The 115,343-nt window shown below is 71.3% G+C and carries 100 protein-coding genes, 1 pseudogene and 1 riboswitch (1 of these 102 running past the window's edge); of the genes and pseudogenes, 66 read left to right on the top strand and 35 right to left on the bottom strand.

The genetic code is table 11. From position 1 onward, the window contains the following. Positions 1-1,265 carry the 5' portion of an MFS transporter gene (locus CC117_RS09800; RefSeq protein WP_071083414.1) on the bottom strand. The gene continues 271 nt to the left of window position 1, outside the view, so 1,265 of the gene's 1,536 nt are visible here — the first part of the coding sequence; the start codon lies at positions 1,263-1,265; its stop codon lies off the left edge, out of view. 167 nt (positions 1,266-1,432) lie between these two features. Here CC117_RS09800 and CC117_RS09795 point away from each other — a divergent pair, with 167 nt between their 5' ends. Further along, on the top strand, positions 1,433-2,056 hold the full coding sequence (locus CC117_RS09795; RefSeq protein WP_071083413.1) for a TetR/AcrR family transcriptional regulator: 624 nt from the start codon (positions 1,433-1,435) through the stop codon (positions 2,054-2,056). A 36-nt stretch (positions 2,057-2,092) separates the two neighbouring features. On the opposite strand, the gene CC117_RS37945 is transcribed toward CC117_RS09795, so the two are convergent. After that, positions 2,093-2,281 carry a hypothetical protein gene (locus CC117_RS37945; RefSeq protein WP_071083412.1) on the bottom strand — a complete coding sequence of 63 codons (189 nt, stop codon included), beginning with the start codon at positions 2,279-2,281 and terminating at the stop codon, positions 2,093-2,095. 9 nt (positions 2,282-2,290) lie between these two features. Here CC117_RS37945 and CC117_RS09785 point away from each other — a divergent pair, with 9 nt between their 5' ends. The 6 genes from CC117_RS09785 (at position 2,291) to CC117_RS09765 (ending at position 9,702) form a co-directional block, all read left to right on the top strand. Beyond that, entirely contained in the window at positions 2,291-3,253 is a 963-nt protein-coding gene (locus CC117_RS09785) for a FadR/GntR family transcriptional regulator (protein ID WP_071083411.1), read from the top strand. A gap of 218 nt (positions 3,254-3,471) precedes the next feature. Further along, entirely contained in the window at positions 3,472-3,564 is a 93-nt protein-coding gene (locus CC117_RS40470; protein ID WP_407673492.1) for a putative leader peptide, read from the top strand. A gap of 49 nt (positions 3,565-3,613) precedes the next feature. Next, a complete protein-coding gene (locus CC117_RS09780; RefSeq protein ID WP_071083410.1) occupies positions 3,614-4,696 on the top strand; it encodes a methionine ABC transporter ATP-binding protein in 1,083 nt (360 codons plus the stop codon). 119 nt (positions 4,697-4,815) lie between these two features. Beyond that, the gene (locus CC117_RS09775) at positions 4,816-5,415 is read left to right on the top strand and encodes a methionine ABC transporter permease (protein WP_084131867.1); all 600 of its coding nucleotides are present in this window, start codon (positions 4,816-4,818) and stop codon (positions 5,413-5,415) included. Positions 5,416-5,493: 78 nt separating this feature from the next. Continuing rightward, the gene (locus tag CC117_RS09770) at positions 5,494-6,327 is read left to right on the top strand and encodes a MetQ/NlpA family ABC transporter substrate-binding protein (RefSeq protein WP_071083409.1); all 834 of its coding nucleotides are present in this window, start codon (positions 5,494-5,496) and stop codon (positions 6,325-6,327) included. A 609-nt stretch (positions 6,328-6,936) separates the two neighbouring features. Beyond that, positions 6,937-9,702: an AAA family ATPase gene (locus tag CC117_RS09765; protein WP_071083408.1), complete on the top strand. Its 2,766-nt coding sequence runs from the start codon at positions 6,937-6,939 to the stop codon at positions 9,700-9,702. A 57-nt stretch (positions 9,703-9,759) separates the two neighbouring features. Here the strand turns inward: CC117_RS09765 and CC117_RS09760 are convergent, their stop codons facing one another. Then, complete coding sequence (locus CC117_RS09760; RefSeq protein WP_084131833.1) at positions 9,760-10,617, bottom strand: AfsR/SARP family transcriptional regulator; 858 nt, start codon at positions 10,615-10,617, stop codon at positions 9,760-9,762. 607 nt (positions 10,618-11,224) lie between these two features. Here CC117_RS09760 and CC117_RS09755 point away from each other — a divergent pair. The 8 genes from CC117_RS09755 (at position 11,225) to CC117_RS09720 (ending at position 20,058) form a co-directional block, all read left to right on the top strand. Beyond that, positions 11,225-12,244: an LLM class flavin-dependent oxidoreductase gene (locus tag CC117_RS09755; RefSeq protein WP_071083471.1), complete on the top strand. Its 1,020-nt coding sequence runs from the start codon at positions 11,225-11,227 to the stop codon at positions 12,242-12,244. Between the two features lie 76 nt (positions 12,245-12,320). Then, on the top strand, positions 12,321-13,961 hold the full coding sequence (locus CC117_RS09750; protein ID WP_071083407.1) for an ABC transporter substrate-binding protein: 1,641 nt from the start codon (positions 12,321-12,323) through the stop codon (positions 13,959-13,961). Then, positions 13,961-14,911: an ABC transporter permease gene (locus CC117_RS09745; RefSeq protein ID WP_071083406.1), complete on the top strand. Its 951-nt coding sequence runs from the start codon at positions 13,961-13,963 to the stop codon at positions 14,909-14,911. Before CC117_RS09750 ends, CC117_RS09745 begins: the two co-directional genes overlap by 1 nt. Beyond that, positions 14,908-15,771 carry an ABC transporter permease gene (locus tag CC117_RS09740; protein WP_084131831.1) on the top strand — a complete coding sequence of 288 codons (864 nt, stop codon included), beginning with the start codon at positions 14,908-14,910 and terminating at the stop codon, positions 15,769-15,771. Before CC117_RS09745 ends, CC117_RS09740 begins: the two co-directional genes overlap by 4 nt. Continuing rightward, positions 15,768-17,603, top strand: coding sequence for a dipeptide ABC transporter ATP-binding protein (locus tag CC117_RS09735; RefSeq protein ID WP_084131829.1), 1,836 nt, complete (start codon positions 15,768-15,770; stop codon positions 17,601-17,603). Before CC117_RS09740 ends, CC117_RS09735 begins: the two co-directional genes overlap by 4 nt. A 41-nt stretch (positions 17,604-17,644) precedes the next feature. Then, entirely contained in the window at positions 17,645-17,905 is a 261-nt protein-coding gene (locus CC117_RS40085; RefSeq protein ID WP_321572598.1) for a hypothetical protein, read from the top strand. A gap of 151 nt (positions 17,906-18,056) precedes the next feature. After that, positions 18,057-19,184, top strand: coding sequence for an LLM class flavin-dependent oxidoreductase (locus tag CC117_RS09725; RefSeq protein WP_241829970.1), 1,128 nt, complete (start codon positions 18,057-18,059; stop codon positions 19,182-19,184). 94 nt (positions 19,185-19,278) lie between these two features. After that, on the top strand, positions 19,279-20,058 hold the full coding sequence (locus CC117_RS09720) for a FadR/GntR family transcriptional regulator (RefSeq protein WP_071083402.1): 780 nt from the start codon (positions 19,279-19,281) through the stop codon (positions 20,056-20,058). A 34-nt stretch (positions 20,059-20,092) separates the two neighbouring features. On the opposite strand, the gene CC117_RS09715 is transcribed toward CC117_RS09720, so the two are convergent. Further along, the gene (locus CC117_RS09715; protein ID WP_071083470.1) at positions 20,093-20,935 is read right to left on the bottom strand and encodes an enoyl-CoA hydratase/isomerase family protein; all 843 of its coding nucleotides are present in this window, start codon (positions 20,933-20,935) and stop codon (positions 20,093-20,095) included. Between the two features lie 90 nt (positions 20,936-21,025). Here CC117_RS09715 and CC117_RS09710 point away from each other — a divergent pair, with 90 nt between their 5' ends. Then, positions 21,026-22,690, top strand: coding sequence for an AMP-binding protein (locus CC117_RS09710; protein WP_071083401.1), 1,665 nt, complete (start codon positions 21,026-21,028; stop codon positions 22,688-22,690). A 40-nt stretch (positions 22,691-22,730) separates the two neighbouring features. On the opposite strand, the gene CC117_RS09705 is transcribed toward CC117_RS09710, so the two are convergent. The 4 genes from CC117_RS09705 to CC117_RS09690 are packed head-to-tail and all read right to left on the bottom strand — an operon-like array spanning position 22,731 to position 27,691. Continuing rightward, positions 22,731-24,173 (bottom strand): acyl-CoA dehydrogenase family protein, encoded by a 1,443-nt coding sequence (locus tag CC117_RS09705; RefSeq protein WP_084131827.1) that lies wholly within the window; start codon positions 24,171-24,173, stop codon positions 22,731-22,733. Further along, positions 24,173-25,342, bottom strand: coding sequence for an acyl-CoA dehydrogenase family protein (locus CC117_RS09700; RefSeq protein ID WP_071083400.1), 1,170 nt, complete (start codon positions 25,340-25,342; stop codon positions 24,173-24,175). Before CC117_RS09700 ends, CC117_RS09705 begins: the two co-directional genes overlap by 1 nt. After that, positions 25,339-26,139 (bottom strand): enoyl-CoA hydratase/isomerase family protein, encoded by an 801-nt coding sequence (locus CC117_RS09695; RefSeq protein WP_071083399.1) that lies wholly within the window; start codon positions 26,137-26,139, stop codon positions 25,339-25,341. The genes CC117_RS09700 and CC117_RS09695 overlap by 4 nt, the downstream gene beginning before the upstream one ends. 37 nt (positions 26,140-26,176) lie before the next feature. Next, positions 26,177-27,691 (bottom strand): class I adenylate-forming enzyme family protein, encoded by a 1,515-nt coding sequence (locus CC117_RS09690; RefSeq protein WP_071083468.1) that lies wholly within the window; start codon positions 27,689-27,691, stop codon positions 26,177-26,179. Positions 27,692-28,042: 351 nt separating this feature from the next. On the opposite strand from CC117_RS09690, the gene CC117_RS09685 reads away from it, so the two are divergent. From CC117_RS09685 to CC117_RS09670, 4 genes are all read left to right on the top strand, one after another. Next, positions 28,043-29,281, top strand: coding sequence for an ABC transporter substrate-binding protein (locus CC117_RS09685; protein ID WP_241829969.1), 1,239 nt, complete (start codon positions 28,043-28,045; stop codon positions 29,279-29,281). A gap of 19 nt (positions 29,282-29,300) precedes the next feature. Further along, the gene (locus CC117_RS09680; protein ID WP_241829968.1) at positions 29,301-30,095 is read left to right on the top strand and encodes a PaaI family thioesterase; all 795 of its coding nucleotides are present in this window, start codon (positions 29,301-29,303) and stop codon (positions 30,093-30,095) included. Between the two features lie 168 nt (positions 30,096-30,263). Further along, complete coding sequence (locus CC117_RS09675; RefSeq protein ID WP_071083398.1) at positions 30,264-31,481, top strand: cytochrome P450; 1,218 nt, start codon at positions 30,264-30,266, stop codon at positions 31,479-31,481. A gap of 18 nt (positions 31,482-31,499) precedes the next feature. Next, the gene (locus tag CC117_RS09670; protein WP_071083397.1) at positions 31,500-32,600 is read left to right on the top strand and encodes a phosphotransferase; all 1,101 of its coding nucleotides are present in this window, start codon (positions 31,500-31,502) and stop codon (positions 32,598-32,600) included. A gap of 30 nt (positions 32,601-32,630) precedes the next feature. Here the strand turns inward: CC117_RS09670 and CC117_RS09665 are convergent, their stop codons facing one another. Next, positions 32,631-33,797 (bottom strand): acyl-CoA dehydrogenase family protein, encoded by a 1,167-nt coding sequence (locus CC117_RS09665; protein ID WP_071083396.1) that lies wholly within the window; start codon positions 33,795-33,797, stop codon positions 32,631-32,633. Between the two features lie 4 nt (positions 33,798-33,801). Next, positions 33,802-34,854 (bottom strand): acyl-CoA dehydrogenase, encoded by a 1,053-nt coding sequence (locus tag CC117_RS09660; protein WP_071083395.1) that lies wholly within the window; start codon positions 34,852-34,854, stop codon positions 33,802-33,804. 242 nt (positions 34,855-35,096) lie between these two features. Between CC117_RS09660 and CC117_RS09655 the strand changes: the two genes are divergently transcribed. After that, positions 35,097-36,557, top strand: coding sequence for an aldehyde dehydrogenase family protein (locus CC117_RS09655; protein WP_198541789.1), 1,461 nt, complete (start codon positions 35,097-35,099; stop codon positions 36,555-36,557). Positions 36,558-36,593: 36 nt separating this feature from the next. Here CC117_RS09655 and CC117_RS09650 read toward each other — a convergent pair whose 3' ends face one another. Continuing rightward, a complete protein-coding gene (locus CC117_RS09650) occupies positions 36,594-37,778 on the bottom strand; it encodes an amidohydrolase family protein (protein WP_071083393.1) in 1,185 nt (394 codons plus the stop codon). 314 nt (positions 37,779-38,092) lie between these two features. Here CC117_RS09650 and CC117_RS09645 point away from each other — a divergent pair, with 314 nt between their 5' ends. Continuing rightward, positions 38,093-39,163 (top strand): NAD(P)H-dependent amine dehydrogenase family protein, encoded by a 1,071-nt coding sequence (locus CC117_RS09645; protein ID WP_071083465.1) that lies wholly within the window; start codon positions 38,093-38,095, stop codon positions 39,161-39,163. Between the two features lie 49 nt (positions 39,164-39,212). Here CC117_RS09645 and CC117_RS09640 read toward each other — a convergent pair whose 3' ends face one another. Then, positions 39,213-39,590 carry a CGNR zinc finger domain-containing protein gene (locus CC117_RS09640; RefSeq protein WP_241829967.1) on the bottom strand — a complete coding sequence of 126 codons (378 nt, stop codon included), beginning with the start codon at positions 39,588-39,590 and terminating at the stop codon, positions 39,213-39,215. Positions 39,591-39,686: 96 nt separating this feature from the next. On the opposite strand from CC117_RS09640, the gene CC117_RS09635 reads away from it, so the two are divergent. Together CC117_RS09635 and CC117_RS09630 are read left to right on the top strand one after the other, a co-directional pair. Continuing rightward, positions 39,687-40,583, top strand: coding sequence for an iron-containing redox enzyme family protein (locus CC117_RS09635; protein ID WP_241829966.1), 897 nt, complete (start codon positions 39,687-39,689; stop codon positions 40,581-40,583). Further along, positions 40,549-41,538: an EamA family transporter gene (locus CC117_RS09630; RefSeq protein WP_071083390.1), complete on the top strand. Its 990-nt coding sequence runs from the start codon at positions 40,549-40,551 to the stop codon at positions 41,536-41,538. Before CC117_RS09635 ends, CC117_RS09630 begins: the two co-directional genes overlap by 35 nt. Before the next feature lie 45 nt (positions 41,539-41,583). On the opposite strand, the gene CC117_RS09625 is transcribed toward CC117_RS09630, so the two are convergent. From CC117_RS09625 to CC117_RS09615, 3 genes are read right to left on the bottom strand one after another with little or no spacing between them, the layout of a single operon-like run. Continuing rightward, entirely contained in the window at positions 41,584-43,038 is a 1,455-nt protein-coding gene (locus CC117_RS09625; RefSeq protein ID WP_084131825.1) for an aldehyde dehydrogenase, read from the bottom strand. Beyond that, positions 43,035-44,552 carry an acyl-CoA synthetase gene (locus tag CC117_RS09620; protein WP_071083389.1) on the bottom strand — a complete coding sequence of 506 codons (1,518 nt, stop codon included), beginning with the start codon at positions 44,550-44,552 and terminating at the stop codon, positions 43,035-43,037. Before CC117_RS09620 ends, CC117_RS09625 begins: the two co-directional genes overlap by 4 nt. 3 nt (positions 44,553-44,555) lie before the next feature. Continuing rightward, positions 44,556-45,656, bottom strand: a complete 1,101-nt coding sequence (locus CC117_RS09615) for an NAD(P)-dependent alcohol dehydrogenase (protein ID WP_071083388.1) — start codon at positions 45,654-45,656, stop codon at positions 44,556-44,558. Positions 45,657-46,065: 409 nt separating this feature from the next. Here CC117_RS09615 and CC117_RS09610 point away from each other — a divergent pair, with 409 nt between their 5' ends. Next, positions 46,066-47,232 (top strand): acyl-CoA dehydrogenase family protein, encoded by a 1,167-nt coding sequence (locus CC117_RS09610; RefSeq protein WP_071083387.1) that lies wholly within the window; start codon positions 46,066-46,068, stop codon positions 47,230-47,232. Next, a complete protein-coding gene (locus CC117_RS09605; RefSeq protein WP_071083386.1) occupies positions 47,229-48,494 on the top strand; it encodes an acyl-CoA dehydrogenase family protein in 1,266 nt (421 codons plus the stop codon). The genes CC117_RS09610 and CC117_RS09605 overlap by 4 nt, the downstream gene beginning before the upstream one ends. A gap of 110 nt (positions 48,495-48,604) precedes the next feature. Here the strand turns inward: CC117_RS09605 and CC117_RS09600 are convergent, their stop codons facing one another. From CC117_RS09600 to CC117_RS09570, 7 genes are all read right to left on the bottom strand, one after another. Continuing rightward, positions 48,605-50,497, bottom strand: a complete 1,893-nt coding sequence (locus CC117_RS09600) for a CYTH domain-containing protein (RefSeq protein ID WP_084131823.1) — start codon at positions 50,495-50,497, stop codon at positions 48,605-48,607. A 284-nt stretch (positions 50,498-50,781) separates the two neighbouring features. After that, on the bottom strand, positions 50,782-51,903 hold the full coding sequence (locus CC117_RS09595; protein WP_071083384.1) for a TIGR03857 family LLM class F420-dependent oxidoreductase: 1,122 nt from the start codon (positions 51,901-51,903) through the stop codon (positions 50,782-50,784). A gap of 13 nt (positions 51,904-51,916) precedes the next feature. Next, positions 51,917-52,747, bottom strand: a complete 831-nt coding sequence (locus tag CC117_RS09590) for an amidohydrolase family protein (protein ID WP_198541788.1) — start codon at positions 52,745-52,747, stop codon at positions 51,917-51,919. Further along, the gene (locus CC117_RS09585; protein ID WP_407673494.1) at positions 52,744-54,450 is read right to left on the bottom strand and encodes a class I adenylate-forming enzyme family protein; all 1,707 of its coding nucleotides are present in this window, start codon (positions 54,448-54,450) and stop codon (positions 52,744-52,746) included. The genes CC117_RS09590 and CC117_RS09585 overlap by 4 nt, the downstream gene beginning before the upstream one ends. Before the next feature lie 37 nt (positions 54,451-54,487). Continuing rightward, a complete protein-coding gene (locus tag CC117_RS09580) occupies positions 54,488-56,134 on the bottom strand; it encodes a class I adenylate-forming enzyme family protein (RefSeq protein ID WP_198541787.1) in 1,647 nt (548 codons plus the stop codon). Continuing rightward, complete coding sequence (locus tag CC117_RS09575; protein WP_071083383.1) at positions 56,131-56,838, bottom strand: hotdog family protein; 708 nt, start codon at positions 56,836-56,838, stop codon at positions 56,131-56,133. The genes CC117_RS09580 and CC117_RS09575 overlap by 4 nt, the downstream gene beginning before the upstream one ends. Next, positions 56,835-57,689, bottom strand: a complete 855-nt coding sequence (locus CC117_RS09570; protein ID WP_071083382.1) for an enoyl-CoA hydratase/isomerase family protein — start codon at positions 57,687-57,689, stop codon at positions 56,835-56,837. Before CC117_RS09570 ends, CC117_RS09575 begins: the two co-directional genes overlap by 4 nt. Before the next feature lie 417 nt (positions 57,690-58,106). On the opposite strand from CC117_RS09570, the gene CC117_RS09565 reads away from it, so the two are divergent. From CC117_RS09565 to CC117_RS09555, 3 genes are all read left to right on the top strand, one after another. Beyond that, the gene (locus tag CC117_RS09565; protein ID WP_071083381.1) at positions 58,107-58,868 is read left to right on the top strand and encodes an SDR family NAD(P)-dependent oxidoreductase; all 762 of its coding nucleotides are present in this window, start codon (positions 58,107-58,109) and stop codon (positions 58,866-58,868) included. Positions 58,869-58,875: 7 nt separating this feature from the next. Continuing rightward, a complete protein-coding gene (locus CC117_RS09560) occupies positions 58,876-59,625 on the top strand; it encodes an enoyl-CoA hydratase-related protein (RefSeq protein ID WP_071083380.1) in 750 nt (249 codons plus the stop codon). 170 nt (positions 59,626-59,795) lie between these two features. After that, a complete protein-coding gene (locus tag CC117_RS09555; RefSeq protein ID WP_198541786.1) occupies positions 59,796-60,620 on the top strand; it encodes a carotenoid biosynthesis protein in 825 nt (274 codons plus the stop codon). A gap of 260 nt (positions 60,621-60,880) precedes the next feature. Here the strand turns inward: CC117_RS09555 and CC117_RS09550 are convergent, their stop codons facing one another. Further along, positions 60,881-62,020 (bottom strand): phosphoribosylaminoimidazolecarboxamide formyltransferase, encoded by a 1,140-nt coding sequence (locus tag CC117_RS09550; protein ID WP_071083378.1) that lies wholly within the window; start codon positions 62,018-62,020, stop codon positions 60,881-60,883. 35 nt (positions 62,021-62,055) lie between these two features. Next, positions 62,056-62,138, bottom strand: a riboswitch (ZMP/ZTP riboswitch). A 274-nt stretch (positions 62,139-62,412) separates the two neighbouring features. On the opposite strand from CC117_RS09550, the gene CC117_RS09545 reads away from it, so the two are divergent. The 4 genes from CC117_RS09545 (at position 62,413) to CC117_RS09530 (ending at position 66,187) form a co-directional block, all read left to right on the top strand. Next, positions 62,413-62,931, top strand: a complete 519-nt coding sequence (locus tag CC117_RS09545) for a DinB family protein (protein WP_084131818.1) — start codon at positions 62,413-62,415, stop codon at positions 62,929-62,931. 275 nt (positions 62,932-63,206) lie between these two features. After that, entirely contained in the window at positions 63,207-64,520 is a 1,314-nt protein-coding gene (gene fxsT, locus CC117_RS09540) for an FxSxx-COOH system tetratricopeptide repeat protein (protein WP_071083377.1), read from the top strand. Then, positions 64,414-65,157 (top strand): tetratricopeptide repeat protein, encoded by a 744-nt coding sequence (locus tag CC117_RS38840; protein ID WP_071083376.1) that lies wholly within the window; start codon positions 64,414-64,416, stop codon positions 65,155-65,157. The genes fxsT and CC117_RS38840 overlap by 107 nt, the downstream gene beginning before the upstream one ends. 367 nt (positions 65,158-65,524) lie before the next feature. After that, on the top strand, positions 65,525-66,187 hold the full coding sequence (locus CC117_RS09530) for a class I SAM-dependent methyltransferase (protein WP_084131816.1): 663 nt from the start codon (positions 65,525-65,527) through the stop codon (positions 66,185-66,187). A gap of 139 nt (positions 66,188-66,326) precedes the next feature. On the opposite strand, the gene CC117_RS09525 is transcribed toward CC117_RS09530, so the two are convergent. From CC117_RS09525 to CC117_RS09510, 4 genes and pseudogenes are all read right to left on the bottom strand, one after another. Beyond that, complete coding sequence (locus CC117_RS09525) at positions 66,327-67,331, bottom strand: zinc-dependent alcohol dehydrogenase (protein WP_071083374.1); 1,005 nt, start codon at positions 67,329-67,331, stop codon at positions 66,327-66,329. Between the two features lie 85 nt (positions 67,332-67,416). Continuing rightward, positions 67,417-68,202 carry an alpha/beta fold hydrolase gene (locus tag CC117_RS09520; RefSeq protein ID WP_071083373.1) on the bottom strand — a complete coding sequence of 262 codons (786 nt, stop codon included), beginning with the start codon at positions 68,200-68,202 and terminating at the stop codon, positions 67,417-67,419. A gap of 10 nt (positions 68,203-68,212) precedes the next feature. Further along, the gene (locus CC117_RS09515; RefSeq protein WP_071083459.1) at positions 68,213-69,856 is read right to left on the bottom strand and encodes a flavin-containing monooxygenase; all 1,644 of its coding nucleotides are present in this window, start codon (positions 69,854-69,856) and stop codon (positions 68,213-68,215) included. A gap of 165 nt (positions 69,857-70,021) precedes the next feature. Then, a pseudogene (locus CC117_RS09510) lies at positions 70,022-71,193 on the bottom strand (thiolase family protein). 120 nt (positions 71,194-71,313) lie between these two features. On the opposite strand from CC117_RS09510, the gene CC117_RS09505 reads away from it, so the two are divergent. After that, positions 71,314-72,090, top strand: a complete 777-nt coding sequence (locus tag CC117_RS09505) for a FadR/GntR family transcriptional regulator (protein ID WP_071083372.1) — start codon at positions 71,314-71,316, stop codon at positions 72,088-72,090. A gap of 25 nt (positions 72,091-72,115) precedes the next feature. Here the strand turns inward: CC117_RS09505 and CC117_RS09500 are convergent, their stop codons facing one another. Then, positions 72,116-73,318 (bottom strand): cytochrome P450, encoded by a 1,203-nt coding sequence (locus CC117_RS09500; protein WP_321572597.1) that lies wholly within the window; start codon positions 73,316-73,318, stop codon positions 72,116-72,118. A gap of 85 nt (positions 73,319-73,403) precedes the next feature. Then, complete coding sequence (locus CC117_RS09495; protein WP_071083371.1) at positions 73,404-74,246, bottom strand: enoyl-CoA hydratase; 843 nt, start codon at positions 74,244-74,246, stop codon at positions 73,404-73,406. Positions 74,247-74,530: 284 nt separating this feature from the next. Between CC117_RS09495 and CC117_RS09490 the strand changes: the two genes are divergently transcribed. Genes CC117_RS09490 through CC117_RS09480 form a run of 3 tightly spaced genes read left to right on the top strand, consistent with a single transcriptional unit; the run spans position 74,531 to position 77,681 of the window. Then, a complete protein-coding gene (locus tag CC117_RS09490; protein ID WP_071083457.1) occupies positions 74,531-75,739 on the top strand; it encodes an amidohydrolase family protein in 1,209 nt (402 codons plus the stop codon). A gap of 53 nt (positions 75,740-75,792) precedes the next feature. Continuing rightward, positions 75,793-76,821 (top strand): acyl-CoA dehydrogenase, encoded by a 1,029-nt coding sequence (locus CC117_RS09485; protein ID WP_071083370.1) that lies wholly within the window; start codon positions 75,793-75,795, stop codon positions 76,819-76,821. A gap of 56 nt (positions 76,822-76,877) precedes the next feature. Further along, positions 76,878-77,681 carry an enoyl-CoA hydratase/isomerase family protein gene (locus tag CC117_RS09480; RefSeq protein ID WP_071083369.1) on the top strand — a complete coding sequence of 268 codons (804 nt, stop codon included), beginning with the start codon at positions 76,878-76,880 and terminating at the stop codon, positions 77,679-77,681. Positions 77,682-77,717: 36 nt separating this feature from the next. On the opposite strand, the gene CC117_RS09475 is transcribed toward CC117_RS09480, so the two are convergent. After that, on the bottom strand, positions 77,718-78,905 hold the full coding sequence (locus CC117_RS09475) for an RNA-guided endonuclease InsQ/TnpB family protein (RefSeq protein WP_071083368.1): 1,188 nt from the start codon (positions 78,903-78,905) through the stop codon (positions 77,718-77,720). 96 nt (positions 78,906-79,001) lie between these two features. Here CC117_RS09475 and CC117_RS09470 point away from each other — a divergent pair, with 96 nt between their 5' ends. Genes CC117_RS09470 through CC117_RS09460 form a run of 3 tightly spaced genes read left to right on the top strand, consistent with a single transcriptional unit; the run spans position 79,002 to position 82,526 of the window. Beyond that, complete coding sequence (locus CC117_RS09470) at positions 79,002-80,474, top strand: class I adenylate-forming enzyme family protein (protein WP_071083367.1); 1,473 nt, start codon at positions 79,002-79,004, stop codon at positions 80,472-80,474. Between the two features lie 19 nt (positions 80,475-80,493). Then, positions 80,494-81,684, top strand: coding sequence for an acyl-CoA dehydrogenase family protein (locus tag CC117_RS09465; RefSeq protein WP_071083366.1), 1,191 nt, complete (start codon positions 80,494-80,496; stop codon positions 81,682-81,684). A 47-nt stretch (positions 81,685-81,731) separates the two neighbouring features. Then, complete coding sequence (locus CC117_RS09460) at positions 81,732-82,526, top strand: SDR family NAD(P)-dependent oxidoreductase (protein ID WP_084131813.1); 795 nt, start codon at positions 81,732-81,734, stop codon at positions 82,524-82,526. A 41-nt stretch (positions 82,527-82,567) separates the two neighbouring features. Here CC117_RS09460 and CC117_RS09455 read toward each other — a convergent pair whose 3' ends face one another. Then, on the bottom strand, positions 82,568-83,368 hold the full coding sequence (locus CC117_RS09455) for an enoyl-CoA hydratase-related protein (RefSeq protein ID WP_084131811.1): 801 nt from the start codon (positions 83,366-83,368) through the stop codon (positions 82,568-82,570). Positions 83,369-83,560: 192 nt separating this feature from the next. On the opposite strand from CC117_RS09455, the gene CC117_RS09450 reads away from it, so the two are divergent. Further along, the gene (locus CC117_RS09450; protein ID WP_071083364.1) at positions 83,561-84,442 is read left to right on the top strand and encodes an enoyl-CoA hydratase/isomerase family protein; all 882 of its coding nucleotides are present in this window, start codon (positions 83,561-83,563) and stop codon (positions 84,440-84,442) included. A 106-nt stretch (positions 84,443-84,548) separates the two neighbouring features. Here CC117_RS09450 and CC117_RS09445 read toward each other — a convergent pair whose 3' ends face one another. Then, positions 84,549-85,823 carry an alpha/beta fold hydrolase gene (locus CC117_RS09445; protein WP_241829965.1) on the bottom strand — a complete coding sequence of 425 codons (1,275 nt, stop codon included), beginning with the start codon at positions 85,821-85,823 and terminating at the stop codon, positions 84,549-84,551. Between the two features lie 588 nt (positions 85,824-86,411). Between CC117_RS09445 and CC117_RS09440 the strand changes: the two genes are divergently transcribed. Beyond that, positions 86,412-87,146 (top strand): hypothetical protein, encoded by a 735-nt coding sequence (locus tag CC117_RS09440; RefSeq protein ID WP_131803041.1) that lies wholly within the window; start codon positions 86,412-86,414, stop codon positions 87,144-87,146. 137 nt (positions 87,147-87,283) lie between these two features. Further along, entirely contained in the window at positions 87,284-88,801 is a 1,518-nt protein-coding gene (locus CC117_RS09435; RefSeq protein WP_071083361.1) for an MFS transporter, read from the top strand. A 56-nt stretch (positions 88,802-88,857) separates the two neighbouring features. On the opposite strand, the gene CC117_RS09430 is transcribed toward CC117_RS09435, so the two are convergent. Beyond that, entirely contained in the window at positions 88,858-89,199 is a 342-nt protein-coding gene (locus CC117_RS09430) for a hypothetical protein (RefSeq protein WP_071083360.1), read from the bottom strand. Positions 89,200-89,434: 235 nt separating this feature from the next. Here CC117_RS09430 and mdlC point away from each other — a divergent pair, with 235 nt between their 5' ends. Continuing rightward, positions 89,435-91,045, top strand: a complete 1,611-nt coding sequence (mdlC, locus tag CC117_RS09425) for a benzoylformate decarboxylase (protein ID WP_071083359.1) — start codon at positions 89,435-89,437, stop codon at positions 91,043-91,045. Positions 91,046-91,064: 19 nt separating this feature from the next. Here the strand turns inward: mdlC and CC117_RS09420 are convergent, their stop codons facing one another. Further along, a complete protein-coding gene (locus tag CC117_RS09420) occupies positions 91,065-92,279 on the bottom strand; it encodes an ABC transporter substrate-binding protein (RefSeq protein WP_241829963.1) in 1,215 nt (404 codons plus the stop codon). Positions 92,280-93,391: 1,112 nt separating this feature from the next. Between CC117_RS09420 and CC117_RS09415 the strand changes: the two genes are divergently transcribed. The 22 genes from CC117_RS09415 to CC117_RS09315 all read left to right on the top strand — a co-directional run bounded on the left by CC117_RS09415 (position 93,392) and on the right by CC117_RS09315 (position 114,688). After that, positions 93,392-94,048, top strand: coding sequence for a response regulator transcription factor (locus CC117_RS09415; protein ID WP_071083357.1), 657 nt, complete (start codon positions 93,392-93,394; stop codon positions 94,046-94,048). Further along, complete coding sequence (locus CC117_RS09410) at positions 94,045-95,322, top strand: HAMP domain-containing protein (protein WP_071083356.1); 1,278 nt, start codon at positions 94,045-94,047, stop codon at positions 95,320-95,322. Before CC117_RS09415 ends, CC117_RS09410 begins: the two co-directional genes overlap by 4 nt. Positions 95,323-95,875: 553 nt before the next feature. Beyond that, positions 95,876-96,682 carry a TolB family protein gene (locus CC117_RS34455; protein ID WP_071083355.1) on the top strand — a complete coding sequence of 269 codons (807 nt, stop codon included), beginning with the start codon at positions 95,876-95,878 and terminating at the stop codon, positions 96,680-96,682. Positions 96,683-96,840: 158 nt separating this feature from the next. Continuing rightward, the gene (locus CC117_RS09400) at positions 96,841-97,656 is read left to right on the top strand and encodes a mycofactocin-coupled SDR family oxidoreductase (protein WP_071083354.1); all 816 of its coding nucleotides are present in this window, start codon (positions 96,841-96,843) and stop codon (positions 97,654-97,656) included. Positions 97,657-97,833: 177 nt separating this feature from the next. After that, the gene (gene mftA, locus CC117_RS09395) at positions 97,834-98,061 is read left to right on the top strand and encodes a mycofactocin precursor MftA (RefSeq protein WP_071083353.1); all 228 of its coding nucleotides are present in this window, start codon (positions 97,834-97,836) and stop codon (positions 98,059-98,061) included. Between the two features lie 7 nt (positions 98,062-98,068). Then, a complete protein-coding gene (mftB, locus tag CC117_RS09390; RefSeq protein WP_084131809.1) occupies positions 98,069-98,383 on the top strand; it encodes a mycofactocin biosynthesis chaperone MftB in 315 nt (104 codons plus the stop codon). Further along, complete coding sequence (gene mftC / locus CC117_RS09385) at positions 98,380-99,663, top strand: mycofactocin radical SAM maturase (RefSeq protein ID WP_071083352.1); 1,284 nt, start codon at positions 98,380-98,382, stop codon at positions 99,661-99,663. Before mftB ends, mftC begins: the two co-directional genes overlap by 4 nt. Positions 99,664-99,712: 49 nt before the next feature. Then, positions 99,713-100,909 (top strand): pre-mycofactocin synthase MftD, encoded by a 1,197-nt coding sequence (gene mftD, locus CC117_RS09380; protein WP_071083351.1) that lies wholly within the window; start codon positions 99,713-99,715, stop codon positions 100,907-100,909. Next, positions 100,906-101,682 (top strand): mycofactocin biosynthesis peptidyl-dipeptidase MftE, encoded by a 777-nt coding sequence (gene mftE, locus CC117_RS09375; protein WP_071083350.1) that lies wholly within the window; start codon positions 100,906-100,908, stop codon positions 101,680-101,682. Before mftD ends, mftE begins: the two co-directional genes overlap by 4 nt. Beyond that, on the top strand, positions 101,679-102,497 hold the full coding sequence (locus CC117_RS09370; protein WP_071083349.1) for a mycofactocin-coupled SDR family oxidoreductase: 819 nt from the start codon (positions 101,679-101,681) through the stop codon (positions 102,495-102,497). Before mftE ends, CC117_RS09370 begins: the two co-directional genes overlap by 4 nt. Beyond that, complete coding sequence (mftF, locus tag CC117_RS09365; protein ID WP_071083348.1) at positions 102,494-104,023, top strand: mycofactocin biosynthesis glycosyltransferase MftF; 1,530 nt, start codon at positions 102,494-102,496, stop codon at positions 104,021-104,023. Before CC117_RS09370 ends, mftF begins: the two co-directional genes overlap by 4 nt. Before the next feature lie 39 nt (positions 104,024-104,062). Beyond that, complete coding sequence (gene mftR / locus CC117_RS09360; protein WP_018636435.1) at positions 104,063-104,665, top strand: mycofactocin system transcriptional regulator; 603 nt, start codon at positions 104,063-104,065, stop codon at positions 104,663-104,665. Between the two features lie 470 nt (positions 104,666-105,135). Further along, positions 105,136-106,011, top strand: coding sequence for an FAD binding domain-containing protein (locus CC117_RS09355; protein ID WP_071083347.1), 876 nt, complete (start codon positions 105,136-105,138; stop codon positions 106,009-106,011). Then, positions 106,004-106,474: a (2Fe-2S)-binding protein gene (locus CC117_RS09350; RefSeq protein WP_071083346.1), complete on the top strand. Its 471-nt coding sequence runs from the start codon at positions 106,004-106,006 to the stop codon at positions 106,472-106,474. The genes CC117_RS09355 and CC117_RS09350 overlap by 8 nt, the downstream gene beginning before the upstream one ends. Next, positions 106,471-106,641, top strand: coding sequence for a hypothetical protein (locus tag CC117_RS37940; RefSeq protein ID WP_198541785.1), 171 nt, complete (start codon positions 106,471-106,473; stop codon positions 106,639-106,641). Before CC117_RS09350 ends, CC117_RS37940 begins: the two co-directional genes overlap by 4 nt. A gap of 14 nt (positions 106,642-106,655) precedes the next feature. Continuing rightward, positions 106,656-107,438 (top strand): SRPBCC family protein, encoded by a 783-nt coding sequence (locus CC117_RS09345; protein WP_071083345.1) that lies wholly within the window; start codon positions 106,656-106,658, stop codon positions 107,436-107,438. A gap of 53 nt (positions 107,439-107,491) precedes the next feature. Next, complete coding sequence (locus tag CC117_RS09340) at positions 107,492-108,388, top strand: AAA family ATPase (protein WP_071083344.1); 897 nt, start codon at positions 107,492-107,494, stop codon at positions 108,386-108,388. Between the two features lie 3 nt (positions 108,389-108,391). After that, the gene (locus tag CC117_RS09335) at positions 108,392-109,522 is read left to right on the top strand and encodes a vWA domain-containing protein (RefSeq protein WP_071083343.1); all 1,131 of its coding nucleotides are present in this window, start codon (positions 108,392-108,394) and stop codon (positions 109,520-109,522) included. Then, positions 109,515-110,702, top strand: a complete 1,188-nt coding sequence (locus CC117_RS09330; RefSeq protein WP_084131805.1) for an XdhC family protein — start codon at positions 109,515-109,517, stop codon at positions 110,700-110,702. The genes CC117_RS09335 and CC117_RS09330 overlap by 8 nt, the downstream gene beginning before the upstream one ends. A gap of 76 nt (positions 110,703-110,778) precedes the next feature. Beyond that, positions 110,779-113,112, top strand: coding sequence for a xanthine dehydrogenase family protein molybdopterin-binding subunit (locus CC117_RS09325; RefSeq protein WP_071083342.1), 2,334 nt, complete (start codon positions 110,779-110,781; stop codon positions 113,110-113,112). Positions 113,113-113,239: 127 nt separating this feature from the next. Further along, the gene (locus CC117_RS09320) at positions 113,240-114,070 is read left to right on the top strand and encodes a nitroreductase family protein (RefSeq protein WP_241829961.1); all 831 of its coding nucleotides are present in this window, start codon (positions 113,240-113,242) and stop codon (positions 114,068-114,070) included. Between the two features lie 249 nt (positions 114,071-114,319). Beyond that, positions 114,320-114,688: a hypothetical protein gene (locus CC117_RS09315; protein WP_071083341.1), complete on the top strand. Its 369-nt coding sequence runs from the start codon at positions 114,320-114,322 to the stop codon at positions 114,686-114,688. Between the two features lie 63 nt (positions 114,689-114,751). On the opposite strand, the gene CC117_RS09310 is transcribed toward CC117_RS09315, so the two are convergent. Further along, on the bottom strand, positions 114,752-115,343 hold a 592-nt coding region (locus tag CC117_RS09310; protein WP_131803040.1), incomplete at its 5' end, for an RNA-guided endonuclease TnpB family protein.

Raw genomic sequence — 115,343 nt, 5'->3', positions numbered from 1 at the left:
CCCAGGGCGGCTCCGACCTGCTGCGTCACGACCGCCATGCTGGACGCTGCGCCGGCGTCCCTCGGGCTGACGCCGGCGACCGCGCTGACGTTGAGCGGCACCACGATCAGTCCGACGCCCAGGCCGAACAGCAGCAGGGGGCCGAGGATGCCGTCCAGGTAGCCCGTGCTGTCCGAGATCCGGGTGAGCCAGCCCATGYCGCCACCGCAGAGCGCGGCTCCGGTGAGCATGAGCGCCTTCGGGCCGAGCTTCGGCAACAGCACCGACGCACGTTGCGCGGAGACGAGGAGACCGACTGACAGGGGCAGGAAGGCGAGACCTGCCCGCAGCGCGCTGAAGCCGAGGACCTCCTGCAGGAACTGCGTGGTGAAGAAGAACATGCTGAACATGCTGCCGAGCAGGAGGAGCAGCAGCAGGTAGGAGCGAGCCCTCGCCGGCTCGGCCACCAGCCGCAGCGGGACCACCGGTTGCCCGGTACGGGTTTCCTGCACGACGAAGAGCGACAGCACGACGGCCGCGAGCCCGAAGGCGGCCAGGGTCCAGGTGTTGCTCCAGCCGTCGGAGGAGGCCCGGATGAAGCCGTACACCAGCGCCGCCAGGCCGAGGGTCGCGGCCAGCGCGCCAGCGAGATCGAACTGCCCGGGTCTGCGCCGTGGGCCGCGGACGAACCTGGGTGCCAGCGCCGCGACCCCGATCACCAGCGGCACGTTGATGAACATGACCCAGCGCCAGGACACCCAGGTGGTGAGCATCCCGCCGATGATCAGGCCGATCGACCCCCCGACCCCGTTGGCGGCGGCCCACGCGGCGAGCGCCTTCGTCCGCCCGGGACCTTCGGGGAAGTTCGCCGTGAGCAGCGCGAGGGCGTTCGGCGAGGCGCACGCCGCACCGGCGCCCTGCCCGACCCGGCAGATGATGAGCATCCATGGCTCGGTCGCCAGACCGCCGGCCAGCGAGGCGACGCCGAACAGCAGCACGCCGGCCTGAAACACCCGCAGCCGGCCGAGGATGTCGCCGACCCGGCCGCCGAGCAGGAGCAGCCCCCCGAAGGTCAGGGTGTAGGCGTTGAGCACCCAGGCCAGGCTGGTGGGTGAGAAGCCCAGCGCGCGCTGGATGTCGGGGAGCGCGACGTTCACGATCGTGGTGTCCAGGACGAGCATCAGCTGGCAGGCCACGATCACGGCCAGGGCCGGACTGCTTCGCCCGGCGTCGCGCGGAGTGCCGGCGGCGCTCGCTTCGTCCCGGGCCGCCGCGGGAGTGGACACCGATCGCCTCCTCGAAGAAACCAGTTAAGGTCCGATCTCGTATCTTGCGGCGCATGCTAACAGCCCAGGCGGCCCTTTGGATACCAGGAGGTACCTTAAAGTCGACGGTACGATCGACGTCATGTCGCGGGAGCCGCGCGCGCCGATCGGGTGGGAGTAGACGACCGATGACCGTCGTGTCCGGCTCCGGTCGATCGCTCGGCCCGGCCACCCGCCGTCGCGGCGACACCCTGCGAAAAGCGATCTTCGACGCTGTCTTTGATCAGTTGCGGACGGTCGGCTACGCCCATCTGACGATGGACAAGGTCGCCACGGCCGCGCAGACCAGCAAGACCGTCCTCTACCGCCGGTGGCCCTCCAAGGACGACATGATCACCGAAGCGCTGCGGGACGTGCTGCCCTCACCCGCCGACGTGGTCCTGACCGGCGATGTGCGCGCCGACGTCCACGCGCTGCTGCGGTGCATCCAGGCCGCGTTCACCTCGACCAGGGGCACCGCGTTCCAGGTCGTCTCGGCAGAATCCGGCTGCGAGCGCGGATTCGTGCGTCAGGCGGTCATCGAGCACGTCATCGAGCCCTGCACCAGTCTGATGTTCACGGTGTTGCGGCGCGGCGCCGAACGCGGTGAAGTCCGACCCGAGGCGGTCTGCGAGCTGGTGGCCAGCAGCGGTCCCGCCATGCTCGTGCAGTACTCCCTGGTTCACGGCCCGGTCCTGCCCGACGAGTTCGTCTCCTCCGTCGTCGACCAGATCGTGCTTCCGCTGGTGATGCACGTCGAGCCGGGTACCTGACGAGCACTGCACGAACCAGAGGTCGTGCCGGAGAGTTCAGGCCTGGGCAGCGACCGCTCTGCGAGCCCGCGAGCGGAAGCTCTCGAGCTTCTCGTCCGGCGTGCGGGACCGCGTGCTCCGCGGCATGATCGATACATCGTGCCCGGCGGCGGACCGACGCAGCGCGCCGACGGTCGCCTCTTCGATCGGCACATGGGTGAACGGGGCGAAGCTGTACCAGCGCATGGCGTTCTCGTGTGTGATCTTGCGGATCTGGTCATCCGGGACCTACGGATCGCCCGCAGGGTGCTTGACAGCCAGAGCGAGTTTCTCCAGGCCGCGCGGCGACGCGAGGGTGACCCGGCGAACAGAACCTGGAGCGACTATCTGTCGAGCACCAGCCGACTCATGGTGAGCCGCAGCCGGAGCCGGCAGCCGATCGACGTCGTTCAGCTGTGGCGGGCGCAGGTCAGCCGCACCAGAAGCGGGCAACCGCAACGCATGGCCACCTCAGTAGCAGCCGAGATCAGGTCGCGGATCGCCGAAGGCCGCCTTGAGAACGGCGACCGGCTTTCGTCGCTCGCCGACCTTGCGAGGGAGTTCGGCATCTCCCGGCCGACGCTACGGGAGGCATTGCGGATCCTGGAGACGGAGCGCCTTCTCGAGCTTCGGGCAGGCGACCGCGGGGGCGCCCAGGTACAGCATCCGTCCACTCGGACAGCGGCCCAGATGGCGGGCATCGTCCTCGAGGCCCGGCAGGCAACCCTCGGTGACTTCTATCGGGCGATGCGCATGATCGAGCCTGCCATGATGCGACTCGTCGCATCAAGGATCGACCCGGCGTCGCTGAACGACCTGCGTGCCCTGGAGAGAGAACTGTCGGCATCCACGGATGACATGCCCCACTTCGCCGAGACGTGGGGACGCGGCGGGGTCGTGGCCTTCGCCGCGACACACAACCCCGCCCTCGCCATCGTCGCCGAGATCCTGCRGTGGGTGCGTGTCGGGAGCCAGCCGATCATCACCGCCGCGGCGGACGACCCCTGGATCGCAACGGCGACCCGTAATGCCCAGCTCTTCGCGGAGCTGGTCTCCGCACTCGTGGCCGGTGACTCCTCCGGCGCCCAGGACATCTGGGCCAGATGCCTGGATGTCAATGCGCCGTTCATTGAGTCATCGGAGCTCGGCCGGCGACTGATGACCAACCTGATCGACTGACCGCAGAAAGCGTTCCGGGGTTGGGCCGGGTCCTGCTGCCGCTGGGCTACCCGGCGGCGCCCTCCGCAACCAGTGAGGGCCTGGTCGGCAGCCGTCCGGCGATGCGAGCAGACGAAGAAAGTGCGGGATGGCTGCTTCCTCCGCAGCCGCGACGGTGAGCGGGTGAGAGGGATAACGGGTACTTGACGGCAGCCCACCCGGGGTAAAAACTATGCCCTATGTCGAGAAACTTCGGATTCACTCGACGTCTCGCGATCGACCTTCGCCGGCACAGCAGCGCACTGTGTCGTTGGGCAGCGCTCACGAACTGAAGCCCAACGGACGACACAGGCCCGGATTCCGGGCACGGTCAGGATTTCCGTGATCTCCGTAACGGATCTTCGCAAGGTCTATCGTGCCCGTTCCGGTGAGGTCGCGGCGCTCGACGGCATCGACCTGCACGTGGCCGCGGGAGAAATCCACGGTGTCGTCGGTCGCAGCGGCGCCGGCAAAAGCACGCTGGTGCGCTGTCTGACAGCCGTCGAACGCCCGACCTCGGGGTCGGTGCGCATTGACGGGCAGGAACTGACGTCGCTCGGCGAAGCCGGGCGCAGGCGCGCCCGGCGTCGGATCGGCATGGTCTTCCAGCACGTGAATTTGCTGGACAACCGCTCGGCGGCGGCGAACGTGGCGTTCCCGCTGGAGCTGGCGGGCGTACGCCGCACGGCCCGCCGGGCCCGCACGGCCGAACTGCTGGAGCTGGTCGGGCTCACCGACCGCGCCAGGGCATATCCGGCGCAGCTCTCCGGCGGCCAGCGCCAGCGGGTGGGTATCGCACGGGCACTGGCCACCGACCCCGCGGTGCTGTTGTGCGACGAGCCGACGTCCGCGCTCGACGTCACGACCACTCGGCAGATCCTCCGCCTGATCAAGGATGTCCGGGACCGCCTCGGCGTGACCGTCCTCCTGATCACCCACGAGCCCTCCGTCGTCAAGGAGGTGTGCGACAGCGTGACACTGCTGCGGGACGGCCGGGTCGCCGAGCAGGGAGATCTGGCGACCGTACTCACCCGGCAGAGTTCGCGGCTGGCCCGCGACCTGCTGCCGATCCTCCCGCCGGACCAGCCGGGACCGTTTGCGCTGCTCGAGGTGTCGTTCGCCGGCGACCATCCGGCCGGCGGCGGTGAGCATCGCGCCAGCCTCGCCTTCGCCCAGCTGGTGCGGCATCTGGACGCCGACGTCGCGGTCCTCGGCGGTGCCGTGGAAACCTATGGCGCCCAGCAGTTCGGCAGGCTGCGGATCGGTCTCCCTCCGACGGCGTCGGTCCCCGACGCCGTCGCGTTCCTGCGTGCACGGGGCCTGACCACCGAGATCGTCCCGGGGCCGACCGCGACGGAAGAGACTACGGCAGAGACGAAAGAGGCTGCGACAGAAGAGACCGCCTGGGGCAGGGCCGAGCGGTGAGCGGCGGCCAGGTCGGCGTGGCGACGTTCGCCCCGGTTGCCGAGGCGCAGGCGCTCGGGGCGTTCGACAACCGCGTGATCAACGAACGGCTCCCCGAGGCGGCTCTGGAGACCATCCAGATGGTCGGCTTCAGCTCGCTGTTCACCCTGTTCCTCGGCCTTCCGCTCGGCCTGCTGCTGCACGTGAGTTCGCCGACCGGGCTCCGGCCGTCGTTCCTCGTCCACCGGGCGCTCGGGCTCGTCGTCAACGTCGGCCGATCCCTGCCGTTCCTGATCCTGCTGATCGCGGTCATCCCGTTCACCCGGTTCGTCGTCGGAACGAACATCGGCCCCGAGGCTGCCATTGTGCCGCTCACCCTGGGCGCCGCGCCCTTCTTCGCCCGCCTGGTCGAGAACGCGGCGCGGGAGGTCGATCCCGACACCGTCGAGGCCGCGGTGGTGATGGGGGCCTCCCGGATGCAGGTGGTCACGAAAGTCCTCGTACCCGAAGCGCTACCGAGCATCATCTCCGGGTTCACCACGACCATCGTGACGATCGTGTCGTATTCCGCGATGGCCGGTTCGGTGGGCGGCGGCGGGCTCGGCTATCTCGCCGTCAGCTACGGCTACAACAGATTCCAGACCGACGTGATGGTGGTGACGGTGATCGTTCTCGTCGCCTTCGTCCAGATCATTCAGCTGACCGGTGACTTCGCCGCCCGCCGGCTGGACCACCGTTAGCACCGAGGCACCGTCCCATCCCGGAAATCCCTGGTCCCGTTCCGCCCGACCAGGCAAGCACCCGCGGAAGGAAATCACGTGCGCAGAAGATTCCTGCCGATCGCCGTATCCGTTCTTTCGGCGGCCCTCACCCTCGGCGCCTGCAGCAACTCCGACGACGGCGGCGCGGGCGGTGGCTCCGGCAGTCAGCCGATCAGAATAGGCGCGAGCCCGACGCCACACGCCGAGATCCTCCAGTTCGTCCAGGACGAGCTGGCCACCGAGGCCGGTCTGAAACTCGACATCGTCGAGTACACCGACTACATCCAGCCGAACGTCGCCCTGTCCGAGGGCGATCTCGACGCCAACTACTTCCAGCACCTGCCCTACTACGAGGTTCAGGTCGCCGAGCGGGACTACGACTTCGGCCACTTCCCCGGCATCCACATCGAGCCGTACGCGGCGTACTCCGACTCGGTTGAYGACGTGGCCGATCTGCCTGACGGAGCCCGGGTCGGCATCACCAACGATCCGTCCAACCAGGCCCGCGCGCTCGACCTTCTCGTCGAGGCCGACCTGATCACCCTGGACGACACCGGCGAAGAGGACCCGACCATTCTTGACGTGGCGGACAACCCCAGGAACCTGGAGTTCGTCGAGACCGACCCCGAGCAGCTTCCGCGCAGCCTGCAGGACTTCGACCTCGCCATCATCAACGGCAACTACGCCCTCGAAGGCGGGCTGAACCCGGCCGCGGACTCCCTGCTGATCGAGTCGGGCGAGAACAACCCCTACGCGAACTTCGTGGCGGTCCGGGCCGAGGACGTCGACGATCCGAGGCTGGTCAAGCTCAACGAACTGCTGCACTCCGCCGAGGTCCGCACCTTCATCACCACCAGGTGGCCGAAGGGCGAGGTACTGCCGGCCTTCTGAGCACGGACGCCGTCTCTGCCCACGGGCTCGGCCGACGAGCCGGCACGGCCGCAGGCGAGCCGTTGGCTCGCCTGCGCGACGTCATCAGCGTCCCCGGCCGTCACGGAGATCCACTTTGACGAGACCGAGGCGAAATGGTCAAATACGCGATGTGTACCGTTCGGCTGCGCTGGTAACCCGAGGTCACATCGACTTCCTGCGAGTGAACTCCGCAGCCTGTACCAACGGCTGAACGGCCCGTATCGCCGCACGGACGGCGGTGACGCGGTCTCGGATGCCCGGGATACCACCCGCGCGTCCGCCGCCGAGATCACCCTCGTCGGCGTCACGGAATCTGCCGCAGCCGCCGACTGCGTTCTTCTCCCGTCTCATGCGCGCAGCTCGCTTCTTCCTCGTCAGCTCACAGTCGAGGAGGAGATCGGGCCAGCCAGACGGTTCCAACGACGCCGCGTGGCGGGCGGCACGGCAGCAGGGCGGCGGCCCTGCCGTCGGCCCGACGGGCACCGTCGGCGTGCATGGCCTGTGCCAACCCCGACCTCCGTGGCCGCGGTGGCGTCAGCCGTCTCCGGAAAACGTCCTGAAGCACGTCCAGAAGGAGAGGCACAGGGCATGACCGTCGCCGCCACGACCATCGCGGAGAGAACTGCGACGGGACCGCGCGGCACCGTCCGAGCAGCGGAGCACAGCCGAATCATGAGCATGCTCGACGGCGCGGGCGGCGGGCATGCCAGGATCGCCGAGCTCACCGGCGATCCCGGCTACGGGAAGACCCGCCTGCTGACGGCCGTCGCGGACGAGGCCCGCCAGCGCGGCGTCGAGGTGCTTCGAGGCCGGTCTCTCGAGAGCCACCGCAACCGGCCCTTCCACCCGTTCATCGACGCGTTCACCACCTGGCGACCGGCCGGCGGCGTGCCGCTGCCGCAGGCCGCCGCCTTCGCCCAGGCCCTGGCGGCCGGCGGCGAGATGCTCGTCGACACCGAGGCCGGCCGCTGCCGGCACTTCGCCGGGCTGCGCTCGCTGCTCGAGGACACGGTGGCAGYGGCGTCCGCCCCCCTCCTGCTACTGCTCGACAACATGCACTTTGCCGACCGCCCCTCGGTGGAGCTACTGGACAGCCTGGCGCGCTGGCCACTGGGGCATCCACTGTCGGTCGTGGTCGCGCACCGGCGGCGCCAGATGCCATCCTGGCTGCAGGCCGCCATGCAGCAGGGCGTCGAGCTGGGCGCGGTGAGCCAGATCGCGTTGACGGCGCTCGGCCTGCGGCAGAGCGCCGAGGTGCTCGGTCAACGGGTGACGGCCCCGGGGCTGGCCGACCTGCACGAACGCAGTGGCGGCAATCCCCTCTACCTGACGGCACTGGCTGACCGGGAGACCGGCCCCGGCGGCGCGGACCGGACTGACGGGGACGGCCAGGACCCGGCCGACGAACCGCCCGACCTCTGGACGCGCAGCCCGCTCGGGGCCCGGCTGCTGGCCGAGACCGCGTATCTGGACGCACGGCAGCGCCTGGTCGCACACGCGGCGGCCGTGCTCGGCGACACCTTCGCGGCCGACGCCGTGGCCGCCGTCGCGCAGCTGGGCCCGGAGGAGACGTGGCAGGAGCTGGGCCAGCTGCGCGGTCGTGACCTCGTGCGGACGGTGCCCGGCGACAAGCTGGCCTTCCGCCATCCCCTGTTGGGCCGCTGCCTCTACGGGGAAACCGATCCCTGCTGGCGGGCCGGTGCACACCGGCGAGCGCTTGAGCACCTGCGGTCGGCCTACACCGCGCCGGCCCTGCTCGCGCGGCACGCGGTGCGCTCCGGAGCGCACCGCCAGGCCCGTGACGTGGTCTTCCTTCTCGACGCGACCAGGGCGGCGGTGCAGAGTGAACAGGGCGCCGAGGCCGCCCACTGGCTCAGCGCCGCCCTGCGGCTGTGCCACGCCGACCCGGCTGGTGCGGACCCGGCGCCGGTCGGCCCGGACGCCTGGCAGCCGGTGATCGGCCTGCTCGCCTGCCCTGACGAGGCCCCTCGCCTGCGTGCCCTCGGCCAGGAGATCATGAGTACTCCGGCCGCGCACGGGACGTCCGGCCGCGTGGGTACGACGGCGCATCTGGCGATGGTCTGGGCCTCTCTCGGCCACCACGACTATGCCGTAGCCCTGCTGTCGGCCGCCCTCGCCGAGGCCCGCGGCCCGGCGGAGGAGGCGCGCGTGCAGTTGTACGCGCAGCTGGCCCGCGTCGTCTCCGGGGGCGTCCCGAGCCGCGCCGACGTCGACGCCCTGACCGAGTCGGGGCAGGCCGGCGATCGGCTCACCCGCGCCGGCGCGCTCACGGTGCGCGCACTGTGTGCCGCGCTCACCGCCAGCCATGGCGCAGCCAGGGATCCGTCTGCCGGGGCGGAGGTGGACGCGGCGGCCGCCGCGCTCGACACGCTGGCCGCAGCCGGGTCGGACGGATCGGGTCCGGAACTCTACTACCTCCAGTGCCTGGGCTGGACGGAGGCGATGCTCGGTCGCTACAGCAGCGCGCACGCCCGGATCACCCGTGCCCTCCGGGCCACCCGGAGGCACGGGGAGCGCCATCTGCTGCCCGCCCTGCTCAACAGCCTCGCCTACATCCACCACCAGTCGGGCCGGATGAGCGAGGCGATCGAGGTTGCTCGGGAGGCGCACTGCGCCTCGCAGCGGGCCGGGCGCGCCGACCAGGTGGCGCTGGCCCGTGCCGTGGCCACAGCGGCGTGGGCCGAGCTGGGGCGCTCCCCGACGTTCGGGCCGGATCTGCCTGACGGGGTGCACACCGACGCGCCCCGCACTCCGCTGACCGCGCTGCTGTTCGCCGAGGCCGCGCTCACCGCCGGCGACGCGTCAGCTGCCCGGGCCCTGCTGGGCTCGGAGCGGGAGACCTGGCGGGTCGCCGAACCGATCCCGGTGCTGGGCCCGCGCATCTACGAGGTCCTGGCCGCCGCCGCGATGCTGACCGGGGAGGACCCACAGCCGTGGGCGCAGCGGGCGGCCGAGGGAGCCGCCCGGGTCGGGCTGCCCGAGCAGCAGGGCCACGCGCTGCTCGCCCGGGGCTACGCGCTGGGTCACGGGCCACAGGCCGACCGCTGCTACGCCGAAGCGGCCGAGCTGCTGGCCAACGCACCGGCCGGTGGCCGTGCCCGGGGGTTCGCCCGATCGGCTCGGCAACGACGCCCCCGTGCCACCCCCGACCTGCTGGTCGAGCTGACGACGAGGGAGCAGGAGGTCGCCCGGCTCGCCGGGCAGGGGCTGAGGACCCGAGACATCGCGAGTCAGCTGCGGGTGAGTCCGCGTACCGTGGACGCCCACCTCGCGCGCGTCTACGACAAGCTCGGCATGAGCTCGCGGGTCGAGCTGGCGCTGCTGCTGTCGTGATCGCCGGCGAAGGGCGTCGCGCCCGAGCCGAGAGAAGGGCCCGCACCGGCCGGCCCGTCAGCTCGCGGTGGGCAGGTCGAGCAGCCGGCCCGCCGTGTCGAGCAGCCGGTCCGAGGTGTCGAGCAGCCGGTCCGAGGTGTCGAGCAGCCGGTCCGAGGTGTCGAGCAGCCGGTCCGAGGTGAGGATGGCCTGGTGCAGCCGCCGCAGTGAGCGGCAGGGCTCCAGTCCCAGCTCGGCCCGGAGCACCCGCCGTGCGTCGCGGTACACGGCCAGCGCCTCGGCCCGCCGCCCCGAGCGGTAGAGGACGAGCATCAGCTGCGAATACAGCGACTCCCGCAGCGGGTACTGAGTGATGAGCCTGCCGAGCAGGCTGATCACCTCCCGGTGCTGGCCGAGCATGGTGCGGGCCTCCACCGACAGCTCCAGTGCGGCGAGGAGTTCCTCCTCTGCCCAGACGGCGAAGGCGGTGAGGACCGGCCCCCGCGCCTCGGACTCCACCACCGAGCCGCGCACCAGTGACAGTGCGAGCTCGGCAGCGGCCAGCGCCGCCTCGTAGCGCCCGGCCGCCCGATGCGCCCTCCCGTCGCGCATCGCCTCCTGGAACTCGACGACGTCATAGCTGGCGCCGTCCAGCCACAGCAGATAGCCGGTGGGCTTCGTGACGATGGCGCGGGCGGGGTCCGCGCCGGCGGCGGCGAGGAACTTGCGCAGCCGGGAGATGTAGACCTGGATGACGTTCGCCGCCCGGCGGGGAGGCCGCTCTCCCCACAGTTCCCGGACCAGCGTGTCCCTGGTGGTGATCCGGCCGGCGCCGACGAGCAGCACAGCAAGGGTGATCTCCATCTTCGGTGCGCTCAGCAGATGGCTCTCCCGCCTGTTCGACACACGCAGGGGCCCGAGCAGTTCGTATCGCATTCACACCTCGTGCAGGCAACAGGAAACGAGTCCGGGAAGGAGACGCCCACTGTCCCGTGGGCGCGCGCCGCGCACATCGGTAAAACTGCGTAGGTAAAAGATTCGCCGGGATCGCGGATCATTGACAGGCACCGGTACGGCTGATGAAAAATACCTAGCCGGCCCTTAACGCCCACCTCGTCGAATCAGCGCCGAGGAATCCGTCCGTGTAGCTTTTCCAGAACGATCACACGTCAGGCTCCACGCGGCCATGCGTGGCGGCGACACCACGATGACGCGGAACCAGCCAACCCTCGGCGGGCTGGTTCCGCGTCAGGGGAAACTGCTCGACCTGCACAGACGCGCGGCTGTTGCGACCCGAAAACTCCGGTGGGCACCTGGCGCCAGCGCCCGGAGTGGCCCTGACCGCCCACGCGGAGACTGCCGCGCGCACGGAGCCGTTGCCGCGTTCGGGCCGGCCCGCCGAGCCGGCACCTGACCGCTCTTCCAGACGGACCGGTACCAGGCACCCGCCCCGGACTGGTCCGGCACCTCGCCCCCAGCCTGACCCGTGCCGCCCGCCGACTCCGGCGGGCGACTCCGGCGGCCGACCTTCCCGGAGGATCAGATGACACGTCCCGCCGACCTACCCCTGTCCGTCCTCGACGTCGTGCCCGTCTTCGAAGGGGGCGGCGCCGCCCAGGCGCTGCGCGACACCGTGGCGCTCGCACCCCTGGTGGAGGAGCTCGGCTACCACCGGTACTGGGTGGCCGAGCACCACAACACCCCCAGCCTGGCCACCTCGACCCCGGCCGTGCTCGCCGGCAGGCTCGCCGCCGCGACGAGCACACTGCGGGTCGGCTCGGGCGGGGTCCTGCTGCCCAACCACGCACCGCTCGTCGTCGCCGAGCAGTTCGGCACGCTGGAGGCGCTCTTCCCGGGCCGCATCGATCTCGGGCTGGGCCGGGCGGCCGGCGCCGATTCCGCCACCGCCCGCGCGCTGCGCCGCGCCCCCGACGGCGACGAACGCTTCTTTCAGGGCCAGGTGGACGAGCTGTCGGGCTACTTCGCCCCCATCGATGCACGCAGCCAGGTGCTCGCGGTGCCCGCCACCGACAACCAGCCGGAGCTGTGGCTGCTCGGTTCCAGCCCCGCCAGCGCCGGGCTCGCCGCCGCTCTCGGCCTCCCCTATGCGTTCGCCCACCACATCAACCCGCACGCGAGCGCGGCGGCACTGCGCCACTATCGTGCGGCGTTCCGACCCTCGCGTCACCTCGACCGGCCCCGGGCCCTCATCAGCGTGCTGGCCACGGTGGCCGACAGCGACCGGGCCGCGGCGGAAGCCGCCGCCCCCTACCTCCTCGGCAAGATCTGGATGCGCAGCATCGGGGTCTTCGACGCCTTCCCGTCCCCGGCGACCGCCCGTGCACATGGCTACAGCAGGGCCGAGCGAGCCTTCCTCGACGACCTCGCGGCCCCCCAGCTGATCGGCGGCGTGGACACGGTGCGCCGGCGGCTGGCCGGGCTCACCGCGGCCACCGGTGCGGACGAACTGATGGCCCTCACCGTGGTGCCTGACCAGGCCGAGCGTCTGCGGTCGTTCGACCTGCTGGCGAGCGCGGCCGCAGCCCTGAGCCCAGCCAGGTAGCCGTGGATTCAGCACGGCTTCAGCGCACGCCACCACGGTCGGGGATCACCTGTCCACGTCCTGTACGGAGTTCTGAATGCCATCGCGCCGAACAGCACGAAGAGCAGGGCTGCTCGTGGCCCTCGCCGCCACCCTGGCCACCACGGCCTGTGGATCCGACGGCGGCGGGAGCCGCGCCGCGCAGGCGCAGCCACGCGATGGCGGCAGCGTCACGTACGCCGCCCGGCAGGAGCCGGACTGCTGGGATCCTCACGCCAGCGCCCAGGACGTCACCGCGTTCACGCAGCGCCCGGTGTTCGACTCGCTCACCTACCAGACGCCCGACGGCGAACTGGAACCGTGGCTGGCGAAGTCCTGGAAGATCAGCGACGACGGCCGTACCTACACCTTCGAGCTGCGCGACGACGTGACCTTCCATGACGGCGCCAGGCTCGACGCCGAGGCGGTCAGGGCGAACTTCGACCACATCGCCGCCAAGGAGACCGCATCGCAGTTCGCCGCCGGCCTGCTCGGGCCGTACGAGGGAGTGAAGGTCACCGGCCCGCACGAGATCCAGGTCTCGTTCAGCCGCGCCTACGCGCCCTTCCTGCAGGTCGCCAGCACCACCTTCCTCGGCATCGCGTCACCGGCGTCGCTGCAGGCCGGCGCCGAGGACCTGTGCTCGGGTACCGCGACGATCGGCTCGGGGCCGTTCAGGGCCGGCGACTACACCCGCGGCCAGCAGCGCAGCTACACCCGGTTCGCCGACTACGACTGGGCACCGAAGAGCGCCGGGCACAGCGGGCCTGCCCGGCTGGATTCGATCACCATCCGGTTCATCGCGGAGGACGCCACCCGGGTCGGCGCACTCAGCTCCGGCCAGGTGGACGGCGCCGCCGACATCCCGGCCAACCAGATCGCCCCGGTCGGGCGGAACCCGCGACTGAACACGATCAGCAGGCAGACCCCGGGCGCCGTCGACGCCTTCTACCTCAACACCAGGGGCGAGCTTTTCTCCGACATCCGGGTACGCAGGGCGTTCCAGCGTGGCCTCGACCTGGACACCATCGTGGCGTCGGTGTTCCAGGGCACCACCGTGCGGGCGTGGAGCCCGCTGTCGCCGACCACCCCGCACAGCTACGACCCGTCGTTGGAGAAGACCTGGCCGTACGACCCGAAGCTCGCCGGACAGCTGCTCGACGAGGCGGGCTGGACGGGGCGCGACGCCGAGGGCTACCGCACCAGGGACGGCAGGCGGCTGACCGTCCTCGCGCCGATCTACGGCGAGGCGACTCTGTTCTCCCAGGCGGCTCAGGCCGAGTTGAAGAAGATCGGTTTCTTCCTCGACCTGCACGCCTCGACGGATGCCACCGAGATCTCCGGCCTGCTGGACGAAGGGAAGTACGACACCGTCGAGCTGTACTGGGCCCGCCCGGACGGTGACATCCTGAGCTCGTTCTTCCTGTCCACCGAGACCTCTGTGGGTGGCGGCCACAACTTCGCTCTCGTCGCCGACCCCCAGATCGACGAGTGGCTGAAGGCGRCCCAGGCGGAGCAGGACCCGAGTGAACGGGCGACGTACTACTCCCAGATCCAGAAGTGGACGATCGACCAGGCCGTGGTCGTCCCGGCATATGTGAAGAACTCCACCGTCGGGGTCAACAAGAAGGTGCACGACCTGCGGCTCGGCATCGCCACCTGGCCCGAGTTCTACCCCGCCTGGGTGCAGGCCGACTGATGCACCCGGCCATCCGTCCCGTGGCGCTCCGCCTGCTCGGCGCCGTCCTGGTCATCTGGGGCGCGGCCACGGCCGCGTTCGGAGTGCTCCAGCTCATCCCCGGAGACCCGGTCAACGCGATCGTCGGAACGCACGCGCTGGTCGGGCCCGAGCAGCGTGCCCACCTCCGGGCCGAGTACGGCCTGGACGACCCGCCGTTCGCGCAGTACCTGGACCACATGGGACGGCTGGCCACCGGTCGTCTCGGCGACTCCTACCAGCTCCAGCAGCCTGTCTGGTCGGTGATCACCGACCAGGTGGGCCCGACCGTCGAACTCGCCCTGTGGGCGATGCTCTCCGCGGTGGTGCTCGCGGTGGCCGTGACGCTGGTGACCTCCGGGCGAGCCCGCTGGCCACGCCGGATCAGCTCGCTGCTGGAGCTGGTGATCGTCTCCACTCCCCCGTTCTGGCTGGGCATCCTCCTGCTCACCGTCTTCTCGTTCCACCTCGGCTGGTTCCCGGTGGCCGACACCGGTGACCCGCGTTCGCTGGTCCTGCCGGTGGTGACACTGGCGCTGCCGATCGCGGCGGTGCTCACCCAGGTGCTGCGCGAGGGACTGCTCACCGCTCTGGAGGCACCCTTTGTGCTGACCGCTCGGGCCCGCGGCAGCGCCGAACACTCAGTGCGCGCGCGGCACGCGCTGCGGCACGCGAGCCTGCCTGCCCTGACCCTGGCGGGCTGGTTCGTCGGCACGTTGCTCGGCGGGGCCGTGATCGTCGAAACCGTCTTCGCCCGGTCCGGAATCGGGCGGGTGACGCTGCAGGCGGTCGCCGACCGGGACCTCCCGGTCGTGCAGGGGGTGGTCGCGCTGTCGGCGGTGGTCTTCGTCGCCGTCAGCGCCCTGCTGGACGTCCTGTACTCGGTCGTCGACCCTCGGCTGCGCAGGCGGACCGGTATGGCCGCGGCATGAAGGTCCCCTCCCTGCGCCGACCGCGCATGCCGCGCCGGCTGCGCTTCCCGTACCTCCCGCGCCCGGGGCTGGCGCTCGCAGCGGTCATCCTGCTGCTGTTCGTCGTGGCGGCGATCCGGCCGTCGCTGTTCACGGGCAGTGGACCCACCGACGGCGACCTGCTCGAGACCCTGCAGGCGCCCGGCGGCGACCACTGGTTCGGCACCGACCAGCTCGGCCGGGACGTGTTCGCCCGGGTGGTGCACGGTGCCCGTTACTCGCTGACCATCGGCGCCGCCGCCACCGGCATCGGCGTGGTGATCGCGACGGTCTGGGGACTGGCCGCCGCGCTGGGCGGCCGGTTCGTCGACGCGCTGCTGATGCGCACCACCGACGTACTGCTTGCCCTTCCCCCACTGCTGCTTGCGCTGATGGTCGTGCTGATCACCGGCAAGGGCGTGGTCGGCGTGACCCTGGCCGTCGCCGTCAGCGCCATGCCCGGCTTCGCCCGGGTGATCCGGGGCCAGGCGCTGGTCGTCCGCCGCTCGGGGTACGTGAGCGCGGCGATCGGGCTGGGGGTGCGCCGATGGCTGATCGCGGCCTGGCACGTGCTACCGAACACGCTGGCGCCGCTCCTGGTGTTCGCCACCGTCACCCTCGGCATCTCCATCGCCTCGGCGTCCGCGCTGAGCTACCTCGGCCTCGGCGCCCAGCCCCCCACCCCCGAGTGGGGGGCGATGCTCACCGAGGGCCAGGACTACCTGGGGCAGGCCTGGTGGATCGCGGTGTTCCCCGGCCTGCTGCTGGTCGTCGTGGTCCTCGCCGCCACCGTGCTCGGCCGCCACGCCCAGGCCAGGTCAGACGGGCGGGTCTGGTCATGACGGCCACCACGGGAGCCGGTGGGGCTCCCGAACTGCTGTCGTCCCCGGCAGCGCCACCGGAGCCCCCGGAGGCGCTGGAGCCGGCCGCGCTGGTCGAGGTGGACGGCCTCGACGTGCGGTTCGGTTCCGGCCCGGGCCAGGTGTACGCCGTGCGCGATGCCTCGCTCACCCTGACCGCGGGCCGCTGCCTGGCCCTCGTCGGGGAGTCCGGGTCCGGCAAGAGTGCGCTGGCCCGCGCGCTGCTGGGCCTGGCCGGGCCGACCGCGACCGTCACCGCCCGCCGGCTGCGCATCCACGGCGAGGACGCCCTCGCCTTCCGGCCGCGGGACTGGCTGAAGGTCCGCGGCCGGCGCATCGGCCTGGTGTCCCAGGACGCGCTGGTCGCGCTCGACCCGCTGCGCCCGATCGGCCGGGAGGTCGCCGAACCGATCCTGGCGCACCGGCTGCTGCCCCGGCGAGCGGTCGAGCCGGCCGTGCATGCGCTGCTGGAGCGGGTCGGCATCCCCGACCCCGCCGAGCGGGCCCACAGCTATGTCCACCAGCTCTCCGGCGGGCTGCGCCAGCGGGCGCTGATCGCCTCCGCGCTGGCCGCCGGGCCCAGGGTGCTCCTCGCGGACGAGCCGACCACCGCGCTCGATGCCTCGGTGCAGGCCCGCGTTCTCGACCTGCTCGGACAGCTCAGGGCGGACGGCACCGGGCTGTTGCTGATCAGCCACGATCTGGGGGTGGTCGAGGCCCTGGCCGACCAGGTGGCGGTGATGCGCGAGGGGGTCATCGTCGAGACCGGACCGGCCGCCGAGGTCCTGAGCCGCCCCCGGCACCCCTACACCATCGCGCTGCTGGACGCGGTTCCAGGCCGACGCCGCCGGCTCCCCGTCGCAGGAGCCGACACCGCCACCGCAGCCACCGCAGCCGGCACGGCCGACCGCAGTGCCGCCCCTGACGACAGGTCCACTGCGTCAGGCGCGACTCTGGAGGCGCCACCGCTACTGACGGTAGCCGGTGCCACCAAGCGCTTCCGCGGGTCCAGGGGCAACCGACGCACGGCCGTCGACGATGTCTCGTTCACCCTGCGGGCCGGCGAGACGCTCGGACTCGTCGGCGAGTCAGGCTCCGGGAAGTCCACCCTCGCCGGCCTTCTGCTCGGCCTGATCGACGCCGACGGTGGGGAGATCCTGCTGGCCGGGCAGCCGTGGAGCGGCCTGCCGGAGCGGGAGCGGCGAGCGCGGCGGCACCTCCTCCAGCTTGTGCCCCAGGATCCACTGAGCGCCTTCGACCCGCGCTGGACGGTTGCCCGCGTCATCGGCGAGGCCCTGCGGACAGCTGGTGTGGAGCGCCGGGACCGACACGCGCACGCGCTTACCCTGCTCGAACAGGTCGGGCTTTCCTCCGTCCATCTCGATCGCCGACCGCTGGCGCTCTCCGGAGGCCAGCGGCAGCGGGTGGCGATCGCCCGCGCGCTGGCGACCCGGCCCCGGCTGCTCGTGTGCGACGAGCCTGTGTCCGCACTGGATGTCTCGGTCCAGGCCCAGGTGCTGGCCCTGTTCCGGGAGCTGACCAGCTCGCTGGGACTGGCCACCCTGTTCATCTCGCACGACCTGGCAGTGGTGCGGGAGATCTGTTCCCGGGTGCTGGTGATGAAGGACGGCGCGATCGTGGAGACCGGCCCGGTGGAGCAGGTCTTCGCCGACCCGCGCCATCCCCACACCCGCGAACTGCTGGCCGCAGTCCCCGGCGAGATCGGGAGGGCGTACCGCGCACGTTTCGAAGCCGGCCACCACCAGCGACCACCGGAAACCGGCCAGCCGTTTTTCCAGCAGCCCAGTATTTGAGTGAACGCGTCGGTCATCCTTCTGCAGCGAGGTCGACTCCAGTGACTACGAAACCCCGTCCCCTTCCTCCGCACGACGGCGACGTGCCCCTCGGCGTGCTCGACCTCGTCCCGATCAGCTCCGGCGAGAGCGTCGCGGACTCCCTGCGCAACACCCTCGACCTGGCCCGGCACGCCGACCGGCTCGGCTACCACCGGTACTTGGGTCACCGAGCACCACCTGGCCCCGAACACCGCCGGGTTGTCGTCGACGCCTTCATCACCACCAGGTGGCCGAAGGGCGAGGTGCTGCCGGCCTTCTGAGCCGGGTCGGGGCCGGCGACTTCCGGAACCAGCTGACCAGCTTCCCCTGGAGCAATATATTTGAGTGAACTGATCAGTTCATTCTTCTGTAGCGAGGTCGACTCCGGTGCCTGGTGCCAACCCCCGCCCCCTCCCTCCCCACGACGGCGACGTGCCTCTCGGCGTGCTCGACCTCGTCCCGATCAGCTCCGGCGAGAGCGTCGCGGACGGGCTACGCAAGACCCTCGACCTGGCCCGGCACGCCGACCGGCTCGGGTACCACCGGTACTGGGTGACCGAACACCACCTGAACCCGAGCACCGCCGGACTGTCGGCGACCCTGCTGACGGCGCTGGTGGCGGAGGCCACCAGGCACATCCGGGTCGGCTCCGGCACCCTGCAGCTCGGCCATCGCACCGCGCTCTCCGTCGCGGGGGAATGGGGCCTGCTTGACACGCTCCACCCAGGCCGGCTCGACCTGGGACTGGGCCGGGCAGGGTGGCATCCCCCCGAGTCCTCGGTCACAGACGGCGGGCCCTCCGGCGAGCGCGGCGCGGGCCCCGACGGCGCACCGGCGTTCACCGGACCCTCCTCGCCCTACCCGCGTCTGGTCAGCTCGGACCTGTTCGCCCTGCACCGGCTGCTACTCCCCCGCAATCCGCTCAACAGTCCCGACTACGCCGACCAGGTGCGCGACGTCGCAACCCTGCTCGACGGCACCCACCGGGCCGGCGGGCTGCAGGTCCAGGCCATCCCGGGTCACGAGGCCCAGGTGGGGATCTGGATCCTCGGGCGCACCGCCGGGGAGAGCGCGGAGGTCGCCGGCCAGCTGGGCCTGCCCTACGCGACCAACTACCACTCGAGCCCGTCCACCACCGCGGACTCGCTCGCGGCCTACCGGAAGGCCTTCCGCGCCTCGGACTCCCTGGACCGCCCCTACGTGATCGTCACAGCGGACGTGGTCGTCGCACCCGACGACGATTCCGCCCGGCAGGCCGCGGTGGGCCATGACCGGTGGAGCCTCGCCAACCGCACCGGCGAGCCGACCGTGTTCCCCTCCCCGAAGGAGGCGTCCGCGTACCCGTGGCGGCCGGAGGACCGCGAGCTGGTCGCGGACCTGGGACGCTCCAGGCTGGTCGGAACACCGCGACATGTCGCCGCCGGTCTGCGTGAGCTGCGCGACCGCTTCGACGCCGACGAGCTGCTGGTGACGACCACGACCTTCGCCCAGTCCGACCGGCTACGTTCCTACCAGCTGCTCGCGGAGGAATGGCGGCTCCCTAAATCTCTAGATGTATGAGGCTCGAGATCGCGTGATCACACGCGGGCGTGGAGGGCCAATCCTCGCCGCCCGGTAGGCTGGGTGGACCGCGGACACTCAGAGAAGGTCGATCATGGTGGCCCAGCCGAAAAAAGCACCGAATCGCGGCCGGGCCRCACTGCGCGAGAAGCCCCAGCGCATTGCCGACGAGCTTCGGCAGCTCATCGTCCAGGGTGAGCTTTCGGAAGGCGAGTCCCTCGGCCACGAGCCGGACCTGGTCGAGCGTTTCGGGGTTTCCCGCCCATCCCTGCGCGAAGCCCTGCGCATACTCGAGACCGAGGGCCTGATCTCGGTCAGGCGCGGTGTTCTCGGCGGAATCGTCGTCCACCAGCCGGACCAGCGGATGACGGCCCGCACCGCGGCGCTCGTGCTCCAGGCCCGCAACGTGCCGCTCGCGGACGTCCACGCCGCCCGCAGCCTGCTCGAACCGGTCGCCGCGGGGCTCATCGCCTCGTCACGGGATCATCGCTCGGCAGCCGCCGAGCTACGGCGACTCAGCGCCGAACAACTCGAGGTGATCGACGACCCCGAGGCGTTCGGAAACGCCAACTCGCGCTTTCACGCCCGGCTCGTCGAACTGGCCGGAAACCAGACCCTCGGCATTGTCGCCGAGATGCTCAACGAGATCGTCGCCCGGGCCGTGGCCGCGGTCAGCCAGCCCGAGGACGGGAAGGACACCACGGATACACGGCTACGGGGGCTCCGCTCCCAGGCCCGGCTGGCGGCACTTGTCGAGGCGGGCGACGCCGCCGCCGCCGAGGAACACTGGAAGGAGCACATGACGATCGTGGGAAAGGTGCTCCTCACCCAGGGCGCCCGCACGGTCATCGATCTGATGCAGCACCACTACTGAGGCCACCGGGAGCAGCCGGCGGTGCCACCGCCGGTCAGCGTCCCTCGAAGAGGGGTGGGCGGCGCTCGACGTAGGCCGCCAGCGCCTCCCGCATGTCCCTGGTGTGGACGTTCACCGTCTGGGCCAGTGCCTCGACCTCGAGCGCCTGGGCGAGGGACGACGTCCCGGCGGCGGCCAGTGCACGCTTGGTCATGGACAGCGCCACCGGCGGCCCGGCGGCGATGCTGTCGGCGATCTCGCGAACCGCGGCGTCGAGGCCCTCCGCCGGCACCACCGCGTTCACGAAGCCGATCTCTGCCGCCTCCGTCCCGCTGAGCATCCTCGCGGTGTAGGCGAGCTCCTTCGCTCTGTGCACGCCGATCCGCTGGCGCAGCAGCCAGGAGGTGCCGAAGTCGAGGCTGAGGCCCCGCCTGGCGAAGATCAGCGAGAACCGGGCCGTCCGGGCGCACCAGGTGAGGTCGGCGGCCAGCGCGAGGCCCAGACCGGCACCGACGCACAGGCCGTCGACCTTGGCCACGACCGGCACCGGACAGTCGTGGACCGCCAGCACCACGTCGGCCAGGACCCGCATGTTGTCCAGGTTGTGCGGCGGCGCCCCGCTCCTGGTCCCGCTCCCGTTCCCGTTCCCGTTCGACGGGCTCACGCCGGGGGCGCCACCGAGGTCCGCTCCGGTGCAGAAGTCCCCGCCGGCGCCGGTGAGGATGACAGCGCGGGCGCCCGAGAAGGCGACGTCCCGGAAGGTGCGTCCGAGCGCCACCCACATGTCGCCCGTGCAGGCGTTCTTCGACTCCGGCCGGTCGATCGTGACGGTCACGACGAAGCCGTCACGGTCAGCCCGGATGTTCGGGTGGTACGACGGGGGAGACTCTTGCGCCATGGACATATATCTAGAGATATTGGGCGGATACGTCAACCGGACAACCTGCGAGCGCGAGCCCGACCTGCGCCCGGGGTGAGGGAGAACCGCGTGACAACGCAGGAGTGGTCGTTACCCGCCGTGCTCGACGTCGTCACCGACGTGGCCCCCGACCGTGACATGCTGGTGTCGGCCACCACGCGCCGAAGCTATGCGCAGGTGCGGGACCGCACCCGGCATCTCGCCGCGCACTTCCGGCAGCACGGGCTCGGCGTGCGACGCGAGCGCCGCGAGCTGCGGCGTTGGGAGTGCGGCCAGAGCCCCGTGGCGCTGGTGATGTCGAACTGCCCCGAGTACCTCGAGACGATGATCGGGGCCTTCCGGGCCCGGGCCGTACCGTTCAACGTCAACCACCACTACGCGCCGCGGGAGATCGGCGCGCTGCTGAGCCAGGTCGGTGCCGAGGCCGTGGTGTACCACCGGCGACTGGGCCCGAAGATCGCTCAGGGCGCCCGGCTGGACGACCGTCTCGACGGCGACCTCAGCGGGCTGCTGCTGATCGACGTCGACGACGGCTCCGGCGTCGCCCCCCTGCCGGGCAGCACCTCGTTCGTCGCGGCGGTGGCCGACGCCGAGGGCGTCCACGACCTTCCCATGCCGTCACCCGACGACCTCTACCTCGTCTGCACCGGCGGCACGACCGGGACCCCGAAGGGCGTGCTGTGGCGTCAGGGGGACGTCTACGTCTCCGCCACGGGCGGGGTCGAGGGAGCCACCCGCGACGTCATCGCGGAGATCGCCGAGGCCGGGGCGGGCGTCTGGTTCGCGGCTCCCCCGCTGATGCACGGCGCCTCGCAGTGGACCGCGTTCGCCGGGCTCGTCAACGGCGGCACGGTTGTCCTGCACGACGACTCCCGGCCGTTCGACGCGCGGGAGATTCTGCGGACCGTCGAGCGCGAGCGGGTGACGATGATGTCGATCGTGGGCGACGCCTACGCCCGGCCGCTGGTGGACGAGATCAGCGCCGGCTCCTACGACCTGACCTCGTTGGTGCGGCTCGGCACCGGGGGTGCGACGACCAGCACCGGGCTCAAGCAGGCGCTGCTCGACCTGCTGCCCCAGCTCACCGTCGTCGACGGGTACGGCGCGTCCGAAACGGGCGGGATGGCGTTCGGGACATCGACGTCGGGCAGGCCGGCGCATCGGTTCAGGCTCTCCGCGGGTGCGGCGGTGCTGTCGGCGGACCGGTCCCGCTTCCTCGACCCTCGGGACGACGAGGTCGGCTGGACGGCACGGGTCGGCCGGATCCCACTCGGCTACCTCGGCGACCGGGTGCGTACGGAACAGACCTTCCCGCTCGTCGACGGCCGGCGGACCTCGGTTCCCGGCGACCGCGCCCACTACAACAGCGACGGCGACATCATCGTGCTCGGGCGGGACGCGATGGTCGTCAACACCGGCGGCGAGAAGGTGTTCGTCGAGGAGGTGGAGGAGGTCCTTCGGCAGCACCCCGACATCCTCGACGCGCTCGTCGTCGGGCGGCCGAACGACCGCTACGGCGAGGAGGTGGTCGCGCTCGTCCAGCTCCGGGCAGGTGCACAGTTGTCCCCTGCCGCGGTCCGTGAGCACGTCGCCGGCCAGGTCGCGCGGTTCAAGGCGCCCCGGGCCGTGCTGCTGTGCCCGCGGATCGGCCGCCACGCCACCGGCAAGGCCGACTACATCTGGGCACGGCGGGCGGCTCTCGCAGCGGTGTCCGCCACCGTGCCGACAACCTGACGGGTCTGCGGGGCGGCCGGGCGGCCGCCCCGCAGGCGGGCTACTCCCGGGCTGACGACCAGCCACGGGCGTCCCGCAGCACCTCCCGGAACGGCTTGCCGCGGTCGAAGGACGGTTCACGGGGGAGGCCGAGCACACGCTCGCCGATACTGTTGCGCTGCATCTCGTTGGTTCCACCGGCGATGGACATGAAGCGGCTGTTGAGGAAGCCGACCGCGACCTTCGGCCCAGGGCTGTCGCCGGGCCGCTCGTCCCGGTTCACGGCGTCCCCGCTCACGGCGTCCCCGTGCGCTCCGTCCGCGCACGCTCCGTCCGCGCCCACGGTTTCCCAGTTCACAGCGTCCGCACCGCCGATGCGCATGGCGATGTCGGCGCGGATCGGGTCGTGGACGCCGCTGACCAGCTTGGCGTAGGAGGCGAGGTGCAGCGCCTGGGCGGGATCCGTCCGCATCCGCTCGCCGAGCCGCGCGAGCAACGCCCGGCGTGCCACGTCGTCGACGTGGGCACGCACGATCAGATCGCGGGTGAGCGGGTCGGCCAGCCGGCCGGTGGCCCGGGCGAGCTCGACGAGGTCGGGCGCGACACCCGTCGAGGCCCCGGTGGTACGGGTGCCGTGGCTGAGCCCTCCCCCGCGTTCGAACATCAGCATGGTCTGGGCGACGGTCCAGCCGTCGTTCACCTGGCCGATGACGTCACCGTCGCCGAGCACGACGTCGTCGAAGAACTCCTGGCAGAACTCGGCGTCGCCGGTGATCTGTCTGATCCGCTCCACGGTCACGCCGGGAGCGGTGACGGGGACGGCGAACCACGTCAGTCCACGGTGCTTGGGCACGTCCCAGTCGGTGCGGGCGAGGCACATGCCCCAGTCGGCGTAGTAGGCCCCGCTGCTCCAGATCTTCGACCCGTTGAGGACCCACCCGTCGCCGGAACGGACCGCCCGGGTGCGCACACCGGCCAGGTCCGACCCGGCCTCCGGCTCGGAGAAGAACTGCACGAACAGCTCCTCGCCGGCGAGGATCCTCGGGATGTGCCTGCGCAGGAAGTCCGCCGACGCATGCGCGAGCATCGTCATGGCGCACACGCCGAACGTGGTGCCGCCGGCTATGCCCAGGTCGGGCAGCCGGTAGCCGCGCGCCTCCTGCTGGAAGGCACGTTCGTACTCCGGGCCAAGGCCCTGGCCGCCGTACTCGCGCGGCCAGGTGATCCCCGTGTACCCGGCCTCGTACAACCGGCGCTGCAGCGCACGCCCGGCCGCGATCGCAGCCGGATCGGTGTCGCCCCTGCGGAGGCCTGAAGCCTGGCCCCGCTCGAGGTTCGCCTCGATCCAGGCCCGGGCCCGGGCCCGGTACTCGTCGAGAGCCTGCGCCGGCGCACGGACCTCGCGTTCCGGTGCCGCGCTGTCGTCGCGTTCCGGCGCGGCGTTGTCGCCGTCGTCGTGCTCCGCCCCCACGTCACTGTCGTGCTCCGCCGCGATGTCCCGCATCAGCCGACTCCGATCCGCTCGCCCAGCCGGTCGCGATGCCACTGCGCCGAGCCGAACGCCACAGCGTCCGCCGCGAGGCGCCTCATGAACAGGTGGTGGTCGTGCTCCCAGGTGTAACCGACCCCGCCGAAGACCTGGAAACAGCCGTGGGCCAGCTCAACGCCGTGCTCGGCGACGAAGGCCTTCGCGGCATGCGCGAGATCCACCCCGTCGCGGGCGCCGAAACCGGGCGGCTCCGAACCGGGCGGCTCCGAACCGAGCGACTCCGCGGCGGCGGACACCACGGCCTTCGCCATCTCGAGGGAGAGACTCAGGTCGGCGAGCAGGTGCTTGACCGCCTGGAACGAGCCGATCGGCCGTCCGAAGGCGATACGGGTCCCGGCGTGTTCGACGGCTGCTTCGAGGTCACGGTGCATCGCCCCGACCGACTCCGCGGCGGTGAGGACCGCGGCGATCCCGACCTGCCACTCGAACCGCGCCGCGGTCGCGTCGCCCGGCGCTCCGAGCACGGCGTCCGCACCCACCCGGACATCGTGGAACCGCACCGCGCCCGGCCGGCGGGTGATGTCCAGACTCGCCATCCGCCGCGCCTGGACTCCGGGTGTGTCCGCCGCGACCAGGAACTGCGTCAGCCCGCGCGGCCCGTGCGCGGTGACGACCAGCAGGTCGCAGTCGGCCGCGTCCGGTACGTGCCGGACGTCACCGTCGAGACGGAAGCCACCGCCACCGTCCTCGCCCGCGACGATCTCGCCGGCGCCCGGCGTCAGCCCGGCGACGTCGCCCACCGCCCACGTCGCCCGGGCGCGGCCAGCCACCAGCCGGGCAAGGACCTCGCCGTGCCTCGAGCCCTCGGCCGCCAGCAGGTGAGCGACGACGTTCGCCGTGGCGAACGAGCCGGGTTGCAGGACGCCGCCCCGCTCGGCGGCGACCGCCGCCGCGTCCAGCAGGCCGTTGCCCGACACGGTGCCGCCGCCGTGCTCCTCGCCGACCAGCATCCCGAACCAGCCGAGCGAGCCCGCGGCCTCGTGGTAGCGCGCGTCCACTCCGCCGGAGCCCGCGGCGAGCTCGCGGACCGACGGCAGCGGCATCGTCCGCTCGATGAACCTGGAGCTGGAGTCGAGGAGCAGCTCCTGCTCGGGCGTCGCGGACGCCAGCAGCCCGACGCTCATGCGCCGGTGAACCCCGGCTCGCGGCGCTCGGCGAAGGCCCGGAAGCCCTCCCGCGCATCCATCGTGGTGTAGGCGATGTGCTGGGCTCGCGCCTCGTCCTCCACCGCCCGCTCGAACGTGGCCGAGTCGCTCGCGTCCAGCAGCCGTTTGACCAGGCTGAGCGCCGTCGTCGGTCCTGCGGCCAGCCGACGGCCCCACGCGGTGGCGACCTTCGTCAGCTCGTCGGCCGGCACGACCTCGTTGACCAGGCCCCACGCCAGCGCGTCCCGCGCCCCCACCCAGTCGCCGAACAGGGCCATCTGCTTCGCCCGGCGCAGCCCGATCTGGCGGGGCAGGCTCCAGGACGTCCCGCCGTCAAGGGACAGGCCTCGTCTGGCGAACACCTCGCAGAACCGGGCCCGGTCGCTGGCGACGACGAGGTCGCAGGCGAGCACCAGGCCGAGCGACACGCCGACGGCGACGCCGTCCACCGCCGCGATGGTCGGCTTCGGCAGCCGGTGCAGCCGGTTGACGATGTCGCCCGCTGTGCGCATCTCGTGCAGGATCGCCTGCCGAGGTCCGGAAAGCCCGCTGGCCTCGTCCCCCGTGCCCGCGCCGCCGGTCAGGTCAGCGCCCGAGGAGAAGTTCCCACCGGCGCCGGTCAGCAGGAGCGCCCGGTCAGCCGGGTCCCGGGCGACCTCGGTCAGCACCCGGTCGAGGTCGGCCCAGCTGGCCCCGTTCAGCGCGTTCTTCTTCTCCGGGCGGTTGAAGACGACCGTGACCAGGCCGTCACTGCGTTCGACGAGCGTCGAATCCATCGGGTCCTCCGTCCAACCGGCATTAATATAGATATTTTCAGTCGACACGATCACCCGAGACCGATGCCAACCAGCCTTCGAGTGCACGCCGGAGGACCTTGCCCATCGGGTTGCGCGGCAGCTCGCCGACGATCTCGAGGCGTTCCGGGCACTTGTGGCGGGCCAGTCCCTCGGCCTGGCAGTGCGCGACGAGAACGGCCAGCGGGACGTCGTGACCCGGCCGGACCACGACGACGGCGCAGATCCGCTCGCCGGTCCGCTCGTCCGGCACGCCGACGACCGCGACGTCGCGCACCGCCGGGTGCCGGGCCAGCACCCCCTCCACCTCCGCCGCCGAGATGGTCTCCGCGTTGCGGATGACGACCTCCTTGCGGCGGCCCCGCACCCGCACCCGACCCTGCTCGTCGACATCGCCGAGGTCACCCGTCCGCAGCCAGCCGTCGGCGTCGAAGGCCTCGGCGTCGAGCCCGGCATCCGCGTAGCCGAGGAAGCACTGGGGGCCCTTCAGCCGCAGTTCGCCGTCGACGACCCGTACCCGGACGCCGGCAGCCGGCCGGCCGACCGTGGTGCCGGGCTCGGCGTCGGTCGACCTCTCGCTGGTGGCCACCGGGAACTCGGTGAGACCCCAGGAGCCCACGACTCCGGACACCCCGAGGACCTGCGCGACCTCCCGGTTCACGGGCTCCGGTGTCGCCGCGCCGCCGCCCACGCAGGCGCGCAGCGCCGGGAAGAGGGGATCCCCTCCGTGGCGGCGCTGCGCCGCCAGGTAGGCGTGGAAGAAGGGCGTCGCGGAGCCGAGGACCGTCGGCCGGTGGGCGGCCATCCGCTCCGGCGTCACAGCCGGGTCGAACACGTCGAACAGAACCAGCGTCCCGCCGGTCCGCAGCGCCGCCGCGAGCATCGAGACCCCGCCGATGTGGGCGATCGGCCAGGCGATCGGGTACACGTCGCCGGCACCGAAACCGAGCCCGTCGACGACACCGGCCGACGAGGCGATCACCGATTCGTCGGTGTGCCGGACGCCCTTCGGGTCGGCGGTGGTGCCGGAGGAGTAGTAGATCCACCGGCACTCGTCAGCCCGGGCCCGGGCGGGGGCGGGGGCGGGGGGCAGGCTCGCGGGGTCGCCCTCCGGCAGCCGAAGCGCCGGCCCGGGCGGGCCGTCGAGGTCCAGCACCAGCACCTCGGGCCCGAGCGACCTGGCCATCGCGCCGTGGCCGAAGCCGTGCCACGACTCGGGCACGATGACCAGACGGGCCGAGACCTGCCGCACGATGAACCCGACCTCCCGGTGGCGGAACACGGGAATCACCGGGTTCTGGACCGCCCCGAGCCGCGCGCAGGCCGCCATGACCACCGCCGCCTCGAGCGTCGTGGGCAGCTGCCAGCACACGACGTCGCCCGGCCCCACCCCACGCCTGTGCAGTCCCGCCGCCGCGCGGCCGGCCGCGTCGCGCAGGGCTGCCGTGGTCAGCGACCGGCCGTGGTCGTCCGCCAGCACGACGGCGTCCGGCGCGCGCCGGGTGGCGTCGTCGAGCAGGCCCCAGAACGTCACGTCGTCGTCCTCCCTGTGCCCGTCCGGTGCGCGCGTGGGCACGCCGGCGGCCACCGGCCGTCGCCGGTGGCACCTCCTGGCCATCGTCTCGCCTTGAGGCTAGAAAAGTCTAGATGTATTACCTAGACTCCGCGATCAGGCGCCAGGAAGCCGGGGTGCGCCTGCCGACGGCCGGGACATCCTCCGGGATCTCCGGTGGCACCAGAGCCGGGCGAGCGCGACCGCCCCCTCACGATCCGCCGGCACCCAGAACCGGCGACATCTCGGCGCGGCCGCCCAGCCGCCCCTCACACAGGGACACAGATCATGGAACTGAGCACGCGGACAGGCAGCTTATGGACCCGCTCGCGCATGCGCGGGCTGATGGCGACGGCACTCACCGCGCTGGCACTCGCCGGCGCGGCGTGCGGCGGAGGCGACTCCGACCCGGGCCCGACGGACGATGGCGGCGTCGACCGCTCGCTGCTCGGCCCGAGTCGGCCGGCCGGCGGCGCGCCGGTCAAGGTCGGCTTCGTCAGCGACGGCAGCACACCGGCCTTCGACAACACGATCCAGATCGACGCCGCCGTCGCGATGACGAAGTACCTCAACGAGCACGCCGGGGGCATCGGCGGACGTCCGATCGAGCTGGTGACCTGCGAGACCGCGGCCGACCCGAGCCGGGCGGCGGACTGCGCGACCGACTTCATCCAGGCCGACGTGGCGATCACGGTCGCGGGCGAGTCGACGGCCATGGGAACGGCGTGGAAGCCACTGCACGACGCCGGTATCCCGATCTTCGTCTACGCCACCACCGAGCAGGCGGCCATCCTCGACCGGGACTCCACGTTCGCGCTGGCGGACCAGATCGCGGGTCTGGCGGGGATGCCGATCACCGTGGCCAGGGAGAACAATCTGCCGAAGGTGACCGTCGTCGGCGTCGACGTGCCCGTGGTCACCGGGTTCTACGACGCCGTCGGCGACCAGATCTTCGGCGACGCCGGTCTGGAGCTGGAGGTGGTCGCCATCCCGCCCGACCAGGCGGACATGAGCCCGCAGATGATCCGGATCGCGGGCGGCGGGCCGACCGAGGTGCACATCATCGGCGGCGACGCCTTCTGTATCGCGGCGTTCAACGGGCTGCGGGCGGCAAGCTTCGACGGGCCGATCAGCGTCGTCAACCAGTGCGTCTCCGACAGCTCGAAGACCGCCCTCGGTGACGCGTTCGAGGGCGTGTACGCGTCGGCACCGTTCGCCATCGACGACCACGAGAATCCCGACCTGCGCCGGTGGCAGGCGATCGTGGACGCCTACGACGAGAACGACATCGACATGAGCAACTCGATGGGCTCCACGATCTTCGTGACGATGACGGCGCTCAGCCACGCGCTCGACGGCCTCACCGGGGAGGTCACCCCCACCCGCATCATCGAGAAGATCCGCTCCGCACCGGAGCTGCCGTTGCCGGCCGCGCCAGGCCTGACCTTCCACTGTGACGGCAGTGCCAACCCGCTCGTGCCAGCCGCCTGCACCCGAGGCGGGCTGATGACGACCCTCGACGCGGAGGGCAGCCCGACACTGCCCTACAAGCCGTTCGGCAACGAGGGCTGACAATCGAAGGGACGGCCCTGTGAGCGATCCGGGCAGCATGAGCAACGCGGGGGACGTGAGCCACGTCGTCAGGGAGCTCGGCCTGGACTTCTCGATCGACGGCGGCGTGGCCACCGGGCACGCCGCCGTGTTCGGCGAGCTGTGCGTCCCCGGCGCGACCGCCCTGCGGACGTCCGTGCTGGCGACCTGGGCGGACGTCGTCACGGGCCTGCTCGCCCTGAATCTGACCGTGCCCCGGCCGGCCCTGACCCTCGACCTCGATGTACAGGTCCTCGAGCCGGCCGAGATCGGCGACACGATCTCGGTCGAGGCGAGGACCGTCAAGGCCGGCCGGACGGTCCTCGTCTGCGAGGCACGGTTCCGCAACGAGACCTCGGGGGCTCTGAGCGCCGTCTGCCACGCGTCGTTCGTCGCCTCCCCGAACCCCGGCCACGTCATCTCCCGCCGCTTCCTGGCCGGGCTTGCCGAAGGGCCGTCCCGTCTACCGGTCCCCCTCGCCGAGCGGGTCGGCAGCGTCGTCGTGGCTCCCGGAACCGCCGAGGTACCTCGGCGGGTGGACGGCCTCAACTCGGGCGGGGCCATCCAGGGCGGCCTTGTCGCGTTCGCCGCCGAGGAGGCGGCGGCCTCGTCCGTCGGGGAACCGGTGGTGCTGACCGCCCTCGGCCTCCGCTACCTGCGACCGTTCTCCGTCGGGCCGGCCCGCGCGGTGGCCGACCGGTATGGGGAGGTGTGCCTGGTGCACCTGACCGATGTCGGCACCGGCAGGCTGGGCGCCGTCGCGACGGCGCGGCTCACCGACGCCAAGCCGCGGTAGCCGGCGACGGATGCTCCACCCGGGAACGATGTCAATTATTCGCGAAAGAACTAGATATTTTGCTACTCTCCGGTCGTGCGCGACGCCCGTGACCAGGGACCGCGACGCCCACCGGGCAGGGGGCGAAGCCCGCCCCGTGCGTGCCACGTGCCACCGGAAGGACCCACTATGGATCTCGACGAAGCGGGCCGCGTCTTCACCGACCCGACGGCGTACGCAGACGAGAAGCGGTTCCACGCCGCGACGGCGCTGCTGCGCCGCCACTCGCCGGTGCACCGCGTCGCCTCGGACGGCTTCGCGCCGTTCTGGGCGGTCACCCGGTACGAGGACGTCATGGCGATCTCCCGGGACGCGCAGGTGTGGCACAACGCGCCGCGGACAGCCGTCAGCCAGGACCCGAGCGCGCCCGCCCCACCTGTGCGCACGCTGGTGCAGATGGACGCGCCGGACCACCCGGTCTACCGGGGCGTCAGTGCCGACTGGTTCAAGCCGGCCGGTGTCCGGCGGCTGTCCGACCGCATCGCCCAGCTCGCGAAACGTTTCGTCGACCACATGGCGGACCTCGGCGGGGAATGCGACTTCGTCACGGACGTCGCCGCGCACTATCCGCTGTACGTCATCCTCTCCCTGCTCGGGCTGCCCGAGGAGGACTTCCCCCGGATGCTGACGCTCACCCAGGAGCTGTTCGGCACCGACGACGTGGATCTCGCCCGCAACCCGGGCGACACCGCCGCCCTGGAAACCCTGCTGGACTTCTTCCAGTACTTCCAGACAGTGATCGCGAACCGCCGCGCGGCGCCGACCGACGACCTGGGCTCGGTGATCGCCAACGCCGCGGTCGACGGCGAGCAGATCGGCGAGCTGGAGGCGGTCGGGTACTACGTCCTGATCGCCACTGCCGGGCACGACACGACGAGTGCGGCGATCTCGGGCGGGCTGCACGCCCTGCTCGAGCACCCGGACCAGTGGCGGCGGCTTTCCGCGGACCCGGGCCTGGTGCCCACCGCGGTCGAGGAGATGATCCGCTGGGTCTCCCCGGTCAAGCACTTCATGCGGACCGCGGCCGAGGACACCGTCGTGCGCGGCGTCCCGATCGCGGCCGGCGAGGCGGTGCTGCTGTCCTACCCGTCGGCCAACCGGGACGAGGACGTCTTCGCCGACCCCGGCGCGTTCGACGTGGCCCGGACCCCGAACAAGCACGTCGGCTTCGGCTTCGGCGCCCACTACTGCCTCGGCACCCACCTCGCCCGGCTGGAGGGCCGTGCCCTCTACAACGAGCTGGTGCCACGCCTACGAGAGGTCGAACTGGCCGGTGTACCCGAGTACATGCAGACCCTGTTCGTCGGCGGGCCCAAGCGCCTCCCCATCCGCTACACGATTTCCTGAGTACTCCGGAGGCCAGGCATGACCGAGTCGGCGGGCAGAGCGCTGGAGTGGATCGTCGACGACCCCGGCGAGGTCACTCCCGAGTGGATGACCGACGCCCTGCGCCGCGGTGGCACCGACGCCGAGGTCGTCGGGCTGCGCCACCAACCCGTCGGAGGCGGCCAGCTCAGCTCCAGCTACCGCTTCCACCTGGACGTCCAGCCCGGCGGCGCCGACCGGGCGCCCTCGTCGGTGGTACTCAAGCTGGCCGCCGGCACCCCCGAGGGCCGCGGCCAGATCGTCCCCGGCTACCGCAGCGAGGTGGGCTTCTACACCAGGTTCGCCCCGGGCGCCCGGATCCGGGTCCCCCGGTGCTGGAGCGCCGCGATCACCGCCGACGGCCGGACCTTCACGCTGGTGCTCGAGGACGCGCACCCGGCACTGCCGGGCCTGCAGGTGGATGGCTGCGGCATCCCCGAGGCCGAGGCCGCGTTACGCAACCTCGCCGGCCTGCACGGTCCGTTCTGGAACACCGACGGCCTCGCCGACGGCGCCGACTGGCTGCGCCGGACGGACGAGGCCGGTTTCGGCTTCCTCGGCGAGGTCCTCGCCGCGGCCATGGTGCCGTTCCTCGACCGGTTCCGGGACCGTCTCCCCCCGACCGACGCGGACACGCTGCGCCGGACGGTCGACCACTTCGCCCGGTGGGGCCGGCAGGTCTGCACCCGCCACACCCTCATCCACGGCGACTACCGGCTCGACAACCTCCTGTTCGCCGGGTCCCACGAGGTGACGGCCGTCGACTGGCAGTCGCTCGAGATCGGCTTCGCCGGTCGCGACGTCGCCTACTTCCTGTCCACCGCGCTGCCGCCCGCGGTCCGGCGGGCTCAGGAAAACACCCTGGTTCGCGCCTATCACGAGCGGCTCGTCCAGATGGGGGTCGACGACTACCCGCTTGAGGAGTGCTTCCGGGACTACCGGCTCGGAACCCCGCAGGCACCGCTGCTCACCGTGCTCGGCTGCGTCTACGCGACCAACGAACCCACCGAGAACTCCGACCGGATGTTCCTCTCGATGATCACGAATGCGTGCAGCGCCATCCGCGACCTCGGCACCCTGGAGCTGCTCGGCAGCCGATGATCAGATTTGCTTCCCGGCGCCAGCGGACGGTCAGCCCGACGGGTGCTGGCTTCGGGGCAGGCGACAGGCCTGCTCGGCGATGATGTTGCGCTGGATCTCGCTGGTGCCCGCGTAGATCGCCGTGCCGAGCGAGAACCGCAGGGCGTGTTCGATACGGCCGTCGGCGAGAGCCATGGGGTCGAGCCGGCTGCGCAGCGCGTCCGGCCCGACCAGCTCGGTCAGGTCCTCGGCGGCGCTGACCAGGGACTCGGTGCTGAACAGCTTCGACATCGGGCCCTCGGCCACCGGGACCTGGCCGGCGGCACTCATCCAGGTGGTACGCAGCTCCAGCAGCTGGGCGACCTCGAGCGCCGTCGCCCAGCGACCGAGGCGCGCCTGCACGTCGGGCTCGTGCAGCCGACCGCCGGCGCGCGCCCAGCCCTCCACCGCCCCGAGCAGGCGGTCCAGGTGCGGGCTGAACGCCGCGGAGTGCTCGTCCTGGAGCGCGAGCATCAGCGCCCGCCACCCGCCGTCGACCTCGCCGATGCGCCAGCGGTCCTCGACCACCACCTCGCTGAGGAACACGATGTTCGTCCGCTCCCCGGAGAGGGTGTACACGGCCTGCACCTCGATGCCGGGCTGGTCGAGGCGCACCAGGAACATGGTGAGGCCGGCGTGCCGCGGGCCGTCCGGACGAGTGCCGGTGCGGGTGAGCAGGAAGATGTAGTCGGTGACGTGGCCGTTGGTYGTGAACATCTTCTGGCCGTCCACGATCCAGCGGTCGCCGTCGCGGCGGGCCCGGGTCCGCACACCGGCGACGTCGGAACCCGCCTCCGGTTCGGTCATGCCCAGCGCGATGGTGAGCTCCCCGCGCAGGAACCGCGGGAGGATCTCGGCCCGCAGCTGTGCCGAGCCGACCACCCGGATGACGTTCGCGACCATCTCCGTGGTCGCGACGGCGTAGATCGGCGCCTCGGCCCTGGTCAGCTCCTCCTCCAGTACGTGGACCTCGTACGGGTTCAGCCGCCGGTGGCCGTCATCCCGTTCCCAGCCCGGGCCGACCCATCCGCGCTCGGCCAGCCGCCGGGCGAAGGCCGCGTCGTGCGACACGCCGCTGCGGTACGCCCGGTCGTCGAGCTCGGGAGTCAGCTCCTGTGCGAGGAACTCCCGGACCTCGGCGCGGAACGCCGCCACGGACTCGTCCAGTTCGAAATCCACGTGCTCAGACCTCCGTGTCGCCGCCGTACCGGGCTCGGGCCGCCCGCAGGTAGGCGTCCCGCGGCTCGCCCCACACCCGCGCCCAGCCCCTCGCCCGCCGGTAGAACAGCTGCAGGTCGTACTCGAGCATGAAGCCGTAGCCGCCGTGGAAGTGGACGGCGTCGTAGGTCACCTGCCGGGCGGTCTCCGCCGCGAACGCGAAGGCCATCGCGGCCAGCTCGCGGGCGCGGCGTGATCCCCGCACCGGCTCCGCGGCCGCCCGCGCCACCAGCAGCCGGGCGCCGTCCAGTGCCGTCGCGCCGTTCGCCAGCGGATGCGCCACCGCCTGGTTGGCGCCGATCGGCACGCCCCACGCCTGCCGCTCCCGCGCGTACTCGCAGGTGGTCCGGTGCGCCGCCGCGGCCGTCCCGACGAGCGCGCCGGCAGTCAGCACCAGCCAGTCGTCGAGCGCCGTCTCGAAGGCGGCAACCGCGGCCGGGCCGCGGGCGAGCTCCACCGCGCCGGTGTCGAGGATGACGTCCGCCAGCGGGGCACTGGCGAGGTTGGCGACGGGACGGCGCGTACCGTCGTGCAGCGGCGCGAGCAGCAACCGCTCGCCGTCGAGCACGACGGCCTCGTCGGCGATGGCAGCCCCGGGTACGAGCAACGCCGTGCCGCCGGTCGCGGGGCGCACGGCCAGTGTCACCAGCCGCTCACCGCGGAGCGCGGCCAGCAGCGCGGTCCGCGCCGCGGCGGTGTCCGCGCCGGTGCCCGGACCGCCGCCCAGGGCCGCCAGCAGCGCGGCCGCGACCTGCGTCTCGACGACGGGCGCCGGGGCGGCCGCAGCTCCGACCGGCTCGGCGACCAGGACGAGGTCGAGGAGCGCCGCCCCCCAGCCGCCGTGCTTCTCCGGGACGGCCATCTCGAGCACTCCGACGTCGCGCAGCGCCGCCCAGAGAACCCGATCGAAGCCCACCGGCTCGGCAGCCCGCACCCGTTCCGGCGAGGCGTGCTTCGCGAGCAGCTCCGTGAACGAGGCGACGAGCGCCTGCTGCTCCTCGCTGGGTGCCAGGTTCATGAAGGCAGGCCACGTTCGACGGTCACCGATCGCTCCGCCCTGGCCGCACGATCCGCATGGCCGGAGGCTACCAAAACATTCATATGTTTTCCAGGATGCGACCTCTATAGATCTATATATATTGGTCCCGCTGGAGTAACGTCGGCCGCCGGTCTGCGCCGACACCGAGCGGCGACCCACGGACCTCGCCCAGCTCCCGGAGCCATCCCACCACGACAGTTCACAGCTTCCCTGGAGGACCGATGCCCGAACAGCGCATGYTGATCAACGGCAGACTCGTCGAGGCCGCGGACGGCCGCGTCTTCGACAACGTCAACCCGGCCACGGAGGAGGTGCTCGGCACCACGGCCGACGGCTCCCCCGCCGACATGGCACGTGCCGTCGCCGCGGCCCGCGCCGCGTTCGACCACACCGCATGGTCCCGTGACCACACCGGCCGCCACAAGGCGCTGCTGCAGTTACAGGCGGCCCTCGAGAGCGAGGCGGAGGACCTGCGCGCCGAGYTCGTCGCCGAGGCCGGGTGCCCCGTGATCACCACGTACGGGCCGCAGCTCGACGCCCCGCTGCGCGAGGCGCTGCGCTGGCCGGCGGAGATGATCGAGTCCTTCCCCTGGTCGCGCCCACTCCCCCCGAAGGACGCCTTCGGCTTCGGCTTCCCGTCCGCCCGGGAGGTCTGGAAGGAGCCCCTCGGCGTGGTCGGCGTGATCGTGCCGTGGAACTTCCCGTTCGAGATCGCGCTCAACAAGCTCGGGCCCATCCTCGCCATGGGCAACACCTGCGTGCTCAAGCCGGCTCCGGACACCCCCTGGAACGCCACCCGCATCGGCCGGCTGATCGCCGAGCACACCGACATCCCGCCGGGCGTCGTGAACATCGTGCCGTCCTCGGACCACCTCGTCGGCGAGGTCCTGTCCACCTCACCGCTCGTCGACATGGTCGCCTTCACCGGGTCGACGGCGACCGGGCGCCGCGTCATGGCCGCGGCCGCCGCCACGGTGAAGCCCACCTTCCTCGAGCTGGGCGGCAAGTCGGTCAACCTCGTTCTCGACGACGCCGACCTCGCAGCGGCCATACCGCCCGCCGCGATGGTCTGCCTGCACGGCGGCCAGGGCTGTGCGATGCCGACCCGGCTGCTGGTCCCGAACTCGCGCCACGACGAGGCGGTCGACCTGGCCCGGGCGGCGTTCGAGGACGTCCGGTACGGCGACCCGACCGATCCGTCCGTCCTGCAGGGCCCGCAGGTCTCGAAGCGGCAGCAGGAGCGGGTCCCGGGCTACATCGAGACCGGCCGACGGGAGGGGGCGCGGGTCGTGGTGGGCGGCGGGGTGCCGTCCGGCCTCACCCGCGGGTACTTCGTGGAGCCGACCCTGTTCGCCGGCGTCGAGCCCGGCATGACGATCGCGCAGGAGGAGATCTTCGGACCGGTCCTGGTCGTGATCGGCTTCGAGGACGACGAGGACGCGATCCGCATCGCCAACGACTCCGCGTACGGGCTGTCCGGGATGATCACCTCGGGTGACCTGGACCGGGCGAAGGCGGTGGCCCGCCGGATCCGCACCGGGACACTCGGCATCAACGGCGGCATGTGGTACGGCGCCGACGCCCCGTTCGGCGGTTACAAGCAGTCCGGTGTCGGGCGCCAGTGCGGCATCGAGGGCCTGGAGATCTTCACCGAGACCAAGACGGTGGCCTGGCCCGGCTGACGGACCAGGCCACCGCGCCGGCGGGCGAGGACGCTCTCAGAGTGACGCGGGGCCGAGGAGCTCGATCGCGTTGTCCCGCATGATCCTGCGCACCTCGGCCTCGCTGAAGCCGTCGAGCTCCTTGAGGAAGTCCAGCGGCTGCTCGAGCCCTTCGCCGTGCGGCCAGTCGGAGCCGAACAGCACGCGCTCGACACCGATGAGCTCCGCCAGCGCCGGCAGGTCCTCCTCGTAGTACGGCGCCACCCAGACACTGCGGCGAATCGCCTCGAGGGGCTCCTCCGGGAAATCCCACGGCGTCTGGTTCGCCTGCTTCTGCAGCCGCCTGACCAGCAGTGACACCCAGTCGGAGCCGTTCTCGATACTCGCGACCCGCAGGGTCGGGTGGCGGTGCAGGACCCCGTCGACGACGAGGGAGGCGATGGTGTCGTGGATGGCCCGGTCGGAGACGAGAATCTTGCTCAGTGTGCTGACCTTGCCGTAGCCCTCGAAGTTCGCGGTCCCTCCCCACATGGCGGTGAAGGCGTTGTAGCCGCTGTCCCCGAGATGGAAGGCCACCGGGATCGAGGCCTGCGCCAGCCTGGCCCAGACCGGGTCGTGCGCACGGTCGCCCAGTGACCGCGACGTGCCGTGCCGGCCCGGCACCGGTGCGGGCCGGATGTGCACGATGCGGGCGCCCCGTTCGATGAGGCTGTCGAGCTCGGCCAGCGCCGCCTCCGGATCGGCCAGCGACAGCATCGGCGCGGACACGAGACGGCCCTGGTGGACGAAGCCCCAGTCCTCCTCGAGCCACCGGTTGAACGCCGAGAGGCTCGCCATCGTCGCGTCGACGTCGTGCTTCAGTGCCTCCTCGACGCCRCAGCCCAGGGTCGGGAACAGCAGGACGGCGTCGAGGCCCTGGCGCTGCGCCACCGCGGCGCGCTCATCCCGGCCCTGGTACTCCGCCCTGAGCGGCTCGACCTTCATCAGCGTCCTCGGGTCGACGCCGTCGGGCACCTGGCCGCGGAACAGCGGGTCGAGACAGYCGGGCACCACGATCGGGTTGAACGTCGGGTTCGGGATGAACCGGTTGACCCGCCCGCCGATGATGATGTGCGTCCGCCTGCCCTCGGTGACGACCCGCACGCCCCGGTTCCTGAACCGGGGGTCGAGGTGCCGGGTGAACGCGTCGATCGACTCGTAGTAGTGGTTGTCGGCGTCAATCGCTCCGAAGTCGAGCTCCATCGCGCGTCCTCTCCGTCTCCGGTTCGCCCCCGCGGACCCCTCGGTCGCCCGAAGTCTAGGCGATAACATCTAGACTTTTCCAGTCACGGCCCGAGCCGTCCGGCTCGCCAGGACAGACGCACCACCCCCGCCGAACCTCCGCCCGACTCGGACAGCCCGGTGGCGGACAGCCCAGCGGCGGGGCGTCGTTGCCCACCGCGCCTCGACCCGGCCGTCCGGCCCGCACCCGCCCGGCCGGCCGGCCGGCCACACCATTGTCTTGGCATTAACATCTAGATATCTTGCGTGCCTACGGCCACGACCGGGAGGGCGCCGTGCTTCGAGTGATCCAGTGGGGGACGGGAAACGTGGGCCGCCATGCCGTGGCGGCGGTGAGCGGGCATCCCGACCTGAGGCTGGTGGGCGCGCTGGTGTACAGCGACGCGAAGGCCGGCCGGGACGTCGGCGAGATCTGCGGCCTCGGCGACCTCGGGGTGGTGGCGACGCGGGACCGGGACGAGATCGTCGCCCTCGACGCCGACTGCGTCCTGTACATGGCCCAGGGCGAGATGGACCCGGCCGGCGCGCTCGACGACATCTGCCGGCTGCTCGCCGCGGGCAAGAACGTGGTGTCGACGGCGGTGACGGCGCACATCTACCCGCCCAGCGCCGGCCACCACGTCGTCGACCGGCTCGAGGCCGCCTGCGCCGAGGGCGGCACGTCCTTCCACGGCACCGGCATCGAGCCCGGCTGGGCCGCCGAGGTGCTGCCGCTCGCCATGTCCCCGCTGTTCCGGCGGATCGACTCGCTGCTCGTCCGGGAACTGCTCGACTACTCCACCTACGACAGCGCCGACATGCTCTTCGAGATCATGGGCTTCGGGCGGGTGCCCGGCGCCGCCGTACCGATGTCCGACCCGGTGCTGGCCGGAAGCGTCTTCCGGGCACCGATCATGATGGTCGCCGACGGCCTCGGGGCCACCATCGACGACTTCGTCTACGACCGGAAGGTGGTCGTCACCGACACGGCGTTCGACATCTGGGCCGGCCGCATCGAGGCCGGGACCGTCTCGGCGCAGCGGTTCTCCTGCACTGCCGTCATCGGGGGCCGCCCGGCGCTGACCGTCGAGCACATCACCCGCGTCGGGTCCGGGCAGGCACCGGACTGGCCCACCGGCCGGGGCTGGCGTGTCACCGTCGAGGGCGAGCCGTCGATGGTGCTCGAGGCCAGGATCGCCGTCCGCGGGGAGGACGAGACCGACCAGGGCTGCCTCGGCACGGCGATGCACGCCGTGCACGCGATCGGGCCGGTCTGCCGGGCCGAGCCCGGGATACGCACCTTCCTCGACCTTCCAATGATCAACGGTCGGCACGTCTTCGGGGCGGAACAGGCCTGCTCCAGATAACACGACTCATCCCGCCTGACCGGACGTCGTGGCCAGCCGCCGCGTCCTGTCACCTCGCGGTTGCCGTGGCGCGGTGGCGTGCCACGGCAGCCGTGTTCGCGCACCTGGCGGAGCAGTAGCTGCGGCGGCCGTTGCGCGACACGTCGACGAACGCCACCTCGCACCCCTCGCGTTCGCAGCGCCCGAGCCGGTCCRCACCGTCGCCGCAGATCACCTGGGYCAGCCCCGAACTCGTGATCGCCCTGATCCGCGCGACCACGCCGGAGTCGGGCATTCGGTAATGCAGGTGCGGACGCCCGTCGTGCGCGGAGATGTACGGCGATCCGGTCGATTCCGCCAACAGGTCGTTGACCAGGCCATAGAGCCGGTCGGCCCAGCGCAGCAGGTCGGCCCGCGCGGCATCGTTGTCGATCTCCGCCTCGGCCACCGCATGGCGCCGCAGAACCGCCCGCACCAGGTGCGCGGGCGCATTCCTCTCCAGATTTGCCAGGTCAGCCGCCAGGCGAGCCCCGTGCATACTGTAATGGTTGAATTGCACCTTGCCATTCCAGCACTCTCGGAGGCAGCACGCAATGCGCCGACCGTCGGAGGAGCTGAGCCCGTGACAGTGATACACGCGGCGACTGGGAGCAACCTGAAGGACGAAGTCGAGAGGATGGCGATCTCGGTCTTCCAGCACAAGGCACTGCGGAACGACTTCTACGACCGGTGGACGACTCGGTCGCTGCCAGCGGAAGAGGTCAGGGTGTTCGCCATCGAATACCTGAGCAGAACCATCAGGACGAGCGAGATGGTCGCGCTCTCCGTCGTGAACACGGTAGACCGGACCGCACGTGTCGAATGCGTTAAGAATCTATTTTCTGAATATGGGGGAGGAAATCCTGAGAAGGTCCACCTGACCCTTCTCGAAAATTTCCTCACGGATCTCCTCGGGCGGGTTTCGGGGCGTCCTGTGACGATCGACGAACTTTACCGGGAGCCACCGCTCACCAGCACTCGCTCCTTCAGTTCCGGGCAGCGCGAGCTCTTCACCTCGGGTGACCAGCGGGTCGTCCAGGGTGCCCTGCTGGCACAGGAGTGGCTGGCGTACTCGATGATGGTCAGGCTGTACGAGGGCGTTCGCAACTACAAGAGCTACTACAGCTCCGAAGAGGAGTTCCACGAGCGCTGCGAGTATTTTTACGTCCACATCGGGGAGGCGGAGAAGGAGCACCGGATCCAGGCCGTCGAGTCCGCCTCCCAGGTATGCGCCGACCTCACGGACCTTGCCCGGGTCCAGGTCGGGTTCGACGGCTTCCTCGACCTGACCGTGGAGTACTGGCGGGGTGTGGTGGCCCGGATGCGCGAGGCGGGCGCCCCGGCGAGGGGTCTGGAGACCCGCGCCCATGCGGCCGCGGTTCCCGCTGCTCGGGTCCGCTAGCGACGCTGACCTGCGGGGCCCGGCCGGCGGCCCGGACCGGCGCCAGGCCGGCGCCCGCCGCCGGTGGGTACCCGCGGGCCTCGTTCTCGCCCAGGTCCTGAGCCTGCAGTGCGGCGCCGCGGCAGCCAAGAACCTGTTCCCCGCCGCCGGCACCACCGCGACCGTGCTGATGCGCCTGTGGTTCGCCGCGCTGATCCTGCTGGCCCTGGCGCGGCCGAACCTTCGCGTGGCCTGCGCCAGGGGCATTCGTCCGGTGGCTGCGCTGGGCTGCGTGATCGCGGCCATGAACATGGCGTACTTCCAGGCGGTGGCGCGCCTTCCCCTCGGTGTCGCGGCCGTACTGGAGCTACTCGGCCCGCTCACCGTGGCGACCGTGCTGTCACGGAGCCGGACAGACGTTCTCGCGGCGGCGCTGGCCTTCGGCGGAATCACGCTGATCGCCTTTCCCGGCGGAGCGGGGGTCACCTCGGCCGGTCTGGCGCTGGGTCTGCTCGCAGCCGTGCTACGCGCCTCCTATGTGCTGCTGAGCGGACACGTCGGACGCGCGACGGCGGACCTGTCAGGTCTCGCCGTCGCGCTCCTCGTCGGCGCATTCGTCTTCACGCCCTTCGCCCTGGCCTTCGGGGGCGTCGACCGCCTCGGCCACCCGAGGAACCTCGCCCTGGGCCTACTGGTCGCGGTCCTCTCCTCGGCACTGCCCTACACGCTCGACCTCCACACGCTGCGGAGAACCAGCGCCAGAGTGTTCGGTGTGCTGATCTGTCTGGGCCCCGCGGTCGGCGGAATCGTCGGCTACATCCTGCTGGGGGAACAGCTGAGCCCACGGCAGATGATCGCGGTTCTGCTCATCACCACGGCTGCTTTTCTGGTCTCCCGCCAGAAGGGCGCGGTTCCAGGTCGAGCGGCTCCCGGCCCTGTGAAACACGAAGAAGGAAGCGACCGCATCCTGGCGTGACGCCGGGACGAACACCCGAGGAGCTGTGGCACCCGACGGGCAGGGTCAACTTTCGAAGGGCAGCACGACCGTGCGGGTCTCGGTGTAGGCCTCGACGCCTTCGGGGCCCATCTCACGGCCGATCCCGGACTGTCTGAACCCGCCGAACGGGCTGCGCGGCTCGACGATCGCGATCGAGTTGACCGTGCAGGTGCCGGTCCGGATCCGGCTGGCCAGCGCGACACCGCGGGCGACGTCGGCGGTCCACACCGAGCCCGACAGGCCGTACTCGGAGTCGTTGGCGATGGCCGCCGCCTCGTCCTCACCCTGGTACCGGATCACCGTCACCACCGGACCGAAGATCTCCTCCCGGGCGATCCGGCTGGCGTTGTCGACGTCGGCGAACAGCGTCGGCTCGACGTAGAAGCCGTCGTCGAGGCCGGTCGGGCGGCCGCCGCCGACGACGAGCCGGGCGGCACCGGCCCCGCCTTCGGCGATGTAGCCCTCGACCCGGTCCCGCTGGCGGGCCGAGACGAGCGGGCCGACGTCGGTGCCGGGGTCACGCGGGTCACCGACTACCAGCGTGCGCACATGGTCGGCCAGCGCGTCGACGACCTCGTCGTAGCGCCCGGCCGGGGCCAGGATGCGGCTCTGCGCGGCGCAGACCTGGCCGTTGTTCTGCAGCGCGGAGTCGAGGAGCTGCGGGACGACGGTCGCGAGGTCGGCGTCGTCGAGGATGATGCCGGCCGACTTGCCGCCGAGCTCCAGCGTGCACCGCTTCACAAGGCTCCCGCAGGTGGCGCCGACCGTCCGACCGGCCGCGCTGCTCCCGGTGAAGGACACCTTGTCGACGCCCGGGTGGGCGACCAGGTACCGACCGAGGTCGGCTCCGCCGGGCAGCACGCTCACGACACCCGCGGGGATGCCGGCGTCAAGCAGCACCTCGGCGAGCAGGAACGAGCTCAGCGGCGCCTCCGGTGCCGGCTTCAGCACGATCGGGGCACCGGCGGCCAGCGCCGCGCCGAGCTTCATGCACGCGATGAAGATCGGCACGTTCCACGGCACGATCCCGGCCGCCACCCCGACCGGCACCTTCTGCACCAGGCACGGCCCCATCACCCCGGCCCGCTCCTCGGAGAAGGCGAACCGCTCGGCGACGTCGGCGAAGCCATCCAGGATGAGCGCGGGGCTGATGGCCTGACCGAAGATCGAGAACTTCGCCGGCGCGCCCATCTCGTCGGTGACCAGCGCGGCCAGTTCCTCCGCCCTGGCCTGCAGCCCGCCGGACACCTTGCGGATCAGGCCGGCGCGTTCGCCGCCGGTGGTCGCCGCCCAGTCGCCGTCCGCCAGGACGGCCCGCGCCGCGGCGACGGCCGCGTCGGCGTCGGCCGGGCCGGCCGCCGGAACAGTGGCCACGAGGCGCTGGTCGTGCGGCGAGCGGACCTCGATCCGGTCGGCCGAGGCGGGCCTGCGCCAGCGGCCTCCGACAAGCAGCTGGTCACGTTCGATCACACCGGTCACGAGGTTGCCTCCGGGGGCAGCAGGCGCCGCGCGACCTTGCCGGTCAGCAGGCGCGGCAGCTCGGCCAGGAAGACGACCGAGCGGGGACACTTGTAGTGGGCGACGCGTTCCCGCGCGAACGCGATGAGCTCCGACGCCAGCGCGCCGGGATCGGCGGGGGGCTGGGCCGGCTGGACGACCGCACGCACCGACTCGCCCATCTCGGCGTCCGGCACGCCGATCACGACGACATCCGTGACGGCGGGGTGGAGGATCAGCACGTCCTCGACCTCGCGCGGGTAGACGTTCACCCCACCCGAGATGATCATGCTGGACACCCGGTCGGTGAGGTAGAGGTAGCCGTCCTCGTCCACCCAGCCGACCTCGCCGAACGTGCCCCACCCGCGCTCGTCGAACGCGCCGGCGGTCTTCTCCGGATCACCGTGGTACGCGAACGGCCGGGCCACCTCGAAGTACACCCGGCCCTCGATGCGCGGCGGCACCTCGCCACCGTCCTCGCCGACGATGTGCACCGGGGCCAGCAGCGACCTGCCGACCGAGCCCGGATGAGCGAGCCACTCCTCGGGGCCGATGGCGCAGAAGCCGACACCCTCGCTGCCGGAGTAGTACTCGTGCACGATCGGCCCGAGCCAGTCCAGGACGGCCCGCTTGACCGCGGGCGGGCAGGGCGCCGCGGCGTGTACGAGCGTGCGCAGGCTGGAGAGGTCGAAGCGGGCCCGGTCCGCCTCGGGCAGCTTCAGCAGCCGGACGAGGTGCGTCGGGACGACCTGGCTCAACGTCACCCGGTGCCGCTCGACGAGCCGGAGGAACTCCAGCGCGTCGAACCGCTCGGTGGCGATCACCGTGCCGCCGAGCCGGTGCACAGCGGTGGCCCAGGCCAGCGGCGCGGCGTGGTAGAGCGGCGCCGGGCTCAGGTACCGCGTCGACTCGTCGCCGCCGTACAGGAACCTGACCATCCCGGTGAAGGAGTCGGCCGCGCCGATCGGGCCTCCGACACTCGCCGGGGCGATCCCCTTCGGCCGGCCGGTTGTGCCCGACGAGTAGAACATCCAGTTGCCCTCGCACTCGTCGTCGACCGGCGACACCGGCTGGGCGCCGACCACCTCCTCGTACGCGTCGAACCCGTCGACCGGCCCGCCGACGGCGAGCCGTACCTTCAGCGCCGGGGCGTCGATCCCGGCGGCCACGTCGGCCCGAGCCGCGGACACGACCAGCGCGGCGGCACCGCAGTCGGCGACGATGTACCCGGCCTCGGCGGCGGACAGGTGCCAGTTGATCGGAGTGACCAGGAGGCCGGCCCGCAGCGCGGCCCAGACCACCTCGAAGTACTCCGTGCGGTTCTCCATCAGGACGGCGAGGTGGCTGCCGACGCCGAGCCCGGACGACCGCAGTGCGTGCGCCACCTGGTTGGATCGCCGTTCCAGCTCCCCGTACGACAGGATCCGGTCGCCGATGATCACGGCCGGCCGCTCCGGCGCGGACGCCGCGAACCGCCTCGGGTGGTCGATGTCCATCGGTCAGCTCCGCCCGGACGGGAGCAGGACCGGCTTGACGACCTTGCCCGACAACGAGGCCTCCTCCGCCGTGTTGATCGCCTCGAGCGGGAAGGTCTCGATCAGCCGGTCGAACGGGAAGCGGCCTTCCCGCCACAGTTCGATGAGCCGCGGGATCATGACCTGCGGGTCGGCGCCACCCTCGAGGATGCTCGAGATCCTCCGGCCGAGGAGATCCACCGGGCCGAAGGTGATCGGTTCGGTCTGGATCCCCACCAGCCCGGCGTGCCCGCCCATCCGCAGCGCGGCGACGGCGGTGGCGATGACCGCGACGTTGCCGGTGGTGTCGAAGGTGAACCGGGCCCCACCACCGGTGAGTTCCTGGATCCGGGAGACGAGGTCCGTGCCGGCGCCGTCCAGCGCGTGGGTGGCGCCGAGCTCGGTGGCGAGCGCCAGCCGGTGCGGGTGCAGGTCGACCGCGATGATCGGGCCGGCGCCGACCACCCGCGCTGCCATGATCGCCGAAAGGCCCACCGCCCCGGCGCCGAACACGGCGATGCTGTCCCCCGCCCCGACGTTCAGGTCGACGAGCACCGAACCGGCACCGGTGAGGATGCCGCAGCCCAGCGGCCCCAGCTTCGCCAGCGGCAGGTCCCGGTCCACCACGACGACGCCACGCTCCGCGGCGACGCAGTGGGTCGCGAACGAGGACTGGCCGAACCAGCGCGAGGCGATCTCGGCCCCGTCGGCGTCGCGGGCACCCGTGGTGCCGTCGAGGCGGCGGCCGAAGAAGTTGCGGAACAGGAACAGGTCGCAGTAGGGCGGGGCGCCCCGGCGGCAGCTCGGGCACTGTCCGCAGGAGTCGAACGAGAGCACCACGTGGTCACCGACCGACACCCGTTCCACGCCCTCGCCGACGGCCTCGACCACGCCGGAGCCCTCGTGCCCGGTGATGATCGGCGGTGGGGCCGGCGCCCCCTCCCGTCTCGGCACGACGTCGGTATGGCACATGCCGGCGCCCACCACGCGGACCAGCACCTCGCCGGGTCCGGGCGGATCGAGCTCGATCTCCTCGAGCACATAGGGCCCGTCCGCCTGCCGGAGCACCGCAGCAGTCGCCTTCATCCCGCGCTCCCAGTTCCCGTCGTCTGCTCGCCGGCCTGCCGATGTGTGTCCGGCATGCGGCCGTTCACCCGGAACCCTAAGTTATAGATATAGATATTTCAAGATCGACCGGAAGTGCATGGATGCTGCAGCGACGTGGGCGCGTCACCGAACCTCCCGGCCACTCCTGGCACCGCCCGCCCGCCCGCGCACCACGGACACCTGGAGGACGAAGTGCGGGAGAGACCGCCACCCCACGACGACCCGCACCCTCGACCACGACATCACCTACCCGGTTACATATAGACCTTTTGTGGCCAGCGGGCGTAGGCTGCGCTCCCTGGACACCCAGCGGCCACACCGCCCGTCGGCCCGCAGAGCAGCAGCGCGCGGCGACGGCACCGACCTCGGGCACCGCCCCAGGAGGACGATGTTCACCCAGACCGCGGACCAGGATCTGCTCGGGAACACGACGGCGCAGTACCTGGAGGCGACCTATCCCCCGGCCCGCGTGCGCGAACTCGCACGGCAGGACGAGACGTTCGACGGCACTCTGTGGAAACAGGGCGCCGAGTTCGGCTGGACCACACCCCTGGTCCCGGAGCACGCCGGCGGCGGTTCCGTCAGCGGCAACGGGCTGGCCGACCTGCTGGCGGTCGCCTTCCAGTTCGGCCGGCACGCCGCGCCGGGGCCCCTGATCGGGACGAACGTCGTCGCGGCGGCGCTGGGCCGGTGGGRCTCGGCCCAGCTGCACGGCGGCCCGCTCGCGGAGCTGCTCGACGGTGGTGCCACCGCCGCCTGGGGGCACTCGCCGCGGACCGGTCGGCGAGCGGGCGCCCAGGTCCGGGCCGAACGCTCGGGCGACCGGTTCGTCCTGGACGGCACGGTGCCCTGCGTCGAGCGAGGAGGGCCGAACGGCTACCTCCTCGTCGCCGCCAGTCCGGACGACGCCACCGGCGACGGCGACGGCGCGCGGTCGCACTTCCTCGTGCCGCTCGGCGCCCCCGGTGTGGAGACCGCGCCGCTCGACGGCATCGACCTGACCCGCCGTTATCAGACGGTGACGCTGCGGGCGGTGGCGGTACCGGCGTCGGCTCAGGTGGGCGAGCCGGGTACCGCCGACGAGCACGACGCCGCGCTGCTCGACCTCAGCGCCGTGCTGCAGGCCGGTGAGATCGTCGGCGCGACGCACCGCGCGTTCGAGCTGACCCTGCGCTGGACGGAGGACCGTTACTCGTTCGGCCGCCCACTGGGGTCCTACCAGGAGATCAAACACCGGATGGCCGACCTGCGCACCCAGCTGGAGGCGAGCGCGGCGGTCACCGAGCGGGCGGCACGCCTCGTCGGCACCGGCCGTGCGGACGCCCGCACGTGGGCCAGCACGGCGAAGGCCTACGTCGGACGGGTCTGCCCCGAGGCGATCCAGGACTGTGTCCAGCTGCACGGCGGGATCGGCGTCACCTACGAGCACGACCTGCACCTCTACCTGCGCCGGGCGCTGGTCGACGCCCAGCTGTTCGGCACACCGGCCTACTTCACCGAACGGCTCGTGCGCCTGGTCGAGGCCGCCGTGGACGACGGAGGACGAGCATCATGATCACAGTCGAGGAGTTCGCCGCGCACGCCCGGACCTGGCTCGCCGAGAACATGCCGCCCGCCGATCCGGCCACCGCCGACTTCTTCCTCACCGCGACCCAGCGGCCCGAGGCCGAGGAGCTGGCCCGCGTCGCCACCTGCCGGGAGCTGCAGCGCCGGCTGTTCGACGGTGGGTTCGCCGGCATCTGCGTGCCGGTGGAGTACGGCGGGCAAGGTCTGACGCCGGCGCACCAGACCGCCTTCAACCGGGAGATCCGCGGCTACGACTACCCGGCGGAGATCCAGGCGTCGACGTTCATCCCGTGCATGGCCGTGCTGCTGGAGTTCGGCACCCACGAGCAGAAGCTGCGCCACATCCCGGCGATGCTGCGCGGCGAGGAGATCTGGGTCCAGCTGCTCTCGGAGCCCGGTGGCGGGTCCGACGCCGCCGGGGCGGTCACCACCGCGACCCGCGACGGCGACCGGTGGATCCTCAACGGCTCGAAGATCTGGACGACCTCCGCCTGGTACGGCGACTGGGCCCTGTGCCTGGCCCGCACGAACTGGGACGTCGGGAAGCACGGCGGGCTGACCGTGTTCAGCCTGCCGGTCGGCGCCCCAGGCGTCGACACCCACCGGATCGAGCTCGTCAACGGCTCGCGGGAGTTCTGCCAGGAGTTCCTGACCGACGTCGTCGTCCCCGACCACGACCGCCTCGGTGACGTGGACGCCGGCTGGGGTGTCGTCACTCGCTGGCTGCACCACGAGCGGACCATCTCCGGGGGCTCGCCCTACGTCACCGGCAGCGGCAACCGCCCGAACGACGGCCCCTACGAGCCCCGGGTGATGGTCGGGACCGCCCGGCGCCTCGGCACGATCGACGACAGTCACACCCGGGACCTCATCGGCGAGGGCCAGATCCTCGCCCTCGTCACCCGCGCCCTCGTCGAGTCGGTCACCCGCAAGATGGCCGCCGGCGCCCTCCCCCACCACGCCGCCGCCATGTGCCGGTTGTTCAGCGGCACCGCGACCAGCCGCCGCGCGGCGATAGCGACGGAACTGTGCGGTGACGCCGGGGTGGTCTGGGCACCGGGCGAGGAGGTCTCCGCCCAGGTCGCGCGCGGCTACCTGGTCCGCCAGGCGGCCTGCATCGGCGGCGGCACGACCGAGATGGCCCGCAACGTGATCAGCGAACGCCTGCTCGGCATGCCCCGCGAGGCACGCGCCGACACCGGCCCCTTCCGCGACGTCCCGCGCGGACCGTGGGCGAACAGCCCCCCCTGAGCCGGCTCATCGCGAACAGCGATGTCGAGCCGCACCGCACAAGGCCCGGAGGCACTGGGCCAGGCCAGCGGCCGCGGTGCGCCCTGCAGGTGAGCGCACCAAGGCCGCCGCTATCTCCGCCTCGCGTTGTCGGGCTGCCACGAAATACTCGCCAATCCGAGAACCGCCACCGGCAGGCCCGCTATGGTCGCCAACTCGGCCGCCTTCGCCGATCCTACGAAGGAAATAAGCAGCACCGTTCCGAGAAAAGCCACCAAGGCGACCCTGATGCGCGACGGAACGACCGAACGAGCACGCAGGAATATAAGCGAACTTGCACCGATGAAGATAGAGATGGCCAAGGCAGCCAGGCTCCAGATCGGCAAATCGAGAGGAACCGGAGATCTACGCGTGTTCTTATTGACAAAATAGGTCATAAGAAAAGTCGAAGTACTTGACAGCGAGATACACAGAGACAGTGGAAGCAGAAGGCGGCGGATTGAACTCCCCGCCTCAAATCCTTGGGCAGGATCCCTTTCAACAGCTATCACGTGACGTTGGGACGCATTCTCCGGAACCATCCGCATCAGATCAAGGCCAGTCGCGTACTTGCTCCCAGTAACGACCTGTATAGTCCCACGGCCGACCCTCATCCGACATACGTCACTAAAAGCTGCAAGAGCGGTCATGTAGGCTGCCCAGTCGTCCGCTCCCGAAGACTCCAACGAGTGTTCGAGGCCGGTGACCTCGAACTCGTCGTGCTTTCGCTGCACAGCCCTCAGCGGAGAGACAAAAGAGGCCCTGTCAAACTTGATCTTGGCGATCTGCCTCGGGGAAACCCCACGCTCCGCGTCGACCAGAGATCGCTTCAGAGTCCATGAGGTACGGTGAATATGAACCTGAAGAACAGGGTTCAACCCCAGGCCACGAAGACGCACGTCGAGGGATTCGCCTGGCGTGGAGGATCGTAGGTTCACTCCAATCCTCGAGAGGCGGTTCTCGAGTTGCCTCCAGACTTTCTCGTCCAGCTCGCCCGCTGGAATCTTTATTTCTTCCTGCCGGGCGATCTCACTCGAACGCCCGGAGATCAGCCGCCGGAATGTCAGCTCTCGGCCTCCCCCCTCTCCCCGCAGGCGCAGATAGCAGTTCTGGTTCCTCAGGGTGAACGCCCTGGAGTCGTAGTACACATCCTCGATCTCGCGCGGTATCGGAGTGGCGGCAACCTCATAGCCAGGTATGCATCTCGGATCCCTCTCGAGCAGATCCTTCACCAGGATGTAGTCGTCGAAGCTGGGTAAAATGATCTTCGTTTCGAGCTTCTCGTTCAGATCGGTGGCCAGGTAGAAGTCCAGACCTCTCTGATACTTGCTTACCGAGGTCAGGGCCAGGCCTTTTTCGTGAACCAGGTAGAACCTGACCTCCTCGAGGACGCTCCGGGCCGCTCCCGGTGCAAGCTCGATCTCAAGCTGAGCATCGCTGTACGAGTCCGAGGGATCGACGGTGTAGTACCTGGACTGATCGAGCGACGCCTCGGCCGCAACGCCCTGCCCGTCTTCCAGCAGAGCCTTCAGCCGTTCCGTGGAAACAGTGAAGACGGGCTTCAGCCCGAAGTTCTTCAACGTAGCCAGAATCCCGTTGCGCAACAGATCCGTTCTTCCGCCGACCGGATTGGCCRCCACGATGCCGGCCCTCGCAAGCTGAGGAACAATCTGGTCGAGGAACACCTCCACCAGAGAGTTGTTGTCGCGATTTTCGATCTCTTCACGGACGAGTTCCCCGAACTCGGCCACGGAACTGCGTCGTGGAAACTTCAGGGTTATCCTGAGATCGTCCCCCTTCTCCCTCAGCCGCAATGACCAGCCCTTGTCCCGCAGGGTGCCGTCACTGTCGAAGTACGTGTCAGTATGAACTTTCTCCTCGGGTTGACGGAGAACACGACCCGCCAGCCGCCCACCATTGATCAAAGCCCTGATCTCTTCGATTTTCCGTCCTGGTACGGCAAATTTTAGTTCGACTTCCTCCATTGCCCCTTCGCAATCTACCCAGACGCCAACTCCTCACATCCAAGCACAACAGAACATCCAGGAGAGGCAAAGAAGAAACTCGACCGCCGGCATCAGCGGTGCAGGAGGCGACGGCCTGCGCCGTGTCTGCTGGAAAGCAGACGCGGCTTCCGCCCCGCTGTGAGTCGCGGTGTTTGGACGTCGCGTCGGGTGGGTGGCCTGCGCCGGCGGGCAGGACCGCCGGCTACAACTGCGTCATCGTGTACTGCGTGGCGGCACGCAGCGCAGACGGGTCCGCCCCGAGTTCAGGACAGCCGGCCCGGGTTGGCCGGCAGGCCGGTCACCGACAGCGGCCGGATCTTCCGGTACGCCTCGACCACCGGGGCGACCTCGTCGGGTGAGACGCCGTGCAGGATCACGCCGGTCGCGCCCAGCTCGAACTGGCGGACGACGGCCGCCGCGCACTGCTCGGCCGTCCCGGTCGCGCTCGCCGCGAGCCACTCGTCGGGCAGCAGGGTGGCGAGGTGCTCCAGCTGCCGGTCGTCGGCCCTGGCATCGAACGCGCCGCGGAACCCCTGGACCAGCTCGTCGGCCCGGAACCGGGCGAGGACCACCGGGTCCCAGTCGTTGACCCGCACCAGGATGTCGCCGTAGCCGAGCAGGTAGGTGGCCAGCCGGCCCACGGTCCGGCGCAGCCGGTCCTGCGGTGCGACATGGTCGCCGACGGTGGCGAGCACCGACCAGATCCGGATGCCGTCCGGGTCCCGCCCGGCGGCCCCTGCACCGCGGCGCACCGCCTCGACCGAGGCCGTCAGCGCGGTGTCGGAAAAGTACGTGTGCAGCACGACGCCGTCCATGCAGCGGCCGGCGAGCTCGAGGCTCTTCGGGCCGAGCGCGGCCAGCAGGAGCGGCACGTCCTCGTCGAAGTCCGGGTCCTGGTGCAGGTACGGGTACTTCCCGGCGGGCCCGTCGTGGCCGAGGACCAGCTCGCCGTGCCAGAGGCGGCGCAGCAGCCCGGCCATGTCCTCGAGCTGGGCGCTGGTGACCGGGCTCAGCCCGACCGCGGTCCAGAACTGGTCGAAGCCACGCCCGAGCCCGAGCGCGAACCGCCCGCCGGTGAGCCGGTGCATGGTCGTCGCGAACGTCGCGGTGACCAGCGGGTGTCGGGTGTGGTGGTTGGTGGCCGCCGTCGCGATCCCGAGCGTCTCGGTGAGGGCGCCGGCGGCACCGCACAGGGTCGCCGCATCCTTCGTCGAGAACCGCTCGGAGACGAAGGCGGCGCCCAGGCCCAGCTCCTCCCCCGCCCGGACCTCGGCGACCAGGTCGCGCGGTGTGCCGGAGTGCCCGGGCAGGGTGTAGAAGCCGAGCTCGGTGAGCTGGCCGGTGAGCTGGCCGCTGGACTGGTCGGCGAGCTGGTCGGTCGGCACGCGGTGGTCTCCCCTACTGGCCCGGCTTGCGCTGCGCGAAGAAGAAGGACTGGGCGTTGTCGTAGAGCCATGCCTGGCGGACCTCGTCGGCCAGGTCGAGGTTGGCGACCTCTCCGGTGCAGCGGGACATGGACAGCACCGGGTGGTCCGAGGCGAAGATGATCCGGTCACGGCCCCGGCTCGACAGGTAGTGCAGCAGTGACTCCGGCAGCCGTTTCGGGGACCACGCCGACGTCATCAGCCGCAGGTTGCGATACTTGATCATCATCCGGATCGCGGTGTCCCACCACGGGTCGGCACCGTGGATCATGCACAGCCGCAGCTCCGGGAACCGGATGCAGACCCGGTCGAGGTGGATCGGGTTCTGCGGCTCCGCCGGGATCGGCGGGCCCGGGATGCCCGTGTTGACGCACAGCGGCAGGTCGAGCTCGCAGCACTTGGTGTACAGCGGGTAGTAGACCGCGTCGCTGGGCGGGTACATCCCGTCCCCCCAGAAGCTCGGCCCGACCGTGGCGTAGGCGACCGGGTGGTCCCGGACGAACGACTCCAGCGCGCGCAGCGCGCGCATGGGACGCAGCAGGTTGAAGCCGCCGATCCCGAGCGCGAAGCGGTCCGGGCGCTCCTCGGCGTAGCGCCGGGCCCGGTCGTCCTTCCGCCCCGCCTTGGAGATCAGGATCGCCCGCTCGACGCCGGCCGCGTCCATCGCGTCGACCAGCTCGGGAAGTTCCGGGCTGCGCAGGAAGTCCGCGCCGCCCTTGAAGTAGTCCTCCTTCACCCGGATCATCCAGTCGGGCGGCGCGGTGTCCCCCATGTCCACGTTGACCAGGCAGTCAATGGCCTTCACTCTGACCTCAGCTTCCGGGAAACGGGGGTGCCCTCCTCCGCGAGGAGGCGGCGGAGCGCTTGGATGTCGACCTTTCCGCTGGCCAGCCGCGGCACCCGGTGGGGGTCGCGGACGAACAGCCAGCGGGTCGGGATCTTGAAACTGCTCAGGCGGGCGCGGGCCTGCCCCGCCAGCTCGTCCAGCTCGTCCGGGCCATCCGGGTCGTCGAGCAAGCGGGCGACGACGACCGCCGCGATCTCCCGCGTGCCCCCGGCACCCGGCCCGGCTCCGGTTCCGGCTCCGGTTCCGGCATCGGCATCGGTAGCAGCGGCACCGGCACCGACGTCGGCAGCGGCGATGTCGGTGACGTAGGCGTCGGTGACGCCGGGCAGCGCGCGCAGCACCGCCTCGACCTCCATCGGGTAGACCGTCGCGCCCCGGACCTTGACCATGTCGTCGAGACGGCCCCGGTACCAGAGGTAACCGTCGGCGTCGAGCAGGCCGCGGTCGGCGGTGGGGTAGAACCCATCGGCGTCGAAGACGTCCGCACGGTGCCGGCCGACGATGCCGCGCATGACGTTCGGCCCACGCAGCCGGATCTCGCCCTCGGTGCCCGGAGGGAGGGCGGTGCCGGTCTCCGGGTCGGCGATACGCACCTCGACGCCGGTGAACGGCTGGCCGCAGCTGCCGTGCCTGTCCGCGGGCAGGTCGGTGTCGAGTCGCGAACCGCAGTAGGGCCCGAACGTCTCGGTCATCCCGAACAGGTTCGCCCGGGCGCCCGGCGCCGGCCGCGTCGCCGGCGGCAGCACCGCGCCGAGGCTCGCCGGCCGCAGCGCCGACAGGTCGGTGGCGGCGAACGCCGGATGCGCGGCGAGGCGCGCCGCCTGGTCGGGCCAGCCGCGGAACAGCGTCACCCGCTCGCGTTCGAGGAACCGCAGCGTCCGGGCCGGTTCCGGCACCGCCTCGGTGAGCAGGGTGGCGCCGGCGACGAGCGCCGAGAGCAGCCCGCCGCCGAACCCGCCGGTCCAGAAGAACGGCATCGGGATGTAGAGCCGTTCACCCCGCCCGATGCGGCGGCTGTCCAGGCTCGACGCGACGGCCCGCAGCCCGCCGCCGTGCGTGTGGAGCACTCCCTTCGGGGTGCCGCGGCTGCCCGAGGTGAACAGCACAACCAGGTCGTCGGCCGGCCGGACGGCCCGGCCGAGCGCCTCGACTACCGCGGCCGGTGCGGCGCCGGCCGGAAGTTCGTCCGAGGTCCGCAGCCAGCGCAGCGACGGAAGGTCCGGGTGCGCACTGCCGTGCCGGACCTGCCTGGTCAGCCTGGGCGCCACCGACGCCAGCTCGTCAAGATAGTCACGGCCGCGCAGCCGTGGCACCACGACCAGGTGGGTGACGGCGGCGACGCGCAGCTGGGCGAGCAGCTCCGACGGCCGCAGCAGGGTGCTCAGCGGGACGAGCACGGCCCCGACGCGCATCACCGCCAGCGCGGCGGTCGCCCACCCGATGCCGTTGGGCATCACCAGACCGACCCTGCTTCCCTTCGTGACGCCGGCAGCGACCAGCCGCCCGGCCAGGGCCCGGCTGGCGTCGTCGAGCCCGGCGTAGGTGATCTCCTCGTCGTCACTGACGAACGCCTGGACAGTGCCGTCCAGGCGCCGCCGGACGGCGAGCAACGCCGGGATGGTCAGCTCGTCCGGGAGCACCGCTTCTCCGGGCGGCGTCAGCTCTGCGGGTGGGACGGGGACGGGGTTGGGCGGGGTCTCATCCGGCGGCACGGAGCAGCTCCCTGAGCGCGGCGACGTCGATCTTGCCGCTGGACATCGTCGGCACCTCGTCGTCGGCGATCGGCACGATGCGCCGGGGGACCTTGTACGCGGACAGCCGTTCGGCCAGCTGGCGGCGCAGCCCGGCGGGGTCGACCGTCCGCCCGGGGGGCACCCGGACCGCCGCGGCGACGATCTGGCCGCGGTCCGGGTCCGGCAGGCCGACGACGTGCGCGGTCAGCGCGGCGACGTCCCGGATGGCTGCCTCCACCTCGACCGGCGAGACGTTGGCACCGGACGTCTTGATGACGTCGCCGCCGCGGCCCCTGAAGTAGAAGAACCCCTCGTCGTCGACGACGAACAGGTCGCCGGAGTGGTACCAGCCGTCGGCGTCGAACGCCTCGTGCCGTTCCCGCCCGTAGTAGCCCTCCATCAGGAACGGGCCCCGCAGCCACAGCTCCCCCACCTCACCCGCGCCGAGCACCCGCCCGTCCTCGGGGTCGACGACCCGGGCCTCGAAACCCGGCGCCGGACGCCCGAACGAGCCGCGCCGGTGTTCGGGCTGGTCGCCCTCGTCCTCGCTGACCAGGCACACGCTGCCGGTCTCGGTCATGCCCAGCATCTGGTGACGCAGGCCCGGGTCCACCGGCCGGGCGTCGCTCGGCATGATCGCGTAGAGGTTCCCGCGCCGGATCGACGAGAGGTCGCGGCGGGCGAACGTCGGGTCGGCGGGCAGCCGCGCCACGGACTGCGCGTACCCGTTGACCATCGTCGGGCGCTCGCGCTCGAGCACGTCGAGCACCCCCGCGGCGTCCGCCGCGTTCGAGCACACCAGCCGGCCGCCGGCCAGCAGCGTGCCGAGCAGGGCGTAGGCGAACCCACCGATCCAGAAGAACGGCGAGTTCGAGAACAGCACGTCGTCGTCGGTGTAACGGCGGATCTCGTTCAGGTTCGCGAGGTGGCGGATCAGCGCGCCGTGGGTGTGAATCACACCCTTCGGCGCACTCGTCGACCCGGACGTGTGCACGATCACGAGCCGGTCGCTCGCATGCACCGCGTCCTCGGCGGCGCGAGCGACGTCCTCGCCCACTTCGGTGCCCCGGGCCAGCAGCGCGGGCACCGCCCAGGCGCGTCCGACGCCGCCCCCGCCGACGCCGCCCGCCGTCGAGCCGACGAACACGTGCCGGAGCACCGGCATGGACGGAGCGAACAGGGGCTGTTCCTCGGCCACCGCGAGCTCGGGGACCGCGTCCCGCAGTGCCGCGACGTAGTCGTGGGAGCGGTGCGACCGGGCGCTCAGCAGTACCCCGATGTCGGCGTTGCGCAGCAGGGTCCGCAGCTCGGCACTGGTGGAGAAGGTGCTCAGCGGCACGCTCACCGCGCCGATCCGCGCCGCGGCGAGCCAGGCGACGACGAACTCGCTCCCGTTCGGGTGGAGGAGCCCGACGTGGGTGCCCCTGCCGACGCCGAGCGCCAGCAGGCCGCGGGCGAGTGCCAGGGAGTGCCGGTCCGCGTCGGCGTAGGTGAGCACATCGTCGTCACAGGTGAGCAGGACCCGCGGGCCGTACTGGTCGGCCTGCGCGCGCAGCAGGGCCGGGACGGTCAGGGGTGTCCCGTCCCCGGCCTCGACGGTCGTGGCGATCACGGGTGTGCCCTGCGCGGTGAGACGTCCGGTAGTCGGGCCCGGTCGCCCTTGACCGCGTCCAGCTCCGCCTCACACAGCACGACGTCTCCGGCCACCTCGCCGGCCACCTCGCCGGCCAGCAGCCGGCCGGTGGTCCTGATCCGCGGCCCGTCGGCCGACCGGATCAGCACGAAGCGCAGATCGGTGCGCAGCGGGGTGGGCCGCCGGTAGCGCAGCGCGAGCCCCGCCGTCTTCCCTGCCAGGCCGAGGTCGCAGTTGTGGTGCTGGATCACCGCGTCGAAGAACAGTGCGAGAAAGCCACCGTGCACCAGGCCCGGCGGACCTTCGTAGGCGATCGGGAAGTTGACCGTGCCTTCCGCGTGGTCGCCGTCGACGGCGATCTCGTAGTCGGGAAAGCAGGGGTTGAACGCGCCGATGTGGCGGGAGTGGTCCAGGTAGGCGCGGCCGGCGCCGTCCACCGCCGCGCCGACGCGGGGTGCCGGATCGGCCGGAGCGGACCGGCCCAGCCGCCGCTGTGCCGCGTCGAGGGCGGCGAGCAGGTCGTCAACCGCCGGGTCGGGGTGCTCGAGTGCCAGCAGGAGACTGATGACCTGCCGTAATCGGTCCGCCGCCACGACGGTCTGCGGGAGCGGCCCGACGCCGAACGTCCAGGGCGGCACCGAGACCGGGGCCGGGGCCGGGGCCGCCGGAGTCAGGTCGGTCATCGCAGCCTCCACGGACGCCCGGCCGTCGGGCTCCCGTTCGGCGTGGCACGCGCGGTGCCCGCGCCGCCCGTGCTGCCTGCGGCCTGCTCGCCGGCGTCCACCTCCGCCTGGGCCTGGGCCATCCCGAGCGGGTTGCCGAGCCTGGTGTAGATCAGCGCCTGCTCCATCGCCGCGCGGTACGGCCGGTCCAGGGACTCCCAGATCGCACGCACGGTTCCCTGGGTGGCGGCCGACGGCTTGCGTGCGATCCCCGCCGCGATCTCGTGGGCCCGCTCCCAGAGCCGCGGACGATCCACGACCTCGGTCACCAGGCCGATGCGCAGCGCGGTCTCGGCCGAGACCCGCTCGTCGTTGCCCGACAGCGCGATCCGCAGCGTCTCCGCCAGCCCGATCTTCCGCATCAGCCCGATCGGTTCCACCGCGCACACCCGGCCGTGGGTGACATGCGAGTCGAAGAACGTGGCGTCCGACGAGCAGATCACGACGTCGGCCTCGTTCAGGAAGTAGAACGCGCCGGCGGTGCAGATGCCCTGCACCGCGCACACCACGGGCTTCCAGCACTTCTGCCACTTCGGGCTGAGCAGCTCGCCCGGGTCCTCGTGGTTCCACACGTCCTCGGGCTGGCCGTAGGGCTTCTTCACGTCCAGCCCGGCACAGAACGCCCGGTCCCCCGCGGCCCGCAGCACCACCGCGTGCACCTGCGGGTCCAGCTTCACCCGCTGCCACACGTCGCGGATCTCGCCGCACATCCGCCGGTCGAAGGCGTTCAGCACCTCGGGCCGGTCCAGGGTGATCGTCGCGACCCGGTCGGGGCCCGTCTCGTACCGGATGGTCGAGTAGATCGACGTCATGTGTGCTGCCACTGGGCCCCCTGTCGGTGTACCGCAGCGATGGTAGCGCGCAGACCACAAAATGTGTAGATATATAGGAGACTGGGCACGCGCCCGATCGGCGGCTTTCCCTCCGACCCTCGGCCCCCAGAACACGTTTGTCCACTGGTCCGACCCCCAGCCAGGACCTGCGGCCCGCACCTACGACACCAGGCGGGCCCGTCCCGCCACGCGACGCGCACTCCGGAGCCTCCCGGCTCGGGACGGGCGACCGGTTGGCACGGCAGACAAGTCGGGGCGACCTCCCGCCCGGATGCGTCGGGGCGACCTTCCATCCGGAGGCAACCACGGGAACAACCACTGCCGCCAGTGGTATACATCTAGAGATTTAGGCTAGGCTTCGGTCGAGTTGTCCCGACGGGCAGGGGAGGAAACAGGGTGGAGCTGAAGGGGTTGCGGGCGGTCGTCGTGGGCGGCGCGTCCGGGATGGCCAGGGCGACGGCCGAGCTGATCGCGGCCCGTGGTGGGCGGGTGGCGATCCTGGACCGGGACAGCAGCGAGGGCGCGGTGGTCGCCGAGGGCCTGAAGGGCAGTTTCCACGCCTGTGACGTCACCGACTTCACGGGGATGGAAGGCGTCCTCGAGACAGCGGTGGCCGCGCTGGAGGGCATCGACGTCGTCGTGAACACCGCCGGTGGGGCGACTCCCGGACGCACACTGAGCAAGGACGGTCCGCTGTCGATCGAGGCGTTCCGGAGCGTCGTCGATCTCAACCTGACGGGCACCTTCAACGTGGCCCGCCTCGCCGCGTGGCACATGAGCCGCAACACCCCGAACGCCGACGGCGAACGAGGCGTGATCATCAACACCGCGTCGATCGCCGCGTTCGAGGGGCAGATCGGGCAGATCGCCTACACCGCGGCGAAGGGCGGGGTGGCCGCGATGAGCCTGACGATGGCCCGCGAGCTCGGTTCGCTGGGAATCCGCGTCAACGCCATCGCGCCGAGCCTGTTCCACACCGGCCTGACCCGGGGCATCCCCGAAGAATACGAGAAGATCCTCACCAAGGACGCCGCGTTCCCGAAACGGATGGGGCGTCCCGAGGAGTACGCGCGCCTCGCCCTGAGCATCATCGACAACCCGATGCTCAACGGCTCCACCATCCGCCTCGACGGCGGCCAGCGCTTCGCCCCGAAGTAGGCCGGACATGAGCATTCTGACCGAGATCGTCGACGGCTCGCTCGTCGTCACCCTCAACCGCCCCGAGGCCCGCAACGCTCTCAACGGCGAAGTCGGCCAGGGCCTCGCCGACGCGCTCGCCCGTGCGGAGGGCGACGCCGGAATACGCAGCGTCGTACTCACCGGGGCCGGCGACCGTACGTTCTGCGCCGGCCTCGACCTGAAAGCGCTGTCCAGGGGTGAGAACCTCGCACCCGTGATGCAGGCTCTCGACGGCCTGCGTGATTTCCGGAAGCCTCTGCTGGCCGCGGTGAACGGCAGCTGCCTCGGCGGCGGCTTCGAGATCATGATGCACTGTGATCTGGTTGTCGCCGCGGCCGGTACGAACTTCGGCCTCCCGGAGGTCAAACGCGGTCTGCTCGCCGCGGGCGGGGGCACCCGGCTGCCGCTGCGGTTGCCGATCGCCCGGGCGCTCGAACTGGCGCTCACCGGTGACCCCATCCCCGCGGAGCAGGCCCTGGACTGGGGCCTCGTCAACCGAGTGGTGCCCCGGGACGAACTGCTGCCCGCCACCCTGGAGCTCGCCGGCCGTGTCAACGCCAACGCGCCGCTCGCGCTGGCGGCCACGAAACGCCTCCTGCGCGGCGAGCTCGGGGACGACGCGGCGGCGATGAAGACGGCGCTGGCCTCGATGGCGGATCTCATGGCCTCGGAGGACGCCCAGGAGGGCGGCCGGGCCTTCGCCGAGAAACGGCCACCGGTGTGGAAGGGACGCTGAGCCAGCGGCGTCGCGCGCGGGGGGCGGCGGGAAGCACCGACGGCACAGCGGTGAGAACGCATCCGGACCGGGGGTGCGGCGCCGACGAAGGGCGGGCCGGTACATCGGCCCGCTACGTTCTCTGCTGGGTTCTCGCGGGCTTCTGGGTGGTCGTTTCCGTGGTGTCGTGGGTGCCGGCGGTCCCGACGCCCTCCACCACCCTGGACGCCCTCGGGCTGTTCGCCCTGCTGGGTTTCGTCGTCGTCCACGCATCGCTCGCCGTCGGCTGGCGGGGCTTCGCGGTCTACGTCGCGACGAGCTACATTGTCGCCCTCGCGTTCGAGGCCACGAGCATCGCCGTCGGCTTTCCGTTCGGCTACTACGTTCACCACACCGAGGGTCCGCGGCTCTTCGACGTTCCCGTCGTCGTCCCACTGGGCTATGTCGTCTACGGATGGCTCGCCTGGAGTCTCGCGGGACTCATCACCCGGGCCGGGTCGCAGGCCGGATCCCGCGCGCACCGCGTCGTCACCCCTGTCGTGGCCGCGTTCATCCTCGCCGGCTGGGACTTCGGCTATGACGCGATCGGGTCGACCGTCCGTGATCTGTACACCTACCGGGACCCGAGCGGCTTCATGGGAGTTCCGCTGTCGAACTTCCTCGGCTGGCTGCTCACCGGCTGGGCCGTCTTCCAGCTGTTCGCACTCGTAGCCGACCGCTTCACCCCGCCAACGGCAGCGGGGGCAGTAGCAGCGACGGCGCGACGCGAATACCGGCTGTGGCCGTGCGCCATCTGGGCACTCATTCCCGTCCAGTACCTCACCGACTTCGCCAGCGCTCCCGACACCACCGTCGAACGAGGTGGCCACACGTTCGCCGTCGCGGACGTCTACGAGGCCTCGGCCACCGCGGCCATCCTGACGATGCTCGTCACCGCCGTCATCGCCGGTTCGCATGCCTGGCCCCAGCCGGGCGCCGATGAACCGGCGGAGAAGGCCTCTCAGCAACCACCGTGAACGTACCTGTCTTGCAGGTGGGGCGGCCGCTGACTCCCCCGCCCGGGTACGGGCGCATGCCGGTCCGCCAGGCCGGGAGGCCAGTGCCAGYAGTAGCACCCCGAACACTGACGCCCGGTGACTCGCCAGGATCCCGGGCCTGAGCCGTGCACCTCCCCTCCCCACATTGTGACCGGCCCCGGTAGATGGCGGGGTTCCGGCCGCGCTTGGTGGCAGGGTCGGGTTGCCTCGTGGTGGGCGGTTTCGAGTGTGGGGTGGTCTCAGTGCCGGAACAGGCGTAGTCCGGTGTGGACGAGGGCGATCCCCTGGTCATGGCAGGCGGCGATGATGTCCGCTGACCGTATGGATCCGCCTGGTTCGGCGATGTAGCGCACGCCGTGGCGGCGGGCGTGATCGATGTTGTCTCGGAACGGGAGAGCGCCATCAGAGGCGAGGCTGACCTGATCGAGCTGGCGTAGCCACTCGGCTCGTTCGGTGCTGGTCAGGGGTCGGGTGCCTCCCGGTCCGGCGGGGCCGGTGGGGCGGTCGGGGTCGAGGTAGTCGATCTGGTCGTTGACCCTGTCCTGGATCTTCCGATTCTGGGTGGTGTGCAACGCGTGAACGCGGGGGTGGCGGCGCAGCCACCAGGTGTCGGTTTTCGCGCCGGCGAGGCGGGTGCAGTCGACGCGGGATTGCTGGCCTGCGCCGACGCCGAGTGTCATCCCGTCGCGGACGTAGGCAACCGAGTTCGACTGGGTGTGGCGCACCACGAGAAGGCCGAGCAGCAGATCGTCGAGGGCGCGGTCGGGGATGGTGCCGACCTGGACGTCTGCCAGGGTCCGCCGGTTCGGCACCGTGTTGTCCCAGGGCTGGACGAAACGCATGCCATGCACCTCGCGGGTTTCCCGGGCGGGTGGCTGGTAGGACGGGTCGGCTTCCAGGATCAGGAACGTGCCGTTCTTCTTCGCCGCCAGGGTTGCCACCGTGCCGGGTTCGTAGCCCGGGGCGATGATTCCGTCGYAGACCAGCCGGCGCAGCAGCAGCGCCAGTTCCGCGTCGACCGGCGCGGAGACCGCGGCGAAGTCCCCGTAGGAACTCTTCGGATCGGTGTCCCGCGCCCGTGCATAAGCACTGGTCAACGCGCCCGCTTGGGAGGAGCCGAGCCCATAGGTCTGAGTCATCGTCACGTCGAGCGGACCGGCGAGTGCAGCCCCGGCGGGAGACAGATGTTTGAAGGATGCTGCGGCGGGCCGACCCAGGGCTTCGGCAGCTTCCCGGACAAGCTGCCAGGCGCCCAGCGCGTCCAGCATGTTGATGTAGGAGGGTTGGCCGTGCAGGACCCGCACCGGCGGGGCTGCGCCGTCGACCGGGTCGACTGTTGCCGGCTGCTGGTGGGGGTTCATGCCGTACCGCAGGTCCATCGAGTGTCCTCACGTCGCGCACCGGAGATCTGCGCGTCGCAGGCCCAGGCGGTCGGCATCGACGGTGGTACGGCCGTTCCCCGGTGGTAACCCACCCGCGCCAGTAGCGGCCCGCCGCAACATAGCAGCACCCGCCAACGGTTGAAACGGCTACGCCCCGCCCAGCCTGGCCGCCCGCCCGGAACGGGCCCGGCTACGCCTGGCCGAACTCGACACCGCGCTGGCCGGCTGGATCGTGCGCGACTACCACACCCGCCGGCACAGCGAGACCCGCCAGACCCCACCGACCGATGGGGGGTCTGGCGGCTTCCTGCCCCGCATGCCCGACAGCCTCGAACAGCAGACTTGATCACTCTCAGTCTGTGCCTTCGTAGCGCGCTACGGTTGCCGGCATGCAGCCGCCACCGCCACGCCCGCCGGCACTGCGGGTCATGCAGGCCAGCACCGCCAGCGAACGCGAGACCCTTGAAGCGTTCCTCGACTTCTACCGGGATGTACTCGTCCACAAGGTGCGCGGTGTCAGTAACCGGGATGCCGGACGCAGGCTGCTGCCCTCACTCACCACCCTCGCCGGCCTCGTCAAACACCTGACCGTGGTGGAGCGGAACTGGTTCGGTCGGCTGACCGACGACAACCCCGACGCGCTCCCGCACGGCCAGGAAGACACCAGCTGGGTGCTTGCCAGCACCGACACCATCGACTCGCTGCTGGCGGAGTACGACCAGGCGTGCGCAGCCTCCCGAAAGGCCGCGGCCGGGTACACGCTCGACGACATCGTCGCCCGCCCCGACCTGCCTCAGGTGTCACTGCGGTGGATCTACATCCACATGATCGAGGAGACAGCCCGCCACACCGGCCACGCCGACATCGTGCGCGAGCTCACCGACGGAGCGACCGGCGTACTCGGGTAGCAGACGGCCCGTCGCTTCCCCGCCCTGGCTACGTAGATCGCCCCCGCCCCTGGACCGAGCCAGCTCGTACCCCTGCCAGGAAACGCGGCTGGAACCCGGCCATCTACCAGGGCCGGTTACACCACATCAAGATCGAATGTGGGGAAGGGAGGTGTCAACATCGTTGATTATCTTGGGTGTGGAGCGGTTCCCGGTGTCGAGTGAACGGCCGGTCCCGGGGCGGGGGTGCGGTCGGTAACGGGCTGGTGTGCCCGGGTGGCCGATGATGGGGGGTGATGGGGGCGGTGCGGCGGCATCTGGTGCCGGCAGGGGTCACGCTGGTCACGCTGGTGGTGACGGTGGTGCTGGTACGCCGGTACGACTGGGAACCGGCCGGCACGATGCTCACCGTGATCACACCGGTGTTGACGGTGGCGCTGCTGGCGTACGGGGCGCCGCTGGTGTTCCCCGGCCAGGCGCCAGCCCCCACCGGGCCGGACCCGGCCCCGCCGCGGCAGGGAGACAGCACACCGGTCGGGGCGCTGCCGGCACGCAACCGGCTGTTCACCGGCCGGGCCGGGCAGCTCGACGAGATCCACCGCCAGCTGCAGGCCGGGCCGGTCGCGGTCGCCGCCCTGCACGGGATGGGCGGGGTCGGTAAAACCCAGCTCGCGCTCGAGTACGCCCACCGCCACGCCGGTGACTACCCGCTGATCTGGTGGGTCGACGCCGAACAGACCACGCTGCTCGCCGAGAAGATCGCCGCGTTGGCCGGGCCGCTGGGCCTGCCCCCCGGCCCGGTTGTCGAGACCGCCTCCGGGGTGCTGGCCGCGCTCGCCCGCCGGTCGGGGTGGCTGGTGGTGTTCGACAACGCCGAACACCCCACCGCGCTGGCGCCCTGGCTGCCCACCGGCCCCGGCCATGTCCTGATCACTTCCCGGAACCCGGCCTGGGAGCATCTGGCCGCCACCATCGACGTCGACCTGCTCCCCCGGGCCGAGTCGATTGCCCTGCTCACCCGCCAGCTCCCCGGCCTGGACCCGGCCACCGCCGGCGCCCTCGCCGACGAACTCGGAGACCTCCCGCTGGCTCTCGCCCAGGCCGGGGCCTACCTGGCCCGCACCCGCACCGACCCGCGGGACTACCTCACCCAGTTCCGGGCCCGCCGCGGCGCCTACCTGGCCACCGGTGACCCCCCGCTCTACGCCGGCCGCCTCGACACCTGCTGGTCGATCTCCCTGCAACGGCTGCACACCGACGCACCCGCCGCGGTCTGGCTGCTCCAGGCCTGCGCCCTCCTCGCCTCCGACCCCATCCCGCTGGCCCTGTTTCCCACCCTGCCCCCACCACCCACCCCGCCGGCGGCGCCGTGGGTGGTGGCCGTGGCGGCAGCGCCCGCCCGCGGCCGGTCAGGACGTGCGGGAAGCGGTCGCCGCGGCCGCGGACTACTCGCTGCTACGCCGCGGCGAGACCACGATCACCGTGCACCGTCTCGTCCAGGCCGTGATCGCCGGCCAGCTCACCGACGACGAACACCGCACCCTCACCGACACCACCACCCGCCTCCTCACCGCCGCCACCCCCACCCACAGCGCGGACGACCCTCGTAGCTGGCCGGCCTGGGCCGCCCTCGGCCCCCACCTCCTRCACGCCTATAGCCACCTGACCGGCCCCGACGACCCCCACCACCTCCGCGCCGCCACCGGCCAGTTCTGCTACCAGCTCTACGCCCGCGGTGACTACACCGCCGCGCACACCCTCGCCCTGCGCCTGCACCACGACGCCCTCCACCACCACGGCCCCGACCACCCCACCGCCCTCAGCGCCGCCTACACCCTCGCCATCACTCACGACATCCTGGGACACCACCAGGCGGCCCGGCAGTTGGACGAGGACACGTTGGCTCGGAGCCGCCGCGTCCTCGGCGACGACCACCCCGACACCCTGAGCTCCGCGGGCAACCTCGCCGTCCGGCTGTCCGCGCTGGGGGAGCACCAGRCCGCCCGACAGCTCGACGAGGACACGTTGGCCCGCTACCGGCGGGTCCTCGGCGACGACCACCCTGACACCCTGGACACCGCCCATAACCTCGCCGTGGACCTGGCCGCCATGGGCGAGATCACGCAGGCACAGAACCTGCTCGAGGACACGTTGACCCGCCGCCAAACGCTGCTCGGCGACGACCACCCCGACACCCGCAGGACAGCACAGGTGCTGGAGTCGCTCCCCGACAGCGAAGCGCCCTGACTACCTGCGACCACCTACCGAAACGATCATCCCTTAAACGGTCACTTCCGGGACGGACAACGAAGAAGATCAACACAGGGCTGAGAGGGCCGAAAACCGTCCCACAAACTAGTCCCGAAACCCCGTGTCACGCGGGCGGTTTCGGGACCCTTTGCAGGACGATCCGGCGGTGAGCGAAACCAGGACCGATGCCGATGTCCGAAGACATCTACGGCGGTGTCTTGATCTGTGCACACGGTGGGTCGCGCCTTCTCGGAGTCGAGCTCAAGCCGCCAGTCCGTCCCCTCCCACATCCACGTTGACCTGCTCCTGATCACCTCGGCGACCAGTCTCTGCCGTTCAGCCCCCATGAGATGGATGGGAGACCATGTCTGCCGTTCCAGTCCCATGTGTTGCAGGCGGTGATGACCGTGACCCCGCCGTAGCGACGACGAGCACTTACGACCGCCTCGCCCGTGACTATGCAGCCCGCAACGCAGAGGTCTCGGACGGGCTGGCCGTGTGGAGATCAGGTTTTCTCGGCCTGCTGCCAGCCGCGGGGTTGGTCGCGGATCTCGGTTGCGGTCCAGGCCGTGACCTCGCGGTCTTCACCCATGCCGGGGTGGCTGCGGTCGGCGTCGACCTGTCCGAACAGATGCTTCGGTTGGCGCAGGCCGCCGGTGGCCGCACGGTCACCGGCGATATCCGCCGCCCACCTCTGAGACCCGCGGTCTTTCACGGCCTGTGGTCCAGCGCCGCGCTGCTGCACGTTCCTCGCCCCGAGGTCGCCGGCACGCTGCGCGCCTGGCGATCACTGCTGCGCGACGGCGGGGTGTTGAGTCTGTCCACCTCTCTCGGCGACCGCGAGGGCTGGGAAGCCGCCCCCTGTCGGAGCGACTATCCGCCGTCGGTCCCGCTCCGACGCTGGTTCGTGCACCACGACCGTGACGAGCTGCTGAATCTCATCGCGCAGGCCGGCTTTGCGCTTCGTACCGTGCAGAAGGAGCCGCGGCGTATGACCTGGCTGCAGGTGAGGGCCGTCGCTGCCTGACCGCCCACGCCGGCGGGACCGGTCCATCCCGGGCAGCTTCGCGATCGAAGTGATCAAGGTGATCGGAGTGATCGAGGTGTCCGGCTCCCACGGCGCATCTTCCACCCGGAGATAGCCCGGGGCAGGGCGAGCGCGGGGGTCAGGGTTCGACGAGGATCTTGGCGCTGGCCGCGGTCCGGGCTAGGGCGTCGAAGGCCTCGTTGACCTGGGCGAGTTCGACCCGCCGGGCCAGCAGCGGCGCCGGGTCGATCAGACCGCTGCCGAAGGCGGCGACGACGGTCCGGAACTCCTCCGGCGTGTAGTAGACCGCGAAGCCGACCGACACCTCCTTCATGAGGGCCGCCCACGACTGGAACGGGGTCGCCTCGATGGTGACTCCGGCCAGGACGATCCGGCCCCGCGGCCGGGCCGCGGTGACGCAGGCGTCGAGGAGCCCGGCCCGACCCGCGCACTCGACCACCAGGTGGTAGGCGCCCGCCTCGGCCTGGTCGACGGAGGTGAGGACGTCGGTCGCCCCGAACGACTCCGCGGCCGCGCGGCGGATGGCGGCGGGGTCGACGGCGGTGATCCGGCCGGCCCCGCGTGCCCGCGCCCAGGCGATGGTGGTGAGCCCGACCGCGCCGGAGCCGACCACGAGCACGTCCTCGCCCGGTTCGAGCCGTCCCGTCCGGACGCAGTGCAGGCCCACCGCGAACGGCTCGACGAGCGCACCGTGGCGCGGGTCGATCTCCGGCGGGAGCGGGAACGCCGCGGCCGCGGTCACGACGGCCAGCTCGGCGAAGGCCCCCGCGGTCCCCCCGAGGCCGACCAGCCGCACCCGCGGGCAGTGGATGACGTGGCCGGTGGCGCACCACTCGCACCGGCCGCAGGACAGCGCCGGCAGCACCGCGACGTGCGTGCCCACGCGCCACCCCGCCATGTCCGCCCCGGCTCCCGCACTGACGTCCGTACCGATTCCGACGATCTCCCCGGCGAACTCGTGCCCCATGATCGTGCCCGCGGGCATGGCGTCACGCGCCTTGAGGTCCGAGCCGCAGAAGCCGCAGGCCGTCACCCGGAGAAGGAGCTCACCCGGCCCTGGTGACGGGTCCGCCACCTCCGTGATCTCGTACTGCCCGCCAGGGACGACCACCGCCGCGCGCATCGCACCTCCGCCGTGTCGCGACCGCACCGCGGTCGCCCGATTCTTCTCCGGTGGCCGTGACCGGCTGGCTGGCGTCTCGCCCGGGTCAGGCGAGCGACGCCAGCCAGCCGGTGAGGAGCGTGTTGAACTCGGCCGGGCGTTCCTGGTGCAGCCAGTGGCCGGCGCCCTCCCAGGTCACCACCCGTGACTGGGGGTCGGTGAAGACGGCCTGCTCGACCGCGGCCCGCGCCGGGTCGGCGTAGAAGGTCAGCACCGGGCAGCTCCGCCGGAGCAGATATGGCTCGCTGCACGAGCGCAGGGCCATCCCGGTCACCTGCGCCGCCAGGGACTGCCGCAGCACGTGCGCGGCCATCCCGGCGATCCGGCGTACCTGCCACGTCCGCAGGGCCGGCAGCCGCGCCGGGGAGTCCATGCCTCCCACCAGCTGCTGGACGAACGGCACCGGGTCGGTGTCTGCGAGTGCGTCGAGCAGCGGCCCGACCGCGCCGGCCGTCTCGTCCGGGAGCAGGTAGGCGGGATCGACGGCGACGACGGCGGCGACCCGGTCCGGGTACTCGACGGCCAGGGCGCTGGCCACGCTGCCTCCCATCGAGTGCCCGACCGCGACGACCCGTTCGATCTCCAGGTGGTCGAGCAGGCCGGCCAGGTCGGCGGCGAACTGCGCCGTCGTGTAGCCGTCGGCCGGTGCGCTGGACCGGCCATGGCCGCGCAGGTCGACCGCGATCACCCGGTGGTCGGCGACGAGGTGCGGGAGCTGCCAGCTCCAGTCGTGGGAGTCGGCGGTGTAGCCGTGGACGAGCAGCAGCGGCCGGTCGCCGCTGCCCTCGTCGGTGTAGAACAGCCGGACGTCACCGAGCTCGGCGAAGGGCACCGGACTCCCCTCAGGAGATCTTGAAGCCGGAGTAGCGGACGCCGGTGTCGCCGCCGGCCGCGATCTCGTCACAGCGCCGCCGGTACTCGGGGAGGCCGCCCACGTACGTGGTGTACATGCGTTTCTTGCCGGGCACGTTGGCGCCGTTCCACCAGGAGTTGCAGTCCGGGTGGACCAGCACGCTGCCGGTGACGAACGAGAGGACCTCGTCGATCCACTCCGCCTGCGCCGAGGGCAGCGCCTCGATCGTGCTCCCGCCGCCGTCCCGCAGGTAGGCCACGCAGTTCGCGATCCACTCGACGTGGTGTTCCATCGCGGCGAGGAAGTTCGACGCCGCCGACGGGCTGCCCGGGCCCTGGATCGTGAACAGGTTGGGGAACCCGGCCACCTGCAGGCCGAGGTAGGAGACGGGCCCCTCGTCCCGCCAGAGGTCCCCCAGCAGCGCACCGCCCCGACCTCGGACGTCGATGCGTGACAGTGCGCCGGTGAGCGCGTCGAACCCGGTCGCGAACAGGATGACGTCGAGGTCGTAGGAGCCCTGCGCGGTACGGATCCCGGTGGGGGTGATCTCCTCGATCGCGCCGGCACGGAGGTCGACCAGCGTCACGTTGTCGCGGTTGAACGTCTCGTAGTAGCCCACGTCGATGATCGGGCGCTTGCAGCCGAACGGGTACGTGGGCACCAGTGACGCCGCGGTCCGCGGGTCCCGCACGATGCGCGCGACGGCCTCGCCGTACAGCGCCGTCGCCAGCCGGCCGGCCTCGGGGTCGACGAGGACGTCGCTCCAGTACAGCGCGCCGAGGACGCCGCGCTCCTCGACGGCGCGCAGCCGCTCCTCGCGCGACGCCGTCCGCAGGGCCGGGAAGCCCGCCATGTCGACCAGCACCGAGAACGCGCTGGTCCGCGCGGCCCCCACGTGCGCTACCCGCTGCGCCGCCCGGATCTCGTCGTACCGGGACCGCAGGCCCTCGAACTCACCCGGCTCGTACGGGCGCGCGGGCGAGGGCAGCGTGTAGGCGGCCGACCGCTGGAACACGTACAGGTGCTCGGCCTGCTCGGCGACCACAGGGATGGCCTGCACCCCGGTCGAGCCGGTGCCGACGACGGCCACCCGCTTCCCGGTGAGGTCGAAGCCCTCCCGTGGGAAGCGGTTGCTGAACAGCACGGTGCCGTCGAAGGTGTCGAGCCCCGGGATGCCGGGATCGAGCGGGGCCGAGAGGATCCCGGTCGCGGCGACGACGAAGGGTGCGACGAACAGCTCGCCGCCGGCGGTCTCCACCAGCCACGAGGCGTCCTCCTCGTCGAACGCCATCGCGACGACCCTGGTGTCGAACCGGATGTCGCGGCGCAGGTCGAGGCGGTCGGCGACGAAGTTCAGGTAGGCCTCGATCTCCGGCTGCCCGGGCAGCAGCTCCGCCCAGCTCCACTCCTGCTGGAGCTCGGCGGAGAAGCTGTAGGAGTACTCGACGCTCTCGATGTCGCAGCGGGCGCCCGGGTAGCGGTTGAACAGCCAGGTCCCACCGACGTTGTCGGCCGCCTCGAGGACCAGTACCCGCAGCCCCTGCTCGCGGAGCCGGTGGAGCGAGTACAGCCCGGACAGGCCCGCACCCACCACGATGGCGTCGTACCGCCGGGCTTCGGCACTCCCCGACAGGGGAGCCCGCACCTCGGTCGTCGTCCTGTCACTCACTGCCACACCCTCACCGGCCCCCTGATGCGTCCCAATAGATATAGATATTTCAGGCTACCACCGAGGCGTCAAGGGCCGATCACGGAAGACGCGCCGCGGGCCGCAGGCCGCGGATCGCGGATCGCGGGCTCAGAGCACCTCGACGACCATCGCCGCGCCCATGCCGCCACCCGCGCACATCGACACGACGCCGAGCGCGTTCCCGCGCCGCCGCAGCTCGTGCACCATCGTCACGACCATGCGCGCACCGGTGGCCGCGATCGGGTGGYCGAGGCTCGCCCCGCTGCCGTTCACGTTCACCGTCTCGGGGCTGATCCCGAGCTTGCGGATGGTGGCGACCGGCACCGAGCAGAACGCCTCGTTGACCTCGAAGAGGTCGATGTCGGCGAGGGTGAGCCCGGCCCGGTCGAGCGCCTTCGGGATGGCCAGCGACGGTCCGAGCCCGGTCAGCGCGGGAGCGACCCCGACCGACGCCCACGACCGGATCCGCGCCAGGGGGGCGAGGCCGTGCGCGGCCGCGTACTCACCGCTGGCCAGCGTGACCGCGGCCGCCGCGTCGTTCAGACCGGCCGCGTTCCCGGCGGTCACGGTCGCGTCCGGCAGCTCGGGGTGCAGCAACGGCAGCTGGGCGAGCCGCTCGACGGTGGTGCCGCGCCGGGGGAACTCGTCGGTGTCGAACACCGTGGTGGTGCCGTCCGCCCGGGTCACCCGGACCGGCACGATCTGGTCGACGAAGTAGCCCCCGTCGATCGAGGCGATCGCCTGGGCGTGGCTGTAGGCGGCCCACCCGTCGACGTCGAGCCGGGTGAGACCCAGCTCGCGGGCGGTGTTCTCGCCGACCGTGATCGCCATGTCGAAGGCGGGGGCGGCCGGTGTCTCCGGGTGCGAGGCCGACACCCAGGTCACCGGCTGCCCGTCCGGCCCCTTCCGGGTGCTGGCCATCGCGTTGTTGCTCAGGCTCTCCGTGCCGCCGGCGATGACGACCCGGTCCATGCCGGCGCGGATGCTGCCCGCGGCGATCGCGACGGCGCTCAGTCCGCCGGCGCAGTGCTGGTTGGTCGCGACCCCGGCGATGTCGTCCAGGCCGAGCCGCACGGCGACGTTGCGGGCGATGACCCCACCGCCCTGGTACGCCTCCGCGAGCACGAGGTTGTCGACGTCGCGCGCCGGCACACCGCTGCGTTCCAGGGCGGCGGGCACCACGGCCTCGGCGAGTGCGAACGCGTCCAGTCCGACGAGGGTCCCCTTGCGGCCCGGCCGATGGGCGTGCGGGCGGTCGAGACGACGACGGCATCGATCATGGTGGTGTCCTCCGAGACACGGTGCGCGCCGGGCTCGCCGGGGCGCCGGGTGACGTCGTCAGGTCCGACGGACCGCGACAGGCACTTCTACCAAAATATCTATAGATATAGAATCGAGCTGTGGTCGGGCCAGGAGATACACGGGACGGGGCTCGGCGCACCGTCCGGGAGAAGCCGCAGCAGATCGCCGACGAGATCCGTCAGCTCATCGTCCGGGGAGACCTGACCGAGGGTGAGTCGCTCGGCCGCGAGCCCGATCTGGTCGAGCGGTTCGGTGTCTCCCGCCCGTCGCTGCGGGAGGCGCTGCGCATCCTCGAGGCGGAGGGTCTGATCTCGGTCCGGCGGGGGGCGCTGGGCGGGGTTGTCGTGCACCGGCCGGACGAGCGGATGACCGCACGCACGGCCGCGCTCCTGCTCCAGGCGCGCGGCGTGCCCCTCACGGACGTCCACAACGCCCGCAGCATGATCGAGCCGGTGGCCGTCCGGCTGGTGGCTGTCTCGCGCGCCCGCAGATCCGCGGCCGCCGAGCTGCGCCGGCTCAGCGCCGACCAGCTGGAGGCCATCGAGGACCCGGAGGCGTTCGGGCGCGCCAACGCACGCTTCCACGCCCGCCTCGTCGAGCTGGCCGGCAACCAGACCCTGAGCATCGTCGCCGAGATGCTCAGCGAGGTCCTCGCCCGGGCCGTCACCGCGGTCAGCCAGCCGGACCCGGCACGGGACACCGAGGCCACCCGGATGCGCGGCCTGCGCTCCCAGGCCCGGCTCGCGGCGCTCATCGAGGCGGGTGAGGCGGCGGCGGCCGAGCGGCACTGGGCGGAGCACCTGACGGTGGTCGGGCGGGTGATGCTCGCCCAGCACACGAAGACCGGGATCGATCTGATGCGACACGACTACTGACTGCCGGTCCCGGTCGCCGGACTCGTCAGCCGACGTGGATCGGGACGGCGGAGAAGCCACGCACGGTGCTGGTCTGGACCGGAACCAGCGCCTGCTCGTCGATCTCCCAGTGCGGGAACCTGACGAGCGTGCCGGCCAGCGCCACCTGCCCCTCCATGCGGGCGAGGGCGGCACCCAGGCAGTAGTGCGCTCCGAATCCGAAGGTGATGTGCCGCTGGATGGTGYGCCGCACGTCGAAGGAGTCCGGGTCGGTGAACTCGCGTGGGTCCCGGTTCGCGCTGCCGTTGAGTAACAGCACCTTGGAACCCGCCGGGATGTCGACGCCGTGCGCGGAGAAGTCCCGCCGGGTCCAGCGCCCGTTGACCGGGGACGGCGCCTCGTAGCGGAGCACCTCCTCGACCGCGTTCGCGACGAGCGAGGGATCGTCGACGAGCAGCCGGCGCTGGTCGGGATGGCGGGCCAGAATGACCGCCGTCCAGCTGAGCAGCCGCGCGACGGTCTCCACGCCCGCGCCGGCCAGCAGGACCACAAACAGCGCGACCTCGTGGTCGGTGAGCCGGCGCGTGACGCCGCCGTCCTCGATCTCGGCGCCGACCAGTGCGCTGATCATGTCGTCGCCGGGCCGTCTCCTGCGCTCGGCGATCAGCGCCATGGCGTACCCGTGGATGCTGATCGAGGCGTTGAGCGCGGTGGGGTTCATCTGCTCGGTCTGGCCGGCCTCCCGGTGCAGCATCTCGTCGAACCAGCGACGGACCAGGTCCCGCTCGTCCTCGGGCAGGCCGAGCATGTGGCCGATGACCATCGGCGGCAGCAGCGCGCCGAACTGTTCGACGTAGTCGAATCCCGAGGCTCCGACGAACGGGTCGAGGTAGTGGCCGACGAGCGTCTCGATGTGCGCCCGGAGGTCGGCGATCCGGCGCGGCGTGAACGCCCGGCTGACCAGCTTGCGCATGACGTCGTGCTCGGGCGGGTCCATGAAGATCACGGACGGGAACTCGGTCGGCGCGTCCAGCGTCTCGAGCTGGACGCCGTGTGAGGAGCTGAACGTGTCCGTGTCGTGGTAGCCGTTCCAGACGTCCTCGAACCGGCTCAGCGCGAAGAAGCGAAACCGCTCGTTCCAGTAGACCGGCCGTTCCTCCCGCATGCGCCGCCATGTGTCGTGCACCGTCCGGTCGATCTCGATGTCCAACGGGTCGTAGTAGATCGGGGACGCCGTCTCGATGGTCACGAGCCGCTCACCTTCCAGGAGGTCGCGAGGACGCGTTGTCCGAGGGCCCGCACCAGGATCACGCCTGGACCGCCCGCATGATCGACTACTTGTCGATCCGGGCCTTCATCTCGTCCAGCAGCATGAGAACCGGCAGCCCGGACTCGCTGAGCGCATGGCCGTGGCCGGTCTGGTGGATGTCGAACACGGACTGCACGGCCGCGTAGAAGCCCTGCACGTCAAGGGTCTGGTTGACCGCCCGCTTCGCCTGCCGCAGCGCGAACGGGTGCATCCGGGCGATCTGCCCGGCGAGTTCCCGGGTGGCCGGGCGCAGTTCGTCGAGCGGTACCACACGGTTGACCATCCCGGCCCGTTCGGCCTCGTGGGCGTCCATCTTCCGGCCGGTGAACAGCAGTTCCTTGGCCTTGCGGGCGCCCAGCTCCCAGGTGTGGCCGTGGTACTCGACCCCGCCGATGCCCATGTTGACCACCGGGTCGGAGAAGGTCGCGTTGTCCGCCGCGAGGATCAGGTCACACGGCCAGCACAGCAGCAGGCCACCCGAGATGCACACGCCCTGTACCGCGGCGATGGACGGCTTCGGCACGTTGCGCCAGCGCAGCGAGTACTCCAGGAACCGCCTCGCCTCGATCTCGTAGATCCCGGCGAGGGTCCAGCTCGGCGGCCGGCCGTTCCCGCCGCCCCCGCCGGGCGCGCCGTCAGCCGCACCGTCGGCGGGGCCGACGCTTCTGATGTCGTGCCCGGCGGAGAAGTGCCGGCCGTTGGCCTGCAGGATGATCACTCGGACGTCCGGGTCCTCGGCCGCCCGCCGCCAGGCCTCGTCGAGCTCGTCGAGCAGCTCGAGCGTCTGTGCGTTCGCCGCCTGCGGCCGGTTGAGCGTGATCGTCGCGATCCGCTCGGCCGCCTCGTACTCGATGAAGCTCTCGCTCACGAACGCGCTCCTCACTCGGCTCCGGGCCTGGTCGGCGGCCCCGGTGCGGCCCGGCCACCCCGGGGCCACATCTCGCGTCAACCAAATATATCTAGATGTTATTGGTGATGCCACGACATGGCCAGCGGCACCACCACTCCCCCACCCACAGGACCGACGACGAGGTTCCGGGGCCCGCGCCCGCGGGGTTGCGCCACCCGACCACGCAGCCGTACCTTCATTATCTAGATATTTTGGATCCCACGCGCTGCCACCGGCCCCGACAGAGAGTGACAGGCTCGATCATGGCCCCGACCCTCGACTTCCCGGTGTTCGACGCCGACCACCACCTCTACGAGACGCAGGACGCGTTCACCCGGCACCTCCCGGCACAGCATCGGGACCTGTTCCGCTTCGTCGAGCTGAACGGCCGGAAGAAGCTCGTCGTCCGCAACCTCCTCACCGAGTTCATCCCGAACCCGACCTTCGAGGTCGTCGCCCGCCCGGGCGCCCACATGGCCTTCTACGCGGGCGACAACCCGGAGGGGAAGTCGCTGCGCGAGCTCACCGGGAAGCCGATGCGCAGCATTCCCGCCTTCCGGGAGCCGAAGGCCCGGCTGGCGGTCCTCGACGAGCAGGGCGTGCACGCCTGCCTGCTGTTCCCGACCCTCGCCAGCCTCGTCGAGGAACGGTTACGCGACGACCCGGCGCTGACCCAGGTGGCCATCCGCGCCTTCAACGAATGGCTCCACGACGACTGGGGCTACAACCACGCCGACCGCATCATCACGACACCGATCGTCTCGCCCTGCGACGTGGACGGCGGCATCGCCGAGCTCGACCGGGTCCTGCGGCGTGGCGCCCGCGCCATCCTCGTGCGGCCCGCCCCCGTGGCCGGCCTGCGCGGCCCCCGCTCGCCCTTCCTCCCCGAGTTCGACCCGTTCTGGGCCCGTGTCCAGGAGGCCGGCGTCCTCGTCGCGCTGCACGCCTCCGACAGCGGCTACCAGGACTACCTCAACACCTGGGAAGGGAGCAGCGGAGAGTACGTCGCGTTCCGCCCCAGAACCTTCGCCTACGTCGCCGACGGCGGCCGCACCATTCAGGACACGCTCGCCTCCGCCATCTGCCATGGCATGCTCGACCGCTTCCCCCGGGTACGGCTCATCAGTGTCGAGAACGGCGGCAGCTGGGTCGGCGTCCTCGCCCGCAACCTCGAGCTCGCGTGGAAGAAGATGCCCGGAGAGTTCCCCACGCACCCGCTCGACGTCCTCCGGCGCAACATCTGGATCAACCCGTTCTGGGAGGATTCCCTCGAGGGCCTGATCTCCCTCATGGGCCCTGACCGCGTCTGTTTCGGCTCCGACTATCCGCACCCCGAGGGCCTCGCCGAGCCGCTCTCCTTCACCCGGCAGCTCACGGGCCTCCCGCCTGCCGACATCGAGCGGGTCATGTCGACCAACATGTTCGAACTCCTCGATCTCCCGCGTCCGGCCCCCGCCGGCGCGACCGTGTGACGGTGTGACAACTCCGACGTTCCCCGGCGGCCGACGGCAGGTGATGGCGTTCCATGCAGTTCCGCCTCGACGAGGACCAGCTGGCGATGCGCGACGCCGTCCGGGCGTTCTGCGCCGACAGGTTCGGTCTCGGTGACATCGCGGCCCGTGACGGCAGCCCCAGCGAGCCCGGCCTGTGGACGGCGCTCGCCGAGCTCGGTGTGCTGGGCGTCCTCGCCGACGGGGCTGCCGCCGGCATCGGCATCGTCGAGGCCGCCCTCGCGTTCGAGCAGTTCGGCGAGCACCTCGCCGGTGGGCCGGTGCTGTGGTCGACCCTCGCCGCGCCGTTCGTCCCCGGCGCCGCCGACGGGAAGGTCCGGGTCGCCGGCGTCGAGCTGACCGACGGGACCACCGGCCCCGTGGTCGTCGAGCACGCCGCCGAGTGCGACGTGCTCCTGGTGCTGCGCGACGACCGGCTGGAGGTGTGCCCGCGCGCCGAGCTCCCGCCACCCGTGGAGGGCGCACCCCTCGACCCGCTGACACCCGTCGTCGTGTTCCCGTACGTCCCCGCAGGCCGGGTGGTCGGCGGAGTGGCGGACGCCCGACGGCTGCGGCGCTCGGGTGAGATCCTCAGCGCCGCGCTGCTGGTCGGCGTCGCCCAGGGCGCGCTCGACACCGCCCGGCGCCACGCGCTCGAACGGGTGCAGTTCGGCGTCCCCATCGGCTCGTTCCAGGCTGTCAAGCACCTGCTCGCCGACATGTACGTGCGGGTGGAGCTCGCGCGGTCGGCGACCTACGCCGCCGCCGCGACCGCGGCCGACCCACGCGCCGGCGACGCGGAGCGCGCCGCGCACACCGCGAAGCTGCTCGCCGGCGAGGCCGGCATCGCCAACGGCCGCACAGCCGTGCAGGTCCTCGGCGGCATGGGCTTCACCTGGGACATGCTCCCGCACTACTTCCTGAAGCGGGCCTGGGTCCTGGAGAACGGGTTCGGCACCACCACCTGGCACGCCGCCCGGCTCGGTGCCGCGGTCGGTGAGGAGGTCGGGGGCAAAGTCCGGGGCGACGTCGGCGAGGTCGACGGCGACCTCGCCCTGTCGTGAGCGAGCGCCGGTGCCGGCTCAGTCCCCTGCCGGCCGGTTGAGCGAGAGGTAGTCCTATGGGATTCGAGACGATTCGCTACCAGGTCGAGGATCGGGTGGCCACGATCACCTTCGACCGGCCCGAGGCGCTCAACGCGCTGAGCCCGGCGATGGTCCGGGAGCTGCGGCAGGCGTACGCCGACGCCGAGGCCGACGACGGCGTCTGGATCCTGCTCGTGACCGGCAATGGCCGGGCGTTCTGTGCCGGTGCCGACGTCACCGAGATCCCCGACGACGGGCGGGTCGTCTACGACGAGCCGTATCTGTCGACGTTCCCGCAGTGGGAGGCTCCCCAGGAGGGCACGCCGCCGTTCCGGACCATGACCAAGCCGATCCTCACCGCGGTGAACGGCCTGTGCTGCGGTGCCGGGCTCGACCTCGTCACCACCGGCGACATCGTCATCGCCTCCGACCGGGCCGAGTTCTTCGACCCGCACGTCAGCATCGGTCTGGTCTCCGGCCGTGAGGTGGTGCGCCTCGCCCGCGCCCTGCCGACCAACATCGCCATGCGGATGGCGCTGATGGGCCGGCACGAGCGGATGAGCGCACAGCGCGCCTACGACCTGGGGCTCGTCTCCGAGGTCGTCGCGCACGACCGGCTGCTCGAGCGGGCCCGGGAGATCGCGCACACCGTGAACCGCAACGCACCGCTGGCCGTGCGTGGCACCCGCCTCGCCATCCGCCGGGGCCGCGATCTTCCGCTGTACGAGGCCGAGGTCATGGCCGAGGCCTTCCGGGAACGGGTGGTCCGCACCGAGGATGCCAAGGAGGGCCCGCGCGCCTTCGTCGAAAAACGCCAGCCGAACTGGAAGTGCAGTTGACGTCCTCCCCCTCGTGAACGAGGGGGATTCCAACTACTACACACCCACCAGAGGAGGTGCGCGGTGTTGAGGTTCGCGGTTCACGGGCACGGCCAGCGCCGCGCCTCCCCGCGCGTTCACCGCACGTCCTGCGGCGATGTTGCGTGCTGCGTTGATGTCCGCGTTGGCCGTGTGCCCGCAGGCCGCGCACCGGAACACCGCTTGGCTCTCACGGTTGCCGGGTGCTGTGTGCCCACAGGCCGAGCAACGCTGACTGGTGAAGGCGGCCGGGACCTTCTCCACCCGGCCCGGCGCCTTGTCTTCGAGGCGTTGGACGAACAGGCCCCAGCCGGCCGCGAGAATCGACCGGTTCAACCCGGCTTTCTGCGCCACGTTCCGACCCGGCTCGGCAACCGTGCCCCGCGCCGAGCGGGTCATGCCCGGAATGTTCAGGTCCTCCACCCGGATCAGGTCGTACCGGCGAGCGAGGTCGGTGCTGGTCTTCTCGACCCAGTCCTTACGCCGGTCGGCCTCCCGGGCCTTGACCCTGGCAATCTGGCCGGCCAGCCGGGTACGCCGGGTGCTGCCCCGCCTGGCCCTGGACAGCCGCCGCGCCAGCCTGCGGAGCCGTTCGGTCTCCTTCGGCCGCAGCCCCGGGCACCTCAGCAGCTGGCCGGTGGACAGCGCGGCGGAGACCTTCACCCCACGGTCGACCCCGACGACCCCTCCCGTACCGGGTGCGTCGACAGGTGCGGGAGCGACGGCGAACGCGACATGCCAGCGACCCGCCCGGTCACAGGTGACCCGGTAGGACCTGAAGTCCGGAACCGGCCGCGACACACGGAACCTCACCCAACCGACCTTCGGTACCCAGCACCGGGACCATCTCCGGTTCAGCTTCTCGACCCTGGCATTCTTACCGACGACCCGGAAGCCCTCGGACCGGCCGCGTTTCCGGTAGACCGGGCGCCTGTGCGAACCGTTGAAGAAGTTACACATAGCCTGGTCGAAATCCCGCAACGCCTGCTGCTGAACCGTCTGCGACCCAGCCCGCAGCCAGTCGAACTCCGCCCGCGCGGCGGTCAACTGCCGGCAACGCTCCAGATGGTCCGGCGCCTTTCCCCGATAGGGCGTCCACCACGACTGCTGTTCAACGGCAAGATTCCACACAAAACGCGCATGCCCGCAGTGCTCCTCGAGCCCAGCGACCTGTCCGGGTGCCGGATCGAGCCGGTAGCGGGACATCTTCCGATTCTACCGAAAGGACACCCGTATGCGTTCCCGTCTGGGGCTCCGTTACCTCCCCGGCCCGAAGGCCGGGGAATCCACGGCGAGAGCCTGATGACCCACCACGGGGCGGCCGAGCTGCCCGCGCTCAGCGAACGCATCGGGAAGGTGCTGGCCCTTGCCCCGTCGGCGCCCGCCGTCGAGTTCGAGCGCCGCTGGCACACCTGGGGCGAGCTGGCAGCGGCGGCCGGCGCGGTCGGCGCGCTGGTACGGCCGGGCGAGCGCGTCGCCCTGCTGCTACGCAACCGGCCGCCGCAGCTCGGCCTGCTCCTCGGCCTGCTCCGGGCCGGTGCCTGCGTGGTCGTCGTCAACCCCGGGCGCGGAGCCGAGCGGGTCCGCGCCGACCTCGACTCCCTCGCCGTCGCGACCGTCGCCGGCGACCGGGCCGATCTGGCCGCCCTGGCGCCGCGGGTGCGCCGGCTCCGCAGCGACGAGCTCGGAGCCGTCACCGGCGGCGGGCCGGCACCGGGCACCGGCGACCTGCGCCCCGAGGTCGCCGTCGAGATGCTCACCAGCGGGACGACCGGACCACCCAAGCGGGTCCCGCTGACCTACGAGACCTTCCGGCGGGTGCTCGCCGGAGCTCGGCACTACGAACGCAGCCCCGACTCCGGCCTGCGGCTGCGCCGGGGCGTGGTTGTCGTGAACGCGCCACTGGTGCACCTCGGCGGGCTGTTCCGAATCCTGCAGTGCGTCAACGACGGCCGCTCGTTCTGCCTGCTCGAACGCTTCCGCGTCGAGGAGTGGGCGGACGCCGTGCGCCGCCACCGGCCCTCGACCGTCAGCCTGGTCCCGGCCGCGCTGCGGATGGTCCTCGACTCCGACCTCGGACCCGCCGACCTGTCCGGCGTGCGGTCGGTGATCTCAGGTACCGCCCCGCTGGCGCCCGAGGACGCCGACGCCTTCCAGGCGAGGTTCGGGGTGCCGGTGCTGACCTCGTACGCGGCGACCGAGTTCGGCGGCGGCGTCGCCGGCTGGAACCTCGCCGACCACGAGCGGTACTGGGCGGCGAAGCGCGGCAGCGTCGGACGGGCCCACGCCGGCTGCGCGCTGCGCGTGGTCGACCCGGGCAGCGGCACACCCCGCGGGCCGGACGAGGCAGGCCTGCTGGAGGTCCGGGCGGCGCAGCTGGGCGACGACAGCGGCTGGACCCGCACCACCGACCTCGCCCGCCTCGACGCCGACGGCTTTCTGTGGATCCTCGGCCGTGCCGACCAGGCGATCATCCGTGGCGGCTTCAAGATCCTGCCGGACGACGTGCGCACCGCCCTGGAACGCGATCCGCGCGTGCGCGGCGCCGCCGTGGTCGGCCACCCCGACGCCCGCCTCGGGGCCGTTCCGGTGGCCGCGGTCGAGCCGCGCCCCGGGATGACGGTGAGCGCCGAGGACCTCCTGGCGGCGGCAGCCGGTGTCCTGGCTCGCTACGAGCTGCCGACTCAGCTGCGGGTTGTCGAGGCGCTGCCGCGGACGCCCTCGGGCAAGGTCGACCTGGCGGCCGTGCGCGACCTGTTCACCGAGCAGCCCTGAACAGCCGGAGGAACGCGGTATGGACCTGACCTACAGCCAGGAGGACGAGGCGTTTCGCGCCGAGCTTCGCTGCTGGCTCGAGGTGGCGGTGCCCGAGCACGGCCCGCCCCCACCCCCCGGTGACTGGCCGGCGCGACGCGCCTACGACACCGCCTGGCAGCGCAGGCTGTACGACGCGGGGTACGCCGGCCTGCACTGGCCCAGCCGGTTCGGCGGCCGCGGCCTGCCGGTCACCCAGCAGCTCGTCTACCTGGAGGAGTACGCCCGCGCCGGCGCCCCGTACATCAGCGTCAACTTCGTGGGGATGATGCACGCCGGCCCGACGCTGATCGCCGAGGGAACCGACGAGCAGCGGGCCTACCATCTGCCGCGCATCCTGCGCGGCGAGCACGTCTGGTGCCAGGGTTTCTCCGAGCCGCAGGCCGGCTCCGACCTCGCCTCCCTGCGCACCAGCGCGGTCCGCGACGGCGACGACTACATCGTCAACGGTCAGAAGATCTGGAGCACCCGGGCACACGTGGCCGACTACGGCGAGCTGCTGGTCCGCACCGACCCCGACGCCCGCAGGCACCGCGGCATCAGCTGGCTCATCCTCGACATGCGCTCCCCCGGCGTCGAGGTCCGCCCGATGCGCACCATCGACGGCGAGGCGCACTTCTGCGAGGTGTTCCTCACCGACGTCCGGGTCCCCGTCGCCAATCTCGTCGGCGCGGAGAACGACGGGTGGCGGGTGACGAACGTGACCCTGCGCTTCGAGCGCGGCACCGCCTTCGCCCAGCACATCATCACCCTGCGCTCCCARCTCCGGGACCTGGTCAGGGCGGCCCGGCTGGTACCTGGGCCGGGCGACGGCACCGCCTGGGACGACCCGGCGCTGCGCTCGCACGTCGGCCGGCTGGAGGCGAACGTCGACGGTCTGTGGCGGATGGCCCAGCGGGGAATCACCGAGGCGGAGGCCACCGGACTGCCCGCGCCCACCGGCTCGGCCGTCAAGCTGCGGTTCAGCGAGCTCAGCCAGGAGCTGAGCGAGCTCGCGGTACGCGTTCTCGGCCGCGCCGCGACGGGCGGCGTGCGGGCCGGCGGGGTGGACGGCATCGAGACCGCCCGGGCCTATCTCTGGTCACTGCAGTACAGCATCGCGGCCGGCACCTCCCAGATCCAGCGCAACCTCATCGCCGAGCGGATCCTCGGAATGCCCCGCCCGGCCTGACATCAGGCACGCCGTCAGCGACGACCCCACCACCGGAGGCCTCACCCATGGATCTCGGCATACGCGATCGCGGTTTCCTCATCGTCGGCGGGACGGCGGGCATGGGGCTGGCCACCGCCGAGGTGCTCGTCGCCGACGGCGCGCGGGTCGCGCTCGTCGGCCGGGACACCGACCGGGCCCAGGCCGCCGTGGAGCGGCTCGGGCAAGGGCGCGCGACGGCGCTCGTCGGCGACGTCGGCCGCCCCGGCGAGGCTGAACGCCTCCTCGCCGAAGCGGTCGAGGCCCTCGGCGAACTCGCCGGCGTCGCGGTGACGACCGGCACCTCCACAGCCGCGCACGCGAGCCTCGACGCGGCATCGGACCAGGTATGGGCAGACGCGGTGGACGACGTGCTGATGGGGACGGTCCGCACTGTCAGGGCGGCTGTTCCGCACCTCGTAGCCGGCGGCGGGGGCACCGTCGTCACCACCGCCGCCTACGGAATGCGCGCCTACCACCCGGACCGCCTGCCCTACGTCACCCTCAAGAGCGGCGTCGCCGCCTTCACGAAGACCGTGGCCAGGGCCTACGGCGGCTCGGGCGTGCGGGCGAACTGCGTCTGCCCCGGTGCCATCGAGACCGCCTCGCTCGCGGCCCTGCGCGGGACGCTCGCCCGGGAACGTGGAGTTCCGCCGGCCGGCCTCCTCGAACAGATCATGGTCGAGGAGTGGCACATGGACGTGGCCCTACGCCGGCCGGGCACACCGGGCGAGGTCGGCGACCTGTTCGCCTTCCTCCTGTCGCCCCGCGCGGGCTATCTCACCGGCGCCGTCATCAACATCGACGGCGGTACCCAGTTCTGATCCGCCGCCCTGAACCCCCGTTCCTGTCGGCCGCCGCGGCCCTACCGCCCGCTGAAGTCCGGCGGCCGCCGTTCCCTGAACGCCACGAGCCCCTCCCTGAAGTCGGCGGTGCGCGACGTCAGCTCGAGCGCGAACGCCTCGTCCTGCATCGCCTCGGTCAGCCCCAGCTCCAGCCCGCGGTTGACCAGGCGCTTGGTGAGCCCGACGGCGACCGTGGCGGCCTGCCCGAGCGTCTCGACCAGCACCGCGACCGCGCTGTCCAGCTCGGCGTCAGGCACGGCCCGGTAGATGAGCCCCCACTCGGCGGCCTGGGCGCCTGACAGCCGCCGGCCGAGCAGCATCAGTTCCTTGGCCCGAGCGATGCCGACCAGACGGGGCAGCAGCCAGGTCGCGCCACTGTCCGGGCTGAAGCCCCGGGTCAGGAACGGCTCCCAGAACCGGCTGCTCTCGGCGGCCACGGTGAAGTCGGCGGCGAGCGCGAGCTGGAACCCGAGGCCGGCGGCGTGGCCGCGGACGACGGCGACGACGGGCAGCTGCACCTCGGTGATGAGCTGGATGAGCCGGTGCGCCTGCAGCGCGGTGCGCCGCTGCACGCTGCCGGGGCGCGGACGGGCGCCGCCGGCGGTGTTCGAGGCCACCCAGTCAGCGCCGGAACAGAAGTCCGGGCCGCGGCTCTCGATCACGACCACCCGGAGCGCGTCGTCGGTGGCCGCGTCCTCGAGGGCACCGACGATCCGCCGCACCGCCGCGGCGTCGAGGGCGTTGCGGCGTTCCGGCCGGTCGAGGCCGATGCGCAGCACGCCGCCGTCCCGGTCAAGGCCGACCCCTGCCTCCGTAGTCACCGACAACCCCCTTTTCTCGCCTGCGCCCGCGATGGTCGGACCCTCGCAGCGGTCAGAGCCGGGCGCCCCCGAAGGGACTCGCCGAGGGTGACATGCATGGGTACGATGCTAACTCCCAGCCCGGAAATATCTAGAGATATAGCATGGCATCGCTGGATGGCGGGACTGTTCGATCAGCGAGAGGGAGAGCCCATGAGCGACGGTCGTGTGCTGCTGGAACGCGACGAGGGGACGGGGATCGCCCGCCTCACGCTCGACAACCCCAGCCGCCGGAACGCGTATGACCCCGCGATGCGGGAACAGCTCGGCACCTACCTCGACGAGCTCGCGGTCGACGACGCGATCAAGGTCGTCCACCTGCGCGGCACCAGCGGCGTCTTCAGCACCGGCGCCGACATGGCCAACGCCTACGCCTGGTACGGCGACGCCGCGAAGGACTCCGCCCGGCGGCGCCCCAGCCAACGCCGGCGGCTGTCCGTCGACCGCAGATCGTTCAGCTTCTACCACAACTTTCTCGGCTACCCGAAAGCCACGATCGCCGAGGTACAGGGCTTCGCGCTCGGCGGCGGCTTCGAACTCGCGCTCATGGCCGACATCGCGATCGTTGCCGGCGACACCCGGATCGGGATGCCCGCGACGCGGTTCCTGGGCCCGGCCCTCGGCTCCCTGCACATGTTCTTCTACCGACTCGGCCCCGTCCTGGCACGCCGCCTGCTCCTCACCGGCGACATGATCCCCGCCAGCGACCTCGCCCACCTCTCGATCTTCACCGAGATCCTCGACAACAGCGACGACGTGCACACACGCGCCGACTGGTGGGCCCGCAAACTCGCCCGCATGCCCGCCGACGGCATCGTCATCGCCAAGGAGGCCTTCCGCCTCGTCGAGCAGCTACAGGCCTACCAGGGCGAAGAGGTCACCAGCTACCTCTTCCACGCCTACGGCACCAACCTCCAGTTCCAGGACGACGAGTTCAACTTCGTCAAGACCCGCGCCGAACACGGCACGAAACGAGCCTTCCAGCTCCGCGACGAACACTTCGACCTCCCCAGCCCGGGAACGACGACCGGCTGACGGGTAGCCGGCACGGCTGCCCCCGGCACTGYGGGCCCACGCCGGACGACGGCGTTGCGGGCACCCAAACATCTAGAGGGAAGGCGCCGGCTGGGGAACAGCGGTTCTAGCTGTAGTCGTTGAAGAGGACCGAGACCCGGTGCTCCGACGACGGGAACGCCGGCACGGCGATGACGTCGCGGTGGCCGCCGGTGCCGCGTTGCACGGATTCCAGGATGATCGCCGTGTCGTCGGTCGGCAGGAAGACGTCCATGCCGGTCATGAAGATCACCGAGAAGAAGGCCGGTATCGGCGCGGTGAGATCTGTCCTGCGGTCCGTTCCGACGTCGGTGAGGAAAAGGCCGATGGGCCGCTTCTGCCGGGGTGTGTTCGCGGGGTTCAGCAGGTTCGCCCCGTCGACGAGCAGCTGGTCGCTGGCGGGTCCCTGGTCGCCCCACCATTCCCGGTATCGGCTGATGGTGATGTTGGTGTGGGCCGGCGCCGTCTCCATCCGCGCGCCGAGGCCTTCGCCGGGGCGGCTGGTGAGCAGTCGGATGAGTCTGTCGTTGCGCTGGAACGGCTGGAAGTAGAAGTGGTGGGTCGCCGCCCCCGGGCGCAGGACGGCGAACTCGTAGGAGGCGCCTGCGCGGGCGGCGATCGGCCCGAAGGCGCCCTCACCGGTGAGGGCGGTCGCGGCGACCGGACTGCCGGGCCGGCGCTTCCCGGTCGCGGCCTCGACCTCGTAGACCTCCAGCCGGCCTTCGCTCAGGCCGACGTTCGTCGGGAACARCACCGCCCGGCCCGACAGCTGGATCATGCCGCCGGCGGTCGGCCGGATCTCGGTGGTGGCCGGCTTCCTGCCGGTGAAGAACTCGAACTCGGCCGCAAAGATGCGCGGCGAGGTCACCGACTCGGTGTGCCCGAGATCCGCGAACTGGACGTTGTCCGCGCCGACGATCTGGCGGGCCGGATCGCCCTCGGCCCAGACCGCGAGTGTGGGCACCCCGCCGGGCGGCGCCTGGGCCGTGCGGCCGTCCAGGTTGACGTAGTGCGCGACGCGCGCGGCCCGCTCCGGCCGGCTGGTGAGGTAGTCCTGGCTGATCATGGTTCCCATCGAGTGCCCGACGAGCTCCACCCTGGCCGCGCCGGTCGCCGTGAGCAGGGCGTCGATGCGCGCATCGATCCGGGCATGTACCTGCTCGGCTGTCTCCACCGTGAAGGTGGAGTCCCAGTCGATCGCGTCGATGTGGCCGACCGGATAGCCGTTCGCGGCGAACCGGCGGGCCGGTGTCTCGAACTGCGCCCCCGAGCCGGCCCCGCCGTGCACGAACAGGATCGGCAGGCGAGACGGATCGGCTGGCGGTTCTACCGGAGTGGTGGTCGGGACGGGCGCCGGCGGCACGGAGGAATCCGAACACGCGACCGTTGCAGCCCCGGTCACCGCCACGGCCAGGAATGCGCCGCATAACGCGACGTACGGCCTTCGAGCGCTGGGCATCGATTCTCCTCCACTGCTGGACGGGAGGGCACTTCGACGCCGATCCGGCCCACCCACGCGGACACGCGCGAGGCCGAAACGTACAGCGCCAGGTTTCCGGCGGGCAACCACAACGACACGGTCGGGCATACCAGGAGACTCATCGCGACAGCACAGGTGACCGCAGCCGCGGTTACCGTTCGGGGCGCTGGCCATGGCTCGTCTGGCTGGCGGATTCACCTTCGGCAATCCGGGCCGCATCACCTTGAGCCCATCTTCGCTCACGGCCATGAAGCGTCGTTTCGAAAGGCTCGTTCTGAATCGGGCGCGAACGTGTTCTCGACGGCGCCGCCACGGCCGGCACAACAGCGGCGGCGTGGCAGGGGCGGGGGCATGGTGGCGGATCCGGGTGCGTTCCCGGCAGATCCCATGGCGGCGATCGGCACACTACGATCCGTATGTGGGGCTCGGGTCACTCCTGCGCCGGCGCGGGGCCCGCTTCCCGGTCGGTGGGTGCTCCGGCTGCGCCGCGGACTCGGGGGGCTGACAGTGGACGCGCTCAACTTCGCCTTCGGTGTGATCGGCGTGTTGTCCTTCGGGTACGCGGTCTGGGTGAACCGACAGGCGGAGAGCACCCGGCGGCTGACGAACCGGCTGACCACGAGCATCCGCGACCTGGCGAAGTCGATCTACGACACCAACCGCGACACCACCACCGAGGGCTACGCCCGCAGCATCATGCAGATCTGCGACAGCCTGCTCCCCGACGCGTCCGACACCCCACCCCTGGTCGGCCGGGTCGTCGTCCGGTACTTCGGCGGTCAGATGCCGCCGCTGGAGACCGCCGTCGGCCAGATCGTCGACCTGGCGGACATCGGGGCCGGGCGGGTGATCCGGGGCCGGTACATCTCGGAGAGCCGCAAAGCCCTCGTCTACGGGCCGCGCGAGACGCTGCCGGTGCGCGGTTCCTATCGCGCGTCGTTCCGGCTCGCGGCCGAGGCCGAGCCGGACGTCGACCTCGTCGCCGAGGAGCCGATCGCACGCATCGAGGTGTACGTGTATCTGCGACGCGAGAAGCTCGCTGCCCGCGACCTGCGGCCGGGCGAGCTGACGTCGGCATTCGACTACCACGAGGTCGGCTTCACCTGCGACAGCGTCGACGACCTGTTCGAGTACCGGGTGATGCTGCTGCGGCCGGGAGCCACCGTCTCCTTCGAACGGGTCACCGTGTACCGCATCTCCGACTGACCACCCGGCCGGATTCCCGACCGAGGCGAGCGGGCCCGCGGGCCGAGTGTGACCAGTACCGCCCTGGTGAGCACTGACGATTCGCAGATATGCATGATACATATAGTTGTGTAGTGCAACGAAGTTGAGGAGGAAGCATGGCTTCCGGCGAGGACACCGACCGCTCCGCTCCGGTCGCCACCAGTCGCACGGGCGATGTGTCGCACGTCAACGCGATCGTCGCGGTCCTGGGTGCGGTGGGCGTCGTCGTCGCGATGATGCAGACCCTTATGGTGCCGCTGCTCCCCGTGCTGCCGTCGCTGCTGCACACGAGCTCGGCCGACGCCTCATGGGCGATCACGGGCACCCTGCTCGCCGCGGCCGTCGCCAACCCGGTGTTCGGCCGTCTGGGCGACCTCTACGGCAAGCGACGCATGATCTTCGTCTCCGGCTTCGTGCTCGCCGGCGGCTCCGTGGTCTGTGCCCTGAGCAACACGCTGGTTCCGCTGGTCGTGGGCCGGTCGATGCAGGGCCTCGGGCTCGCGATCATCCCACTGGGCATCAGCATCATGCGTGACCTGCTCCCCGCGAAGCGGCTCATCCCGGCGATGGCGCTGATGAGCTCGTCGCTCGGAATCGGCAGCGCCCTGGGTCTGCCGATCGCGGCGGCCGTCGCCCAGCAGGCCGACTGGCACGTGCTGTTCTGGACGTCCGCTGTCGCCGTCGTGCTTCTGATGGCGCTGGTGTGGCGGGTCGTGCCCGAATCACCGGTCCGGGGCTCGGGCCGGTTCGACCTGCCCGGCGCGGCCCTGCTCTCCACGGGCCTCATCACCCTGCTGCTCGCCGTGTCGAAGGGAAGCACCTGGGGTTGGTCGAGTGGCATCACCCTGGGGCTGTTCGCAATGTCGGCCGCCGCCCTCGCCGGGTGGGGCTGGTGGGAGACCCGCGCCCCGGCTCCGCTCGTCGACCTGCGCACCACGATCCGGCGTCCGGTGCTGCTGACGAACATCGCCTCCGTCACGCTGGGCTTCGCGATGTACGCGAACTCGCTGATCAACCCGCAGTTGCTCCAGCTCCCGAAGGCCACCGGCCACGGCCTCGGCCAGTCGCTGCTCGCCACCGGGCTGTGGATGGCACCCGTGGGGCTGGTGATGATGGCCGTGTCGCCGCTGGCCGGCCGCCTGATCACCGCGCGTGGCCCGAAGATCTCTCTCGTCACCGGCTCGGCCGTCGTCGCGGGTGGTTACTGCCTCGCCATCGGACTCACCGGCAGCCCGCTGGGAGTCCTTATCGTCAGCTGCGTCATCTGTGCCGGTGTCGCGCTGGCGTACGCGGCCCTGCCGACACTGATCATGCAGGCCGTTCCGGCCTCCGAGGGCGCCTCCGCCAACGGCCTCAACACCCTGATGCGCGCCATCGGAACCTCGGCGGCGAGCGCGGTGATCGGCGTGGTGCTGGCGAACATGACGATCCCCTTCGGCCCGACGCAGGTGCCGTCCCTCGCGGGTCTGCACCTCGGCTATCTGATCGGCGCCGCGGCCRCCCTCACCGCCGGCCTCGTCGCCCTCGGCATCCCCGGTCGGGCAGCACCGACACCGAACCTCACCGTTCCGGAACAGACCCGCTCCACGCCACAGGCCATCCAGCCGGCTGTGGCGATGGCCTCGAAGAACTGAGCCCCCGGCCCCGACGTCCCGCGATCAGGATCTCAGGAACACCCGCGGCCAAGGCGTCAGGGACCATACCCGCGCGTCCATCGGGTACGTTCCAGTATTTCGTCGAGACTGCCCTTGCGGCTGTCCCAGGCGCGACGGTTGCGACCATCGATCAGCGGGCGGGCCGCCTCGACCGGATCGATCTGGAAAGGCGTGAGCTCGGCGTGCACGACACCATCGAGATGCCAGCGCACACGCCTCACCGTGTTGTGGACATCGCCGTCCAGGCGTATCTCGTCACCAGTACGCGGGGTGTGCAGGGTGTCCATGTCGTAATGCCAACGCATGGCAACACGATTGAACTGGAAGCCCGCACCGGCTTCCGGCGGGTAGATATCCAGCCACAGACGGACGGTCATTCGACCTCCTGGTAATCCTGCGCCAACCATACCAACCGGCCGAATTCGAGGACAAAGCGGTCCAGGCGGGAAGGTCGGGTCCCGCCCCCGACCTGAGGCTGGCACGCAGGAGGCCTCACGCCGGTGTGCGGGCAGCGGCAGCCGGTGACAACATTCGGCGACCGGCCTGCCACGGCCGGTCGCGCGGCGATCGACACAGCGCGGCGGCGTCCAACCAACGAGGCGGCTGCTACCGATGGCTCACGGATCAACCGTTCACGGCGTGACGTACGACCTGCTCCGAGCGCTGGGCATGACCACCGTCTTCGGTAACCCGGGGTCGACGGAGGAGCCGTTCCTGCGGAACTTCCCGGCCGACTTCACCTATGTCCTCGGCCTGCAGGAGGCGTCCGTCATCGCCATGGCCGACGCGTTCGCGCAGGTCACCCGGCGACCCGCGCTGGTGAACCTGCACTCCTCCGCAGGGGTTGGGAACGCTGTCGGGAACCTGGTCACGGCCTACCACGGCCACACACCGCTGATCGTCACCTCGGGCCAGCAGCACCGGAAGATGCTGGTCGGCGAGCCCTATCTCGCCAACCGCGACGCGACGACACTGCCGATGCCCTGGGTCAAGTGGGCCTATGAGCCGGTACGCGCCGAGGACGTCCCCGCGGCCCTGATGCGGGCCTACGCGATGGCGGTGCAGCCTCCGGCCGGCCCGGTCTATCTCTCGATCCCGCTCGACGACTGGAACGTCCCGCTGGCCGGCCCGGCAGTCCTACGCGGCGTGAGCGCCGCCGTCGCGCCCGACGCCGAACGGCTGCGGGGCTTCGCCCAGCGCATCTCGGCGAGCCTGCGCCCGGCACTGGTGATCGGCCCGGACGTCGATCGGCGCGGTGGCTGGCACGCGGCCGTCGCCCTCGCCGAGAAGCTGCAGGCTGCCGTGTACGGCCCGCCGTTGCCGGACCGCATCTCCTTCCCGGAGGAGCACCCGCTCTACCAGGGGCCCCTGGGCCTCTCCCAGAAGGCCGTGAGCGAGCGGCTGGCCGGGCATGACCTCGTGGTCGTGGCCGGAGCCGAGGTCTTCCGTTACTACCCCTATGTGGCCGGCGACGTTCTACCCGCCGGCGCCGAGCTGCTGCAGCTCACGGACGACCCGGCGGTGGCCGCGTCGGCGCGCGTCGGCGACAGCCTGCTCGGCGACCCGCGGATCGCCCTGGAACTTCTCACGGAGCAGGTGGCGGAAGGTTCCCGGCGGACCCCTCCGCGGCCGCTGCCCCGGGCCAGAACACTGCCGGACGGGCCGAGCAGGCCACTGACGGCTGCGGAGGTCCACGCGGCACTGCACGCGGCCCGCCCGGCGGACGCCGTCATCGTCTACGAGTCGACCTCGACGATGGCCCTGCGGGACGAGTGGCTACCGACGGCCGGACCCGACTCGTTCTTCGCGACGGCCAGYGGCGGCATCGGGTGGGCGGTGCCGGCCGCAGTCGGGGTGGCGCTCGGTGACCGGGCGCGYGGCAGGCGCCGCCCGGTGATCGGCGTCATCGGCGATGGTTCCTTCCAGTACTCCGTGCAGGCGGTCTGGACCGCCGCGCAGCACGCACTGCCCATCGCCTACGTCGTCCTGCGCAACCGGGAGTACTCGGTGCTGAAGTCCTTCGCCGAGCTGGAGAACACGCCCGGAGTTCCGGGGCTCGACCTGCCGGGGCTGGACATCGCCTCACTCGCGCGCGGCTTCGGCTGCCGGGGCGTCCAGGTCGACACCACGGACGAGCTCGAGAAGGAACTCACCGTGGCTCTCACGACCGACACCCCCACTGTCATTGTGGTCGAGACCCGGCCGCAGCACGCCGATCTCTGACGCGCGCCGGTTCGGAGCATCAGCCGTCGTGTCTGGTACCGCACCACTGCTCCTTCCCGTCGGGTCCGGGAACGACCTCGTAGGCAGTGCCCGTGGCATTAACCTTCGCGAAGGTGAGACAGGTCGCCGGCCGTCCGCGATTGGCGCTCAGGTCCACACCACCTGGCATGAGACCGGCCGCCGGGTAGTCGGTGACTGACCGAAGCCCGCGGTGGAATGCTTCTCGCGTCGGGCACTCGCCCGCCATTTCCAGGCCACGCACCAGCATGTCGGCCGCCACGTAGGAGCTGAGCACGGTGATCTGGTCCGGGTCCGGGGTCTCGGCCGCGTAGCGGGCCATCGTTTCCCGGAAATGTCTCAGGTTGGGCGATGCGGAGTCCCAGGAAATATGGTCGAAGAAAGCCGTCGCGCCGGCCAGGTCCGTCCCCGCCTCGGCGAGCAGGCGCTTGTCGTAGGCGACCGCGGACAGAACCGTCCGGTAGGTGACGTTGGCTGCGCGGGAGGCCCGGAGCAGCTCGCGCAGCCCGTCGATCGGAGTCTGGACAACGAGCACGTCGGCCTGGCTCGCCGCGATCCTGGCCACCACCTGTCCCGGAGAGCTCTGGCCCACCGTGTACGGGATGCGCGCCACCAGTGCCACACCCTGGCCGCTCATGCTCGCGATCATCTGATCGCTGAGGGTCTGCGACGGTTCCGACAGGGACTCTTCCACCACAGCAACCCTGGTACCGCCCTGGGCGACCGCGAACTCGCCCAGAGTGCTCACGGAGCCGTTGGTCGAGTACAGGTAGTCAGGCGCGAACATGGTGTCGTAGTCGTTCCAGGCCGTCTCGGAGGCAAGGCCGACAACCGGGATACCGGCACCCGCCAGATAACGGGCCGAACCCGACGCGRCTGTCGTGAGCTGCGCGATGCCGAACACGCCACTGCGCTCCACGATTCTGCGTACTGCGACATCGTTCCTCGAAGGTTGACCAGCGTCGTCGGCCAGAACGATCTCCAACTCGCGGCCGTGCACGCCTCCGGATTCGTTCGCCAGGGCGACACGGGCCTCGAAACCACTGCGGGCGGCGCTGAAGACGGAACTCAGCGGCCCGGTGGCCGGATAGATCAGGCCGACCTTCACCCGATCGACGGCGATGCCCGGCTCGGTGCAGGGCGGAGCGGAGGGGGCCGACCCGCCGTCGGCACCACACCCGGCGCCTGCGATCATCAGTGCCGCGACGGCGGACACCGCCGCCACCGCGGCGCGTCGCCGACGGCTCCCAGCCAGAATCCCAGTCATCCAGCTAAGGTCTCGGACAGTATGCTGCACAGGCACCCGGAAACCCGGGCCGGCAACAGCTCGGCGTACCGGTGACCTGTTGCCGGGCGATGCTCCAGATCAGCACCGAGAACCTCGCAGGTTTTCTTCCGATACATGACGTCAGTGTCCTTACTGCTTGGGAAAATGGTCCGGACAGTTCAGCTCGAGCTGCCCGATACATTCACGGGCAGTGCTGCGGCAGTCGACGGGGGAACCGCAGGGCGACGACGAACGTGCGGGCCCCGGGCGCGTGAGCGCTTCCGGCGGCCGAATGCGCCGCGCCGACGGACATTGCGCCGGACGACCCGGGACGACGGGAACGGGCCCACGCCAAGGCGCACCTCGTGGTACCCGATGACCGTCACCGCAACGAGATGCGACAGCGGCGACATCAGACCCATCGATACACGGCTCCTCTACGCAGGCACGCAGGCTTCGGCAAGAGACGTCTCGTCGACGAAACTGGTCGTCTGACAATCAGTTGACCTGCGCCCCTCCTGAGGATGGTGCCGACGGCATGAAGCGTATTAGGCGGTCGCCAAAGGCGATGCGAGACTTTCTAGCACAGAATCACGAGCGTGGCAAGACGCATCCGGGGAAACACCAACACCATCCACGTCGCAGAGCTTTTCTGTCGCGAAGCCCCTGCTCCCGCGGTCGCGACCCGGGCAGGCGGGTGACCAGCATATCCGCCAGAGAAGCCGCGAGTGACGCACAAACGACCCAGCGCTACCTGACCTGGCAGTCCCCTCATCCGCCCCGCAGCACCGTCAGGCGCCGAACGTCCCGCTTCAGGACTCAGGACAGCTACCACATGGCGATCGTTCGGTACCGCACCAGGCAGGGCGGCCCGGTCGACGGCCAACCCGGATAGATGATCTTGAAAGTGATTGCTACACCAGAGGTGGGTGCCGGCGTGCGGGAGGTGTCGATCGCTCCTGCGCGCCCGGATCACGCCCTACACTGACGAGCTCCCGGGCAGTGATGCGACACGTGTCGCGGTGCGGTGAGGGGAGCACCCTCGAACGACGGGAGAACGAATGCGGGTGTTACTTGTCGAGGACGACGTGCCACTCGCCGACGCAGTGACCCGGGCGCTGCGCCGGGAACGCTTTGCAGTCGATGTGGCTCACGACGGTGATGCCGCGCTCGCGAAGATCGACGTCGTCGACTACGAGATCGTCGTCCTGGACCGCGGTCTCCCCGGCCTGCACGGTGACGCCGTGCGTGAACGTATCGTGGGCGACCGGCGACCAAGCCGCGTTCTCATGCTCACTGCCTCGGACAACGTCTCCGAACGGGTGGAAGGACTGATGCTCGGGGCGGACGACTATCTCCCGAAGCCCTTCGACATGCGGGAGCTGGTGGCACGGTTACGGGCCCTCGGTCGGCGAAGCCAGCGCGCGGCGCCACCGGTGCTGCGATGCCGGGACATCGTGTTGGACGCGAGCCGTCGAACGGCCCTACGCGGCGACCGCGACCTCCGTCTCACCAACCGCGAGTTCGCGCTGCTCGAAACGCTGATGCTCGCGGACGGAGCCGTACTCAGTGCGGAGCAGCTCATGGAGAGTGTGTGGGACGACCGGCTCGATCCGTTCAGCAACGCGGTCCGCGTCACCGTGCTGGCCCTGCGCCGTAAACTCGGCGATCCGCCGGCCATCATTACCGTTCCCTCCGCCGGATACCATCTGAAATGAAGATCAGGACCCGGATCACCGCTATGATCTCCGCCGCGCTGGTCGTTGCCGGATCATCAACCCTGGTAGTCGACACGATCGCGCTCAGGAATGTCGAGTACCCGTCGGTCTACTCTTTCAACAGCGCGCTGCTGCATGAGCTGAGCATTTCGCAGTCGACCGTGGTYCAGCACATTCGGCAGCATCCGGAGGAGCTTTTCGCCTCGCAGTTCGCCGAACAACCGCTGCCGGACGGCAGGACGGTCGGCGAGGTGGCGCGCACTCTCCAGCAACGTCCCATGGACGAGGCACTCGCGAGCGCGCGGCGCTGGTCGTTCGTCGGACTGGCCGCTGTGCTCGTGGGGGCGGTGGGGGCGGCCTGGGTGTTGGCTGGAAGCATCCTGCGGCCGATCCGGAGGATGACCGTCCGCGCACGATCGGCGTCCGTGTCGGACCTCGGGACGCGTGTGTCGGCCGGTGGTCCGAAGGACGAGATCGGGGAACTCGCCGACACCTTCGACGCGATGCTCGATCGGCTCGCCCTGGCGTTCGACGCACAGCGCCGCTTCGCCTCCCAGGTCGCGCACGAGCTTCGCACACCGCTGGCCACCACCCGGACCGAGATCGCGATGCTGCTCGACGACACGACCGACCGTGACACCGCCTGCCGGCTGGAGGCGGTCCGCGACGCCGTCGACCGCGGTGAGCGTCTCGTGGCGCGGCTGCTCGTGCTCTCCCGCGTCGACCTGCGCGCCCTCGAGAAGTCGAGGTTCGCGCTCGACGAGCTTGTCGGCAACGTCCTGGGCCGGGTCGTCGAGGGGCCGGCGTTCTCCCGGCTGCGCGTCGATGTGGACCTGCGAACCACCGAGGTGGCCTGCGACCGCGCGCTGGTGGAGAGCCTCGTGCGGAACCTGCTGGACAACAGTGCCCGGCACAACCGGGCGGCCGACGGCTGGGTACGGGTCGAGGTCGCACCCGACCCGGAGAGCGGCATGGCACGGCTGGTCGTCGCCAACTCGGTCGCCTCCCCGACCGAATCCTTCAGCCGGCCGCCCGGCCAGGACGCCGGCCCTGCGCCCTCCCCTCCCGGCGGACCCGGCAGGGCCGGCGGACCCGGCGAGGCCGACAGCGACGCCTCCAGCAGGCCCGGGACAGGGCTGTCGATCGTGAACGCGGTGCTGCGTGCCCATGGCGGCGCCATCGCATGGACCCGCTGCCCCGGCGAGGTCACGGCCCACATCACGATTCCCGCCGTGCGGGCAGTCGAAGAGCCAGGCGTTCCCACGGTCAGCTAACGCTCTGCTAACACGGCTTTCAGTAGCTTCCCCCGACATTCGTCGCCGTTGTCCGTGGGGAGCACGCCGTGCCGAGGTCGACATCCGCACCATCGCGATCAGCAGCATCCCGATCAACATCATCACGAACACGACCACGACCACGGAGGTCACGGTGGTTACTCGGCTGCCTGGCCGCGGTCCTGGTGGCGGTTCCGGCGTGTTCGGACTCGCAACCGGACCGGCCGGCCGACACCGGGAGGCCGGCCGGCGGGGTTCCCGCACCGCCGGCGCCGGAGCCGATCTCCGTCCGTGAGCTGCCACTGCCGCCGGTCGCACCCGGCACCGATCCGGGTGCGTGCACGGCTGCCGCCAACCCGCGCCGCACGGGGTGCATCAGCAGGAGCGGGGGCTTCCAGTCGGGCGGCTACCTGCCGGACGGCGCCCATGTCACAGCCCGGGTCTCCTTCGCCGGCGCGCCCGCCGCGCCCGACCCCGCGAGCGTGTACAGCGGCGACCAGTTGATCATCGTGCGAACCGACGGGAGGGCCTTTCCCAACGGCGACGCCTGGAAGTGCTTGACCTGCGGGGTGCCGGCCGCGAACGCGGTGGGCACCAACGAGGCGAGGGACTATCCCCGGCCGAGACGCACATCTATCCCATCCGGTGGAACAACACCGCGGACGACTCCGGCAGGGGCGGGAGCATCCGCGAGCTGCGTATCCATCCGGACGACGTCCACCTCGGCTTCAGCAGCTTCACCATCGCGAACGGGCGGTTCGGCCAGTTCGCCTATCTCGGACGTCTGGAGTTCATCCCGACGCCGACCACCGGCACACCCATGGCACCGCGCTACGACGTGGTCACCGTGACCCGGTTGTTCGACCCGGCCGACACCCAGCCGATGTCCGTCGACCCGAAGGACCCGCGCAGGCTGGTTTACGACCGCGAGGCACTGTCCGTCGGTGAGCTGCGCGGCTTCAGCGCGGACGGCCGGGAGGTCACCTACATCGGGTACCCCGAGGAGTCGTCCAACATCGACGTGTTCGCCGCCGACCTGAGCACGGGCAAGGTCCGCCGCCTGACCTCGAATCCGGAGTACGTCGATCCGGTCGACCTCTCCCCCGACGGCAGGTGGACCGTGGCCATGGACACCCGCGGCTCCGACCGCCAGATGTTCCTGGCCGGGATGCGCGGCGTCCCGCCGATCACGGACATGATCACCACCAGTGCGACCTCGTCGACCCGCAACAACGGGCAGCGGCGGTTCTTCCAACCGATCCTCATCGACAGCCACGGCGACCGCGGCGGTTATCAGGGCCAGCGGATCAACGCCGCCGGCGACGGCAGGGCCCACCCGCAGCCGGCCAACCAGACGTGAGCAGATGTGACGTGACACACCCAAAACATTGAACTAGTGTTCAAACACCAGCGAACTGGGCGCTTACGCCTTCGGCAGTGGCCGAGGCGGAGGCAGTCACGGCGTGGGGGGCGGTGATGCGCTCCTCCCGCATCACGGGCACCAGCCGAGGAGATCCAGTGGGAAAGCTTGACGGCAAGATCGCGTTCATCACCGGGGCGGCTCGCGGCCAGGGCCGCAGCCACGCGATCCGTTTAGCCCAGGAGGGCGCGGACATCATCGCGGTCGACATCTGCGCCCAGATTGCATCGGTGCCCTACCCGATGTCCACCCCGGAGGACCTGGCGCAGACCGTGAAGGAGGTGGAGGGGCTGGGCCGGCGGATCGTCGCCAGGCAGGCCGACGTCCGAGACCTGCCCGCGCTGCAGCAGGCCTTCGACGACGGCACCGCCGAGCTGGGCCCGGTCGACATCGTCCTGGCGAACGCCGGCATCGGGCCCGGTGGAATGGCCACGGAGGACGACCAGTGGGCCGACGTCATCAGCGTCAACCTCACCGGTGTGTGGAACACCGGCCGGGTGGCGATCCCGTCGATGGTCGAGCGGAACCAGGGCGGCGCGATCGTGCTGACCAGCTCCACGGGCGGCCTGATCGGCGTGGGCCTTCCCTCCGCGGGGTTCCAGGGCTACACCGCCGCCAAGCACGGCGTCGTCGGGCTGATGCGGTCGTGGGCCAACTACCTGGCCCCGTACAGCATCCGGGTCAACAGTGTCGCCCCGACCACGGTCAAGACACCCATGGCCGCCAACGGAGACCTGTCGGTCATCACGGCGGGGTCACCGGAGCTCGCGCGGGTGCTGGCCAACGCGATGCCGGTCGACGCGGTTGATCCGGTCGACGTCTCCAACGCCATCCTGTGGCTGGTGTCGGAGGACGCCCGGTACGTGACCGGCACGGTCGTTCCGGTGGACGCCGGTCAGCTGAACAAGCGCTGACCCGCACGGACGAGCCCGTACCGGCGGCGCGCCGCCGGTACGGGCTCGTCGCCGGTACGGGCTCGTCGCCGGTACGGGGCCGGCGGTGCGGCCGAGGGCCCGGCCGACAGCGGCGTCGCGGGGTCACCGACCGAGTTCATCGCGACCTAACGCTTTATTTTGGCGCTCGGTGCCAATATGGTGATTCGCACGGTCCTCGGCTTCCCGACCGCGGCGGTCACGACGTCCGCGGCGGCGGGAGACGACGAAGGAGACATCGTGCAGACACCGATCACACCCGCGAGTGCAGGGCAGTCCGGCGGGGCCACCGACCTCGGGATCGACGACACGACCGCGCAGGCTCCGCTCGAGGAGGACGCTCTGATCGAGGAGGTCTCGATCGACGGCATGTGCGGCGTCTACTGACACCGCCGTGCTGCCGGGCGCTGCCGCCGACGAGGTGGACACGATCCTCGACGAGGCGTGGGAGCTGTCACGGGTGGTGGCGCTGCGCCCCGAGCCGTTCGGGGCACTCGCCTACCACTTCGACAACCGCCGACTGATCTTTCTCAAGCGCCCGGAACTGGTCGAGGTCGTGCGCGGTCTGGGCGCCGCGCCGGACGTGCGAACCGCGCTGACCAGGGCGGGTGTACCCGCCGGTCAGTGGGCCGCCTACGCCCGCGCGCTGCGCGGCCTCGCCGACGCCGATGTGATCCGTCATCGCGAGACCCCGGGAGAGGCCCGATGACCACCCTGACCGACGCCCCGGCTGACGGGACGTCCAGTCCCTCCGCCGTCTCCCTGGTGYAGCGGTTCGAGCGCGGACTGGACGCGCCGATCTGTCTGACCTGGGAGCTGACCTACGCCTGCAACCTGTCGTGTGTGCACTGYCTGTCGTCCTCCGGTCGTCGTGACCCACGCGAGCTGAGCACCGCGCAGTGCGAGGCGATCATCGACGAGCTCCAGGCGATGCAGGTCTTCTACGTCAACATCGGCGGCGGGGAACCGACCGTCCGCCCGGATTTCTGGCACCTGCTGCGGTACGCGGTCGACCGCCACGTGGGCGTGAAGTTCTCCACGAACGGCGTGCGCCTCGACCGGGCGCGGGCCCGGCAGCTGGCCCGCACCGACTACGTGGACGTCCAGGTGTCGCTGGACGGCGCCACCGCGGAGGTCAACGACCGGGTACGGGGTCGGGGATCGTTCGAGATGGCCCTGCGGGCGCTGGACAACCTGGCCGAGGCCGGGTTCCGGGACGCGAAGGTGTCCGTCGTGGTGACCCGGGAGAACGCCGGCCAGCTCGACCAGTTCCAGCGCATCGCCGACGACCACGGTGCGACGCTGCGGCTCACCCGGCTGCGCCCCTCCGGGCGCGGCGCGGACGTCTGGGACGAGCTGCATCCGACCGCGCAGCAGCAGCGGGACCTCTACGACTGGCTGGTGGGGGCGGGCGAGAAGGTCCTGACCGGGGACTCGTTCTTCCACCTGGCCGGCTTCGGCGAGAAGCTGCCCGGCCTGAACCTGTGCGGGGCGGGGCGGGTGGTCTGCCTCATCGACCCGGTGGGTGACGTCTACGCCTGCCCGTTCACCATTCACGAGACCTTCCGGGCCGGCAACGTCGTCGCCGACGGCGGCTTCGCCCCGGTGTGGCGCACCAGCGAGCTGTTCCGGGAGCTGCGCGAGCCGCAGAGCGGCGGTGCCTGCTCGGCGTGCGGGTTCTACGACGCCTGCCGGGGCGGATGCATGGCGGCCAAGTTCTTCACCGGCCTGCCACTGGACGGACCGGACCCGGAGTGTGTGCAGGGCTACGGGCAGCAGGCCCTGGCCGATCCCGGACGAACCGTGCCGGCGGCGGACCACGACCACTCGCACCGAACCGGCCGCAGGGCGCGGTCCGCCGGCGAGCCGGTGCTGGTCCAGATCGGCCCCCCACCGACCGCGGTGGCGGCTCCGCCGATCGCAGTGACGGCACCGCCGGTCCCGGCGTGCGCCGAGAACCCGTTGGCGGGCTTCACACCCACGGGCTGAGACGTGATCGGACGCGGCTGCTCCCACAGCGGAGCGCCGCGAGAGGTGGATGATGAGCAACTCATGGTTCGAGTCGGTCGCAGAGGCACAGCGGCGGGCACGCCGTCGGCTGCCGACGTCGGTGTACAGCGCGCTGCTGGCCGGCTCGGAGGCGGGTGTGTCGTACCGGGACAACACCGCGGCGTTCGACGAGCTCGGCTTCGCGCCGCATGTCGCCGGGCTGTCGCCCAAGCGTGACCTGCAGACCACGGTGCTGGGTCAGCCGATCTCCCTGCCGGTGGTCATCTCTCCGACCGGGGTCCAGGCGGTGCACCCCGACGGCGAGGTGGCGGTCGCCCGGGCGGCTGCCGCCCGCGGCACGGCGATGGGTCTGTCCTCCTTCGCCAGCAAGCCGATCGACCAGGTCGTCGCGGCCAACCCGCAGACCTTCTTCCAGATCTACTGGATGGGCTCCCGGGACTGGATGATCCGGCGGATGGAGCACGCCCGCCAGGCCGGCGCGGTCGGCCTGATCGTCACGCTGGACTGGTCCTTCTCCCACAGCCGGGACTGGGGCAGCCCGTGGATCCCCGAACGGCTCGACCTGAGGACCATGGCCAAGCTGGCGCCCCAGGGCATCACCCGGCCCCGATGGCTGTTCGAGTACCTGCGCACCGGGCACCTTCCCGACCTGAGCGTGCCGAACCTCGCCGAACCCGGCGAGCAGGCCCCGGTCTTCTTCGGCGCGTACGGCGAGTGGATGCAGACACCACCGGCCAGCTGGGAGGACATCGCCTGGCTGCGGGAGCAGTGGGACGGGCCGTTCATGCTCAAGGGCGTCTCCCGGGTAGACGACGCCCGCCGCGCGGTCGACGCCGGGGTCAGCGCGATCTCGGTCTCCAACCACGGCGGCAACAACCTCGACGGCACCCCCGCCCCGATCCGGGCGCTGCCGGCGATCGTGGGCGCGGTCGGCACCGACATCGAAGTGCTCATGGACGGCGGGATCCGCCGGGGCGGGGACGTCGTGAAGGCCCTCGCCCTCGGCGCACGGGCGGTCATGATCGGCCGCGCCTACCTGTGGGGGCTGGCCGCCGCCGGACAGGCCGGCGTCGAGAACGTCCTGGACGTCCTGCGCAACGGGATCGACTCGACTCTGCTGGCGCTCGGGCGTTCCTCCATCCACGAGCTGACCCCGGACGACGTCCTGGTACCCGCGGGCTTCACCCGGACACTCGGCTCGCTCGGCTCCGCGGCCGGGCAATGACAGCCAGGCCACCGGCGCCCCCGGATCTGGCGGAACACCCCTGGCCGCTCGTCCCCCGCAGGCCGCTGCTCCTCGTCCCGGTGGGGGCCGTCGAGCAGCACGGGCCCCACCTGCCCCTGGCCACCGACACCACGCTCGCCGTCGCGGTGACCGAGGGCGCGGCACAGCGTCTGCACGATCGGCGTCCCGACGAACCGGTACTGGTCGCGCCCGCGATCGCGTACACGGCCAGCGGGGAACACCAGTCGTTCCCGGGCACGATCTCCATCGGTGGCCAGGCCCTGCACCTGATGCTGGTGGAGCTGGTCCGTTCCGCGGCCACCTGGTGCGGACGGGTCGTGTTCGTCAACGCGCACGGCGGCAACCTGCGTTACCTGTCCGCGGCCGTCGCCCAGCTGCGCCGCGAGCAGCACGACGCCGCGTGGGTGCCGTGCGTGACCGGGGCCGGGACCGGAACCGGGGCCGTCGACGCGCACGCGGGGTTCACCGAGACCTCACTGATGCTGCACCTGGCTCCGCACCAGGTGGACATGACCAGGGCGGCCGCGGGCAACACCGCGGGCCTTCCCGAGCTGCTGCCCGCCATCAGGACGGGCGGGGTGGCCGCCGTCTCGCCGTCCGGGGTGCTCGGCGACCCGACCGCCGCCACCGCCCGCGACGGGGAACACCTCCTGAACAGCATGATCACAGAGGTCTGCGAGCTGGTGGACGGTGGGGCCGTCGACACCGACGGCCGTCTCCGCGCGCCCCTGCCCGCGGCGGCGCCGGCATGAGCCCGCCGGTCGAGCCGGGCCGCGTCGCGCTGGTGACCGGGGCGGCCCGCGGGATCGGCGCGGCGACCGTCCGCGCGCTGTGCCGGCAGGGGTACCGCGTCGTCGCCGTCGACAGCTGTGCGGGGGRGGCGGCGGAGACGGACCTGCCGGGTGTCGCGTACCCGCTGGCCGACAAGGACCAGTTACAGGCCCTGTGCGACGACCATCCCGGCCAGGTGGTCGCGGTCGTGGCCGACGTGCGCGACCGCGCGGCGATCGATGCCGCCGCGGCCACCGCGGTCGAGCGCTTCGGCCGTCTGGACGCCGCCGTGGCCGCGGCGGCCGTCATCGTCGGGGGCCGTCCGCTCTGGGAGACACCGGCCGCCCACCTGCAGACCCTGTGGGACGTCGACGTCCTGGGCGTCTGGAACACCGCCGCGGCCACCGTGCCCCTCATGCTCGGCGGCCCGGACCCCGCCGGCTGCCGGTTCGTCGCCGTCGCCTCGGCCGCAGGTGCACGCGGCCTGTTCCACCTGACCGCCTACTGCACGGCCAAGCACGCCGTGATCGGCCTGGTGCGGGGCCTGGCAGCGGACCTGGTCAACACCGGCGTCACCGCCGTGGCCGTCGCGCCCGGCTCGACCCGCACCTCGATGTTGGACGCCACGGCGTCGCTGTACGAGCTGGCGGACGTCGAGACCTTCGCTTCCTCCCAGCTCACCGGCAGGCTGATCGAGCCGGCCGAGATCGCCGAGACCATCGCCTTCTGCTGCTCCCCCGCCGGGGGCGTCCTGACCGGCTCCGTGGTCAGTGCCGAGGGCGGGTTCCGCGGATGAGCCCCCACCAGCCTCCCGGCCCCGCCGTCGAGCCGGGCCCCGCCGTCGGACCCGGCCGCGGCCCTGAACGCGGCCTCGTCGTCGAGCTCGGCCGCGACGTCCGCGTGTACGACGACGGCCGGACGCTGGTCGGCGGCGCACCGCCGCGGCTGCTGCGGCTGCAGGAAAGAGCCGCGCAACACCTGGTCGGCCGCCAGGTCCACGTGGTCGACGACCTGTCCGGGAAGCTCGCCGACCGGTTGCTCGCCTGCGGTGCCGCCGGCCCGGTGCTGAGCGCGCTGCCACCGGCCGACCCGTCCCAGCTGACGGTGGTGGTTCCCGTCCGCGATCGCGAGCAGGCCCTGGACCGGCTGCTGGCAGGCCTCGGCGGCGGCCTGCGGGTGGTCGTCGTCGACGACCACTCGCGCGACCCTGCCACCATCGCCCGAGTGGCGGCGCGGCACGGCGCCGAGCTGGTGGCGCTCCCCCACAACCGTGGCCCCGCCGGTGCCCGCAACGCGGGGCTGGCGGCGGTCGCCACCCCGTTCGTCGCCTTCGTGGACTCCGACGTCGTCGTCGCCGCGGACAGCCTGGTGATGCTGGCGCGGCACCTCCACCTCCCCCGCGTCGCCGCTGTCACGCCCCGGATCCTGGGTCTTCCCACCACCGGGAGACCCAACTGGATCTCCCGCTACGAGAACGCGCGCTCGTCGCTCGACGCCGGCCCGGACGCCGCGCTGGTACACCCGCACTCCCGCGTCGGCTGGGTTCCCGGTGCCTGCCTGGTGGCCCGGGTCGACGCCCTCGGCGACGGCTTCACAGACAGCATGCGCGTCGCCGAGGATGTTGACCTGGTCTGGCGAATGGTCGCGCAGGAACGGCAGGTCCGGTACGAGCCCGCCGTCACCGCCTGGCACGACCACCGGACCCGGCCAGCAGCCTGGCTGAACCGCAAGGCCTTCTACGGGACGGGCGCGCATCAGCTGGCCCGCCGGCACGGCGCCGCCGTGGCACCCGCAGTGCTCACTCCCCTGGCCGGTGCCACGGCCGCGGTGCTGCTGGCTCAGCGGCGGTGGTCGGTCCCCGCAGCCCTCACCCTGGTCGCGGTGATGTGTACCCGTCTCACCCGCGTTCTGCCCCGCGACTGTGACCGCGCGCGGCTGACCGCCGACCTCGCCGGCCGCGGTCTGGCCGCCACCGCCAGCCAGACCAGCGCGCTCCTGCTCCGCCACTGGTGGCCGCTGAGCCTCCCCGGCTGCCTGGTCTCCCGCCGCCTGCGCCGTGCGGTCCTGACCGCGGCGATCCTCGACGGCCTCCTCGACTACCGCCGGTCCGTTCCCTCGCTGGACCCGGCGCGCTTCGTCCTGGCCCGCCGCCTCGACGACATCGCCTACGGCGCGGGCCTGTGGGCCGGTGCGCTCAGAGGCGGCTCGCCCCGCCCCCTGCTTCCCTCGTTCCCGCCGCACCGAGGCCGGGCGCCGGCACGCCGCGGTCGGCGACCGGGACGTGACGGGAACGCTCCCGCGATGGGAGGCACCGGACCCTGACGGCCCGCCGCCCGGCCGGGTCAGTAGATTTCGATGTCTATGGCCGACCTGCCGAGGCGCCCGAAGGGCCGCCCACCCGTCACCGATCACGGCGCGATCGAGCGGGCGGCATTCGCAGCTTTCGCCGAACGCGGCTTCGACGCCACCACCCTGGATGCGATAGCCCAGGCCGCCGGTATCGGAAGGAGGACGCTACTCAGGTACTACCCATCCAAGAATGATATTCCGTGGGGTCGGTTCGACGAGAGTCTCGCCGGGCTTCAGGCTTCCCTGGAGGCGATGCCGCATGACATCCCGGTGTTCGAAGCCGTACACCGGGCGGTGCTCGCGTTCAACCTGTTCCCGACCGAGGCCATTGCCCAGCACCGGCAGCGAATGATCCTGCTGCTCAGGACGCCTGCCCTGCAGGCGCATTCGGCACTGAAATACCGGCAGTGGCGTGAGGTCATAGCCTCCTACGTCGCGGCGCGGCACGCCGTGGACCCCGGCGACCTGCTGCCGCGTACGGTGGGCCAGGTAACCCTGGCGCTGGCCCTCTCCGCCTACGAGCAGTGGCTCGACCACGAGGACGGAACGATCGGAGATTTTCTCGACGAGGCACTGTCCGGGCTTCGGCTGTACTTCGCCGACCAGCGTCCCTGACGCCGTTCTCCGCTGAGTCGCCGGGCCGCTGGCCTGTGTCACTCCGCCGGGGCACGGGCGTATTCCGGGCCCTCCCACGGCCCGGCATCCAGCGGGCATTAGGTTATGGTGGGTGGGCGGCGGCAGATATCAGGGCACCCACCGCGACGCGGCCGGCCAACATGTGTCCGCGCCGCGTATGTGCACGGGCGGACCATCGATAGGCAGTACGCGGATCATAAGCTGACGCCCGTGCGGATCTGTGCTAAAACGAGTGTTCAGCAGGCCGGTTCGGACTTCCCGTCCACTGATAAACACGACGCACGAGAGCGTCGGTACGAGCACGTTGATGCGAACACGAAGGGGCGCGGGCACGCGATGTTACGGTGGCCCAGACAGGACGCAGGTAAGCACCTCGGGCGCACGCAGGTGCGGCTCGGGTGGAGTGGCGCGGGCGGCGCCGCTCCCGGTGTTCCGGAGAGGTCGCTCCCGTGAAACCGGCGCCGTTCGCCTACCACGCGCCATCCAGCCTCGACGAGGCTGTCGCGCTGCTCGCCGAGCACGGCGACGGCGCCAAGGTCCTCGCCGGCGGGCAGAGCCTCGTTCCCATGCTCGCCCTGCGCCTCGCGGTCTTTGATCATCTGATCGATCTCGGCCGCATACCGGAGCTGCGGGGTCTCGAGCGCCGGGGCGGCACGATCCGTCTCGGCGCCGGCACCACCCACGCGGCGGTCGGCTCGTCCGCCGAGGTCGCCGAGGCGGTCCCACTGCTGAGCCGGGCGACACCCTTCATCGGTCATTTCCAGATCCGCAACCGCGGCACGATCGGCGGTGCGATCGCCCATGCGGACCCGGCTGCCGAGTATCCGGCCGTCGCGCTGGCGCTGGAGGCGGAGCTGGAGACGGTGTCGCCCCGCGGGCAGCGCACCATCCCCGCGGCCGACTTCTTCACCGGTACGTGGACAACGGCGCTCGCCGACGACGAGATCCTGACCGGCGTCACCTTCCCGGTCTGGGGCGGCCGCAGCGGGCATGCGATCGAGGAGCTCGCCCGGCGCCACGGTGACTTCGCCGTGGCGGGCGCGACCGTCGCCCTGGAACTCGACGACGACGGGCGCGTCGGGCGGTGCGCGATCGGCCTGCTCGGCCTCGGCTCGACACCGGAACGCGCCACCGCCGCGGAGGCGACTGTCACCGGCACAGCCATCGCCGACGTCGACGCCCAGGGCGTCGGCGAGGCGGCGATGGCCGTCCTCAGGTCCGTCCCGGCCGACCTCCACGGGTCGGCCGACTACCGCAGGCGCGTCGGCGCCGCGATGGTGGCCCGTGCCTGGCGGCGCGCGGCGCAGGAGGCACTCCATGGATGAGATCGAGATCGAGACGCGCGTCAACGGCCTCGCGCGCCGCGGGCGGGTCGAACCACGTCTGACGCTGGCCGACTACCTGCGGGAGCACTGCCACCTCACCGGGACACACCTCGGGTGCGAGCACGGGGTGTGCGGCGCGTGCACGGTCCTGCTGGACGGCGCGGCGGTACGGGCCTGCCTCGTCCTCGCGGTGCAGGCCGACGGCGCCGAGGTCACCACGATCGAGGGGCTGGGTGAGCCTGACGCGCTGTCACCGGTGCAGGAGGCGTTCCGCGATCACCACGGCCTCCAGTGCGGCTTCTGCACGCCTGGTTTCGTCGTTTCGGTGACCGCGTTCCTCCGTGACAACCCCGACCCGTCCGACGACGAGATCCGCGCCGGCCTGTCCGGCAACATCTGCCGCTGCACGGGCTATCAGGGGATCATGAAGGCCGTGCGGGCCGCGGCGCGCAGCACGCCGTGACCGCTGTCGGGCCGCCGGCGGCGCACCCGGGCCCGGGTGTGCCCGGGCTGTCACAGCTGCCCGCGGCCCGGGCCGCGGACCCCGGCCGCGGCCGTTCTCCCCACGACGACCTCTACCGGGCCCCGAAGCAGCGGCGGGTCCGCCGCGCCCGGGTTCGCATTTTCTAGGAGACGGATTTCCCATGGAACTGACCAACGAGTTCCGCGTCGCCGCCAGCCCCGCCACCACCTGGGCGGTTCTCACCGACCTCGAACGCATCGCACCCTGCATGCCGGGCGCCCAGCTCCTGGAGGTCGCCGGCGAGGAGTACCGCGGTGCCGTGAAGGTCAAGGTGGGCCCGATCACCGCCCAGTACAAGGGAACAGCGACCTTCCTCGAACGTGACGAGGCGACGCATCGCGCGGTCCTCAAGGCCGACGGCAAGGAGACCCGCGGCCAGGGCAACGCGTCGGCCACCATCACCGTCACCCTCGCCCCCGACGGCGACGGCACGAAGGCCGTCGTGCTGACCGACCTGCACATCACCGGCAAGGTCGCCCAGTTCGGCCGCGGTGTGATCGCCGACGTCAGCGCCAGCCTGCTGGGCCGCTTCGTCGACTCCCTCGAGTCAACCGTGCTCAAGGGCGACGACGACACCACTCCGCCCGCCTCCGAACCCGCGCCGGCGGCCGTGGCCACCTCCGCGGCGGCTCCGGCCGCGTCCGCTCCCGGCGTGGCCGCGGCTCCCTCGACCGGATCCGCTGCGGCTCCCGCCGCCGTCGACCCGGCCGGAGCCGCAGCGCCGGTGACGCCGACGAAGCCGGCCACGCGTGTCATCAACCAGCCGGTGGCCGAGCCCGTCGATCTGCTCGGCACGGCGGGGGCGCCGGTGCTGAAGCACTCCGCCCCGCTGCTCGCCRCCTTCCTGGCGGGCTGGCTGCTGAACGCTCTGCTGCGCAGGGCACGGCAGCGGCTCTGCGGATAGAGGTCCCGCTCCGTCCGCGTTCCTGCACGAGTTGAGCGGTGGTAGCTCCCGTCATGTCGTTCCCCGACTTCGCCGACCCGACCGCCGTGGCGGACGCCCTCGAAGCGGCCGGCTATCTGCCGAGCCCGGGGATCGCCACCGCGGTGTTCCTCGCGATGAGGATGCACCGGCCGCTGTTCGTGGAGGGCGACCCGGGAGTCGGCAAGACCGCCCTGGCGCACGCGCTGACGGAGATCTGCGGCGTCCGGCTCCTGCGCCTGCAGTGCTACGAGGGCATCGACGCCAGTCAGGCGCTCTACGACTGGGACTTCCCGCGGCAGATCCTGCATCTGCGCGCCGCGGGCTCCGACCCCGCCGCCGGCTCTGGTGGCGCCGGTGACCGAGGGGATCTCGAGGCGTCCCTGTACGACCGGCGGTTCCTGATCGCCAGGCCGATCCTGCTCGCTCTCGAGCAGAGCCCCGCCGTCCTGCTCATCGACGAGATCGACCGCGCCGACGACGAGTTCGAGGCGTTCCTGCTGGAGGTGCTGGCCGAGAACGCCGTGACGGTGCCGGAGATCGGCACGATCGCGGCGGACGTCCCCCCGCTGACCGTGATCACCTCGAACCGCACCCGCGAGGTGCACGACGCGCTCAAGCGTCGCTGCCTCTACCTGTGGCTCGCGCACCCCGACTTCGACCGGGAGGTCGCGATCGTGCGGTCACGGGTCCCCGACGCGGCGGTACGGCTCGTCGCCGACGTCGCCCGGACCGCGGGCCGGCTCCGCACGGCCGACCTCCTCAAACCGCCCGGCGTGGCCGAGACGATCGACTGGGCGCACGCTCTGCACACCCTCGGCGCCAGCCGTCTGGACGAGGACGCGGCGCGAGCCACCCTCGGCGCGGTGGTGAAGTACCGCGAGGACTTCGTCCGGGTGGAGCGCAGCCTCGGCGAGTTACTCGGAGGCTGAGCCATGGACCACGCCCCGATCGCACCCGACCCGGTGGTTGCCCTGACCGGCTTCGCCCGCATGCTCCGCTCCCAGGGTGTCCCGGCCGACACCAGCCGGCTCGCCGCCGCGGTCGAGGCGGTCGCGCACCTCGACGCGACTGATCCCACCGCGGTGTACTGGGCCGGCCGGCTGACCCTGTGCGCCGAGCCGGACGACCTGGCCAGGTACGACACCCTGTTCGAGGAGTGGTTCGGCCCAGCCGCGCACGCCGGCGGACCTCCGGCCCCGCCACCGCCACCGGCGCGGGCCGGTGCGATCCGTGTGGCGCTCGCGTCGTCCCAGGCCCCGCCGGGCCACGACGCCCAGGGGGACGAGGACGAGCTGGCGGTCGCCGCCAGCGAGGCCGAACGCCTGCGCCACAAGGACGTCACGCAGCTCACCACGGCGGAGCGGGCCGAGGTGAACCGCCTCGTCGCGCTGCTCGCTCCCCGGGCGGGGCTGCGCCGCACCCACCGCTGGCAGCCCGGCCGCGGCCGGCGCCTCGACCTGCAGCGGACGGTGCGCGGCATGGTCCGCGGCGGCGAGCCCGCACGGCTGCCCACACTCCGCCGCCGGGTGCGTGCCCGCCGGCTGGTGCTGCTCATCGACGTCAGCGGTTCGATGGCCCCCTACGCGGACCTGATGCTGCGCTTCGCCCACGCGGCGATGCGGGTGCGGCCCGCCGGCACCGAGGTGTTCACCGTCGGTACCCGGCTGACCCGGCTCACGCCTCACCTGCGCCTGCGCGATCCGCAGGAGGCACTCGACGCGGCCGGCAGAGCCATCCCGGACTGGAGCGGCGGCACCAGGCTCGGCGAGTCCCTGCGGGCGATGCTTGACCTGTGGGGCCAGCGCGGCGCCACCCGACAGGCCGTCACCGTGCTCGTCTCGGACGGGTGGGAGCGTGGCGACGTGACCCTGCTCGGCGAGCAGACCGCCCGGCTCTCCCGGCTCTCCCACCGGGTCCTGTGGGTCAACCCGCACCGGGGGCGGGAAGGCTTCGCACCGGTCGCGGCCGGGATGGCAGCCGCCCTCCCCCATGTCGACGAGCTGCTGGCCGGGCACACGTTCGACGCACTCCAGGAACTGGCAGAGGTGATCCTCCATGCGTGATGTGCTCGAGGAGCTCCACCGGTGGTGGTCCGACGGCGAGACAGTCGGCCTGGCCACCGTCGTGGGCACCTGGAAGTCCGCGCCGCGCCAGCCCGGCGCCGCGATGCTCGTCGCCCCCGACGGCACGGCCGCGGGCAGTGTCTCCGGCGGATGCGTCGAGGGCGACGTCTACGAACTCGCCGGCGCGTGCCGGACGACCGCCGCCCCGCAACTGCGGCGCTACGGCGTCAGCGACGATGACGCGTTCTCGGTCGGTCTCACCTGCGGCGGGATCATCGACGTCTTCGTCGAACCCGTCAGCCAGCAGACCTTCCCCGAGCTGGGTGAGGTCGTCGACGACATCCGGGCCGGACGTCCGGTGGCGGTGGCGACCCTCGTCAGCGGGGTCGCCGACAGCCCGGTCGGGGCCCGGCTCGTCGTGCGGCCCGACACCGTCACGGGCTCGCTCGGCGGGCCCCGTCTCGACGACGCCGTCCGCGACGACGCCCGCGGCCTGCTGGAGCGGGGAACCACCGCGGTCCTGCGCTACGGCCCACGCGGGGAGCGGCGCGGCACCGACGTCGCCGTCTTCGTCGCCTCCTACGCACCGCGCCCGCGGATGATCGTGTTCGGCGCGATCGACTTCGCCGCCGCGGTGGCACGCATCGGCACCTTCCTGGGCTACCGGGTCACCGTCTGCGACGCGCGCGCGACCTTCGCGACGCGGCAGCGGTTCCCCGACGCCGACGAGGTCGTCGTCGAGTGGCCGCACCGGTACCTCGCCCACACCGAGGTCGACGAACGCACCGTCGTGTGCGTCCTCACCCACGACCCGAAGTTCGACGTCCCGCTGCTCGAGGTGGCGCTGAGAACGCCGCTGGCCTACCTCGGTGCCATGGGATCGCGGCGCACGAACAACGACCGCCTCGCACGCCTGCGGGAACGCGGGTTCACCGCGGCGGACCTCGCCCGGCTACGCGCTCCCATCGGCCTCGACATCGGCGGCCGAACCCCGGAGGAAACCGCCGTCTCCATCGCGGCGGAGATCATCGCGTCCCGCTGGGGTGGGTCAGGTGCGCACCTGAGCTCCGTCTCAGGCCCCATCCACCACGACGACGGCCGTGCCCTCGCCGCCCGGGCAGGTGCCGGTGACAACCGCGCCCTCAGCGGCGGGACCGCCGCGACGAGCTCGCCGCCGTGACCGACTCCGATGCCGTGACGGACTCCGATGCTGTGACCGGCTCCGATCTCGAACTACTGCCACTGTGGAGGAAATGATGACGGATGTCGCCGTCACGACGGCCGCTGCCCGTTACACCGGTGCCCGGGTACGACGAGTCGAGGACCCGCGGCTGCTGACCGGGCAGGGCACGTTCGTCGACGACATCACGCGGCCCGGGATGCTGCACGCGTGCTTCGTGCGCAGCCCGTTCGCCCGGGCGCGCATCGTCAGCATCGACACGTCGGCGGCGCTCGCGCTCGACGGGGTGCATGCCGTGTTCGTCGCCTCGGACCTCAATCCCGGCGTCCACGAGCAGTGGCACGCAGTCGTCGGGCGCGACGTCCCGGACACCCCGCGGCCGGCTCTCGCGGAGGGCGAGGTGCGTTTCGTCGGCGATCCCGTCGCGCTCGTCGTCGCGGTGAACCGCTACGTCGCCGAGGACGCGATGGAACTCGTCGACGTCGACTACGATCCGCTGCCCGCGGTAGCGAACTACGAGCACGCGCAGGCCTCCGGCGAGCGCGTGCACGAGGCCTACGCCAACAACGTCGCCGGAGAACTGCGCGGGGCGCCGCCGGACGAGATCGACGAGGTCTGCCGGACCGCCGCCCATGTCGAGACCGGGACCGTCTACCAGCAGGCGTACGCCCCGGTACCGATGGAGACCCGGGGCATCGTCGTGGAGTGGTCGGGCGGGGAGCTCACCATCTGGGCGACGTCGCAGGCGCCGCACGAGCTGCGGGCGTTCGCCGGGCGGCTGCTCGGCCTGCCGGAGCACCGCGTCCGAGTGATCATGCGGGACGCCGGTGGCGGCTTCGGGCAGAAGGTCCAGGCGATGCGCGAGGACATGTGCATGCTGCTCGCCGCGAAGAAGGTCCCGGCGGCGCTGAAGTGGATCGAGGACCGGCGCGAGAACCTCATGGCCGGCAACATGGCCCGGCATGAGCACGCCCTGACACRCATGGCCTTCGACGCGGACGGCACCATTCTCGCCGCGCAGATCGACCATGTGCAGGACGTCGGGGCGTACCCGACGCCGTGGCCGGTGGGCACCTCGGTGGCGGTCTGCCTGATGTTCCCCGGCCCGTACCGCGTGCCGCTCGCGACCTGGTCGACGACGTCGGTGTTCTCGAACACGCTGGGCCGCGGTGCGTACCGCGGGCCGTGGCAGTACGAGTCGGTCGCCCGCGAGGTGCTGCTCGACAACGCGGCCCGGCACATGGGCATCGACCCGATCGAGCTGCGCCGGCGTAACTTCCTCGCCCGCGCGGACATGCCGCACGTGAACCCCTGCGGGATGCCCTACGACCACATGTCGCCCCGCGAGGTGTTCGAGGAGGCGCTGACCCTGCTCGACTACGACGCCTTCCGCCGCGAGCAGGCCGAGGCCCTCGCGAACGGACGCTACATCGGCGTCGGCACCTGCAGCTACGTCGAGCCGACCACCGCCGGCATGCCGTACTACGCGACCGAGGGCGCGACCATCCGCATCGAGCCGACCGGCACGGTCAACGTGTACGTCGCCGGTGGCTCGACCGGCAACAGCCTGGAGACCACCGCCGTCCAGATCGCCGCCGACGTGCTCGGCGTCGACATCGACGATGTGAACAGCATCCAGGGCGACACCGCCGTCACGCCCTTCGGTGGTGGCACCGGCGGCAGCCGCAGCGGCTCGATGATCGCCGGCGCGGTCGGGTCGACGGCGGAGATCCTGCGCGAGCGCATCGTGGCGATCGCCGCGCACCGGCTGGAGGCCGCGGTCGACGACATCGAGCTCGGGAACGGCCRGGCCACCGTGCGCGGCACCCCGACGGTCGGCCTGTCGATCRCCGAGATCGCGAACATCGCGTACTTCGAGCCCGGCAGCCTCCCGCCCGGTGTGCAGCCGGGGCTGGAGGCCAGCGGCCGGCACCAGGTGCAGGCCCCGATGCTCTGGGCCAACGCCACGCACGTGTGCACCTGCGAGGTCGACACCGTGACCGGGGTCGTCACGTTCCTGCGCTACATCGTCAGCGAGGACTGCGGGCCGAGGATCAACCCGAACATCGTCGAGGGCCAGATCGACGGCGGCACCGTGCAGGGCATCGGCGGTGCCCTCTACGAGGACCTCGCCTACGACGACGACGGCAACCCGGTCGCGACCACCTTCATCGACTACCTGCTGCCCACGATCGCCGAGGTTCCCGAGATCGAGCACGTCCACCTGGAGACGCCGGGCCCGGGGCCGGGCGGCCACAAGGGCGTCGGTGAGGGCGGCGCGATCGGCGCACCCCCCGCCGTCATCAACGCGGTGGCCGACGCGCTCGCCCCGTTCGGCGTCACCATCACCCACCTGCCGCTCACCCCGGCCTCCATCGTCACGCTCCTCGGCGGTCGGACGGCCCCGTAGACCGGCGGCGACCTGCGGCCGGGCGGGATGCAGTCGGCCGAGCGGCGTCTACCCACACATCGACCTCCGCCCCGGTGCCATGGAAGGGTGGCTGTATGCACCGGGAGCGAGCAGGCGGGTCCGATCGATGACCAGGCGGGAGACGGACCCGGCGCAGGAGACCGACGCCGGCGAGGTGAGCGCCGGAAGGGAGAGCGGTGCCGCGGAGACGACCTGGGCGGCACCGCTTCCGGCGGACACGGTGGGCCTGTTGGAAGGGCTGACGACGACGCGGGCCATCCGCCGGTACACCGACGAACCGGTGCCGCGCCAGGCGTTACGGGCCATGCTGTTCGCCGCCACCCGGGCGCCGAGCGGCTCCAACCGGCAGCCGTTCCGGTTCATCGTGCTGACGGACGGGCCGAAGGCTGCCGCGGCGAAGACGCTGATCGGGCAGGCCGCCCGGCGGGTCTGGAGCGGAAAACGCCAGACAGACGGATATGACAGTGGCTCAGGGGCGCAGACCGACTCGCCCAAGGCCCGGACGGCCCGCGCGATGCAGCAGTTCGTCGACGAGTTCGAGCGGATCCCGGTGGTCATCCTCCCGTGCCTGGTCCGGTACCGCGACCCGACGCCGTCCGAAGGCGCCTCGGTGTATCCGGCCTGTCAGAACCTCCTGCTCGCCGCCCGCGCGCTCGGTTACGGCGGCGCGTTCACCGGCTGGAACTTCGCCGTCGACGCCGAGCTGAGAGACCTGCTGGGAGTGCCGGACGACACCTTCGTCGCCGGCACGATCACGCTGGGCAGGCCGGCGGGCCGGCACGGCCCGGTGCGCCGGCGCCCGCTGGCGGAACTCGTGTACGAGGAGGAGTGGGGCGGGGTGGCGGACTGGGCGCTCGACCCGCCCGGAACGGAACACACCTCGGCGGGCCCGCCCCGGCCGGCAACGCCCGCACGGCGCGGCGAAGGGCCGCGGTGACATTGCGTTAGAGGCGTTCTCGGCCTGGAGCGTCTTCGGCGTGGGGAGCCACCTCGTGTTGGCCGGCCCCGTCCTCGCCCTGCTCGCCGTGCGGCTGATGCTGGCGGTGGAACGGCGACAGCGCGCACGCCGGTTCCGATGGGGGCCGGCTCCGTCGCTGGTCGCAGCACAGCCGGACAGCCCGCTCTCCGGTGACGACGACAGCGAGGACGGCGCGGAACAGGAGCGCCGGGCGGCGGAGGACGCCCGATGGCGGCGCGAAGCCTGGGATTCGGCGGTCGCGGCGACCGTTCTGGACCTGGCCCACCGGGGTTTCGTCGACGTCTGGCGGGACGACCACCGTGGCTGCTCGCCCAGAGGTCAGCCAGGCCCGTCGACGCGCCGCTGGCCCGCCACGAGGCCCTCGTCCTGGACGTCATCACCCAGCGGACGGCGGACGGCCCGCTTCCCGCCCACGCGCTCTTCACCCGGACCCTGCCGAGCGTCGATGTCTGGCACAACACCGTGGCGGCCGAGGCATTCGACCAGCAGTGGCCGCATCGGCGGCTCATCAACATGCTGTGTGCGGTGGCCGTCCTGTTCGGTCTGGCCTATTCGTTGACATCCTCTCCGGCCTGAAGGCCGGAGATTCCTGTACCTCGCGATACAGGTTCCTGCTTCATCAACGGACGCCTCCCACTCCTAGGAGCGAGGCGGTCTCACTCCATCTCCACAGGCAGCAACCGCGAGCCCCACGGCCAGAACGTTCGTCGCCGCGTTCACGTCCCGATCGTGGACCGTGCCACAGCAATGGCAGGCCCATTCCCGAACGTCGAGCGGCAGCTTYCCCACCCTCGACCCGCACACCGAACAGGTYTTGGACGACGGRTAGAACCRGTCGATCGCGATGACGGTGCGGCCRTACCAGTCGGCCTTGTACTCCAGCATCCGCCGCAGCTCCGACCAGGACGCATCGGAAATCGCGCGCGCCAGTGAGTGGTTGCGGACCATGGAACGCACAGACAGGTCCTCGATGACCACCGTTTGGTTCTCACGGATGATCCTCGTGGACAGCCTGTGCAGATGATCGCGSCGCCGGTCCGCGATCCGACCATGGATCCTCGACACCCGGGCGCGGGCCTTCGCCCGGTTCACCGAACCCTTCTCCTTGCGGGACAGCGCCCGCTGGGCGCGGGCGAGCCGGGCCCGGTCGTCCTTCTCGTGCCGAGGGTTGGCCACCTTCTCCCCGGTGGAGAAGGTGACCAGTGACGTGATCCCCGCGTCGATCCCGACC

It is taken from the genome of Parafrankia colletiae, assembly GCF_001854655.1.
In the GTDB taxonomy this organism is placed as follows: domain Bacteria; phylum Actinomycetota; class Actinomycetes; order Frankiales; family Frankiaceae; genus Parafrankia; species Parafrankia colletiae.
The sequence above is the reverse complement of the archived record's forward strand: the minus strand, read 5'-3'. Positions and strand labels throughout refer to the sequence as shown.

Coding starts and splice junctions, on each gene's coding strand:
- CC117_RS09560 (WP_071083380.1), top strand. CDS start 58,876: ATGAGCATTCTGACCGAGATCGTCGACGGCTCGCTCGTCGTCACCCTC.
- CC117_RS09450 (WP_071083364.1), top strand. CDS start 83,561: ATGAGCGACGGTCGTGTGCTGCTGGAACGCGACGAGGGGACGGGGATC.
- CC117_RS09575 (WP_071083383.1), bottom strand. CDS start 56,838: ATGACCGACCTGACTCCGGCGGCCCCGGCCCCGGCCCCGGTCTCGGTG.
- CC117_RS09340 (WP_071083344.1), top strand. CDS start 107,492: ATGTCGTTCCCCGACTTCGCCGACCCGACCGCCGTGGCGGACGCCCTC.
- CC117_RS09735 (WP_084131829.1), top strand. CDS start 15,768: ATGACGGCCACCACGGGAGCCGGTGGGGCTCCCGAACTGCTGTCGTCC.
- CC117_RS09700 (WP_071083400.1), bottom strand. CDS start 25,342: ATGAGCGTCGGGCTGCTGGCGTCCGCGACGCCCGAGCAGGAGCTGCTC.
- CC117_RS09615 (WP_071083388.1), bottom strand. CDS start 45,656: ATGAAGGCGACTGCTGCGGTGCTCCGGCAGGCGGACGGGCCCTATGTG.
- CC117_RS40470 (WP_407673492.1), top strand. CDS start 3,472: ATGTCGAGAAACTTCGGATTCACTCGACGTCTCGCGATCGACCTTCGC.
- CC117_RS09670 (WP_071083397.1), top strand. CDS start 31,500: ATGACCGAGTCGGCGGGCAGAGCGCTGGAGTGGATCGTCGACGACCCC.
- CC117_RS09695 (WP_071083399.1), bottom strand. CDS start 26,139: ATGGATTCGACGCTCGTCGAACGCAGTGACGGCCTGGTCACGGTCGTC.
- CC117_RS09775 (WP_084131867.1), top strand. CDS start 4,816: ATGGTCGGCTTCAGCTCGCTGTTCACCCTGTTCCTCGGCCTTCCGCTC.
- CC117_RS09475 (WP_071083368.1), bottom strand. CDS start 78,905: ATGTCCCGCTACCGGCTCGATCCGGCACCCGGACAGGTCGCTGGGCTC.
- mftR (WP_018636435.1), top strand. CDS start 104,063: ATGGCCGACCTGCCGAGGCGCCCGAAGGGCCGCCCACCCGTCACCGAT.
- CC117_RS09795 (WP_071083413.1), top strand. CDS start 1,433: ATGACCGTCGTGTCCGGCTCCGGTCGATCGCTCGGCCCGGCCACCCGC.
- CC117_RS09620 (WP_071083389.1), bottom strand. CDS start 44,552: ATGGACATCGACCACCCGAGGCGGTTCGCGGCGTCCGCGCCGGAGCGG.
- CC117_RS09630 (WP_071083390.1), top strand. CDS start 40,549: ATGCGGCCGCGGTTCCCGCTGCTCGGGTCCGCTAGCGACGCTGACCTG.
- CC117_RS09545 (WP_084131818.1), top strand. CDS start 62,413: ATGCAGCCGCCACCGCCACGCCCGCCGGCACTGCGGGTCATGCAGGCC.
- CC117_RS09330 (WP_084131805.1), top strand. CDS start 109,515: ATGCGTGATGTGCTCGAGGAGCTCCACCGGTGGTGGTCCGACGGCGAG.
- mftD (WP_071083351.1), top strand. CDS start 99,713: ATGATGAGCAACTCATGGTTCGAGTCGGTCGCAGAGGCACAGCGGCGG.
- fxsT (WP_071083377.1), top strand. CDS start 63,207: ATGGGGGCGGTGCGGCGGCATCTGGTGCCGGCAGGGGTCACGCTGGTC.
- CC117_RS09335 (WP_071083343.1), top strand. CDS start 108,392: ATGGACCACGCCCCGATCGCACCCGACCCGGTGGTTGCCCTGACCGGC.
- CC117_RS09755 (WP_071083471.1), top strand. CDS start 11,225: ATGACACGTCCCGCCGACCTACCCCTGTCCGTCCTCGACGTCGTGCCC.
- CC117_RS37945 (WP_071083412.1), bottom strand. CDS start 2,281: ATGCGCTGGTACAGCTTCGCCCCGTTCACCCATGTGCCGATCGAAGAG.
- CC117_RS09320 (WP_241829961.1), top strand. CDS start 113,240: ATGACCAGGCGGGAGACGGACCCGGCGCAGGAGACCGACGCCGGCGAG.
- CC117_RS09430 (WP_071083360.1), bottom strand. CDS start 89,199: ATGACCGTCCGTCTGTGGCTGGATATCTACCCGCCGGAAGCCGGTGCG.
- CC117_RS09705 (WP_084131827.1), bottom strand. CDS start 24,173: ATGCGGGACATCGCGGCGGAGCACGACAGTGACGTGGGGGCGGAGCAC.
- mftF (WP_071083348.1), top strand. CDS start 102,494: ATGAGCCCCCACCAGCCTCCCGGCCCCGCCGTCGAGCCGGGCCCCGCC.
- CC117_RS09350 (WP_071083346.1), top strand. CDS start 106,004: ATGGATGAGATCGAGATCGAGACGCGCGTCAACGGCCTCGCGCGCCGC.
- CC117_RS09760 (WP_084131833.1), bottom strand. CDS start 10,617: ATGCGATACGAACTGCTCGGGCCCCTGCGTGTGTCGAACAGGCGGGAG.
- CC117_RS09715 (WP_071083470.1), bottom strand. CDS start 20,935: ATGGCGCAAGAGTCTCCCCCGTCGTACCACCCGAACATCCGGGCTGAC.
- CC117_RS09635 (WP_241829966.1), top strand. CDS start 39,687: ATGGTTGAATTGCACCTTGCCATTCCAGCACTCTCGGAGGCAGCACGC.
- CC117_RS09490 (WP_071083457.1), top strand. CDS start 74,531: ATGGCCCCGACCCTCGACTTCCCGGTGTTCGACGCCGACCACCACCTC.
- CC117_RS09740 (WP_084131831.1), top strand. CDS start 14,908: ATGAAGGTCCCCTCCCTGCGCCGACCGCGCATGCCGCGCCGGCTGCGC.
- CC117_RS09745 (WP_071083406.1), top strand. CDS start 13,961: ATGCACCCGGCCATCCGTCCCGTGGCGCTCCGCCTGCTCGGCGCCGTC.
- mftE (WP_071083350.1), top strand. CDS start 100,906: ATGACAGCCAGGCCACCGGCGCCCCCGGATCTGGCGGAACACCCCTGG.
- CC117_RS09570 (WP_071083382.1), bottom strand. CDS start 57,689: ATGACGTCGATCTACTCGACCATCCGGTACGAGACGGGCCCCGACCGG.
- CC117_RS09605 (WP_071083386.1), top strand. CDS start 47,229: ATGATCACAGTCGAGGAGTTCGCCGCGCACGCCCGGACCTGGCTCGCC.
- CC117_RS09685 (WP_241829969.1), top strand. CDS start 28,043: ATGCGCGGGCTGATGGCGACGGCACTCACCGCGCTGGCACTCGCCGGC.
- CC117_RS09460 (WP_084131813.1), top strand. CDS start 81,732: ATGGATCTCGGCATACGCGATCGCGGTTTCCTCATCGTCGGCGGGACG.
- mftA (WP_071083353.1), top strand. CDS start 97,834: ATGGTGATTCGCACGGTCCTCGGCTTCCCGACCGCGGCGGTCACGACG.
- CC117_RS09470 (WP_071083367.1), top strand. CDS start 79,002: ATGACCCACCACGGGGCGGCCGAGCTGCCCGCGCTCAGCGAACGCATC.
- CC117_RS09480 (WP_071083369.1), top strand. CDS start 76,878: ATGGGATTCGAGACGATTCGCTACCAGGTCGAGGATCGGGTGGCCACG.
- CC117_RS09675 (WP_071083398.1), top strand. CDS start 30,264: ATGGATCTCGACGAAGCGGGCCGCGTCTTCACCGACCCGACGGCGTAC.
- CC117_RS09660 (WP_071083395.1), bottom strand. CDS start 34,854: ATGAACCTGGCACCCAGCGAGGAGCAGCAGGCGCTCGTCGCCTCGTTC.
- CC117_RS09315 (WP_071083341.1), top strand. CDS start 114,320: ATGGCGGCGCGAAGCCTGGGATTCGGCGGTCGCGGCGACCGTTCTGGA.
- CC117_RS09530 (WP_084131816.1), top strand. CDS start 65,525: ATGTCTGCCGTTCCAGTCCCATGTGTTGCAGGCGGTGATGACCGTGAC.
- CC117_RS09525 (WP_071083374.1), bottom strand. CDS start 67,331: ATGCGCGCGGCGGTGGTCGTCCCTGGCGGGCAGTACGAGATCACGGAG.
- CC117_RS09485 (WP_071083370.1), top strand. CDS start 75,793: ATGCAGTTCCGCCTCGACGAGGACCAGCTGGCGATGCGCGACGCCGTC.
- CC117_RS09415 (WP_071083357.1), top strand. CDS start 93,392: ATGCGGGTGTTACTTGTCGAGGACGACGTGCCACTCGCCGACGCAGTG.